This window comes from Mannheimia massilioguelmaensis (genome assembly GCF_000940515.1).
In the GTDB taxonomy this organism is placed as follows: domain Bacteria; phylum Pseudomonadota; class Gammaproteobacteria; order Enterobacterales; family Pasteurellaceae; genus Basfia; species Basfia bettyae.
The window spans coordinates 230,687-346,029 of the sequence record NZ_CDQL01000004.1; the positions used below are offsets into that span (position 1 = coordinate 230,687).

A 115,343-nucleotide genomic window follows, 5' to 3' on the forward strand; every position below is an offset into this window, starting at 1 on the left:
GTTGGGATATCAAAACCCAAGAAATTAGTTTAGATAATCAGCTGGAATGGAAATTCAATATAGCCAATATTGCTCACACTTTACTCTCAGGGATTGATTATAAGCGTGTGCGTGAAGATGCAGAAATTTATTTGGGGACAGCCCCAAATATTGATTGGCAAAATCCTATTTATGGTGTGAGTGTGAATGAACCTGCCTTACAATCTGCTGATCTCAAACATTTAAAACAGTTTGGTATTTATTTACAAGATCAGATGGAAATTGGAAATTTTGATCTGATGTTGAGTGGTCGATATGACCAAGCAAAAAATAGTACAGCCGATCGTTTAACTTATAAAACCGAAAGTAATAAACAAGACAAATTTACTTGGCGTACTGGGGTGATTTATAACTTTAATAATGGTGTTGCTCCTTATGTCAGCTATAGCACCTCTTTTGTACCTTCATTGGAAAAAGATGCACAAGGAAAATTCTTAAAACCTACTACAGCTACACAATGGGAAATGGGGGTGAAATATCAACCAACTCAAGAAACACTTTTAACGTTGGCAGGTTTTAAAATCAAACAAAAAGATTTAGCCAATTATCAATGGCAAACTCATTCTTACGAGCAAATCGGTAAAGTGGAAACCAAAGGAATTGAAGTTAGCTTAAACCAACAGCTTTCTGATAAATTCTCAGTCACCGCCTCTTATGCCTATCTGAAAAAAGAAATTACTGCGGATAAAGATGGTAGTACGATTGGTAAAACTCAATGGGGAGTGCCTCGTCACCAAGCTTCAATTTGGGCAAAATATAAATTCTTTAATAAACTAACGATCGGTGCAGGTGTGCGTTATATGGGAACGACATTTGGTGATAATACCAATAGTTTTACAGTACCTGCTTACACACTTTACGATATGTTAGTAGGCTATGATTTTATGCCTAATTTGAATTTACAATTAAATATACAAAATCTCACTAATAAAAAATATATCGCTAGCTGTGCCAATAATTACTCTTGTTTTTATGGTACAGAACGTAATTTAAGTGCAACTTTAAATTATCATTTTTAAACTTTAGTAGCCCTCAAATGAGGGCTTTTACTTAAACACTTGTGTTTGAACATAGCATTACTGATGTTATGTGTGTTTAGCGAGTAATCAATATGAATAAAATAATTGCCTGTATTTTGACCTTTTTTGCTTCTTCTATGCTTTATGCTAATAATCTTACTATTGAACTGAAACAAAATGATTTTGTGCAGGGAAAATTGACTCAACTTGCTGAGCAACCACTTTCATTGTTTATTATCTTTCCCGATCAAAGTACTCGATTATTGGCTCAAAATGTATTTGGCGAGCAGGATTTTATGTTTAAGTCGGAACAAAGCGGTACGGCGACTTTTTCAGTATTAAGCAACGAACAGAACGTTGCCGACCAGGATTTTAAATTAGTCATTGAAAAGCATATACCGCTTTCTCAACAAATTGCTAAACCCAAAACTATCGAAAATGCACTGCTTTCAGAGTTAAGCCAACAAATAGCAAAAATTCCTGAAAAACAGACCGCACTTTTGGAAGATTTTTGGCAAAAGGTGAAACAAATTGGCACACCACTGATTGAGCCATTGAATGAACAGCAAAGTCGTGTAACATTTTTATGGCGTGGTGCTAAGCAAAATGTTCGCATTTGGGGAGGGGTAAGTACAGAACACGATTTTATGGAGCATTTAGGTAACACGGATCTATGGTATAAAAGTTATATTGTGCCAAATGATACGTTGGTGGAATACCGCTTTGCCCCAGATGTTCCTACTTTACCAGTTGATGAATATACCCAACGCCGAGCCTTACTTTCAACAGCTCAGGCTGATCCATTGAATAAAACGCCCTATTTTGAGAAAATCGGGCAAAATATCCATAACACCGATAAATTTAATTACTATTCCATCCTTAAATTGCCGAATGCTCCAACACAAGATTATTTGATAGAAGAACAGCATAGCACAAAGGGAACAATGCAAGAATGGGTTTTCAAAAGCCCAAAACTTGGCAATAAACGTCGATTATTTGTTTATTTGCCTCAAAATTTTAAAGTAGAAAATCACTATCCCATTCTCTATTTTTTTGACGGTGTGGAATATACAGAGCGTATACCAACAAAAACGATTCTGGATAATATGATTGCTCAAGGCATAATTCCTCCCACTATAGCTGTTTTTATTGAAAATCCATCTAATGAATCGAGACAAATTGAGCTATCAGCAAATCCAGCATTTACCCAAGTATTAGCGGAAGAACTGGTGCCTTTTACCGAAAAAATAATTGGAGTAAAAGCCAAAGAGCGTATTATAGGTGGTTCAAGCTACGGTGGATTAGCCGCCGCTTATACTGTATTGAATTATTCTAATGTGTTTAACAAAGCCTTAATTTTATCAGGATCATTTTGGTGGCATCCCAAAGGCACACCAAGCGCACAAAGTCATTACATTGCCCACGAATTTGTAACAAAAGAAAAATTGCCTCTTTGCTTTTTTATCAGTGCAGGCTTTTATGAAAGCGGAAAATCTACTATTTTGGAAACTTCCCGTCATTTAAAAGATGTATTGCTGGCAAAAGGTTATCCAGTGACTTATCTGGAACAATCCACAGCCCATGGCTATTTGGCGTGGCAAGGATCAATTAGTGAAGGACTGAAAGCATTATTAGGACAAGATGCTTGCCATTAGACAGTAACATTTATGGGAGATAATTTGCGGAAAGATTATTTTAACCTGAATGTATCTAAATTATTTTATCGCTTTTGCTTTATGTATTGATGGCTTACCTTTATACTACATAAAATTTTTTATTTTGATATGATGATTTTATGTTACGTTTTATTTATTCTTTGGTAATGTATTTATTACAACCTTTTGTCTGGTTGTTTATTGTAATACGTAGTTTAAAAGCGCCTAATTATCGTAAACGTATTAATGAACGTTATGGTTTTTATCCTTCCCAGAGCGCACCCAAAGCCAAAGGCATTATTATTCATGCGGCTTCAGTCGGCGAGGTGATTGCAGCCACTCCATTAGTCCGTCGCATTCAGCAACAATATCCAGAACTGGCTATTACCATGACGACAGTTACGCCAACAGGTTCAGATCGTGTAAAATCTGCTTTTGGTGATTCAGTAACACATGTTTATTTGCCTTATGATTTACCAGATGCATTAAATCGTTTTATTAATTTTATCCAGCCTAAAGCTTGTATTGTAATTGAAACAGAAATTTGGCCAAATCTGATTCGCCAATTACATAAGCGTAATATTCCTTTCATTATTGCGAATGCACGTTTATCGGCACGTTCGGCAAAACGTTATGGTTGGGTGAAGAATCTTTTATATCGTATGTTTAATGAAATTAGTCTCATTGCTGCACAAGATGATATTAGTGGAAAACGCTATTTGAATTTAGGTTACCAAGGCGATTTGCAATTAACAGGTAATATTAAATATGATTTGGTAATTACTGACGAACTTTCACAAAGAATTGTAGAATTGAATAAAAATTGGATTAATAAACGCCCTGTTTGGATTGCTGCTAGCACCCATGAAGGCGAGGAAGAAATTATTTTACAAGCACATCATAGCTTATTAGCAAAATTTCCAAATTTATTATTAATTCTTGTGCCTCGTCATCCTGAACGTTTTAAACCAGTAGAAGATTTAATTATAAAGGGTGGTTTTCGTTATTGTCTTCGCAGTGAAAATTTCAAGCTCCAAGAGGATACTCAAGTCTTACTTGGAGATACTATGGGCGAACTGATGTTACTTTATGGTGTTTCAGATATTGCTTTTGTGGGTGGAAGTTTGGTTAAACATGGTGGACATAATCCATTAGAACCATTAGCCTTTAAATTGCCTGTTATTAGTGGTCGTTATACCTTTAATTTCCCTGAAGTGTTTGCAAAATTACGTGAGGTGTGTGGTGTACTAGAAATTAATGAAAATCCAACCGCACTTTATTCCGCTGTAGAGAAATTTTTGATTTCTGAAGAGGCAAGACAGCGTTATGGTAATGCAGGCCATGAAGTGTTGATTGAAAACCGTGGGGCATTACAACGTTTATTAAATTTATTAAAACCTTATTTGGAAAAATAGTGATGACGAAAACCGTAATTTATCCAGGCACATTTGACCCAATTACTAATGGGCATTTAGATATTATTGAACGTAGTGCTGTGCTATTTCCTAAAGTGATCGTAGCCGTGGCAGAAAGTCCAACCAAAAAGCCTTTATTTAATTTGCAAGAACGTGTACGTTTAGTTGAAGAGTCGGTATCACATTTAGCGAATGTTGAAGTTATTGGCTTTAGTGATTTATTGGCAAATGTGGTTAAGCAATATCATATCACCGCAATTATTCGTGGTATGCGAACGACTATGGATTTTGAATATGAGTTACAGCTTGCACACTTGAATCGAGCTTTAACAGATGGAGTAGAAAGTTTATTCTTGCCTTCTACGGAGAAATGGTCTTATGTTTCTTCAACTATTGTGAGAGAAATTTATTTACATAAAGGCGATGTTAGCCAATTTGTGCCAATGCCTGTACTAAAAGCCTTGTCAGAGAAAGCATAATAAAAGTGCGGTAGTATTTTGACAAATTTTAAAGGAACATTCGTTGTTCCTTTTTATTGATGGTAGCCAGTTAATAAATCTTGCCAATTTTGTTCAGTGAATTGAATTTGCATACGTTTGACTTCTTTGCAGAAGGAACGATGCAAGCGTTGTAAGTTTTCTTGTTTCCAAAAATTTCCAGATTTTTCACCGCACTTATCGAAGTCAATTAACCAAAATTTGAAATGTTGTTGGTTAGTTTGTAATAAAATATTATGTGCGTTTAAGTCTGTATGGCAGATTTGTAAATTGTGTAATTGACGAATTAATTGCCCAATTTGTTGCCAATGTTCTGTGCTGATGGTTTTTGTTTGTAAAACTGAGGTTAAGTCTTTGGCATTTTCGATTCGTTCACTAAGTAAGTCTGCACGATATTGATTAAAACTAAGTTTTTCCACTTTAGCCGCGACAGGCTGAGGAACAGGGAGTCCTGCCTGGTGAAGTTGTTGGAGTAGCTTAAATTCAGCAAAACTACGAGTTTGTTCTAGCGAACTAAAAGCGTAGCGATCTTTGTTTATTTTTCCCAAAAGCCCACCACGAAAATAATGACGTAATGCAGTATTGATACCAAAGATATCTTCAGAATGAATAAACCACGTAGTACCTCGTCCTTTTGCGGATCCAATAATACGATTTTCATTCTGCCAAAATTGTATATCAAGAAATTTCTCTTGATGTAGTTTAGGTTGATCAAAATTAAATAAATAAAAATGATTTTGTTGTTGAATTTCAAGCATATTATTTTATGGATTGGTAGCGAATAAAGTTATTCTACTTTAAAATAATCCCAATGCCAAAGTACAAATAGCAATGAGAATAATTTATGCCTCTTTTTAATCAAGCTCCTCAATCCTTATGTGTGTTACGTTTATCGGCTATTGGTGATGTATGTCATGCTTTAGCCGCGGTACAACAAATCCAGCAATATTGGCCTGAAACGAAAATGACTTGGATTGTAGGCAAAACTGAAGCGCAATTATTATCGGGAATCAACAATGTTGAATTAATTGTTTATGATAAGAAATCGGGCTGGAAAGGCGTTTTTGCGTTATGGAAAAAACTAAAGGGGCGTAAGTTTGATGCTTTACTAAATATGCAAACGGCTTTTAGAGCCTCTATACTTTCCTTAGGTATCAAAGCAAAATATAAAATAGGTTTTGGTCGTCAACGGGCTAGAGAAGGTCAATGGTTATTTACCAATCGTAAAATTCAAGATCCCCAAAATCCTCATGTACTTGATGGTTTTATGGCATTTGTAGAATATATAGGGGTGCCTATTGGTAAGCCACATTGGCAACTGGCTATTTCTCAGCAAGATATTGAAGCGGTGAGTATTTATATTGATCCATCAAGAAAAAATCTAATCATTTCCCCTTGTTCTAGCAAAGTTGAGAAAGATTGGACGGTAGAAGGATACGCTTGTGTAGCAAATATCGCTAATCAACATAATATTCATGTGATTTTTTGTGGAGCAGCCGCAAAACGTGAAGTTGAAATGATTAATCAAATTATTAGGCAATGTGATTTTAAACCGACTAATTTATCGGGCAAAACAAGCCTTAAGCAATTAACGGCATTAATTGGCTTAGCTGACTTAGTTATTTCTCCTGATTCAGGCCCTGCACATATGGCGACTACACAGAACACACCAGTGATTGGGCTTTACGCTTACCACAATCCATTACGTACAGGCCCCTATAATAATTTAGAAAATGTGGTTTCAGTATATGAGCAGAATGTACAAAAAGAATTTGGAAAACCTTCATCTGAATTACCTTGGGCAACTAAGTTAAAAGGCAGAAATCTGATGGCAGAAATTCAAGTGGAAGATGTGTTAACTCAAATAAAAAAATTAGGTCTTTTGTAAGAAAATCAAAGGATTAAAGGTAGGGTTGGTTTGCTACCTTTAATAAATAAAAGTGCGGTCATTTTTCAAGATTTTTTCTGACATTTGGGACAAAAATAGCTATTACGTTGTGCAATGATTAACGTTTGAATTTTGGTACCGCACTTTGGACAGGGCTGATTTTTATGGCCATATACCAATAATTCTTGAGCAAAATAGCCAGGGCGACCATCGGGCTGTAAGAAGTCTTTTAAGGTCGTTCCACCTCGTTTAATCGATTGTTCTAAAACTTCTTTGACAGTTTTCGCAATTAATTCACATTGTGCTTTAGTCAGCTTGCTAGCTATTTTTTCTGGGTGAATACCACAGAGAAATAAAGTTTCATTAGCATAAATATTGCCAACTCCCACCACAACAGCATTATCCATTAGAAAACTTTTTACAGTGATATTGCGTTGACGAGATTTTCTAAATAGATATAAGCCATTAAAGTCTTTAGATAAAGGCTCTGGTCCTAGTTTCAAGAATAAATGAAATTCTTCTAAGTTCGTTGTCCATAGCCAAGCACCAAAGCGTCTAGGATCGTTATAACGTAGTAATTTGCCATTATCCATAACAATATCAAAATGATCATGTTTATCAATTGGGCTATCATGAGGAACAATTCGTACTGAACCAGACATACCTAAATGACCAATAATATAGCCTTGCTCAGTATGAATAATTAGATATTTAGAACGACGACTTAAATCTAGCACTTTTACATTTTTTAGTTGATAAAGTTCCGGACTGACTATCCAACGTAATTTAGGCTGACGAACTATAATCTTTTCAATAGTATAGCTTTTTAAATAAGGGCTAACCCCTTTCATCGCTGTTTCAACTTCAGGTAATTCAGGCATAGTTAAATCTCAATCAGTAATAACTTCCAAGAAGATAGGGCATTTAGTTATTTTTTGCAATAAAAAACCCGAATCAACATTCGGGTTTAGATTAGTTAAGAAAATAAAATTATTTAATTTTAGCTTCTTTATAAATAACGTGTTTACGCACAACTGGATCGAATTTTTTAATTTCCATTTTTTCTGGCATATTACGTTTATTTTTATCAGTTGTGTAGAAGTGACCTGTTTCTGCTGAAGAAACTAAACGGATTTTCTCACGAGCGCCTTTAGCTGCCATTTTTTAGCCCCTTAGATTTTTTCGCCACTAGCACGGATATCAGCTAATACTGCATCAATGCCTTTTTTATCAATAATACGCATACCTTTAGCTGTTAAGCGTAAAGTTACGAAACGGTTTTCACTCTCAACCCAGAAACGGTGAGTGTGTAAGTTAGGAAGAAAACGACGACGAGTCGCGTTTAATGCGTGTGAACGGTTGTTACCAACTGCTGGACGCTTGCCTGTTACTTGACAGACTCTAGACATAATAATCTCCAATAATTAAATTTAAGCTCGAGCTTACGGTTCGGACTACTTCAAAATTCAGTTAAGATAACTAATTTTGTAAGCTACCTCGTCAGGTCGCAATAAACCGACCCGCTAACTATATCAAAGGTTGCTGATTATACTCATTTTATCTTTCATTCTCAAGTCTAAAGCATCGTAAAATTTATATTTCCTTTAAATTTTAGCAAAATTTTACTCGAAAAAGCGAATCAACAATCAAGAATCTTATATCCACCCCTGTTCAGCAAAGGAAAAATAGTTGCCTTTGCCAATAACAAAATGATCTAATAGACGAATATCAACTAAATTTGCAGCCTGTTGAATCTTTTCTGTAATATTTTTATCTGATTGACTAGGCTCTGACCTTCCTGATGGGTGATTGTGTGCTAAAATAAGTGCGGCTGCATTGCAATATAATGCAGATTTGATAATCTCTCTAGGATGTATTGTTGCGCTATTAATTGAGCCTAAGAACATTTCTTCCTGTTTAATTAAGCGGTGTTGATTGTCTAAGAATAATACTAGGAATATTTCTCGTTCTTTTGATTCTAAGCTAGATTGAAGATATATACGTACGGTATCTGTTGAGGTAAATTCATGCAGGTATTTGAGTTCTTCTTGGAGATAACGCTTAGTCATTTCTGTACAAGCTTGTAATTGAATAAATTGAGTAATGCCGATGCCTTTAAAGGCACAGAATTGTTTTTGATTAGCACTAATTAGCCCTCTTAAAGAACCAAAATGTTGTAAAACATTGTGGGATAATTGCATTACAGGACAATTTTTAATACCTGTTCTAAGGAAAATGGCAAGAAGCTCTTTATCATCTAACGAGGTTGCCCCGTAGGTAAGGAGTTTTTCTCTTGGCATTAAATTGCAAGTGGATTGTAATGTCATAAAAATGCTCTTTTTGTTGTACTTTTAGATTGTGAACAATAACTTTGCTTATGCTTTTAATTAAAAGCTAGCGTAATAACATAAATTTTTGAAATAGATCGTAAAAATAAAATTTTTTCTTAAGGAAATTTGAAGTAGAATGTATGAATTCATATTCATGTAATTTTACCTCTTGAAAATAAGAGGCGAGATCTTGGGGGAATAATGCAAAATTTGAAAGGTAAACGAATTGTAGTGGGGATTACAGGTGGCATTGCTGCTTATAAAATCATTGAATTGATTCGTTTATTACGTAAAAGTGACGCAGATGTACGTGTTGTTTTAACCGCAGCAGCTGCTGAATTTGTGACTGCATTAACCTTACAAGCTATTTCAGGAAATCCAGTTTCACAGTCCTTACTTGATCCTCAAGCAGAACTTGCTATGGGGCATATAGAATTAGCAAAGTGGGCTGATGCCATTGTAATCGCTCCTGCCAGTGCAGATTTTATTGCTCGTCTTCGTGTAGGTATGGCAAATGATTTGCTTTCAACTATTTGTTTAGCGACAGCTTCTCCCATTTATTTAGCACCCGCCATGAATCAACAAATGTATCGTCAAACTGTTACGCAAGAAAATCTACAAGCATTAGTTAGACGAAGCGTTCATTTAATCGGCCCTAATAGTGGTTTTCAAGCTTGTGGTGACGTTGGGGCAGGCCGTATGTCTGAACCCGCAGAAATTTATGATGCTCTTTGCCAGGATTTATCTGTTTTGCAAGATTTAGCGTATTTAAAAGTAGCCATTACAGCAGGGCCAACAAGAGAAGCCATTGATCCTGTGCGTTATATTAGCAATCATAGTTCAGGAAAAATGGGATTTGCAATTGCTGAGGCTTTTGCTATGAGAGGTGCAGAGGTTACGCTTATTTCTGGTCCAGTTAATTTAGCAACTCCTAATAATGTCAAACGGATAGATGTGGTTTCAGCTCAAGAAATGTGGCAAGTAACTTTAAAAACTGCGGTACAAAATCACATTTTTATTGGTTGTGCTGCGGTAGCCGATTATCGAGTGGCTGAAATTGCAGATCAGAAAATTAAGAAAGCCAGCGATGAAATGCAAATTAAACTGGTAAAAAATCCTGATATTATTGCTGATGTCGGTCATTTAACAGAGAATCGTCCATTCACCGTCGGTTTTGCAGCAGAAACTCAAAATGTTGAAGCTTATGCAAAAGATAAGTTAAATCGAAAAAATTTAGATATAATTTGTGCGAATAATGTGGCTGGTGGGCAAGTTTTTGGTGCAGATCAAAATTCATTGCAGTTATTTTGGCAAACGGGTTCAGCCAGTTTACCGCAGAATTCTAAAACTGAATTAGCTAAACAATTAGTCAATAAAATAGTAGAAAAATATAACGAGAAACAATAATGAAAAAAATTGATGTGAAAATTTTAGATCAACGTATCGGAACAGATTTTCCTTTACCTGCTTATGCAACCTATGGTTCAGCTGGTTTAGATTTACGAGCGTTAATTGATGAGAGTTTTGAATTACAACCTGGAGAAACAAAATTAATTCCAACAGGTTTATCTATTTATATTGCTGATCCTAATTTAGCTGCGGTAATTTTGCCTCGTTCTGGTTTAGGTCATAAACATGGTATTGTATTAGGTAATTTAGTGGGTTTAATTGATTCAGATTATCAAGGTCCATTAATGGTGTCTATGTGGAATCGTGGTTCAGAACCTTTCAAAATTGAAGTTGGTGATCGTATTGCTCAATTAGTATTTGTGCCTGTAGTACAAGCTGAATTTAATATTGTTTCTGATTTTGTCGAAACAGAACGTGGCGAAGGTGGTTTTGGTCACTCAGGCAAGAAATAAGTTATGGCAGAACAATTAATTCTAGAAAATATTGAGCCAATGCCACCCAAAGTGCCAAAAGTTGAAAAGCGTAGTGTGAAAGAGCGCCGTCAACAAGTTTTGACTGTACTTACTCATATGCTTCATTCAGAACGTGGCATGGAGCGGATGACAACAGCACGTCTTGCTCAAGAAGTTGGTGTTTCAGAAGCTGCTCTTTATCGTTATTTCCCAAGTAAAACAAAGATGTTTGAAGCTTTAATTGAAAATATTGAAAGTAGCTTATTTAGTCGCATCAGTTATTCAATTAAGATGGAAACCAATACAGAAAGTCGCATTCGTGATATTCTACAAATGATCTTAGACTTTGCACGTAAAAACCCAGGATTAACTCGCATTTTGACAGGACATGCGTTAATGTTTGAAGAGGCAAAATTACAAGCTCGAGTCGCCTTGTTTTTTGATCGTTTAGAACTACAATTTGTGAATATTTTACAAATGCGTAAATTGCGAGAGGGAAAAAGTTTTGTGGTTGATGAGCGTACAATAGCCACTTATTTAGCAACTTTTTGTGAAGGTCAGTTTATGCGACTAGTTAGAACTAATTTTCGCTATATTCCTAATCAGGGATTTGAACAGCAATGGCGTTTAATTGAGCCTTTATTTGCATAGAGATAGAAAATGATTATTCCATGGCAAGAATTAGAAAAAGAAACTTTAATCAATATTGTTGAAAGTTTTATTTTACGTGAAGGAACTGATTATGGCATGGAAGAACTTTCTTTGGCTGAGAAAACAGAGAATTTACTGAGTCAGATTCGTAGTGGCAACGTTACGATATTTTGGTCAGAATTACATCAAACCATTGATATCAAGGCTAATAACGCCTAAAAATGGACTTTTTATAATAGAGCATCCGCTCTCCAAACGGTTAAATGAGGTTTTTATGCTAGAACAAGTGCATGCACATCCATTAGGTGTATCACCAAGTCAAGTGCCAACTGGCTCAGCAATGGATCCAACATTAGATTGGTTTCTTTCTCATAGTCATATCCATAAATATCCTGCAAAAACAACATTAATTCATGCAGGTGAATCAGCAGATACCTTGTATTATATTGTGAAAGGTTCTGCTGCGGTGATGGTAAAAGATGAAGAAGGAAAAGAAATGATTCTTTCTTATCTTGCTCAAGGAGAGTTTTTCGGTGAAGTTGGATTGTTCGAAGAAGGACAAGTGCGTTCAGCTTGGGTTAAAGCAAAAACTGCTTGTGAAATTGCAGAAGTTTCTTATAAAAAATTTCGTCAGTTAATTCAAGTTAATCCTGAAATTTTAATGTATCTTTCAGCACAACTGTCTCGTCGTTTACAAAATACTTCTAAACAAGTAAGTAATTTAGCATTTCTTGATGTAACAGGTCGCATTGCGCAAACTTTATTAAATCTTGCGAGAATGCCTGATGCCATGACACATCCTGATGGTATGCAAATTAAAATTACCCGTCAAGAAATAGGTCAAATGGTAGGTTGCTCTCGTGAAACCGTAGGACGTATTCTTAAAATGTTGGAAGACCAACATCTGATTGCGGCTCATGGCAAAACCATTGTGGTATTTGGGACAAGATAATTAATTTGGTCATTAAAAGTGCGGTTGGTTTTATGAAAATTTTGTAAAACTTACCGCACTTTTTTATTGTCTGTTACTAAGCTAAATAATAATTAATTTCATTTTTTTATAAAACCTGATATATTTAGTCGGATATTGCTAGGGTTTTAGGAGAAGTTTCTATGAGTAAAGATGAAGTTGGCCATAATTTTTTAGCTCGTTTGGGTAAAACACGTTTACGTCCTGGTGGTAAAAAAGCGACTGATTGGCTTATTGCTAATGCTGATTTTAGTGCAGATAAAAAAGTACTTGAGGTTGCTTGTAATATGGGAACCACATCAATAGGACTTGCTAAGCAGTTTGGCTGTCATATTGAAGGCGTTGACTTAGATGAAGCCGCACTAGAAAAAGCAAAAGCTAATATTAAAGCTAATGGTGTTGAGGATAAAATTCATGTACAACGTGCCAATGCCATGAAATTACCTTTTGAAGATAATAGTTTTGATATTGTGATTAATGAAGCTATGCTCACTATGCTACCTGTAGAGGCAAAGAAAAAAGCGGTAGCTGAATATTTCCGAGTACTTAAGCCAGGTGGTTTCTTGTTAACCCATGATGTAATGTTAGTGGGGACAGATCATGAAGCTATTTTAGAAAATATGCGTAATGCTATTAATGTAACTGTTACCCCATTGACTAAAGCAGGATGGAAACAAATATTTACTGACTCAGGTTTCCGTAATGTTGATACTTTCACGGGGGATATGACTTTATTATCACCTAAAGGTATGATTTATGATGAGGGTTTATTAGGTGCTGCAAAAATTATTAAAAATGCCATGAAACCTGAGAATCGAGAACAATTTAAACGTATGTTTAAAACCTTTAATGATAAAGAACGTAAGCTTAATTTTATTGCAGTATGTAGTCAAAAATAATTTATAAAATAAAAAGTTGGTCTAGTGCCAACTTTTTTATTCTTAAAATGTATCATTATTTTTTTAATATAATCATATCATCACGATGTATGGCAACTGAGCCATATTCGTAACCGAGAATCTGTTCAATATCTTGTGATTTCTGACCTTTAATAAGATGTAGTGCATCACTGTTATAGCGAGGCATTCCAAGTGCAATATCTTTACCATTTTGAGTGCGAATTTTTACCACTTCTCCACGGGAAAAACGCCCCTCAATAGATAAAATACCTGCGGGTAATAAAGATTTATGTTGCATTAATAATGCACTTTCAGCGCCATTATCAATTGTAATTGAGCCAGCAGATGGGGCAGCAAATAGCCATTGTTTACGGCTTTCTAAACGATCAGCTTGTACAGTAAATTTTGTACCAATAGCTTCACCGTGGGCAAGATCTGCAATCACATTAGGACGATTGCCTGGTGCAATAATGGTTTCAATGCCAGAACGGGTTGCAACATCAGCAGCGGTAATTTTTGTAAACATTCCCCCTGTACCGAGATTGGTTCCACTGCCACCAGCAATAGAACGTATATGCTCATTAATTTCATCTACAACAGGAATAAGTTTTGCATTTGGATTTTGACGGGGATCTGAATCAAATAACCCTTGTTGATCTGTTAATAAATAAAGTTGTTCAGCTTGAACTAGAATAGCCACTAATGCAGATAAATTATCATTATCGCCGACTTTGATTTCTGCGGTCGCTACCGCATCATTTTCATTAACCACAGGAATAATACCGTTATCCAGTAGTGCATGTAGCGTATCACGCGCGTTTAGAAAACGTTCACGGTCTTCAATATCAGCTCGAGTTAATAACAGCTGTCCCATATGAATATCATAAATGGCAAATAATTGTTCCCAAGTTTGAATTAATTGGCTTTGACCTACCGCTGCCAGTAATTGTTTTGAAGCGATTGTGGGCGGTAATTGTGGATGGTTGAGATAATCACGACCAGCTGCAATTGCGCCTGAGGTAACAATCACAATACGATAACCTTCTTGGTGAAGACGAGCAAATTGACGCACAATTTCCATCATATGCGGTCGATTTAATTTGGGCGTTCCTTGTGTTAATGTACTGGTTCCAAATTTGACCACGATGGTTTTTTGTGCTTGATTTGCTTGTTCCATATTCATACTCCTGACCATGAATAATCTAGTGCCGATTTTAACTAGTTGATAAATTAACATTATCTAATCAATAAATCATCTAGTTTTGATTATACTTTTGTGATTTAGAACAAAAATTTTTCATGCCAAATGTATATAATCCTTTATAGTTAGAAAAAGGAGTTAATATGGATAAACAAGCTGAAATGGATTCCGAAAAACAGCGGGAAATTACCCGATTATGTGTGCAAACCGCATTATTGTTGCTACAACATGGTGCGGAAAGTGAGTTAGTCGTATTGTTAGCAACTCGTTTAGGTAAGGCATTGGGGGTAGAGAGTGTAGAATGTGCTTTGACACCTAATGCAGTTATTGTAACAACATTAACTAAAGGTCATTGTATTACGACTACCCGTAAGAATGTGGATAAAGGTATTAATATGCAGGTTGTTACAGATGTCCATCATATTGTGATTGCCACTGAACATAAAATCTATGATTTAGAGCGAGTTAAACAGAAATTAGCTAGTATTAAACCAATGAAATATAATCGATATTTTGTAGTACTGATGATAGGTTTATCTTGTGCTAGTTTTGCCCATCTATCTGGGGGAGATGCAATGATTTGTTTAATCACATTGATTGCTTCTTCTGTCGCAATGTATATTCGTCAGAGCCTGTCGGCTTATCATTTTAATCCTTTGATCGTATTTGCTTGTACTGCATTTGTTGCTTCAATGATTTCAGGGTTAGCATTAAAGTTTAATTTAGGCAATGATCCCCATATTGCTCTTGCTTCTAGTGTATTATTATTGGTTCCTGGGTTTCCTTTAATTAATTCTCTTGCTGATATTTTGAAAGGACATATTAATATGGGATTAGCCCGTTGGACAATTGCCTCAGTACTGACTTTTGGGGCTTGTATGGGCATTGTGATGGCATTATCGGTATTAAATATTGCAAGTTGGGGATATTAAAATGAATTTATTCTTTTCATTAATAGATGATATGATTTTCGCTGCTATACCTGCCGTCGGATTTGCATTAATTTTTAATGTTCCTAATAAAGCACTATACTATTGTGCAATTTTAGGTGCGTTAGGACATAGTTTTCGTTCACTCCTAATATACTTTGGCGTACCTATTGAATTAGCGACATTTCTAGCCTCAGGTTTAATAGGATTTATTGGAGTAAATATTGCTCAACGTTATTTAGCACACCCAAAAGTATTTACTGTTGCCGCAATTATTCCTATGATTCCAGGCGTTTATGCTTATAAAGCAATGATCGCAATTGTAAAAATTAATTCTCTTGGGTCAAGCCCAGAATTATTTGCACAAATGATTGATTATTTTATCAAAGCGGGATTTATTTTAGGGGCATTAGTATTTGGACTTGCTTTACCTCGTTTGTTATTTTATCGTGGTACACCCGTCGTATGATTGAATGGATATAATGAGAGAATTATGATATTTAGCTTAATAGTTGCTACAACAAAAAATAATGTCATTGGTAAAGATAACCAAATGCCTTGGCATTTACCTGCGGATTTAGCATGGTTTCGCAAAAATACTACGGGCAAACCAGTGATTATGGGACGTAAAACCTTTGAGAGCATCGGGCGTCCTTTACCCAAACGGATTAATATTGTGCTTTCACGACAACCTTTCGAACATGAAGATGTGGTATGGAAAGAAAGCTTAGAAAGTGCGGTAGATTTTGTCAAAAATTCTGAAGAAGTATTATTGATCGGTGGTGGGCAGTTATTCAAACAGTATCTACCCAAGGCAGATAAATTATATTTAACCCAAATTCAAGCAGAAATTGAGGGAGATACTTTTTTCCCAGAAATTAATTGGCATGAATGGCAGATAGAATATGAGGAATATCGTCAAGCTGATGAACACAATGCTTATGATTTACGCTTTTTAATTTTAGTACGCAAATAAATTGATAGGAGGCAATCAGCCTCCTATGTTATTTCTGTAATTTCAAAGATCTCTGCTTGATTGGTGGTTCCTTTCTGAATTCGCCAACGCACATTATATTTATATAATAAAATACCATATTCCCGTTCTGTGGGCTTTCCTTGTTGGTAAGCTGGGCGTGGATCTTGTTGAATTACCTCGGTAATAAATCGTGCAAACTGCGGGTAAATTTTGGAAAATTTTTCCAGTTGAGTTTTATCTTCTGGGGAAAATGAAACGGTTAGTTTTATCTGTGGCTTTTCTTGCGCAAAACTTGATTGAGCAAGAGGCTCACTATCTGCATAAGCAATGTAGGGCTTAATATCATAAATCGGTGTGCCATCCACTAAATCAATAGCACCAAGATGAAGTAATATCTTGCCATGGCTAATTTCTACTTGTCGTAATTCAACTTTAGAAAGCCCTAAACTGTTCGGTCTAAAAGGGGAGCGAGAGGCAAATACGCCGACGTGTTGATTTCCTCCTAATCGAGGTGGGCGAACAGTTGGCTGCCATTTTCCAACAGGATTTTTATCAAACTGAAAAATCAACCAAAGATGACTAAATTCCTCTAAACCACGTACTGCTTCTGGTTGATTATAAGGTGCTAATAATTCCACAATTCCTGTTCCATCTTGTACTAAATTGGGTTGTCGTGGTACAGAAAATTTTTCCTTGTAAGGGCTGTGAATAATCGCAATAGGCTGTAATTGAAGTGCAGTTTCCGACATATTTTCCTTAAAATATCACATGAGTATTGATAAAATAGCAATTCCATTATAACACCGCGATAAAGTGCGGTCTCATTTTTAGAAATTTTATGACACAAAGTACGATTAAAACTTGGTTAGAAACTGCTAGACCAAGAACTCTCCCTCTTGCACTAGCCATCATTTTTACAGGCTCTGCAGTGGCATATTGGTTTGGTTATTTTGACTGGACGATTACGATTTTATGTTTATTGACGGCGACCTTATTACAAATTTTGTCTAATTTTGCTAATGATTATGGGGATTTTCAAAAAGGTTCAGATACCGCTGAACGTATTGGTCCATTACGTGGTATTCAAAAAGGACATATGACAGAAGCGCAGCTTCGTAAAGGTTTAATTGTCACAATTGTGTTAATTCTAATTTCAGGATTTGCTTTATTATCAACTGCTTATCAAAGCATGCAAGATTTAATTGTGTTTATTGCATTAGGTATTGCATCTATTGTTGCAGCTATTGCTTATACGGTTGGTAAAAAACCTTATGGCTATTTAGGCTTGGGCGATTTATTTGTCTTCTTATTTTTTGGTTTATTAGCAGTTGTTGGGACTTATTATTTACAAGCTCATAATATCAACTGGACCGTTTTCTTACCAGCCAGTGGCTGTGGTTTTTTATCCGTGGCAGTATTAAATATTAATAATATGCGTGATATTGAACAGGATAGAAAAGCGGGAAAATATACTTTAGTAGTACGTTTAGGCGTAGATAAAAGCCGTGTCTATCATTGGATGCTATTAATTAGTGCTATTCTATGTTACCTCTTATTTTCATCTATGAATGTGAATTCAATTTGGGGATATTTATTTATTTTCGCCATTCCATTATTAGTTAAACATGGTCTATTTGTGTATCGCAGTAAAGATCCATTGTTATTGAGACCCATGCTCGGACAGATGTCTTTATTAGCTTTATTAACCAATGTGTTATTTAGTATTGGTTTAGTTCTAGCAAAATAGTTTGATTAATTAGCCTCTTTGTGAGGCTATTTTTATGCTTGTTTGAGTTATCTTGGAAAGCAGTTTATACTAAGCGAAGTTTAAATGACACAAAAGGGAATCCTATGCGTATCGATACTTCAGAACTCTGTGATATCTATTTAGACCAAGTGGATGTCGTTGAACCAATTTTTTCAAGCTTTGGTGGTGTGAGTGAGTTCTATGGCAAAGTAACAACTGTGAAATGTTTTGAACAAAATGGACTGATCGCTGAAATCTTAGAAGAGCAAGGTGAAGGTCGTGTATTACTGGTTGATGGTGGTGGTGCCGTACGTCGTGCATTAATTGATGCCGATTTAGCACAATTGGCGGCAGATAATGGATGGGAAGGTATTATTGTGTATGGTGCTGTTCGTCAATTAAGTCAACTTGAAAATATTAATATCGGTATTCAAGCGCTTGCCCCAATTCCAGTAGGCGCAGATGAAAATAATCAAGGAGAAAGCGATATTCCTGTTAATTTTGGAGGAGTAACCTTCTTTCCTGAAGATTATGTATATGCAGATTTAACTGGCATTATTCTTTCTCAAGAAGTGCTTGAATTAGATGAGTTAGATACTGAATAATTACTGAAATAAAGAAGGAAAAGTGCGGTTGTATTTTAAAAAATTTTGACCGCACTTTTTTTATTTGTCTGGTGAATATCAACAAAAAAGGCTCGAATTTTCGAGCCTTTTTCAGTTTGATGATAATTAAGACAATTATTCACCAAGACGTTCTTTGATACGTGCAGATTTACCTGAACGTTCACGTAAGTAGTAAAGTTTAGCTTTACGTACAGCACCTTTACGTTTAACAGAGATGCTATCAATTGCAGGTGAGTGAGTTTGGAAAACACGCTCAACGCCAGTACCGTTAGATACTTTACGTAAAGTGAATGCTGAGTGCAAGCCACGGTTACGAATTGCAATAACCACGCCTTCGAATGCTTGCAGACGTTTTTTGCTACCTTCAACTACCCATACTTTAACTTCTAATGTGTCACCTGGACGGAAGCTAGGTACGTTTTGTTTTAATTGTTCTTCTTCAAGTTGTTTAATGATGTTGCTCATTTTTAAACCCTTTTTATTCCTAGTGTTAACTGATTTTACTGTTATATTCGGCTTTTACCTGTTTTAACAGTTTCTTTTGTTCGTCAGTCAGAGCTAGGCTTTCCAATAGCTCGGGGCGTCTTAACCATGTTCGCTCAAGTGATTGCTTTAATCGCCATTTACGAATTTCTTCATGATTACCTGACATCAGTACAGGTGGTACAGTACAGCCATTTAAAACTTCAGGGCGGGTATAATGAGGACAATCTAGTAATCCTTCTGCAAAAGAATCCTCTTCTGCCGAGGCTTGTTTGCCTAATACCCCTGGAATAAATCTTGCAACAGCATCAATTAATGTCATTGCAGGAAGTTCTCCTCCTGTGAGAACGTAATCTCCGATTGACCATTCTTCATCAATTTCAGATTGAATCACTCGTTCATCAATGCCTTCGTAACGACCACAAACTAAAATCAGTTTTTTATTTGTTGCCAATTCTGTTACGCCACTTTGATCAAGTTTACGTCCTTGAGGTGAAAGATAAATAACCTTTGCACCTTCTCCTGCGGCTGTTTTTGCTGCCTGGATTGCATCACGTAATGGTTGTACCATCATCAGCATTCCTGGCCCACCACCATAAGGACGGTCATCTACAGTTTTATGTTTATCATGTGTGAAATCACGAGGATTCCAACAGGATACTTGCAAGAGATTTTGTTTTACGGCTCGTCCTGTGACCCCAAATTCTGTAATTGCTTTAAACATTTCTGGGAAAAGACTAATTATCCCGATCCACATAGCTAATACCTTTTGTGTAAAATGTTAATACTAAAGCTAACAGCGTACCCGAGGTTAGAAACCAGCGTCCCAATCCACTTCAATAGTCTTTGTGGTGAGATCTACTCTTTTAACTACTTGTTCATACAAGAACGGGATTAAACGTTCTTGTTTGCCAAAAGCATCTTTAGCGTTTGCACGCACGACTAATACATCATTTGAACCTGTTTCCATCATTTCAGAAACCGTTCCCATAGTATAACCTTGTAAATTTACTACTTGGCAGCCAATTAAGTCATGCCAATAGTAATCACCTTCTTCAAGTGCTGGAAACACAGATAAATCCACACCAATTTCTACATTTGCTAAAGTTTGTGCAGTTTCACGATCATTGACGTTTTTTAATTTAACGATCAATTCGTGGTTATGGTGCTTCCATGTTTCCAATTCAATCGGTTGCCATTGACCTTTGATTTTTAAAAACCAAGGTTGGTAGTCGAAGATACTTTCGGTATATTCTGTTGATGAATAAATACGTAACCAACCGCGAATGCCATAAGTAGAGCCTAATTTGCCTACTACTTCAATTCTTTGCTGATCCATTCTATTCACCTACTTATATTTATCTTTTCAAAAGCAATTATGCAGCTTTTTGAGCTTCTTTAACTAAACTCGCAACACGATCAGATAAGCTTGCGCCTTTTTCTAACCATGCATTAACGCGATCTAATTCAATACGAACTCGTTCTGCTTTACCAGCTGCCAATGGATTGAAGAAACCAACACGTTCAATGAAACGACCGTCACGAGGTGAACGGCTGTCAGCTACTACGATTTGATAAAATGGGCGTTTTTTAGCTCCGCCACGAGATAAACGAATGGTTACCATAACCTTCCTCTAATTGTTTAATAATAAAAGAAAACCTACATCGAAGGAGTAGGAATGCTTACTTTTTTCTCTGTATATATAGACAAAAAGCGGGACGATTATACTCTTTTCCGCCAGAAAATCAAGTTAAGAGCGACTTTGAAGGGGAATTATTAGTGGTTAAAAGGCTGAATATTTTGTGCGATGAGTTACGATTTTTGACTGATTTTGCTAGAATGCATAAAAAATTCCAGTAAAGATCTTAATTATGCAAAAAATTCTTGTAATTCGTAATGATAAATTAGGCGATTTTATGGTGGCTTGGCCTGCCTTTGCTTTATTAAAAACCTCTCAACCAGATTTGCAGATTACGGCATTAGTGCCTAAATATACGGCGCCTTTAGCAGAAGTTTGTCCTTATATTGATGAAGTGATTATTGATTCTGCCGATAAGAAAAATTCTGAAGAATTTGACCGTACTTTGCAAATCATTAGAGCTCAAAAGTTTGATGCTGTGATTAGTTTTGTATCTGATTGGTATAATGCGAAATTAGCTTGGAAATCAGGTATTAAATATCGTTTAGCCCCTGCAACGAAACTATTCCAATTCCTATATAATCATCGTTTAACTCAACGTCGTTCCCGTTCTGAAAAAGCAGAATTTGAATACAATATGGATTTGTCTCGTCACTTTTTACAAGATCATCATATAGCGATTGTTGAACCCTCCGTACCTTATCTTAGTTTCCCTAAAAGTGCGGTAGCCAATCAGAAAATTTTATTATGTGAGCAACTTGGTATTACTTCGGATAAAAAATGGGTATTTGTACATAGTGGTTCAGGTGGTTCTGCAAATAATTTATCGTTGCAACAATATGCAGATTTAATTAAAGGCATTTTAGCAGAATTTAATTGTTATATTGTGCTAACTGCTGGCCCCAATGAAAGTGAGAAGGCACATCAATTAGCTACATTGGTTGCTCACCCCAATTTAGTGATTTATGATAAAAATCAGGGATTATTAGATTTTAGCCATTCTCTTGCTTGTGCAGATTTGTATATTTCAGGCTCTACGGGGCCATTACATGTGAGTGGGGCTTTAAATATACCGACTATCGGTTTTTATCCTAGTCGTTTATCTGCGATTCCAAAACGTTGGCGACCAATTAATGCGGTAGATAAACATCTTGCTTTCTGTCCTCCATTTAAAAAAGAGGTAGAAAAGAACTTAACGGTAATTAATATTGAGCAATGTCTAAAAGAAATTATTCCGTTTATTCATCGCCAATGGGAATAGGGCAAGAATAAAAAAGTGCGGTAAAACAACCGCACTTTTTACAGAATGAATTATTTAGTTTTGGTTTTTACCCATAAATCGGCATATTTGTTAAAGGTTGAATTGGCAGAGAGAATGGCTAATAAGAAACCTTGTTTCCCATCTAGAAAGCCGGCTCTCAAAATATACATTTTTATAAAACAACCAATCCCATGGCTGACTGCATCAAATAAACTGGTTGATTTGCCTGCATTTGCTCGTTGCTCTGCCCAAGCTTTACCATAGTTAGCAGACTTAGTGAGATAATGATGTATATCTTTATAAGTGTAATGTTCGAGATCACCCGTCAGTTTTTCTACTTTGGTGTTGTCAGGATAATGGACTTTTTCGTGAACTAATTCATCTCCATAATGGGCAAATTTGGTCTGATATAATCTCACAACATAGTCAGGATACCAACCTGAATGATAAATTTTACGCCCGAATACTTCACTTAAACGAGGAAGCTGATAAACCGTATTCGCTTCATTTTTAGCAATAGCCGCTTGAATAGATTGACGTAATTCAGGTGTCACCCGTTCATCTGCATCTAACCATAACACGTAATCACTGGTTACATATTGCTGTGCGATTTGACGTTGTTTACCAAATCCAGGCCAATCGCTATTGGTATAAAATTTAGCTCCAAAACTTAAAGCAATTTGTTGAGTATTATCTGTGCTTCCACTATCTAAAATAACAATTTCATCCACCCAATCTTTCACGGTTTCTAAACAACTTGCGAGATCTTGAGCTTCATTTTTTACGATCATTGCAACACTAATGCTTGGCATGGCGTTTTTTCCTTTTGAGCAATTTTGTCTTATTCTAACATAGATTTTTGTGGAAAAAGTACCGCACTTTTAGCTGATGTATAGCAAAAAATAAAAATCGCGTTATAATCGAAACGAATTGATTAATATATATTCTAATTTTATAGATATATTCTTCTAGGGTGATTTTATGCTTAAATTTAATAAGAAATTATCGGCACTGTCATTAACTATAGGGCTTTTAGTTGCTTGTGCTGATAGCGCTCAAGTCAATCAAGAAGCGGCGGCAAGTTATGCTCAAGTTGTTCAAGAGGCTAAAGTGAAAGGGATGTTAGATACCTCATCTGCAACATCTCAACGAATTCAAAATGTCTTTAGAACTATGGTGCCTTATGCCACCAAAGAAAATCTCACAGGTCAACGGTTCAATTGGCAAATTGCAGTAGTCAAATCTAAAGAACTCAATGCTTGGGCAATGCCAGGCGGTAAAATGATGTTTTACACTGGGTTAGTGGATACATTGAAATTAACTGATGATGAAATTGCGGTAGTTATGGGGCATGAAATGGCACATGCATTAAAAGAGCATGGTAAACAATCACGGAATGTCGGTTTGTTTACAGGGATCATTGGCGTTGCCGCAGATATTGCCGCTTCTGCTGCTTTAGGCGTGAATACTCGTTTAGGGAGTAGCGTTGCGGATCTTGGGGTGAATAAACCCTTTTCTCGTAGCAATGAAACAGAGGCTGATGAAGTTGGATTATTTTTGATGGCTCGCTCAGGTTATAACCCTCAATCTGCCCCTCATTTATGGGAGAAAATGCAAAAAATGGGGGGAGGTGGAGGTATTTCCTTACTCTCAACCCATCCTAGTGATGAATCTCGTCAAGCAAACTTACAACGTTTAATGCCAGATGCGCTAAAAGTCTATCATGCTCGTTAGGATAATCATTGATGTAAAGTGCGATAGGAATTTTAAAAATTTCTACCGCACTTTTTTATCACTTATTTAGAAAAATATTGAATATTTTTAGCTGGAAAAAGATGATCAATTAATTTAATTAATCTTGTCTTGGTATTTCGTTGTTTTTTATGAATTGGCAGACAGTTCCAATCAAAATCTCTTAGCTGATTAATCGCCTCTTCTAAACTCATATTTTGTAAATATCCATTCACAAAAAACTTAGCGATCATTTCATTCCATTCCTCTTTATTACTCCAATAATGCCCAATTAGATTGTCACAAGCTTGTAATTTAACTTGATGATTCAAGGCAATGGAAAATGAAAATTGTTCAACTAAACGTCTTGTACAATTTGTGGCACAGATTTCATCACAAAGTTGCAGCGTAAGTTGAATGATTTCTTTCGCTTTGTTTGCTGGCAGTGCAATCACTCCAGCATTCCACATCATTGAATGTTCATTAAGCGGAATGTTAGCAAAAGTTTGAGCATTCAAACTTTGATACATTTTCTTTATAGTGTTATTCGCTTGAGAACCTAATGTATATTCAGCTTTATGCATAAAGGTTTGACCTTGATTTAAGGCTACATGCATGCGATCTAAATTGCTTGCTAAAAAAGTATCACTATCAATATAGAGTAGATTTTGTTCAGGATAATGTTGCTGAACAATTTCTAACGCTTTGATCTTTATACGCCAGAAAAATTGATATTTACCTTGCCATTCCTTGAGAGTTTGCTGGTTTATATGAATAAACTTAACTTGCCCATTCAAGAATTGATAAAAGTCCGCACGATCTGTCACGATAATGACATTTTTGATATTAGGATCTTTTAAAAAACTCAAAATTGAGAAGCATGCTTGATAGTGATTTTCTAAGCGTTCACCGAAAGTGAGAAGGACTAAATTCATTTCTATATTCTAAATTAAATAAGTTATACCAATCTATATACTCATAACATTGAAAAAATGTTGTGGGTAATTTAATGATTTAAGGAAAAATAATTAATTTATAAAAAGATTAATGGGTATAGTTAGCGTATTAAATGAGATAGTGTAGAAATTGTAGTAGATTAGGTTTTATTTGGCTAGTATTTATTCAATGAAATTAACCCCCGAGGCTACGAGGGTTAATCAAGAATTCAAATTATTTTTTTGAACCTGGGATTTTGAAACGGCTGTTAAAGCGTTCTACACGACCGCCAGTATCTACAACACGTTGTTTACCAGTATAGAATGGGTGGCATTGACCACATACATCTAAGTTAATATTACGGCTCACAGTAGAGCGAGTTTTGATTACATTACCGCATGAGCAAGTCGCTGTAATTTCTTTATATTCAGGATGAATACCTTGTTTCATAGAAAACCTCAAATTGAAGCCTCGCCGCTATAAGGACCAACTCTAAAGAGTTTCCAAACACCACGAGTGATTAATATTACGCCATCGAAAGTATCAACAACTTTCTGAAGGCTCGTTAGTAAGAGCGCAAATTATACCTTAAAAAATGGATTATTCAAGGGCAATTATTGGTTATAATAAGTAACTGTTACGGATTTAAGATGTGTATTTCGACAAAATTTTAATCCTTTTGCTAATTGTTTAAATTTTTACTTAACCCATTATGAAATTTGTTCGTGTTGCTTTAGCTGTACCATTAATGCGTCTATTTGATTATATTTTACCCGAGGGAATGAACCCCGTGGTAGGTGGACGTGTGCAAGTTTCATTTGGAACACAAAAACGTATTGCGATCGTGGTGGAATTAGTGGATCAAACCGATATTCCAGCAGAACAATTAAAACCTATTCTAGCGGTTTTAGATGAAGAACCTTTATTTAATCAGGCGTTATGGCGATTATTATGCTGGGGAGCAAAATATTATCAATTTTCTTTAGGCGATGTACTATTCTCAGCACTTCCAGCTAAGTTACGCACAGGCGAAAGTGCGGTAGAAAAAGCAAAAATTTTCTGGAAAATAACCGCACTTGGAGAAAATGCACTAATAACAGATCAATTAAAACGAGCTAAAAAACAGTTTGAGGCACTGTTAGCGTTAAGCAAAATGCCACAAGAAAAAGCTAATAATATGTTTTCACCAGCTATCTGGTCTCAATTGAAAGCAAAACATTTTATTCAAGAAGTGATTCAACCTGTGCAGTTAGTTTCATGGCGGCAGAAATTGAATAATGAATCTATCGCTAAAGCACAACAACGGCTTACCTTAAACAAATCGCAAGCATTAGCGTTGAGCCAATTGTTATTTCAAGATGGCTTTGTCGCCTGGTTACTTGATGGGGTTACAGGTTCGGGCAAAACAGAAATTTATTTGCAGTATATAGAAGAAATTCTTAAACAAAATAAACAAGTTTTAGTGCTGGTGCCTGAAATTAGTTTAACACCACAAACGGTGCAACACTTTCAAGCTCGTTTTAATGTACTTATTGATGTACTCCATTCTAATTTAAATGATACGCAGCGCTTACAAGTTTGGCAACGGGCAAGAAGGGGGCAAAGTGCAATTGTTATTGGTACACGTTCAGCATTGTTCACTCAATTTTTCGATCTTGGTTTAATTGTGATTGATGAAGAACATGATAATTCATTTAAGCAACAGGATGGCGGTTGGCGTTATCATGCTCGAGATTTAGCTATAGTTTATGCAAAACAACTTAATATTCCAATTTTATTGGGCTCTGCAACCCCTAGTTTAGAAAGCTTAAATAATGTAAAAAAAGGCAAATTCAAGCATATTGTATTGTCTAATCGGGCGGGAAACAGTCCTGTCTTAAAACACGAAGTAATTGATTTAAAACATCAAATTGTGCATAACGGTTTATCGGATGCTTTATTACGTAAAATGACCTTTCATTTAGAAAAAGGTAATCAGGTAATGTTGTTTTTGAATCGCCGTGGTTTTGCACCTGTGATGTTATGTCATGAATGTGGTTGGATTGCCACTTGCCAGCAATGTGATAAACCTTATACTTATCATCAAAATCATCGTGTTCTAAAATGTCATCATTGTGAGATACAAAAGCCTGTTCCTATGCAATGTCCTGAATGTGGCTCAACGCATTTAGTGACTACAGGTATTGGTACAGAGCAACTTGAAGAGGTACTAAAGGAAAGATTTCCTCAATATAAAATTACACGTATTGATCGTGATAGTACTAGCCGTAAAGGTGCATTAGAAAATCATTTAGACAATATTCGTCAAGGAAAAAGCCAAATTTTAATTGGAACACAGATTCTAGCCAAAGGACATCATTTTCCTGATGTCACCCTGGTAGGGATAGTGAATGTTGATAGTGCTTTATTTTCATTAGATTTTCGAGCGGAAGAACGTTTAGCCCAATTGTATATACAAGTTGCAGGGCGTTCAGGACGTTCTGAAAAACAAGGGGAAGTGGTTTTACAAACCCATTACCCTGAACATCCATTATTACAGTGCTTACTCAATCAAGGTTATTCAGCCTTTGCTGATTCTACATTGAATTTACGTGATCAAATGGGATTACCGCCTTTTAGTGGACAAGCATTATTTAGAGCACAAAGTAAGAAGAGTGAAGAGGCAGAACAAATCTTGCAATCTATTGCAAATTATTTTCATCAATGGAAGCAACGACAGCATGTCTCAGAGCTACAAATATTAGGCCCTATGTCTGCGCCATTTAGCAAAAAGGCAGGGCGCTTTCGTTGGCAGTTGTTATTACAACATACTTCTAAATCTATTCTACAAAAGGCTTTGTCAGAATTTAATTTAGAAAATGATATTAAATCTTCCCAAGTAAGGTGGATTTTAGATGTCGATCCACAAGATATGAGTTAAATATCTAGTCAGCAGCTAGTTTTTTGAGTAGAATTAATTTCATTTTTCAGAATAATTCAAATTTTATTATTTATTGGGCTTTTGAATAAGAGATATTTATTGTGGCACAACGTGATTATGCTGCTCGTAATAGCAGAAAGAAAAAATCAAAAGGTATCAATGCTGGTTTATTAACTGCAATTGCAGCGTTAGTTGTGATTGCTTTTATTGCAACCCTTTATTTTATTAAAAATTCGGGTTCATCAGTAACACCTGAAACTATTAATCCTACCACCAATGCAGCCAAAGAAGCACCTAAAAGTCAGCTTCCAAGCCGCCCTGAAGAAGTATGGTCTTATATTCAGCAACTGGAAAGTCGAACTGTTCCCACTGATGTTGTGCAAACAGAAAAAACGTTACAGTTGAGTGATAAACAAAAAGAAGAACTGAAAAAATTGGCGGAACGTGAAAAACAAGCTGAGTTAGAGAAAGCTAAACGTGCTGAAGAGGCTAGCAAAAACACAGAAACTCAGTCTGTTGATGCTCAAACTATAGCATCTAAAGATAGTCAAACATCTACACAGCCTGCGCCAGTGACTGACGCTACAACAGCTACAGTCGCACCTGTAAAAGATGAAGCAACCTTAAAAGCAGAGCAACAAGCTATCGCTGAAAAACGTAAAAAAGAAGAAGAGCGTAAGAAAGCTGAAGCAGCTCAGAAAGCAGAACAAGCCAAAGCTGATGCAGCTAAAAAAGCGGTAACAACGGAAACTGCAAAACCTGCTACAGGCAAATTTGGTTTGCAATGTGGCGCATTTAAAAATAAAGCTCAAGCCGAAAGTTTACAGGCTCGTTTGGCAATGTCAGGTTTAAATGCTCGAGTTAATTCAAGTGCAGATTGGAATCGGGTAGTGATTGGACCTGTAGGGGATAGAACTGATGCAGTCAATGCCCAAAAACAAGCGAGTGCAATCACAAACTGTGTGATTATTGGTATGTAGTCTTAACCTATCTTATTACAAGCTATTTTTATTTAAAGTGCGGTCAATATTTTTTAAATATCGACCGCACTTTTTCTTGCTAAATGGCTAAAAATCATTAAAATGAACGAACGTTCATTCATTCCATAAGCTATAGCTTTATCTATGAATGTTGTGTCTTAAGCTTAACTTTTGAAATTAATTATTATGCGTCAATCTGAAACAGATATGGCTGAGCAAATTTTTAAAGCTACAGAGCATTTGATGGCAAGAGAAGGGTTACATAACCTATCTATGCATAAAATTGCTAAGGAAGCAAAAATTTCTGCGGGGACAATTTATCTTTATTTTAAAAGTAAGGAAGAATTGTTATCACAATTTGCTTGGCGAGTGTTTTCTCTTTTTGATAAAGCACTGAAAAAAGATTTTGATGAAACTGAGGATTATTTCAAACAATATCAAAAAATGTGGCGGAATATTTGGACATTCTTACAAACAGATCCTGATGTGATTGTAAATATGCAACAATATCAGTCTTTGCCAGGTTTTTTAGAAATTTGTACGAAGATGGAGCACGAAAGTCTCTGGACAAGGTTTTGTCAAAAAGCTCAACAAGCAGAAGTGTTATGTAATTTACCTGTGGGGATTTTATTTGCACTTAGTTTAGAAAGTGCGATTAAGTTAGCAGTTAAACAATTCTATTTTAAAGAAACATTTTCTGAGGATATTTTATCCATGACCATTGAAAGAACTTGGCGTTCTATTCAAAAATAGTTTTATAAATTCGACTTTTTACGGAGTTTTTTATGACGGATAGTCAAAATAGCAAACCAAAACGCTCACATGCTTTCTTTCTGAAAGTCGGGTTAGCGGTGATTATTTTAGTGTTTGCCCTAGTGATTGGTTTAAATAAATTTAAGGACATTATGATTAGCAAAGCGATTGCTAACATGCCTGAAAAAGCAAACCCAGTAACAGTATTAAAGGTAAGTCCATCAGAATGGACCCCAGTGATTGAAACCACAGGTTTAATTAGACCAAATCAAGGTTCAATGTTGAGCTCACAAGCTTCAGGTACGATTAAACGTATTTATGTGAAATCAGGTCAAGTTGTGAAAAAAGGGGATGTATTAGTTGAATTAGATAATTCTGTTGAAGAAGCTACCTTAAAAGCTTCTGAAGCACAGTTGCCTTCAGCACGATTAACCTATCAACGTTATGCAAATTTAATTAAATCTCAAAGTGTATCTCAAACTGAATTAGATTCAGCAAAAGCCACTTATGATCAATTAATGGCAAATATTAATTCATTAAAAGCATCCATTGATCGTCGTAAAATTGTAGCACCTTTTGATGGTGTAACAGGGATCGTCCAAGTCAATGAAGGGCAATATATTCAAGCATCTACTCAAATTGTACGGGTTGAAGATATCAGTTCAATGAAAGTGGATTTTTCAATTTCACAAAATCAATTAGAGAAACTTCATATTGGTCAAAAAGTAACAGCAACCTCAGATGCTCGTACTGGAGAAACCTTTGCTGCAAAAGTCACGGCTATTGAACCCGCAGTAAATAAATCAACGGGGTTAATTGATGTTCAAGCAACCTTTGATGCAACTGATGCACAAAAATTATTATCTGGTATGTTTGTGCGTTTACGTTTAGCGTTGCCGACTGAAACTAACCAAATTGTCATTCCTCAAGTTTCTATTACATATAATATGTATGGGGAATTAGCTTATGTGTTACAACCTCTTTCAGAAGAAGATAAAGCTAAATTCCAAGATGATGAAAATCTAAGCAAAATGTATCGTGTAAAACAAATCACGGTATTCACTAAGGATCGTCAGGGTATCTATTCACAATTAAAAGGTGATGATATTAAAGTGGGTGATATTGTGGTCACAGGTGGACAACAACGTTTAAGTAACGGAAGTTTAGTTCAAATTTCAGATAAAGAAGGTGTGGGTACCGCACAACCTGCTGAAAAAACTAACCTTTAATTTCAGCCAAGGATTTATTGAATGAAATTTACAGATATATTTATTCGACGCCCTGTTATGGCAATGGCAATTAGTATGCTGATCATTATTCTTGGTTTGCAAGCCATTTCTAAATTAACAGTACGTGAATATCCAGAAATGACAACAACGGTGATTACGGTGAGTACCACCTATCCTGGTGCTGATGCTGGATTAATTCAAGCTTTCGTCACCTCTAAATTAGAAGAAGCGATTGCCCAAGCTGATAATATTGATTATTTATCATCAACCAGCTCTCCAAGTTCATCTCGTATTACTGTTAAAATGAAATTAAATACAGACCCAAGTGCAGCACTTGCGGATGTATTATCAAAAGTGAACTCCGTTCGTTCTGAACTTCCTTCTGATATTGAAGATCCTGTGTTGACTTCATCTACGGGTGGTTCGGGGATTATGTATATCAGCTTTACATCGGATAAGTTAGATTCTAGTCAAGTCACAGATTATATTGAACGTGTTGTAAAACCTCAGCTATTTACTGTGCAAGGTGTGGCTAAGGTGCAAATTTATGGTGCGGCTGAATATGCTATGCGTGTTTGGTTAGATCCACAAAAATTAGCCGCTCAAAATCTTTCTGCACCTCAAGTAATGAGTGCATTATCAAGTAATAATGTACAAACTGCAGCGGGGAGTGACAAAGGCTATTTTAATATTTATCGTAATAAGGTTGAAACCACTACCACAACAGTGGAAGATCTAAGTAAATTAATTGTTTATTCTGAAGGCGATAAATTAGTTCGTTTAGGTGATGTGGCGGATGTTGAATTAAATAAAGAAAGTGACAATACTCGTGCTGCAGCAAATGGTGCCGATGCCGTAGTATTAGCCATTGAACCTACCTCAACAGCGAATCCATTAACCGTTGCTGATGATATTCGTCCTTTATATGATACGATCGTAAAAAACTTACCGAATAGTATTCAATCTTCCATTCTTTATGACCGTACTATTGCAATTAACAGTTCAATTAATGATGTAATACATACTATCGTAGAAGCGGTGTTGATCGTGTTAGTCGTTATTATGTGTTTTATAGGTTCATTACGTGCCATTTTCATTCCTGTGATCACGATTCCAATTTCATTAATTGGGGTTATTTTCATGTTGCAAATGTTTGGCTTTTCAATCAATTTAATGACCTTGCTGGCCTTGATTCTTGCGATTGGTTTGGTGGTAGATGATGCGATTGTTGTATTGGAAAACGTTGATCGTCATATTAAAGAAGGAGAAACACCTTTCCGAGCAGCCATTATTGGTACCCGTGAAATTGCTGTACCAGTAATTTCAATGACCATTGCCTTAGTTGCAGTATATTCGCCGATGGCATTAATGAATGGTATTACAGGGACTTTATTTAAGGAATTTGCTCTCACCTTAGCAGGTGCGGTATTTATTTCGGGAATTGTGGCACTTACCCTTTCGCCAATGATGTCGAGTAAAATTTTAAAACATGAAAGTTCTAAATTTGAAGAAAGAGTGAACCGTACATTAACCCGTATGACAGAAATTTACACTTATTTGCTAGGCCTTATTATGCAAACACGTAAATTAATGCTCATATTTGCGGTGATTATTTTTGCAACATTACCTGTATTATTTACTAATCTTTCCAGTGAGTTAACGCCTGCAGAAGATAAAGGTGGTTTTTTAGGGATTGCTACTGCACCATCAAATGTTAATGTGGATTATGTTCAACAAGCGACAAAACAATATGAAGCAATTTTAGATGGAATACCAGAAAAACAATATTCTCAAGTGATTGCGGGTGCACCAAATACCAATCAAGCTTTGATTATTTCAACTTTGAAAGATTGGTCGCAACGTAGTCGTACACAGGCTGAGGTAATGGCTGAATTAACAGCTAAAGCAGCTACAATTCCAGAAATTTCGGTCTCCGCCTTCTCATTCCCTGAAGTTGAAACTGGTGAACAAGGTCCTCCTGTGGTATTTGTCTTAAGTTCTCCAGGTAGTACTAAAGATTTGGCAGAAGTGGCAGGAACATTCTTACAAAAAATTAAGCAATCAGGAATGTTTGTTTATTCAAACTTGACCTTAAAGTATGATACGCCACAAATGCGTATTAAGGTTGATAAAGAAAAAGCGGGTACTTATGGCATCACGATGCAACAAATAAGCCGTACTTTGGGTAGTTATTTATCTGAAGCTACCATTACTCGGGTGGATATTGACGGACGCGCTTATAAAATTATTTCGCAAGTGAAACGTGAAAACCGTTTATCACCAGAAAGTTTGAAAAATTATTATATTTCAGCAAGCAATGGTGAAAGTGTGCCATTAAGCAGCTTATTAACTGTCACCCTTGAACCTCAACCCTATTCATTACCTCGTTTCAGTCAGTTGAATAGTGCTGAAATTCAATTGGTACCTTCACCGACTTCTACAACAGGTGATGCGATTAAATGGTTACAACAAGCAGCTAAAGAACTACCTGCTGGATATAGTTATGACTGGAAAGGTGAAGCTCGCCAACTTGTACAAGAGGGTAATTCATTAGCGATAACATTCGTATTAGCGGTTATTATTATTTTCTTAGTATTAGCTATTCAATTTGAATCTCTTCGAGATCCATTGGTAATCATGGTATCTGTACCTTTAGCAATTTCAGGTGCCTTGTTAGTGTTAAATTTATTAGGTCTCTTACGTATTCCAGGCGTAACATTAAATATTTACTCAGAAGTGGGTTTGATTACGCTAGTGGGCTTGATCACTAAACATGGTATTTTGATGTGCGAAGTTGCAAAAGAAGAACAGCTTAAGCATGGTAAAAACCGTATTGATGCAATTATGGCAGCTGCGCAAATTCGTTTGCGTCCAATCTTGATGACTACAGCAGCGATGATTGCAGGCTTGATTCCATTACTTTATGCATCCGGCGCAGGTGCGGTAATGCGTTTTAGTATGGGGGTTGTCATTGTAGCAGGACTTGCAATTGGTACTTTATTTACCTTATTTGTGTTACCTGTAATTTATTCATTTATTGCAAGTGAACATAAACCATTGCCAGAATTTTATGAGGAACAGTCAGTAGCATCTACAGATTCTACTCACTAACCTTAGATAAAATTTCTAAATTTTTAACCGCACATTTGATTTATCAATCAAAGTGCGGTTATTTTTTAGAAAATTTTAGTTAATCATTGAAATTCTATTATTTCTCCTCATATTTATTAAATAAATAATTTTTTAGAGAGATGGCTATGTCAAAAATTTTGCTGATTCCCCTTATTGCCTTGATCTTTATTTATCTTGAATTGTCACTTTTAATAAGTATTAGTTCAGTAATAGGAACTTTAGGTACTATTTTTTTATTATTTCTTTCTGGTTTTATTGGTATTGCTATGTTGAGATCCAGAGGAATTTTTACTCTGTTGAATTTACGTAAACAAATAAATCAAGGGGAAATTCCTCTACGCACATTAACATTATCTATCGTGTGGATGATTGCGGCGATTTTATTTATTATCCCTGGTGTTCTTACGGATCTAATCGCGTTATGTTTATTATTTCCTCCTGTGCAGCGCTGGTTAGGTAAATTGATTATGAGTAAATTTAATTTAATCAACTTGGGTTTTAATTATCAATCTGCGGGAAAAGGCTTCCAGCAACAATTTTATGGGGATAAAGAACAGAGTAGTGAAATTTTTGAAGCAGAATATGAAAAACAAACTGATGAAGAAAGATGGCTAAAATAATTTTTATTTTACCCTTGAAAGGGCAAAAAAATGCCCCATATCCAATTTACATTTTAAATCAATCTAACATTTACTAAAGAGGTAATTTGAATGAATATTCGTCCATTACATGATCGTGTGATCATTAAACGTGAAGAAGTTGAAACCCTTTCTGCAGGCGGTATTGTATTAACAGGTACTGCTGCCACAAAATCGACTCGTGCAAAAGTATTGGCGGTAGGTAAAGGTCGTATTCTTGAAAATGGTACAGTGCAACCATTAGATGTAAAAGTAGGTGATACAGTGATTTTCAATGATGGTTACGGTGTAAAAGCAGAAAAAATTGATGGTGAAGAAGTATTAATTATTTCTGAAAACGATATTTTAGCAATTGTAGAATAATTATCACTAAAACTAATTAATAGAAGCGTATAAGTACGCTCACAGAATAAGAAGGAAAATAAAATGGCAGCAAAAGATGTTAAATTTGGCAATGATGCACGCATTAAAATGCTTACCGGTGTGAATGTATTAGCAGATGCAGTAAAAGTAACCTTAGGACCTAAAGGTCGTAATGTAATTTTAGATAAATCATTTGGTGCTCCAACTATCACTAAAGATGGTGTCTCTGTAGCACGTGAAATCGAATTAGAAGATAAATTCGAAAATATGGGTGCACAAATGGTAAAAGAAGTTGCCTCAAAAGCAAATGATGCAGCTGGTGATGGTACAACAACGGCTACTGTACTTGCGCAAGCTATTGTTAATGAAGGCTTGAAAGCTGTTGCAGCAGGTATGAATCCAATGGATCTCAAACGTGGGATTGATAAAGCTGTGGCTTCTGTAGTTGAAGAATTAAAAGCACTTTCTAAACCTTGTGAAACATCAAAAGAAATTGAACAAGTCGGTACAATTTCTGCTAATGCTGACGAAACTGTGGGTAAATTAATTGCCCAAGCGATGGAAAAAGTTGGTAAAGAAGGGGTTATTACTGTGGAAGACGGTTCTGGTCTTTCAGATGAATTAGATGTAGTTGAAGGTATGCAATTTGACCGTGGTTATTTATCACCTTACTTTATCAATAAACCAGAAGCTGCAACAGTTGAATTAGATAATCCATTTATTTTATTAGTGGATAAAAAAATCTCTAATATTCGTGAGCTAATTCCTGTATTAGAAGGTGTGGCTAAAGCTGGTAAACCTTTATTGATCATCGCTGAAGATGTAGAAGGTGAAGCATTAGCAACTTTAGTAGTGAATACAATGCGTGGTATTGTTAAAGTTGCAGCAGTTAAAGCCCCAGGTTTTGGTGATCGTCGTAAAGCCATGTTACAAGATATCGCAATTCTCACTGCGGGTACTGTAATTTCTGAAGAAATCGGTATGGAATTAGAAAAAGCGACTTTAGAAGATTTAGGTCAAGCTAAACGTGTTGTTATCAATAAAGATAATACAACTATCATTGATGGTATTGGTGATGAAGCTCAAATTAAAGGTCGTGTGGCACAAATTCGTCAACAAATTGAAGAGTCTACTTCTGATTATGATAAAGAAAAATTACAAGAGCGTGTCGCTAAACTCGCTGGCGGTGTTGCTGTAATCAAAGTTGGTGCAGCTACTGAAGTAGAAATGAAAGAGAAGAAAGATCGTGTTGATGATGCATTACATGCAACTCGTGCAGCCGTAGAAGAAGGTGTTGTTGCCGGTGGTGGTGTTGCTTTAGTTCGTGCAGCTGGTAAAGTGGCTAAAACACTAAGTGGTGATAATGAAGACCAAAATGTAGGTATCAAACTAGCATTAAGAGCAATGGAATCACCACTTCGTCAAATTGTTGCTAATGCTGGCGAAGAAGCTTCAGTTGTGGCAAGTGCGGTTAAAAATGGTGAAGGTAACTTTGGCTATAACGCAGGTACTGAACAATATGGTGATATGATCGAAATGGGGATTTTAGATCCGACTAAAGTTACTCGTTCTGCATTGCAATTTGCTGCATCTATTGCGGGATTAATGATTACTACTGAATGTATGGTAACAGATTTACCTAAAGAAGATAAAGCAGATTTAGGTGCCGCTGGAATGGGTGGCATGGGCGGAATGGGTGGAATGATGTAATTATCCATTAAAGCTAAAATATTTAAAAAACACTCAGTCTTTAGATTGAGTGTTTTTTTATGCAAAGTGCGGTAGCTTTATATAAAATTTTAGATAAAAAGAAAGGGCGTAATTTCTGAATTCGCCCTTATTGATGAGAGTAAAGTATTATTTTGCTACTTTAGTTGAGCTAAAGATATAACCTAAGAATGTTCCACTGATTGCAAAAACTAACCATTCTAAAGAATGTGCTTTAAGTGGAAGATATTGTACAAAAGGTAAATCTGCAACAGAACAGAATGCAATAATGGAAACAAATAAAATTGCCATGCGGAATGCTAAGTTAGGTAATCGAATAAATAGATTCACCAATAATAGCAACATCACAGTCATTGCAATAGGATAAAGTACTAATAATACTGGGATGGATTTGCTAATAACTGTGTTTAGACCTTGATTGGCGATAATAAAGCCAATTAGTGTGAATACCATCACATAGGTTTTATATGCAATTTTATGATAAATTTCATTGAAGTATTCACTAACGGCAACAATTAGCCCGATTGCTGTGGTTAAACAAGCTAAAGAAACAATCAGCCCTAACACCGAACGACCAAACTCACCAAAGGCTTGAGTGGTAATTGCATTTAGAATATAAGTTCCAATATCTTGTTGATTAGCATTCAGTTGATTTAAGGTTTCTTGTGAAATAGGTAGATGATGACCAATCCAACCAATGGCTAAATAAATTGCACCTAATGAAATGGCCGCGATAATGCCTGCTGAAATGGTCTGCTTAATTAATGCTTTTCCTTCAGATACACCTTTTGATTTAATCGCTGCAATAACGATAACTGAGAAGGCAATTGCTGCTAAGGCATCCATGGTTAGGTAGCCGTTAATAAAGCCTTCAAAGAAACCTTTGTGATTAGAAATTTCAGAAATATTGACCGCACTTTCAGAAATATCCTTACCACCTAATAAGAATACTGCACGGATCACTAACACTAAAATGCTTAGTAATAAAATAGGTGTCAAGATTGCACCGATGCGTTCAACCATCTTTGATGGATTAATGGAAAACCAAATGGCTAAAGAAAAATAAATGAACGTAAAGATAAATAGAGATAAACTATCACTGGTTCCAATGAAAGGTAAAATCGCCATTTCATAAGCTGTAGCCGCTGTTCTTGGAATAGCAAAGAATGGACCAATGCTTAAATAGATTGCTACTAGAAAGAGGATAGAAAACCAAGGGTGAACTCGATTTAAGGCATTTTTATATCCACCTTCATAAAATGCACTCACAATAATCCCTAAAAGAGGAAAACCGACACCACTGAGAATAAAACCAAGCATAGCAGGAAAAAATGTGACTCCACTTTCCAAACCTAGTTTAGGTGGAAAAATCAAATTACCTGCACCAAAAAAAATCGCGAACAGCATAAAGCCGACAATAAAAGTGTTTTTGTTCATATTAATTAAGATCTAAATTTCAAAGTAAGTCTCTGCTAAAGTGCGAGAGATAAGGGTTAAAAATAAGTTATTTTTTCAAGATGTCTTCATTTTTAGTATGGTTCCATTTCCCCATTTTTTTATCCATATATTGGAAATACTCATTACTAAATGTGCCTTGTGCACAAGTGATTTTATCTCGGCGTGCATTAACATCTTTTCCTTCAAGTGCCTGATTTAAGGTGGTTGGCCCAGTTAGTGAAAAAACACCTCCATCAATGCGACGTTGTTCAATATTTTCAATGATAATATCTAAAGTGTCTTTTAGAAATTGATTTCCTTTTTCACTAGCTAAGAAGAAGTTTGTATATTTATCACGACGAGTAATTAATACTTCAGAATCCTCGGAATCAATTATCGCAGATAAACACCATACTAAATGTCCATCAATATCAATATATACACCACCTTCAGTATAGAGTGTAAAGATACGCCAGAAATCAGCTTGTGCAGCACCATCAGTTAATTGCTGATAAGCATTAAAAGTGCGTTGATCAGCGTGAGTTTTAATATAATCTTCTCGAGCTTCAGTGCTGACATAATGATAATCATAACTCCAAGAGAGTGCGCGGTTAACTAAGTAATTACAATAAATTGGTAGAGTAACTTTGTTGCTGTAGTTAGTCTGCCAAATAGTTTTATTAATTTTAGTTACTTGATTAGATTGACGAAATGCAGGGCTATATTCAGGAATGGTAAAGCGCTTTTTCGGAAATATAGCATGGAATGGATAACTTAATATTTTTACAATATTACCTAATAGACGTAATAAGCCATTAGATAAAACAATAAGTTTCTCATATTTAACAGGTTTATTCATTGGATCACCATTGATAATAAAATTTTATGTACTTTACCATTTATCCAACAATAATTAAATTGTTCTTAATAAATTAAGAAGTAAAACCTAATGAAATTCAATGAAGTAAGAAAAGAAGTGGTGGGCGATACCGGTCTCGAACCAGTGACCCCCTCCTTGTAAGGGAGGTGCTCTCCCAACTGAGCTAATCGCCCTCAAAAATTATCATTTCTACTGCGTTATTCTTTTTCATCTATTTAAATAGAATGATTTATCAGAATATCTTGTATAAATTTCAATTTTTAGTAGGTAATTTTAAATCAAAAGTGGTGGGCGATACCGGTCTCGAACCAGTGACCCCCTCCTTGTAAGGGAGGTGCTCTCCCAACTGAGCTAATCGCCCACTTGAAACATAAAATTTATGCTGATTTAAAATTTGGGGTACTTAAACTAAAAGAGTGGTGGGCGATACCGGTCTCGAACCAGTGACCCCCTCCTTGTAAGGGAGGTGCTCTCCCAACTGAGCTAATCGCCCTCGTTAGTTTAAGCATACAACAGGAAACTTAAATTAAAAATAAAAGTGGTGGGCGATACCGGTCTCGAACCAGTGACCCCCTCCTTGTAAGGGAGGTGCTCTCCCAACTGAGCTAATCGCCCCTGTTGTGGGTTGGCATTATAATTGTTATATGCTTTCAGTCAACTTATTTTTGCAAAAAACTGGTTAATTGTTGTAAATTTAGCCATAAATTTGCATTTTATTTTATCAAGAATAAAACTTTCCTTAAAGATTAAAACACGTTGTAGTACAATACTTACAATTTTTTGACATCCAAATTCAAAGGTTATAATAAATGGACATTAAAGCATTATTTAATTTAGATCCGAATATTAAAGTACGTACTCGCTTTGCCCCTAGCCCTACAGGTTATTTGCATGTAGGTGGCGCTCGGACAGCACTTTATTCTTGGTTATATGCAAAACATCATCATGGTGAATTTGTGTTACGTATTGAAGATACGGATTTAGAACGTTCAACACCTGAAGCCACAGCTGCAATTTTAGAAGCAATGGAATGGTTAGATTTGGCTTGGGAGCATGGTCCATATTACCAAACTAAACGTTTTGATCGTTATAATGAAGTTATTGATCAAATGATTGAACAAGGTTTGGCATATCGTTGTTATTGCTCAAAAGAAAGATTAGAAGAATTACGTCATACACAAGAAACCAATAAAGAGAAACCTCGTTATGATCGTCATTGTTTAAATGATCATAGCCATCTTAGCGATGAGCCTCATGTGGTCCGTTTTAAAAATCCACAAGAGGGATCAGTTGTATTTGATGATGCAGTTCGTGGCCGTATTGAAATTAGTAATAGTGAATTAGATGATTTAATTATTCGTCGTACTGATGGTTCTCCAACTTATAACTTCTGTGTAGTAGTAGATGACTGGGATATGGGGATTACTCATGTTGTTCGAGGTGAAGACCATATTAATAATACTCCTCGTCAAATTAATATTTTAAAAGCATTGGGAGCACCTATTCCAACTTATGCTCATGTTTCTATGATTAATGGTGATGATGGTCAAAAATTATCAAAACGTCATGGTGCGGTTAGTGTAATGCAATATCGTGATGAAGGTTATTTGCCAGAAGCATTATTAAACTATTTAGTTCGTTTAGGCTGGGGACATGGTGACCAAGAGATCTTTACTCGTGAAGAAATGATTAATTTATTTGAATTAGATCATGTAAGTAAATCAGCGAGTGCTTTCAATACAGAAAAATTGTTATGGTTAAACCAACATTATATGCGAGAGTTACCCGCTGAATATGTGGCTAAACACCTCGAATGGCAATATAAAGATTTAGCCATTGATACGTCAAATGGTCCAGCATTGACGGATATAGTGACCATGCTCGCTGAACGCAGTAAAACTTTGCGTGAAATGGCATTAGCAAGCCGTTATTTCTTTGAAGATTTTGAAGTGTTTGATGAAGCTGCTGCGAAAAAACATCTTAAAGCGAGTGCAATTGAGCCATTAGAAGTGGTTAAAGCTAAATTGGCTGCATTATCTAGTTGGGATTTACATAGCACACATCAAGCTATTGAACAAACTGCGGCTGAATTAGAAGTCGGAATGGGCAAAGTAGGGATGCCTTTGCGTGTTGCTGTTACTGGCGTAGGACAATCTCCGTCAATGGATATTACCCTAGTGGGAATTGGCCGTGAACGTGTATTAGCGCGTATTAATCAAGCAATTGAGTTTATTAAAACAAAAGTTGCTTAATTTTAATTGACAATTTAAGCGTTGGATTTTATTATTCACCGCATTTGGGGATATAGCTCAGTTGGGAGAGCGTTTGAATGGCATTCAAAAGGTCGTCGGTTCGATCCCGATTATCTCCACCAAATTTACAGCCTTGAATTTTTTTCAAGGCTTTTTTTGTGATAAATTTCCATTAAAAAGACCGCACTTTTACGCTTAAAGTGCGGTCTTATTTTAAAAAATTTTAATTAAACAACCATTTCAACGGGAATTTTCACGACTAATTTTTTTAAACTGATAACTCTACCATCGACATTACAACATGGACGATGTAATTCACCAGGGAAGAAAACTGCAAACATTTTAGGTTTTAAAGTAATTGTATGCATGACTAAACCATCAAAATTTGGTGATAATTGGTAGTCATCTTCCTCATTGTATTCATTACATTGATTTAAGTTGATTTGGTTTGTACTACATTCAATGGTTTCAGATTCACTGATTAATACTTGAACATCGATATATTTGCGGTGCACTTCCGCTTGTTTTTCAGAAGGTGCGGTAGTCGTCGGTTCCATTACATTCATATAGATTTTATCTGTAATATCATGACGACCTTTTTCTAAGCTTACTAAGTCTAAAGTATTTAAGTAATCGCAAATATCTGCAATCACTTTAGGTAAACCTACTTTGAAGGTTTTACTTGTTAAATCACCAATAATCATAGTCACTCCTTGGTTTGTAAATAAAGTATAGCTATCATACATTTTCCTTATAATGGAGTAAAATGTTGGAGTGGAAAATAATATTACAATTCATCTAAAACTCTGTATAATAAACAAGTTTTATTTTCCGTTTTAGCGTGCGGCTATCAAAAGTGATTTTTGTAAATTTCATCAAATTTATTTTAAGATTACTTTTGCTAGTCGCAATTTGGAGAATAGAACATTGTAAATTATTAATATAAAAGGAAAAAACAATGACTCCAATTGTTAAACAATTTAAATATGGTCAACACACGGTGACATTAGAAACTGGTGCTATAGCACGTCAGGCAACTGCTGCAGTAATGGCGAGTATGGATGACACCACAGTATTTGTTACCGTAGTTGCAAAAAAAGAAGTCAAAGAAGGACAAGATTTCTTTCCATTAACCGTTGACTATCAAGAACGTACTTACGCAGCAGGTAAGATTCCTGGTGGTTTCTTTAAACGTGAAGGTCGCCCTTCTGAAGGTGAAACACTAATTGCTCGTTTAATTGACCGTCCAATTCGTCCATTATTCCCAGAAGGTTTCTTAAATGAAATCCAAATCATTGCGACTGTGGTTTCTGTAAATCCACAAATCACCCCTGATTTAGTGGCAATGATTGGTGCTTCAGCTGCGCTTTCCTTATCTGGTGTACCATTTAATGGTCCTATTGGTGCTGCTCGTGTTGGTTTTATCAATGACCAATTTGTATTAAATCCAACTATGACTGAACAAAAACAAAGTCGTTTAGATCTCGTCGTTGCTGGTACAGATAAAGCAGTATTAATGGTTGAGTCTGAAGCTGATATTTTAACTGAAGAACAAATGTTAGCCGCAGTAGTATTCGGTCATCAACAACAACAAGTTGTAGTTGAAGCGATCAAAGAATTTGCTGCAGAAGCAGGCAAAGCACGTTGGGATTGGGTTGCTCCCGAACCAGATACAGCTTTGATTAATCAAGTTAAAGCTATTGCTGAAAGTCGCTTAGGTGATGCTTACCGTATTACTGAAAAACAAGTTCGTTATGAACAAATTGATGCACTTAAAGCAGAAGTTATTGCACAAATTACCGCTGAAAATGAAGAAGTGAGTGAAGGTAAAATTATTGATATTTTCACTTCTCTTGAAAGTCAAATTGTGCGTGGACGTATTATTGCTGGTGAACCTCGTATTGATGGACGTACGGTAGATACTGTACGTGCTTTAGATATTTGTACAGGGGTATTGCCTCGCACTCATGGCTCAGCAATTTTTACTCGTGGTGAAACACAATCTCTTGCTGTTGCAACTCTTGGTACTGAACGTGATGCACAAATTCTTGATGAATTAACAGGTGAACGCCAAGATACTTTCTTATTCCATTATAACTTCCCTCCATATTCTGTAGGTGAAACAGGCCGTATTGGTTCGCCTAAACGCCGTGAAATTGGTCATGGTCGTTTAGCAAAACGTGGTGTGGCAGCAGTGATGCCAAGTATTTCTGAATTTCCATATGTTGTTCGTGTTGTCTCAGAGATAACAGAATCTAATGGTTCATCTTCAATGGCTTCTGTTTGTGGTGCATCTCTTGCATTAATGGATGCTGGTGTGCCAATTAAGTCCGCCGTTGCAGGTATTGCCATGGGCTTAGTAAAAGAAGAAGACAAATTTGTCGTGTTATCAGACATTTTAGGCGACGAAGACCACTTAGGTGATATGGACTTCAAAGTGGCAGGTACTCGTACAGGTGTCACTGCACTTCAAATGGATATCAAAATTGAAGGAATTACGCCAGAGATTATGCAGATTGCATTAAATCAAGCGAAAAGTGCTCGTATGCATATTCTAGGTGTGATGGAACAAGCTATTTCTGCTCCTCGAGCTGAAATTTCTGATTTTGCACCACGCATTCATACTATGAAAATTGATCCTAAGAAAATTAAGGATGTGATTGGTAAAGGTGGTGCGGTTATTCGTGCGTTAACAGAAGAAACTGGCACATCAATTGATATTGATGATGATGGTACTGTGAAAATTGCAGCGGTTGATGGTAGTGCCGTAAAACAAGTAATGGCACGTATTGAAGAAATTACTGCTGAGGTAGAAACTGGAGCAATTTACACAGGTAAAGTAACTCGTCTTGCAGATTTTGGCGCCTTTGTTGCTATTTTAGGCAATAAAGAAGGTCTTGTGCATATTTCTCAAATTGCAGAAGAACGAGTTGAGAAAGTGAGTGATTACCTTGCTGTTGGTCAAGAAGTGCAAGTTAAAGTAGTTGAGATCGATCGTCAAGGTCGTATCCGTTTAACAATGAAACTTGCGCCTAAAGCAGAGGTACAAGAGCAAGTTGCTGAACAATCTCAAGAAGATGTTGTTGAGCAAGAATAATTCTTAAAATTTAGACCGCACTTTACTAAATTTCCTTGTTATTAGAGGAGTGATTAGCTGTAAAGTGCGGTATAAATGTAAGAAATTTGTCTAACTAAGGCTTATCGGTAATGATACAACTGAGAAAGTTGTTTAACTTTGTATTATTCTTACCTAGTTTGTTTTTTATTTGCTTGATATCTGGCTGTATTAGTAGCTCGGATCAAGTGTTTGTCTCTAAAAATAAAGTTGTTTTAGGTGAGCAATATCCCAATGCACATTTTGATCAAGAAGTGATGATTGTGCGTATTAGCCAAATGCTGATTGTTGGACAATTGAGTAAAAAAGAACGTGCCGATCTACATTTTGAACGGGGTGTTTTATACGACAGTCTTGGTTTATGGGGACTGGCTCGTTATGACTTTACTCAAGCCTTAGCATTGCAGCCAAAATCGCCTGCAATCTATAATTATTTAGGGCTTTATTTATTATTAGATGGTGAATATGACAGCGCATTGGAAGCTTTTAATGCGGTGCTAGAACTTGATACTAACTATGAATATACATACCTAAATCGTGGGTTAGATTTTTATTATATGGAACGTTATAACTTGGCTCAGAATGACTTACTTAAGTTCTATCAAGCAAATAAAAACGATCCTTATCGAGTGTTATGGTTATATCTTAACGAATTAAAATTTAAACCTACCGAGGCAACGCAAAATTTAGTAGAGCGAGCTAAAACACTTTCTACTGAATACTGGGGAACCTATATTGTTCAGTATTATCTGAACCAGATTTCTGTTAAAGATCTTTTAGACAAAGCGAAAGCTTTTGTTGATCCGCAGTCTTCTCAATATGCGGAAGTATTAACAGAAACTTATTTTTATCTAGCAAAACAAAAACTCAATGCAGGCCATATGGAAGAAGCGGAAACGCTATTTAAGTTAGCTATGGCAAATCAGGTGTATAACTTTGTTGAGTATCGTTTTGCATTGTTCGAGCTTGCAAAACTAAAAGATGCAAGTGAGTTAACAGAACAGGCTGTTGTGCAACAAATGAAATTTACTCAAGATAGTTCTGATTCTAAAAAGAATTAACTACAGAGTAATCTGCAATTACTGCATACTTATTTTTTCTCAACAAATTTTTATACATATAGGACGCATTGAGCTTTCCTTATTTTATATTCGAGTATTTTTAATGACTGAAACTACAATTACTTTTGGGGATTTAGGCTTGCCTGAATTCATTCTTTCTGCTGTTTCCGATATGGGTTTTGAAACGCCATCGCCTATACAACAAGCTTGTATTCCACATCTTTTAGAAGGCCGTGATGTACTTGGTATGGCACAGACAGGGAGTGGAAAAACTGCGGCATTCTCTCTTCCATTATTGGCACAAGTAGATATTGGACAAAGACATCCTCAAATGTTAGTTATGGCACCGACGAGAGAGCTTGCTATTCAAGTAGCAGATGCTTGTGAGCAATTTACAAAAGGTGCAAAAGGCATTCATACAGTAACTTTATATGGCGGACAACGCTATGACATTCAGTTACGTGCATTACGTCAAGGTGCCCAGGTTGTTGTTGGTACACCAGGTCGTATTCTAGACCATATTCGTCGTGGCACTTTAGATCTTTCTGAATTGAAATTTATTGTTCTTGATGAAGCAGATGAAATGTTACGCATGGGCTTTATTGATGATGTTGAAACTGTGATGGCAGAATTACCTGAAAAACATCAAACAGCTCTTTTCTCTGCTACTATGCCAGAGCCAATTCGTCGCATTACAAAACGTTTTATGACGGATCCACAAGAAGTTAAAATTCAATCTACACAACGTACGAATCCAGATATTGCTCAAAGTTGTTGGTATGTACGAGGTTTCCGTAAAAATGATGCGTTGTTACGCTTTTTAGAAGTAGAAGATTTTGATGCAGCAATTATTTTTACAAGAACTAAGACTGGCACCTTAGATATTACGGAATTACTAGAAAAGCACGGTTTCCGTGCTGCAGCGTTGAATGGTGATATGACACAACAATTACGTGAGCAAACTTTAGATCGTTTGCGTAATGGTAGTCTTGATATTTTAGTAGCAACAGATGTAGCGGCTCGTGGTTTAGATGTTGAACGTATTAGTTTAGTGGTTAATTATGATATTCCATTAGATGCGGAATCTTATGTTCATCGTATTGGTCGTACTGGTCGTGCTGGTCGTTCTGGTAGTGCTATTTTATTTGTAGAACCTCGTGAACGTCGTTTATTAGGTAATATTGAACGATTAATGAAAAAGCCAATTGAAGAAGTGGAAGTTCCTAATCATGAGGCATTACAAGCAAGTCGTCGTTCAAAATTTACCGCCAAAGTTACTAAGCAATTAGAACATCGTGATTTAGAACAATATCGCTTGTTGTTAGAAGATTTATTTACAGCGGATCAAGATCAAGAAGATATTGCAGCAGCCATGTTGATGTTACTTCAGGGCAAACAGAAACTTATTCTTCCACCTGATCCACCAATGGAAAAACGCACTCGTCGTGAACGTGATGAGCGTCGTAGTGAACGTGGCGACCGACGTGATCGTCGTGATAGTCGTTCAGAAGAGCGCCGTGGTTATGGTAATCCTATTCCAATGGATTTATATCGTATTGAAGTGGGGCGTGCTGATGGTGTGGATGTTCGCCATATTGTCGGTGCTATCGCAAATGAAGGCGATATTAATAGTCGTAATATTGGACATATCAAACTTTATGATGAGTATTCAACGGTTGAATTACCGCAAGGCTTACCGAAAGAATTATTAAACGTATTTGCTAAAGCACGCGTCTTAAATAAACAAATGCGTATGACTTTTGTAAGTGAGGCTAATGGTTCAACAGGGCGTGAGCGTGGCGAACGTCGTAGTAACGGTAATCGTCGTAGCAATGACCGTAATGACCGTCGCGATAGTGGCAGACGTGAAGAACGTCGTTTTAATGAGCGTGGTGGTCGTTCATTTAACGAACGTGAACGCTCTCTTCGTAAGGAGTTTAAAGAGCGTAGTGAAGCTAAAGAGCGCCGTCAACGCCGCAGCTAATCATCAAATATTAAAAAAGGAATCGTAAAGATTCCTTTTTTATTAATAGACTATAAGATGACTAGTCGCTACGACAAAGTGCGGTTGAAATTTGAAAAATTTTCTTTAATAAAATAATGATAAAAGGAGACATATCCCTTTTATAATCAATTTAGCTTCAACTTATTCTGATAGCGCTTTATATCCAGCTTCCAAACTACGAATTTTATTATAAGTAATATGTAGATTCTTACTGAAATGAATACGCTTAATTTCTGGTACCGAATTAGATTTAACAATCATACGTAATGGTTGGAACTGCATGTTACACATATATAACTCTTGGTGAGGTAGCATATGTTGTACAAAACGGCTTAATGCGTGAATTCCACCCGCATCGAGTACGGTTACCGAATCACAACGTAGTACAATATGGCGAATAGTATGGTCTGTATGAGCAGTTTTTTCATGTAAATCTGCAAATAAGTTGTCTGCTGCTGCAAAGAATAATGGGCCACTAATTTTATACACTAAAACATCCTCTAAATCTTCTGGCGGTGCAACTTCAAATGATTTCGTCATTTCTGCAATTGTACGGATAAATAATAAACTGGCTAATAACACACCAACAGTAATAGCAATAACCATATCAAATAATACGGTTAAAATTAAACAGGTTAATAATACGGCAATTTCATTACGACCTGAGCGACGAATAAGGCTGATAATTTGTGGTACATTAGCCATATTCCACGCCACCATGAGTAATAAAGCTGCCATTGATGATAATGGCAAATAAGAGAGTATGTCAGCAAAAAGTAATAATGCTAATAATACTAAAATTGCATGCACAACACTTGCGATAGGGGATTGTGCACCAGCTTTTACATTTGCTGCTGAACGTGCAATAGCTGCTGTAGCAGTGATCCCTCCTAAGAATGGAGAAACAATGTTACCTAATCCTTGTGCTAATAATTCATTATTTGAATGGTGTTTAGTATCAGTCATATGATCTAATATTACGGCACATAATAATGATTCTATTGCGCCGAGTACCGCCATTGAAAAGGCGGCTGGTAAAAGTGCTTGTATACTATCAAAATTCCAATTGACTACTTCACCTTGTGCATTGGGAATGTTCCAAGGTAAGGTAAATTCAGGCAGAACATTAGGAATACCATGACCAATAGAACCATCGGGTAATGTAAATGTAAAGGCCGAACCAATACTTGAAACATGAAAACCACAGCTAATTAATCCAAGAGAAAGTAATGTACCAATAATGACCGCAGGAAGATGCCCAGGAATGGATAAACGGAGTTTATGCCAATTAATCAGCACTAATAACGTTACTATACCAACAGCTGCATCAGCCCAGTTAATCGTTGGCATAGCGATGATTAATGTGTGAAGTTTATCCAAATAGTGTTCAGGCATTTTAGTGATATTTAAACCAAAAAAATCTTTGATTTGTAATGTACCAATCGTAATGCCAATACCTGAGGTAAACCCTAAAGTTACGGGTAATGGAATATATTCAATAAGGCGCCCTAAACGTAGGAATGCCATGATAACTAAAATAATACCAGATAATAAAGTTGCTATGAGTAATCCACTTAATCCAAATTGTTGTGTTACTGGGTAGAGAATAACCACAAATGCAGCAGTAGGGCCAGAAATATTGAACCGAGAACCGCCTGCGAGTGCGATAATGATACCTGCCACAATAGCAGTATAAAGTCCATGCTGAGGAGGAACCCCACTTGCAATGGCAAGTGCCATAGAAAGGGGAATAGCTATCACACCAACAGTTAAGCCTGCAATGATATCTCTGATGAGGTGTTGTTTGGTATATTGATGATGAAAGCTATCCTTAAGTGCACTGAAAGGTTTAACAGTAAGAAAGGCATTTTTAGTAATAAACCATTTTTTTAACATATAAATCCAAATATAGGGGGTAAAAGAGAAGATTAACTCTGTTGATGAGTAACAATATGTATATTTTATCCTTAAATCGTTCATATATTCATGAGATAACTCAATAAAAAACAAAAAAAACTTGACGAAAGGCAAGTAAATTCTTATAGTTTCTGCCCCAGTTACATTCTGTAATACCAAAATGGTGAGATGTCCGAGTGGTTGAAGGAGCACGCCTGGAAAGCGTGTATGTGCGAAAGTGCATCGGGGGTTCGAATCCCCCTCTCACCGCCATTCTATTTACTATTAAATTTATTCATATAAATCCATAAACTCTTTCATTTGATTTCTAGTTGCATATTTTTTTATATTAAGTATTATTCTGCGCTCGTATTACATTTTGTGATGTAGTTTTTCAGTTTGGGTTCCCTAACCCCAATTTTCAAAAAGGTATATCAATGAAAGCATATCTTCAGATCTTCAATGATCAACAAAAACAACGGGCGTTAATTTTTATAAGTTTGTTTCATATTTTAGTGATCGCCGCTAGCAATTATTTAGTTCAAGTTCCTTTTGAAATTCATTTACCTTTGACCGCACTTGGTGCTCAAGAGGATTTTAGTTTTCATAGTACTTGGGGGACTATTACTTTTCCATTTGTATTTTTAGCAACAGATTTGACAGTTCGAATCTTTGGGGCAAAAGAGGCTAGATGGATTATTTTTGTTGTAATGGTTCCTGCGCTGGTGATTAGCTATGTGATTTCAACATTATTTTCTGATGGTCAATTCCAAGGTTTTGGAGCATTGCTATCCTTTAATAGTTTTGTGTTTCGCATTGCAATGGCAAGTTTTTTGGCTTATGCCTTTGGCCAATTATTAGATGTATTGGTATTTAATCGCTTAAGACAATTAAAACATTGGTGGATTGCACCAAGTAGTTCAATGGTATTTGGCTCAATGGCAGATACCTTTTTGTTCTTTGCGGTCGCATTTTACCAATCAACCGATCCCTTTATGGCTGAACATTGGCTAGAACTTGGGGTTGTAGATTATTTATTTAAGTTATTTGTCGGTATTGTATTGTTTGTACCTGCGTATGGAATTGTTTTGAATTTTATTCTTCGCAATTTATTAGGAGTCCAATCATGCAATAACTAATATTAAGAAGGACCCCCTATGAACCTAAGAGAAACAATTGATAATAGTATCATGTCAGCATATCAATGGATGATAATTATTATTGCGAGTGTCATGAATTTATTAGATGGTTTTGATGTGTTAGCGTTGGCTTTTACTGCCACCGCTATTCGAAATGATTTAGCTTTAACTGGTACTGAACTTGGCTCTTTATTGAGTGCAGGGCTTTTAGGAATGGCTGCAGGTTCATTATTTTTAGCTCCAGTTGCTGATAAAATCGGTCGCCGTCCATTATTACTTATTTCTGTTAGCCTCTCAGCATTAGGAATGTTGGGTTCAGCTTATAGTGCAAGTTTCAATAGTTTAGCCATTTGGCGTGTAATTACTGGGCTTGGTGTTGGCGGAATATTAGTGGGCACTAATGTCCTTACTAGTGAATATTCATCTCGTAAATGGCGTAGCCTAGCAATTAGCATTTATGCTTCTGGATTTGGCGTAGGAGCTGTATTAGGAGGAATGTTTGCGGTTATGCTACAACAGGAATATAGTTGGCACGCGGTTTTTATTGCAGGATTTGTATTAACGACAATTTGCTTATTTGTTTTAGTATTTTGGTTGCCAGAATCTATTGATTTTTTAATCACTAAACAACCTCGTAATGCCCAACTTAAATTGAATAAAATTACAAGAAAAATGGGGCTAAAAGGTGAATGGTTACTGCCTGAAAAAGTAACTTTGACAGTGAGTAAATTACCAATTAACCAATTATTTAACCAAAATTATCGAAAATCCACCGCACTTATTTGGATTGCTTTTTTTTCCATAATGTTTGGCTATTACTTTGTCAGTTCTTGGACACCAGCTTTATTAAAAGACGCGGGAATGACTACAGAACAAAGTGTTAGCGTAGGCATGATGATTTCTCTAGGGGGAACTTGTGGTTCATTGCTTTATGGTTTACTTGCGAGTCGTTGGTCAGCTAAAAGTATTTTACTAGCTTTCACCATATTATCAGCGATAACTGTTGTAGTATTTATCCTTTCAGCTTCTGTACTTTGGTTGGCGATGATCTTTGCTATTTTAGTTGGTGGGTTTATGAATGGTTGTATTAGTGGACTTTATACATTAAATCCAAGTATTTATGCTTCTGATATTCGTAGTACTGGTGTTGGTTGGTCTATTGGTATTGGTCGTATCGGTGCAATTTTGGCACCTATTGTAGCTGGGTTGTTATTAGATGATGGTTGGAATAAACAAAGTTTATATATCGGTGTCGGCTTTGTATTGTTTATTTCAACATTAGCACTATCATTTCTAAAAATACGAACAACTTTGGGCTCGATCAAATAGTGATGAAATAAATACAAAAAATAGAAAATAATCCCTGTTGGCTATTGTTCATCTTGACTAAACGAGGTATATTCACCGACAATTTATTCATTATTATTAAAAAGGAAAATCTATGGGCGGAATTAGTATTTGGCAATTACTTATCATTGTGGCAATTATTGTTTTATTATTTGGCACTAAAAAATTAAGAACTTTAGGTACGGATTTAGGTGAATCAGTAAAAGGTTTCAAAAAAGCAATGAATGAAGATGCTCCTAAAGATGCTGAATTTAAATCTTTAAATAAAGATGATTCTGCGGCGGCAACTTCTGAAAAAGTAAAAGATAAAGAACAGGCTTAATCTGTGTTTGATATTGGTTTTTCTGAGTTATTTTTAGTTTTTGTTGTGGGCTTAGTGGTGTTAGGCCCACAACGTTTGCCTGTGGCAATAAAAACAATCATGGGATGGGTTCGTACAATTCGTGGTTTAGCAGCCAATGTACAAAATGAGCTATCTCAAGAACTAAAACTTCAAGAATTACAAGAAAGCATTAAAAAAGCTGAAAATCTCAATTTGAAAACGCTTTCTCCTGATCTGGCAAAAACAGTCGATGAATTAAAAGCTTCAGCAGAAAAAATGAAGGCTGACTTGGATAAAGCTGCTGTTGAAACTAATACGACAATGCAGGAACAGATCCAAAAAATGCGTGAAGAAAATGCGCTTGCAGAAAATGTTTCAGACCAAGTTGCTCAAGTATCTGAGCAGGTAGAACAGATTGCACAATCTACAGAAAATTCACTAAATGTGGAAATTTCTGAAAATCTTACCGCACTTTCAGCTAAAGCAACGGAACAACTCGAAGTAGAAGCTGCTGAGTTAGACACTGCAGCAGAGTTAGAACGTCAACAGGCTGAGATTGAACATCAAGCAGCAGAAATGCTTGCAAAATATGCACCCCCAGATGATGACATGGTCATTGAGCGTAAAAGCTAAATTAATCTAGAGAATCCTATGAGTAGCGTTGAAGAGTCTCAACCCCTAATTACCCATTTAGTTGAATTACGTGATCGTTTACTGCGTTCACTTATTTTTGTATTACTGGTGTTTTGTGGATTGGTTTATTTTTCTAATGATATTTATCATCTAATCGCAACACCATTGTTAGATCAAATGCCACAAGGTTCAACAATGATTGCAACGAATGTGGCAGCTCCATTTTTTACACCGATAAAACTTACTGGTATTGCGGCAGTGTTTCTTTCTGTGCCGTTTATTTTGTATCAAATTTGGGCATTTGTTGCTCCAGCTTTATATCAACATGAGAAAAAATTGGTTTATCCATTGTTATTCTCAAGTACTATTCTGTTTTATGCAGGTGTGGCATTTGCATACTACGTTGTATTCCCATTAGTATTTAGTTTTTTAACAAAAACCGCACCTGATGGGGTAGCTATTGCGACGGATATAAGTAGTTACTTAGATTTTGTTTTAACCTTATTTTTAGCTTTTGGCGTGTGTTTTGAAGTTCCTGTAGCTATTATTTTGCTATGTTGGACAGGGGTGACAACACCAGAAGATTTAAAAAACAAACGCCCTTATATTATTGTGGGTGCGTTTATTGTTGGTATGTTACTTACACCTCCAGATGTTTTTTCTCAAACCTTATTAGCCGTTCCAATGTGTTTATTATTTGAGATTGGCGTCATGTTTGCTCGATTCTATAAACCTAGAATTGAAGATGAAGAAGATAGTGTGAGTAGTCAATCAACAGATGTTGTAGAACATAAATAGTAAAAAATGATTTACGTGTAGGCGCGAGCAATAGTTCGTGCCTTTTTATTTTCTTTAATTTTTAAAAAGAACAAAGAAAAGGATATATCTTATGACCCAACAAATTTTTACTGGATTTCCATCTCGCCGTTTGCGTCGTTTACGTAAACATGATTTTAGTCGTCGTTTAGTTGCTGAAAATACGTTAACTGCAAATGATTTAATTTATCCTGTTTTCGTGATTGAGGGCGAAAATTATCGTGAAGCTGTTCCATCAATGCCTAATGTTGAACGTTTAACAATCGATCAATTGCTTATTGAAGCTGGGTTATTAGTGAAATATGGCGTGCCAGTGATTGCTTTATTCCCTGTGGTAGGGGCTGAACGTAAGTCATTGATGGCTGAGGAAGCATATAATCCAAATGGTTTAGTACAACGAGCTGTAAAAGCATTAAAATCTGCTTATCCTGAATTAGGGGTATTAACAGATGTGGCATTAGATCCTTATACATTACATGGTCAAGACGGTATTATTGATGATGATGGTTATGTATTGAATGATGTGACTACGGAAGTATTAGTTAAACAAGCTTTATCTCATGCTCAAGCAGGTGCAGATATTGTTGCTCCAAGTGATATGATGGATGGGCGTATTGGTAAGATTCGTGAGGTATTGGAATCTAACAATTGTATTAATACACAAATCATGGCGTATTCTGCAAAATATGCATCAAATTACTATGGTCCGTTCCGTGATGCAGTGGGTTCTGCTGGTAATTTAAAAGGTGGCGATAAAAAAACTTATCAAGTAGATCCTGCTAATAGTAATGAAGGTCTGCAAGAGGTCGCTTTGGATTTACAAGAGGGAGCTGATATGGTGATGGTAAAACCTGGGATGCCTTATTTAGATATGGTGTATCGTGTTAAAGACTATTTTGGCGTGCCAACTTTTGCCTATCAAGTTTCGGGTGAATATGCAATGCATATGGCTGCGATTCAAAATGGTTGGTTGAAAGAGAAAGAATGTATTATGGAAAGCTTGTTATGTTTTAAACGTGCGGGTGCCGATGGCATTTTGACTTATTTTGCTAAACAAGTTGCAGAATGGTTATATGAAGAAAGTAAAAAGAAATAATTTCTCTTAATATAAAAAATGCAGAGATGGGTATAAGCTTATCTCTGCATTTTTTTATTAGCTGATTAAGAATGATTATTTTTGTTTGGTTGCTGTATGAGCTGAAAATGAACTATTTGCGATAATACATTGTTCTGCTAATACCTGACCTACACTTGTTGTGAGAATATTGAAATCATCACGTTCAAACCAATGCCAGTGAATATTCGTATAACTATTACCGCTTTCCGATACGGTTGAGGTGAGTTTTTCCGTAATATTGTTAAAGGTTACATTAATGGATGAAAATCGGTTTTGTTTTCCCATTTTAGCCTTTTTATTTTGAATATTGCGGATGATTCTTACTTCTTTGTCATCTTTACAACGATAAAGTATGGCGCTTCCTTTTTGAAATGATTTATCTGAAACCTCGTTAGTTTTTACTATAGGTTTCGGATTTTCTGGCATTGTATTCATTATTTGAGTACAAGCTACTGTCATAAAAGGAATAAGAAGTAAGAATGCTTTTTTCAAAATATTTGCTCCATATTATTTTTTATATTGGTATGTGCCATCAGCTTGACGTGTGAATGTTGCACCATTTGATAAACGCATAGTACTAACACGTCCTTGAGGGTTCAATGAAACCTGAACTTTATCACCAGGTTTAAAGCCACTTAATGCACCATTTGCACCATTTGCTTTTGTCATGGCATTAACATCAGATATATTTAAATTGTTATCACGAAAGACTTGCATTAATGATGTACCTTGTGGGATCGTTAACGTTTTTTGGCTAGTGCTTTGCGTGATTTTGGTGCTAGCACTGTTTGTCGTGGCTGGTTTAGCTTCTGTCACCATTGGTTTATTAGTCGCTGAATTTTGTGGTTTTTCAGCAGATTTAGCTTTGACTTGTTCTACTACCTTAGTTTTTTCTGTTGGTTTCACTTTAGTGACTTCAGCGGTTTTAGGTTTTTCAACAGGTTTTGTTTTAACTTGTTCTTGTGGTTTTACTTTTTCAATTGCTTTAGGTGCTTCAGTGGTAACTGGTTTTACCGGTTCTGCTGTTATTTGTGAAGCAATTGGAGTGGATTGTGTAGTTGGCATTTGTGGTGCATTTGTTGTTTCTGGAGCTGGTGTTGCTGCTTGGCTAGCATCTACAGGTGCAGTACCATCTTGAGTAGTAACAACATTATTGGCATCAGCATTTTCAACAGGTTGATTTTGATCTAATGGTTGGAATTCAATCGGTAAATTGTTATTTCCACCAGTTTGAAAATCTTGCACGGTATCAGAGCTTGGTTTTAACCACAGTAAGGCTAATAAAGCAAGCAATGCAACAGCAATGGCAATCACTAAACGACGGTGTTTACGAGGTAATTTTTGCATTACTTTCCAATCCTCAGGATTTTTAATTTTTGCTTTTTCAGTATTATCTGATAAATGCTGAGGCTGATTTGTAGAGGCCTCTGACAATGTAGATTGTGCTTTTGGAATTTCAGTGTTTGGCTCAGTACGGATTGGCTCAACATTTGGTTTTAATGTTTCTGTTGACGCTATAAATTCTGATTTAATCTCGTGTGCCGTAGTATTAGGTTCATTTCCTATAGATGTTGAACTGTTTTCTACTTTTACCATCGTTTCTTCTATTGCTTTTTCAACTTTAATATTTGATGTAGCGGGATTCATTGAACTTGGTTCGCCAAAAGTAGGTTCTTTACGAACAGCAAATTGATTTGGTGATAGGTTTTCTTTTTTAGCAAAAATACCTTTGAAACCACCTTTTGCTTTATCAAAAATTGATGTTTCTGAGGTGTACACTTTTTTAGGTGTTACAGGCTCAATTTGGTTAATGCCTAAATCCAATTCTTTTTGTGATGGATTTTCTGAAGATGGATTATTTTCTGGCGTTCTGTCCACAATATACCTCAATGCTAAACTTTATTTTACTCAGGGATGCACTTAAAAGTGCGGTCACAAAATGAAAAATTTTGTGGTTGAAATTGTTCTAATGAAAATTCACTAGATAATATCATCTTGATTATTGTTCTACTCAATGAGTTGATATCAATAAAATTGATTTATTTTATCGGATCTTTCAAGTTTTGCCTAGGATATTCTCATGCTAAGCACTGCTATGTTAAATCTAAAATTTATTTATTTCAATTAGCCTACATAAAGGGTTTTATTGGGTTCATGAGCAATTTCTCTAGCGAGTTTTGGCACCAAATAACCTGAGGTTAGCCTTTGTAATTCTTTGTAAATTTTTACCGCACTTTCATCGGGTATATAAAAATGGCTTGCACCTTGAACTTTGTCAAATAAATGTAAGTAATAGGGAAGAATACCGACTTTAAATAATTTATCACTTAAGGTTTTTAAGGTTTGTGCATTATCATTCACATTTTTTAATAATACCGATTGATTGAGTAAGGTGATATTCGCCGCTTTAAGTTGAGCTAAAGCAAGTGCTAATTGCTCATCAATCTCATTTGCATGATTAATATGTGTGACGATGACTATCTGTAAACGAGAGCGATTAAGCAGATTGCAGAGTTCTACGGTAATACGCTGCGGGATAACTACAGGTAAACGTGTGTGAATACGTAAACGTTGTATATGGGGTATGTCTTCAAGATGTTGAATTAACCACGCCAGTTCGTGATCTTTTGCCATAAGTGGATCGCCACCTGAAAAAATCACTTCTTCAATTTGTGAATTTTGTTCAATATATTCCAGTGCTTTTGTCCAACTAGCCTTATTACCAGGATTTTCTGCATAAGGGAAATGGCGACGAAAACAATATCGACAATTAATTGCACAACCACCTTTGACCATTAATAACAAGCGATTATGGTATTTATGTAAAACATTAGGTGCAGCGAGTTGTTGTTCTTCAAGCGGATCAGTAGAAAAACCTTCAACTATAGAAAATTCTTCTTTTGATGACATCACCTGCAAGAAGAGAGGGTCATGCATATTTCCTTTTTCCATTTTTTCTACAAATGGCATAGGTACACGCATAGCAAATAATTTACGTGCAGCAATATCTTTTTCAAATTTTTCAATAGGTAAGTTAAGTTTCTCTAATAAAACTTTAGGATCTGAAATAGAATTTGCAAGAATTTCTAGCCAATTCTCTTCTCTAATTGGGGGATTTTGGGTTAAAATACGCACTTTAAAAAACAACTCTATCAAATTGAGGATAATAATGGCTACATATACTACCAGTGATTTCAAACCAGGTCTAAAATTTATGCAAGATGGTGAACCTTGCGTTATCGTTGAAAATGAATTTGTAAAACCAGGGAAAGGCCAGGCTTTTACGCGTACTCGTATTCGTAAATTAATTTCAGGTAAAGTATTAGATATTAACTTTAAATCAGGAACCTCTGTTGAAGGTGCCGATGTAATGGATTTAAACTTAAATTATTCATATAAAGATGAAGATTTCTGGTATTTTATGCACCCAGAAACATTTGAACAATATTCAGCAGATGCTAAAGCTGTGGGTGATGCTGATAAATGGTTATTAGACCAAGCTGAGTGTATTATTACATTATGGAATGGTAATCCAATTACAGTGACTCCACCAAACTTCGTAGAATTAGAAGTTGTTGATACTGATCCAGGTCTTAAAGGTGATACAGCAGGTACTGGTGGTAAACCTGCAACATTAAGTACAGGTGCTGTAGTTAAAGTTCCTCTATTCGTTCAAATTGGTGAAGTGATTCGAGTGGATACTCGTTCAAGTGAATATGTTTCACGTGTTAAGTAACTTGCATATTTGATGTTACTTTAGAATTACAGTTTTTTTGCACTAGTTGTACGCTATATCTAAATACTTCCTGTGTCTTAGTGCAGACAAATCTGGATTTTTAACACAATGATCAAGCCCATTATGTAATGGGCTTTTTCTTTTTCTATTAGATAAATTGATATCCCTGTTCACTAAATTCTAATACGGAAGGTGCATTAGGCCTCCAGTCACCTAATACAATGCGAGTAAAGTGCGGTGGGATTTTATGAATATTTTGACGGTGAGTATGACCGTGGATCATTAGAGTAACATTAAAATCTTTAAAGGTTTGTAGTACAAAGTCACCATTTACATCCATAATATCTTCAGATTTCAGTTTCTTATCTGCATTACTCTGCATGCGAATTTTTTTACCAATGGCGATGCGAATTTTTAATGGTAAGTGTAAGAATAACCATTGACGCCATTTTTGATGAACTTTTTTACGGAATAATTGATATTTTTCATCATCAGTGCATAAGGTATCACCATGGCAAATTAAGGTTGGCGTGCCATATAAATCAATTACCTGATATTCAGGTAAGAGTTGTAATCCACAAGGCTCCGCAAATTTTTTACCAACTAAGAAATCTCGATTGCCATGAATGAAATAGCAAGGAATTCCTTGTGTAGTAATAAATTTTATTTGCTCTTGTACCATTTTAATTACTGAAGACTTCTCATCATCTCCGATCCAAAAATCAAATAGATCGCCAAGAATATAAATAGATTCTGCTTGTGGCGCTTGATTTTGCATAAAGTCAATAAAAAGTGCGGTGAGTTCTGGATGATTTTCACTAAGGTGAAGATCGGCAATAAAATAAGTTTTTTTCATTAATTTCATTCAGTTAACTTGTTATCAAAATAGAAGCTAAAATAGGTAAGAACCCGATTTTTTATTGCGATGTTCTACACTTATTTTCCTAATTTCGTTATACTTTACCAAATTTATCAAAGGTATCAAATTTATGTTGAAATTACTTCGAATTATTGTAGTGACGGTCTGCTGTATCTTAATTTGTGTATTAGGCACAATTTATTCATTTATTCGTTTTAAAAATCCAAGTAATGTAGGAGTAATGGCGCGTTGTTTTGGGCGTTTATGGCCATTATTTGGGTTAAATGTGGAACATCGTTTTCCTGAGGGTGTAGATAGCTATCCTCGAGCTGTCTATATTGGGAATCATCAGAATAACTACGACATGGTGACCATTTCTTATATGGTTAGAGATCGCACGGTGACAGTGGGTAAAAAAAGCCTTATTTGGATTCCTTTCTTTGGACTTTTATATTGGGTAACAGGCAATATTTTTATTGATCGTGAAAATAAAAACCGTGCTCATAATACTATGGCTGAAGTCGCCGCCCGTATTAATAGCGATAATTTATCAATTTGGATGTTTCCAGAAGGAACGCGTAGCCGAGGTAGAGGATTATTGCCTTTCAAAACAGGGGCTTTTCATGCTGCTTTAACTGCTGGTGTACCTATTATTCCTGTGGTTTGTTCCACAACACATAATAAAATTGATTTAAATCGTTGGGATAATGGTAAAGTAATCTGTGAAATTATGCAGCCGATTGATGTATCCAATTATACAAAAGATAATGTACGTGAGCTTGCGCAATATTGTCATGATTTAATGGAAAAGCGCATTGCAGAACTTGATGCTGAAATTGCTCAGTCAGGAAAATAGTTTTTATGGAAAATTATTCTCGTCGTCAATTTTTTAAAAGAACCTTAATTGCGACAGCTCTTACTGCTATTCCCATGCCTTTATTAGCGGCTAGCCGCCAACCGTTAATAATCCCGCCCGTGTTAGAAAGTAGTCGAGGACGTCCTGTAATTCTCAGCACAGAAACTACACAGTTTGAATTCAATTCAGGAAAATTAGTGGAGGTTTGGGGATTTAATGGACGTTATTTAGGGCCGACCGTTCGAGTAAAACAAGGTGATTTTGTTAAGTTAACCTGGCGAAATAATTTATCTCAACTAGTGGCGTTCAATATTCAGGGCCTACAGGCTTCGGGGGAATTAATTGGGGGAATTGGTCATGGCTTAAAGCCCGGTCAAGCTTGGTCTCCTATTCTTCCAATTAGCCAACCAGCGGCCACTTGTTATTATCATGCTTGTACCTTAGCCAGTTCCGCATATCAAACCTATCGAGGGCTAGTAGGACTTTGGATTGTTGAAGATGAGGAAAGTCGTAAAGCAAAATTGCCCAATAAATATGGTGTAAATGATATTCCTTTAATTTTACAAGATCATAAAATTAACAGTACTGGCACACAATTATTTCAACAAAACGAACCGCACTTTTATGGTGAACGCCTATTAGTGAATGGTCAAGAAGCTCCTTATTTAGCGGTTAGTCGAGGATGGATTCGTTTACGTATTGTTAATGCCTCTCTTTCTCGAGCTTATGATCTACGAATGGAAGATGATCGTGATTTATTTGTTATTGCTAAAGATCAAAGTTTTTTACCGCAAAGCAAAGCTGTGAAGAATATTTTTGTTGCTCCTGGTGAGCGTGTTGAATTATTAGTGGACCTCAATGAAGGCGGAAATGTTTCTTTAATTGCAGGCACGAAACGAGGAATTGTAGATAAAGCGAAGCTATTATTTGATTCAGATAATGAGCTGTCCGAAAACACAGTTCTTGAATTTAGACCTGAAGGGCTATTATCTGTATTTAACGGTAATCCTAATTTACAATTTACTAGTCATGCAATGTTGCCGAAACAGATTACTCAAGAGCGTTCATTCCATATTGATGCGAGTAACGGAATGATTAATCAAAAACGCTTTGACCCTCGTCGTATTGATGTTAATGTAAAACAAGGCTCAATTGAACGTTGGCATTTAACCAGTTCAATTCCAACTGGGTTTTATATACAAGGCGCTAAATTCCTGATCGAAAGTATTGATGGACAAGTCACTGAAGAAAGTGAATTAGTTTGGAAAGATACAGTTTGGATTAAGGGAAAGGTTCAACTAATAGTCAAATTTGATAATCTATCTTCTAATATGCAACCTTTTCTTTTTGGTGCATCTGATTTAATGCAGGCTGATAAGGGAGCGATAGGATTAATTGTGGTACAATAAATTCTTAAACAGCCAGGCATAATGCCATACCTCTTTGTAAGAAAGTGCGGTAAAAAATAATAAAATTTAGACCGCACTTTTATTAATTCCATTAGACCATAAATTTAATCCATAATGCAGAAATAGGCATGACGATAAACAGCGCTGGGAGCATATTGGCAATTTGGAAATTTTTTAATCCACAAATGCGGAAACCTGTTGCGACCATGATCATCCCTCCTGCTGCTGCAAAATCAGCTCGCATTTCAGGCGTGATTAAGGGAATAATAAAGATTGCACAATAGGCTAATATAACTTGTAAAATAGTTTGCGGTATTGCAGCTGTTGCTACAGCCATACCTAATGAAGTGGCAAAGATCATTGCGGTTAGAAAGTCTAAAAAAGCTTTTATAATTAAAATATTATTATCTCCAGTTAACCCCTCATTCATCGCCCCAAAAATCCCTGTGCCACTAAATGAAAATAAAATAATAATGCCTACAAATTTTTGTAGAAACTCTTCATGCGATAAACCTTTCTTTTCATTATTTGGGAAAATTTTTTCAATAATAACTTTAGCTGAAGAGGCAATTCTATTAATACCACTTTCTAATAAAATTATTTCACCAATAATAGTCCCTAATAATAATGCGAGAATCATAGCAGGCATATTTGCTACTTTAGCAATCATCACGATCCCCATGCTCATGGAGCATAAACCAAATAATAGGGTAAGATTATTACGTAAACGCTCAGGAACACGTCCACCAAGGGCAGCACCAATAAGCGCACCAGTAATAATAGCCACAGCATTAATATAAGGCCCGATAATCATGATAAATCCTTAGAAAAATATGTATGAAATAAGAAAAGTGCGGTTAGAATTAACCGCACTTATTTTACGCTGAATTGCCGACAGTAGCAAAACTACTGGATTGTAAAAGAAATTGGCACACTAATTGCACTCGCCATACCATTTGGTTTTGGTCCTACTGAGTTTGCACTTTGTACCGCACTTAATGCAGAATTATCAAGATCGTCACTTCCTGATGACTGAACAATTCGTTCCCCAGTTAATGAACCATCTGCTCCAATATTGAATGCAACGATAACAGTACCTTGTTTACGCATCATTTTAGCTCGTTGAGAATATCTTTTATGGCGTTCAATTTCACGTCTAATCGCACTCTTATAAGCATCAATTTCTGAAGAGCTTGCCCCTTTTCCCGCTAAGCTTGTATCCGAGGTATTAACATTTCTATTAACACCAGTTATTTGTGAATTTGCATTCGCATTTGAAATAACTGCCTGATTCGCTTTTACTCCCACTTGTTGTGGTGAGGCTGTAGCTTTTACAACTGTTTCACTTTCTTTTGGCTTTTCTTTTGGTTTTTCCTTCGGTTTTTCTTTAGGCTTTTCCTTCGGTTTTTCTTTTGGCTTTTCTTTTGGTTTCTCTTGAACTTTCTTCAATGTAGGATCTTCAACCGTTTCTTTTTCTATAACCTCTTCTTTCATTTGAGGTTCTGGTTCTGCTGGCGCGGATTCTTCAATCACTGTTGCCATCATCATTTCCATTGAAATATTCGTATCAATTACCTGTGCAGCGATTCCATTTGCACTATCATCACTTTTAAAACATGCAAATAATAAAGCTGCAAGTCCACCATGAAAAGCAAGAGACCCGAGAAAGCCCACCATGGAACGTTTCTGCATATCTATTTGCCTTTTTCTTTCATTGTAACTATGGCAACATTTTTAATTTCATTCTTTGCCATAAGGTCAGTAATGGAAACAAAATCTTGGAATGAAGCTTTTGCATCTACTTTTAAAGTAACCTTTTGTTCTTTATTCCAGGTATTGATTTCTTGTTCTAAACTCGCCAGTTGAATAGGTTTATCATTAAAAAAGATTTCGCCTGTTTCAGTGACTGTTAATAATTTTGCGAGATCATCTGCTTTAAAGGCTACTGTAGAAGAAGCTTTAGGTACATTTACTTGGATTTTACCTTGTGAAATAAATGAAGCAGTGATCAAAACAATTGCCAGTAGCACCAACATAATGTCGATGAATGGAATAATGTTAATTTCATCAAACTTTTTCACGTTACTCACCTATATTTTTTTGGCTATTTAAAGCTTTCCATTTTAAGCGGTTAACTTCTACTTTACGGAGGAGTGCACTATAAAAGACCATAGATGGAATTGCTACTAATATACCTACTGCAGTTGCTTTTAAGGCAAGTGATAAGTGAAGCATAATGGCTGAGGCATCAATATCGCCACCAGAGTTACCTAAATCATAGAAAGTTAATAAAATCCCTACAACCGTACCTAACAAGCCAACATAAGGCGCATTTGCACCAATAGTAGAAATAATGGTGAGATGTCGATTAAGATCAATATCTAATTCGTGAATATTACTATATGTTTTTACTTTAACACGACCTAAGAAAATAAAACGTTCAATGACAAACCAAATCATTATAAAGCTCATTAAGCATAATAAACCGAGCACAATATAGTCACTATAAGCTTTTAAAAATTCAAATAATCCTTCTACCATGGTAAAACCTTAATAACGTTAATAAAATGTAAATATAATTGAGAATGAATTTCAATTAGATAGGGAATTCTAGCAAAGTTCGGTTTATTGGTAAATATTTCTATTGCTGTAATTGATAGAATTAATGATTTTTATTAAAAGTGCGGATAAAAAAAGGGAGAATTTTCATTCTCCCAATAAAAGGTCATCATGAGATGAGGATGTATTAAAACTTGTAAGAGATACTTAATTTATAGTTACGACCTGGATCTAAATCTACAGCACCATAATATTGAGTACTTTGATCCACATAAGCTTTATTAAAGATATTATCAACACCAAAGGTTAACTCTAATCCTTTAACTTGTTTAGGTGCCCAAGAAATATAAGCATTGCTCACAGAATAAGCTTCTTTATAAGTATATCCTGGATAATATCTTGCGCTTGGTCCACGACCTGTACTTAACTCATCATATAAGTTGATTCCTCTAACCCATAAAGTATTCCAACCTAACTCAATTTGTTGTTCAGGCAGATAATAATTTAAGCCAAAGCTATATCTATCACCAGTATCATCAAAGGCAGCATAGCCTGCGACAGGCGGATTTGCCATAGAACCAATGTTGGTATTTTGTTTACTTCTTGCTCTTGCATAAGAAAGAGAAGCGGTTAAGTTTTCAATACGGTATTTAACGGAAGCTTCAACACCTTTTAAAGTCACTGGACCTAAGTTACCATAAGCAGATCGACCAGCAATTTTTACCGTTCTGCTAATATTGTCATAATGGGTATGGAAATATTTTGCAGTAAAGGATAGATCATCATCCCCTGTGAATAAATTCGCTGTAGCAAAATTAAAACCAGCTTCATGGTTTTCACCTTTAGTGGCTTCAATGCTCGCATGGTAATTTCTAGCACCACTACGTACCACTAAATCTCCTGCATCAGGACCTTTAAATAGTTCTGTATAGTTGCCAAAAATAACTAAATTTTCTGTTAAAGCATAGCGCAAACCTAATGCTTTAGAAAAACGATGGTAGGATTTATCCACGGTTTCTGATAAATCTGCACGATAGTGATCGTAACGAACACCTGGAATAATGGTGAAATCACCTATTCCAATTTGGTCTTCAATATAGGCAGATGTGCTGTCTAATTTTACTTCATAATTATTAACGGTCGAACCTAGAGCTTTTTCGGTTGTTTTATAATATTCTCCACCAACTAAAATTCTATGATGGGTAAAGCTTAGATCTGTTTCAGATGTATTAGATAGCGTTCCACCAACAGTTTTAATATTAGTTTTAGGATTTCCCATCACGGTTGTTTCAGTTTCTGTGCTATAAACATTAGCCTTGAAATTTACCCACGGATTATCAGTTGGATTAATCCCATAACCTAATGTATAGGTTTTACGCAATAATTTTGCATATTGTTTAGCTTCATTTGTCGGACTAGTTTCTAAGCACATTGCCATATTGGCTTTAGCACAAGCAAATGCACTATTTGAATAGCGTTCTGCAGAAATTTTTACCCACTGATCTTCAGTAATATTATATTTAGCTTTAATTAAATAATCTTGAGCATGGCCTTTATTCGCATTTTTCGTACCATTTCCATCTTTACCATCTAATTGATGGCGATAGTTAAAGTAGCCTAATAAATCTAAATTGTTAGCACGACCATATAACATTGCCATGGATTGGTGAGAATTACCGTTACTGCCCCAACCATATTTAACTTTACCACCTGCATTTTGACCATCTTCTAGCATGTCAGCAGCTTCGACTGTTTCAAATTTAATTGAGCCACCTAATGAGCCAGCCCCTGTTGCAACAGAGTTAGAACCAACATCAATATCAACACGCTTTAACACTTCTGGATCGATTGCATAGTTACCACCATGGTGGAAAGCAAAACCATTTTGACGAGCACCATCAACAGTTACATTTAAGAATTCTTCAGTTACCCCACGAATGTTGTAGCGTTCAACCACAGAACGAGCACCATTTACATTAACACCAGGTACACCACGTAGCACATCAGACATTTTAGTTGCCTGACGTACTTTTACAGTACCTTTACCATTGATATTTTCAGTTTGAGGAGAGTAGTTATCACTTACAACATCAATAGTATCTAACTGGGCAGTAGATTGTGCATGTAGGGTTGTTGCCACAAATAAGGTAAGTGGCAATAAAGTCAACGTTACTTTACGCATTATTTTTTCCTTAGGTTTGTTTATAAAAATAAAAATAATTATCATTCATGCGGCAGGTGAAATCAATATATTTCTATAAAATTTAATTAAATTAATATTTAATTAAATTAAATGCTAATAAAACATTACAAAAAGAAAGGGTATTTAAGAGAGTATGAATAAAAATATATTTTATATAAAATAGAAAGCGATGAAGATTTCATCGCTTTTAGAGAAATAACATGAGGTTATAATTTAATAACTTTAGCCTGTTTGACCATATTATCACTTGCTTCTAATATAGTAATTTTTAAACCATCGATCTCACATTCAGTACCTTCTTGAGGGATTTCTTCAAGATGTTCTAGAATCAGTCCATTGAATGTGCGAGCTTCGTCTGTATTAAGATTCCAATCAAGTAATTTGTTAATGTCACGAATATTGGCAGAGCCATCAATAATCATTGAACCATCAGATTGCTGAATAATTTCTTCATTAATAGAAGGCGCTGTTGAGGTAGTAAATTCACCCACAATTTCTTCTAAGATATCTTCAAGTGTGACTAGCCCCTGAATACTGCCATATTCATCAACCACTAAACCAATTCGTTCTTTATTATTACGGAAATTGAGTAATTGAGCTGTTAATCCTGTGCCTTCAGGAATATAGTACACTTCATCCACCGCACGAACCAAAATTTCTTTGGTAAATTCATTTTTATCCATCATTAACCGATAAGCTTCACGTACCCGCAAAATACCGATAATATTTTCTTCCATATTTTCTTTGTAGATGACCACACGGCTATGAGGAGCATGGTTGAGCTGACGCATAATTGATTTCCAATCATCGCTAATATCAATGCCTGAAATATCATTGCGAGGAACCATAATGTCATCCACAGTGACTTTTTCTAAATCAAGAATAGAAAGCAACATTTGTTGGTGGCTTGAAGGAATAAATTTACCTGATTCATTGACAATAGAACGTAATTCATCAGAACTTAATGAATGCGTTTTGTTATCTAATTTTAAGCCTGTAAGTTTGATCACCGCCTTAATAATTAAATTCATTAAGTATACTACAGGTGTCAAAATCTTCATCAAAACCAGAAGAATATGGCTTGATAAAGTTGCTATTTTTTCTGGATAGTTGGCTGCTACCGTTTTAGGATAGATTTCTGAAAAAATCAGCATGACGAAAGTTAATAAACCAGTGGCAATAGCGACTCCCGCATCACCAGAAATACGCATACCAATGATAGTTGCGATTGCAGATGCCGTTATGTTGACAACGTTATTACAGATGAGCAATAAACTGAGTAACTTATCAGTTTGTTTCAACAGTTTTTCAGCCTTTTGTGCTCCTCGATGGCCTTTTTCAGCCAGAAAACGCAGACGATAACGATTAGCCGCTAAGAGAGCCGTTTCTGAACCTGAAAAGTAGGCTGATAAGATTAAGAGAATGATAAGGGTAATAAATAAGCTACTAAGGGGGATACTGTCCAAAGTATAAAATCCTTTTGTTAATTAACAGTAAAAGTGCGGTGTTTTTCAAAAAAATTTTATATTTTATTACCGCACTTTGTGAAATAGGTTGCCTATGATGAGATTAATCTACTTCCAAAATAAGCAATGGTGAGAAGGATCATACCTGAAATTGTATAAACAATCATCTTTTTTCCTTTCCAATGATATTTCCAGTGTCCAACTAGTCCAATCCCAAAAATAAGCCAGCCTGCACAAGAAAAGGCTGCTTTATGAATAGTTTCAATATTAATTGATTGTAAAAGGTGATAAGTGCCTGAAATTAAAGTAAATGTCAATAACAATTCACTAATTGTAAACAGACAGAAAAAATGACGTTCTACGGTCATTAATGGCGGTATAGCTGGCGAAAATTGAGTTTTTCTTGCTTTTAATGAACGATCAATCCACACCAATTGAATAGAATAAAGCATTGCAATAAAACATAGGGCATAAGTGAATACGGATAAACCGATATGGAATAGCAATGATGTGTTTTGATTAAGCAATTGGATAATATGGCTTGGAATAAAGGTGGCCGCCACGATATTGATAATAGCAAAAGCATAGACTATTGGTAGTAACAACCACATAGTGTTAACACGCAACATGAATAATGTCGCAAATATCGCAATGATAACGCTAAATAATGAGCCAATTTCTAACAGCGTAAAGTTTTGACCCGTAACTAAATCAGTGAGTAATGGATAAATACTAAAGATATGGAACACAATGGCACAAAGTGCAGTAATAAATAAAGGCAGTTTTTGTGGTCTTTTACTAGCTTGCACAGATTTTGTATTTAGTAAAATAGGGGCAATCAGCAGCAATGCCAGTACATAAAATACAATAGATAAAATTGAAAACCACATAAATTACTCACTTAATAAAAAACATATGTCTGTTATTTTAGCTATGTACAAGTAAAATCGCTATAAATTTATTTGAAATGATGAAAATCTATTAGATTTCAGTATAATTACAAAAATTTTGAAAAAAGTGGGATTAACAATGTTTGAAAATTTATCCGATCGTCTATCGAAAACTCTGCGTAATATCACAGGGAAAGGACGTTTAACAGAAGATAATATTAAAGAGACGTTACGCGAAGTACGTATGGCTTTGTTAGAAGCTGATGTAGCTTTACCTGTAGTACGTGAATTCATTAATAAAGTTAAAGAACGTGCGATTGGTGAAGAGGTAAATAAAAGCTTAACGCCAGGTCAAGAGTTCTTAAAAATTGTTCAATCTGAGCTTGAACTGGCGATGGGAGAATCAAATGAAGAGCTTAATCTCGCTACTCAGCCTCCAGCCGTCATTTTAATGGCTGGTTTACAAGGCGCGGGTAAAACAACATCTGTCGGTAAATTAGCAAAATTCTTAAAAGAACGTCATAAGAAAAAAGTATTAGTGGTTTCAGCTGACGTTTACCGTCCTGCGGCAATTAAACAATTGGAAACCTTAGCAGAAGCTGTTGGTGCAGATTTCTTTCCATCAGATGTGCAACAAAACCCAGTTGCTATAGCTAAAGCCGCATTAGCTGACGCAAAATTAAAATTTTATGATGTGCTAATTGTCGATACTGCAGGGCGTTTACACGTCGATAGCGATATGATGGATGAGATTAAACAGATTCACGCTGTATTAAATCCAATTGAAACACTATTTACTGTTGATGCGATGACTGGTCAAGATGCTGCTAATACGGCAAAGGCTTTTAATGAGGCTTTACCATTAACAGGTGTAATCTTGACTAAAGTTGATGGTGATGCTCGTGGTGGTGCAGCGTTATCTATTCGCCAAATTACCGGTAAACCAATTAAATTTTTAGGTGTTGGTGAAAAAACAGATGCCTTAGAACCTTTCCATCCAGAACGAGTTGCCTCTCGTATTTTAGGTATGGGAGATGTGCTTTCATTAATAGAAGATTTACAGCGGAATGTAGATCATGAGAAAGCTGAAAAAATTGCCAAGAAATTTAAACAAGGTAATAGTTTTACTTTAGAAGATTTTCGTGAGCAATTAATTGAAATGAAAAAAATGGGCGGTATGATGTCCATGCTTGATAAATTGCCTGGTGCGAAAAATTTACCTGATCATGTTAAAAATCAAGTAGATGATAAAATGTTCGTAAAAATGGAGGCAATCATCAACTCAATGACCCTTAAAGAACGTGCAAATCCTGATATTATTAAAGGTTCACGTCGTCGCCGTATTGCATTAGGTTCAGGTACACAAGTTCAAGATGTGAATAAACTTTTGAAACAATTTGATGAAATGCAACGTATGATGAAAAAAATGCGTAATGGTGGTATGGCGAAAATGATGCGTAGCATGAAAGGCATGATGGGTGGTATGGGCAGACTAGGTGGATTGTTCGGAAAACATTAATAAAAGCCACTTATTTTATATAAGTGGACTTGAATAAGCAGAATATGGCTTAATGAATTGGTGTTGGGAACGTTTCATATGAGTTTTATCATTGATGAATTAAGTTTAATAAGTCTGTAATTGCGAAGATTTCCAAAGTCGGGCATAGATTTGCCTCCGCCAATTGATTTAATGATTGATTGGATAAATTAATCCATGCGGCTTGGCAGCCCGCTTGAATAGCACCTTGTACATCGGTAATTAAATTATCGCCGACATGCAGAATTTCATTAGGTTGTACTTTGAAATAATCTGCTGCTTGATGGAATAAATCTTGGTGCGGTTTTGCTCGACCATGCACTCCTCCAGTTAAAACTAAATCAAATTGATTCAATCCTGCACGCTGAGGAGTGACATTGCCATTAGTAATCGCAGCTAATTTATAATAATTTTTTAATTGATTGAGTGCCTCTAGATTGGCTTGAGGCACTTGCATTTTATGACGCCATTCAAAGAAATTTTTCATCGCTATATTAGAAATTTTTTCAATTTCTACCGCACTTTTCTTATGATGAGTAAGTAACTCATTAATTGTTTGAATACGCCACTCTGTGACATTTTCCATTAATAATGGAAAGCGTTTAGCAATCCGTTCTTTCCATTGGTTCCAATAATCACGGTTTAATTCAGCGATACCACTTAATTCATGTAGTACGTCAACACAACGTTGTTCGGCATCTAAGATAACTTGTGAGTTATCATATAACGTATCATCTAGATCAAAGCTTATCACTTTAAAGGGATAAAGAGTGCGGTAGTATTTCATAAAATTTTCCTATTTATGTCGTTTAGCCCGAGGGTGTGCTTGATCGTATACTTCGGCTAGATGTTGGAAATTTAAGTGTGTATAAATTTGTGTTGTTGCTAAATTACTATGCCCTAAGAGTTCTTGTACTGCCCGTAAGTCTGAACTGGCTTCTAACATATGGGTGGCAAAAGAGTGACGTAATTTATGAGGATTCAAATGGCTATTTAATCCTTGGCGTATTCCCCAAATTTCTAAACGTTTTTGAATTGAACGATGGGACATCCGATTACCTAATTGACTCACAAACAATGCATCATCTTTTGGATTAAAAAGTGAACGGACTTTGAGCCATTCTTGAATTGCATGAGAAGCATGATGACCAAAGGGTAAAATGCGTTCTTTATTCCCTTTCCCTAAGACTTTTACTTCACGGGCTCGGAAGTTTAAATTAGTAAGATTCAATCCTTGTAGCTCTGATAAGCGTAATCCAGAGCTATACATGAGTTCCATAATCGCATGATCACGTATATCAATTGGTTCTTTACTATTTGAGCTCAACAGTTTATTCAGTTGCTCTGCATCGATATTTTTCGGTAAATGTTTAGCTTGTTTAGGTGCTGAAATACCAATTGCAGGATTGACTTTAAGTTCACCTTGGGTGACTAGAAAACTTAAAAATTGACGTAATGCAGACAGACGTAAGGCAAGACTTTTTTCATGTAAACCCGATTTTTTACTTTCTGCCAAAATGAAACGGACAACACTTGGCGAAACTTGTTGCCAACTGCGAATATCATTTGCTTGCATAAGTTCCAACACTGCATCCATTTGACGCTGGTAGTTTGTTAACGTATAAGGGCTTACTTGGCGTTCAATACGTAAATAATTCCAGTATTTTTGTAACCATTCCGTCATAGTATTATCTTTCAATTATTTTTGATAGTTTAATAACCAACGATGTAAATGTAATTCAACAATATCAATAATATGTCGAATAAAGGTGGTGTCTTGTCCATTATAAAAACGATCAGTTTCTCTTGCACTAAATATGAGTAAAGCATTGGACTGATGTTGATTAGCTCGCATTCCTAATAAACAACAAGCAAGAGATCCTACAGGTAATTCCTGAGGAAAGAACAGTAAGGATTTTTCCTTATTAGTTAATTCGCCTAGATAGATTTTACGTAAGCCTAAACGCTCTAAACGAATCAATTCAAAACCTTTACGATCTAGCCAGTATTGTGCCGGTACATCTAAACTTCTTTCCCAGCTATCTGTAAAAAGTAAAATCTTTACCTGTTGTAATTCAAACTCTTTTGCCCAATGATCTAAAACTTCAACACCTTCCATAAAATGTTGAGTGTTAGCCAGCCGCTTTTGTAATGGTAGCAGTGCTAAGAATATATCTTGATCTTGAATGGCTAACCGATAAAACCGCTCTAAATGTGATTCTAATTCTTTAATTCGTTCACGTTGTCGTTCTAATTGCATTTCTACAAGAGATAAATTGCCTTTTTGAACATGAGGAATGACTAATTGTTCAAGCAGATCTAAATGGGTTTCGAAAAAGTGCGGGTGCTTTTTCAAAAAATTAATGACAGTCTCTTCAGTTTGTTCATGATACATAATTATTATCTCAATGATTTTGCAACGCTAGAGAGAATAAAAGGCGTGATAAGACGCCTTAATCAAATTAAAGTTTAATGAAACCATCATACACATGAGTTGCTTCACCTGTCATATAGAGTGGATGCCCCTCACCTTCCCATTCGATCAGTAAGCTACCGCCCATTAAATCTACTTGAACTTTCTTGTCTAATAAACCTTGCATGATGCCGATTGCTACTGCTGCACAAGCACCGCTACCACAAGCTTGAGTTTCACCAGCACCACGTTCATACACACGTAATTTGATATGACCAGGATTCATAATTTGCATAAATCCTGCATTCACACGTTCTGGGAAACGTTCATGGCTTTCAAGTAGTGGACCTAATTCCACCACATTGGCAGTATCAATATCCTCTACAACTAAAGTACAGTGAGGATTACCCATGGATACGGCGCCACAAAGCACAGTTTGAATATCAGTACGTAAAATATAGTTTTTCTCAAATTTGTTTGCTGTAAATGGAATTTTTGCAGGCTCCCAAATTGGTTCACCCATATTCACACGAACCATTCCATCTTCTTTGACGGTTAACACCATACGTCCATTTGATGTACTTACGGCAATATCTTTTTTATCTGTTAAGCCTTTTATAGTGACAAAACGAGCAAAGCAACGAGCACCATTACCACATTGAGCGACTTCGCTACCATCGGCATTAAAAATACGATAGTGAAAATCTAAATCAGGATCATACGGTGGCTCAACGATTAACATTTGATCAAAACCAATACCACGATGACGATCTGCTAATTTACGAATTAGCTCTTCAGGAAAATAAACATTTTGTGTCACCGCATCTACAACGACAAAGTCGTTACCTAAACCGTGCATTTTTGAAAATTGCATGCCAATACCTATAAATTATTTTTATTGAAGGCATTATAGAGGGCAATAAGAGGAGAGTAAATGAGATTATACCGATGAATAGTATTGTTTAATTTCTTCTAACTCTATGGCTAATGGGAGATTCCTCGCTAGCCATTAAGTCTATAAAAGTGCGGGTAGATTTTTGAAAATTTGAACAGCGAGAGAAATTTTATTGAGTTCAGAAATTTTGCATAAATTTATTTATGCAAGCAAACCCAGTGATAGATTGTTTATTTAACATAAAATATTTTATTTTTAACCTTGAAAGCGCAGAAATCGATCTTATTTACTATTTTGTGAACAAAAAACGTTCTAAAGATTATAAGGAAGGCAAATATGAATATTGAAAAATTTACCACAAAATTTCAACAGGCTTTAGCCGAAGCGCAATCATTAGCCTTGGGTAAAGATAACCAATATATTGAACCAGTTCATGTATTAAGTGCATTGCTTAATCAACAGGATGGTTCAGTGGCTCCGATTTTAACCACTACAGGTGTGGATTTACGTGCGTTAAAATCAGAATTAGCCAGCGAAATGAATAAATTACCGCAAGTATCAGGCAATGGCGGGGATGTACAAATCTCCCGTCAATTACTTAACTTATTGAATTTATGTGACAAAATAGCCCAACAAAAACAAGATAAATTTATTTCATCAGAATTATTTTTACTTGCTGCATTAGACGAAAAAGGTGGCATAGGCGATGTGTTGCGTAAGTGCGGTGCGAAAAAAGAAAATTTACAACAAGCGATTCAACAGATTCGTGGAGGAGAAAGCGTGAAGGATCAAAACGCAGAAGAAAGCCGTCAGGCACTAGAAAAATATACAATAGATTTAACTGCTCGTGCAGAAAGTGGCAAACTTGACCCTGTAATTGGACGTGATGAAGAAATTCGCCGTGCAATTCAAGTGCTACAACGCCGTACCAAAAATAATCCAGTGCTAATTGGTGAGCCAGGTGTGGGTAAAACGGCGATTGTGGAAGGTTTAGCCCAACGTATTGTTAATGGTGAAGTGCCAGAAGGGCTAAAAGGTAAACGTGTACTTTCATTAGATATGGGGGCTTTGATTGCTGGTGCCAAATATCGTGGTGAATTTGAAGAACGCTTAAAAGCGGTTTTAAAAGAGCTTGCTCAAGAAGAAGGCAAAGTTATTCTCTTTATTGATGAAATTCACACTATGGTGGGGGCAGGTAAAACTGATGGAGCAATGGATGCGGGGAATTTATTAAAACCAAGTCTTGCTCGAGGTGAATTACATTGTGTTGGTGCAACAACTTTAGATGAATATCGTCAATATATTGAAAAAGATGCGGCTCTTGAACGTCGTTTCCAAAAGGTATTTGTAGATGAACCAACGGTGGAAGATACCATTGCAATTTTGCGTGGTTTAAAAGAGCGTTATGAATTACATCATCATGTGCAGATCACTGATCCTGCGATTGTTGCCGCTGCCACTTTATCTCATCGTTATATTTCTGATCGTCAATTGCCAGATAAAGCCATTGACTTAATTGATGAAGCAGCATCTAGCATTCGTATGGAAATTGATTCTAAACCTCAACCTCTAGATCGTTTAGAACGCCGCATTATTCAATTAAAACTAGAACAGCAAGCTTTGAAAAAAGAAGAAGATGAAGCTAGCCGTAAACGGCTCACCATGCTTGAAAAAGAACTTGCAGAAAAAGAACGGGAATATGCAGAACTTGATGAAATTTGGAAAAGTGAAAAAGCCACACTTTCAGGTACACAACATATTAAAGCCGAGCTTGAAAATGCGCGTATGCAAATGGAACAAGCACGTCGGGCGGGTGATTTAAATAAAATGTCTGAATTGCAATATGGTGTGATTCCTACTTTAGAAAAACAACTTTCTGATGCGAATAAGGCGGAAGGTAAGGAAATGACCTTATTGCGTAATCGAGTGACAGACGAAGAAATTGCGGAAGTGCTTTCACGTGCTACAGGCATTCCTGTTTCTCGCATGATGGAAGGTGAAAAAGAAAAATTACTTCGTATGGAAGATGAATTACATAAACGTGTGATTGGTCAAGCTGAAGCAGTTGAAGCTGTTGCTAATGCTATTCGTCGTAGTCGTGCAGGATTATCTGATCCAAATCGTCCGATTGGCTCATTCTTATTCTTGGGGCCAACAGGGGTTGGTAAAACAGAATTATGTAAAACATTAGCAAACTTTATGTTTGATGATGAAGATGCCATGGTACGTATTGATATGTCAGAGTTTATGGAAAAACATAGCGTATCTCGTTTAGTTGGTGCGCCTCCTGGTTACGTAGGTTATGAAGAAGGCGGATATTTAACCGAAGCGGTACGTCGTCGTCCATATTCAGTGATTTTATTAGATGAAGTGGAAAAGGCACATCATGATGTATTTAATATTTTGTTACAAGTATTAGATGATGGTCGTTTAACTGATGGTCAAGGTAGAACAGTGGATTTCCGTAATACAGTAGTGATTATGACCTCAAATCTTGGTTCAGATTTAATTCAAGGTAATCAAGATCTTGGTTATGATGGCATGAAGGAACTTGTTATGTCGGTAGTCGGACAACATTTCCGCCCTGAATTTATCAATCGTATTGATGAGACTGTGGTATTCCACCCATTGGCTAAAGAAAACATCAAATCCATTGCACAAATTCAATTAGCTCGTTTGATTAAACGAATGGCTGAACATGGATATGACATTCACTTTAGTGATGCTACTTTAGATTTTATTAGTGAAGTAGGTTATGACCCTATTTATGGTGCAAGACCGTTGAAACGTGCAATTCAACAAGAAATCGAAAATCCATTGGCACAACAAATTTTGTCAGGCAAATTATTGCCAGCAAGTCCAGTTACCGTGGATTATGTAGATGGAAAGGTTATTGCTAAGCAATAAAGCATAAAATTTTGTCAATTTATACCGCACTTTGGGAAGACTCAAAGTGCGGTTTTTTTGGGGAATTTTTAGAAAATTGAAAACAACAAGCGGTCAATTCGCAAAATTGACCACAAAGGGATTATAGGAAAGAAATTTATAGTTATTAGAAATTGATTAACCCTCGATACCTTCAAACAGTGCGGTACTTAAATAACGCTCTGAAGCAGAAGGAAGAATTACTACAATAAGTTTATCTTGGAATTCTGGTAATTTCGCGATGCGATCTGCTGCAGCAATGGCTGCACCTGATGAGATTCCAGCAAGAATGCCTTCTTCAGCCATTAAACGGCGCGCCGTTGCAATGGCAGTTTCACTGTCCACGGTTTCAACACGGTCGATTAGGCTTAAATCTAAGTTTTTGGGAATAAAGCCTGCACCGATACCTTGGATTTTGTGTGGGCCGGGTTTCGCTTCTTCACCCGCAAGGGTCTGTGTAATCACGGGGCTTTCTGCAGGTTCTACGGCAACAGAAGTGATTGCTTTGCCTTTGTCTAATTTGATAGCACGTGAAATACCTGTAATCGTACCGCCAGTACCAACACCTGCCACAATAACATCTACTTTACCTTCAGTAGCTTCCCAAATTTCAGGGCCTGTCGTTTGTTGGTGAATTGCTGGATTAGCAGGGTTTTCAAATTGTTTTAAGGTCACATAACGATTAGGATCTGATGCTGCAATTTCTTCTGCTTTGGCGATTGCACATTTCATGCCTTTGGCACCTTCTGTTAATACTAGGTTCACACCTAAACCACGCAATAAACGTTTACGTTCTAAGCTCATAGTTTCAGGCATGGTTAAGGTGATTTTATAACCCCGTGCAGCCGCTACATAAGCAAGGGCAATACCTGTATTACCACTAGTTGCATCGACAATTTCTTTGCCTTTGGTTAACACTCCGTCTTTTTCAGCTTGCCATACCATGTTGGCACCAATACGACATTTCACACTAAAACTCGGATTCCGACTTTCAATTTTAGCAACGATGTTACCGTTGTTGCCAAAGTGTTTTAAACGAACTAATGGAGTATTACCGATAGAATATGAATTATCTGCAAAAATTGTCATAGTTATATTCTCCTTAAAAACTATCAATTTAGTAGCAATAGTTATATCACTGCAACTTATATAAAAAAAATAGTTATTAGATCTATTTTATAACTAAATTCTATTTAAGAAAAATTGTCTTAGTTTTTAAATAGATGGAAAAAAGGCAGATAACCTATCTGCCTAATAACATGAAGAAATAATTATTTAGATTGGATATCCGTATTAGCTCGAACCACCATATCAGCTCCTTTGCTATTATTTTCTTGTGTTGAAACTGCGGTAGATTTTTCTGAATTTTTATTGAGGTATAATTGTTTACGATAAGTATCTACCCACATAGCTGTTGAGCCACAGACGGCGACGGGAATAATTACAAAGTTAAGTAATGGAATAAACGTACAAAGGGTAACAAATGAACCAAACACTAAACTTTGTGTGCGATTCTCAGCTAATTTAAAACGCATGGTGCCAAATGAAATTTTATGGTTATCAAAGGCATAGTCGCAATATTGGATCGCCATCATCCATGCGGTAAATAAAAAGGTAAGCACTGGAATAATGCTTTGCCCCACCACAGGAACAAAACTTAATAAAAATAAACCAATATATTTAGGTAAGCTATAAATTAATTTTTGCCATTCTCGAGCAAGCATACGGGGGGTATCTTTAATAAATTCTGCGGTAGTCATATTTTCAGGACCTTCGCCTGTTAACATGACTTCAACTTTTTCCGCTAATAGACCATTAAATGGTGCAGCAATAAAGCCTGATAACGCATTAAAAATAAAGTAGAAGACTAACAGAATCATCAGAATGGATAAGGCTAAGAGAATACCGCTTAACCAGCTTAGCCAGTCAGGAATAAAACTCATAATACTTTCAATCATACTTGAAATTTTACTCACGAAAAGCCAGAATAAGCCACTTAAAAGCACGATATTCAGCAAAATAGGCATAATCACGAAACGGCGTAATCCTTGTTGTGTAATTAAATGCCAACCCATTACAAAGTAATGAAATCCTGATTTTATTTGTTTTTCTTCAATCATAGCAAATCCTAAATTTTACTTTCCAAGTCATGTTAAATCACAGTTAGCATACAAAGTGCGGTAGGAAAATACAATATTTTTTGAACATTGCTTAGTCAGTGTGGACTAAGTGTGAGAATAACACTTGAATTAAATGTGAAGTGTCTTGCAATTTATCAAGATAAACATATCACTAAATTAATAAAATATGATAAGCTAATACCATTTTATAGGTCACATTGATTATGTGATGCGGTTGTAAAAACAGGAAAAGGAATCGCTTAGCAATGGATTTAAATACAATTTTAATTATTTTAGGCATTCTAGCGCTAATTGCTTTAGTTGCTCACGGATTATGGTCAAATCGTCGTGAAAAGTCTCAATATTTTCAGAATGCTAATGCCTTCAGCCATTCTGGACAAGCCCTTAATTCAACTCCACATAATGGACCTTATAATAAAGCAACCAGTGTTGCACCGACATTTACACAGCCTAAACAAGCGGTTATTCATCAAGAACCGCCCGTTGTTGCAGAACCTTCTATTGCATCAACACAGCAAACCTTGAATTTTGAAAATTATCATGATGATCATTTGCAATCTGCTCAAGATATGAGACCAGATCCTCAATCCGTCGATCAAATTAAAATTACTTTGCCTAATGTTGATGTTGCCCCTATAGAAACGGCTCCTGTATATGAAATGAGACCTTCTACAGCAAGAGTTCAAGGGACATCTAATGCGCAATATTATCCACAAAATGCTTCTGTTCAACCTCAACCTGTACAAAATTTAGCACAGCAAAGTATTGCCGATATTGAAGCTAATATGGATTTAGATGAAGGTATTAATTCTTCATCAGAGTTATTACGTGTACAATTGCAAGAAGCTTCACAAGCAGGCAATCAAGTCTTTGCACAGTCACCGATTTCAAAAGCACCATTACAACAACCGATTGAAGTACAAGAAGAACCTGTGGTCACTGTTCAGGAACAAGCTACGCTAGCCACAGATGAAAACAGTGAATTTGTGATGTTATATGTGGTTGCTCCAGAAAATCGTGAATTCCACGGTGTGACCTTAGTTCAAGTGTTAGAAGATCTCGGCTTTATTTATGGAGAAGGTAGTATTTATCACCGCCATTTGGATTTAACCGTAGCAAGCCCAGTGTTATTTAGTGCCGCCAATATTACTCAACCCGGTACATTTAATCCTTATGCATTGCAAGAGTTATACACAGTAGGTGTAGCAATCTTTATGCGTTTACCTTCGCCTGGTAATAATCTTACTAATTTAAAAATTATGATGCGAGCCGCTAAAACTTTAGCAGAACAGCTTGGTGGTTTTGTGTTAACGGAACAACAAGAATTATTAACTGAGGCATCGGAACAAGAATATTTTGACCGAGTAAAATAAACTTAAATTTTTTGAAAAATCGACCGCACTTTTGAGCACTTGAAAGTGCGGTTTGTTTTGTTGGAAAATCCCATGACAGATATTAATCAACAAATTAAACAATTAAGAGAACAACTTCGTTATCACGAATATCAATATCACGTATTGGATAATTCGCAGATTCCAGATTCGGAATATGACCGTTTATTTCATCAATTGAAAGCTCTAGAACAGCAATATCCTGAGTTAGTTACTGCGGATTCACCAACTCAACGTGTAGGCGCCAAACCACTTTCAGCGTTCGCTCAAATTACGCATGAACTGCCGATGTTATCCTTGGATAACGCTTTTTCTGATGAAGAATTTTATGCCTTTGTGAAGCGTATTCAGGATCGTTTAGTTGCTTTACCTGATCCTTTAACCTTTTGTTGTGAGCCTAAATTAGATGGTTTAGCCGTAAGTATTTTGTATGTGAATGGCGTGCTTACTCAAGCTGCGACAAGAGGTGATGGTACTACTGGCGAAGATATTACCTTAAACATTCGTACTATTCGCAATATTCCATTGCAGTTATTGACTGATCATCCACCAGAACGTTTAGAAGTGCGAGGTGAAGTCTTTATGCCTCAAGATGGTTTTAATCGTTTGAATGAACGAGCTTTGGAACATGGTGAGAAAACTTTTGCAAATCCTCGTAATGCTGCCGCAGGCTCATTGCGTCAACTTGATCCGAAAATTACTAGCCAACGTCCATTAGTCCTTAATGCCTATAGTATTGGCATTGCTGAGGGAGTGGAATTGCCACCGACCCAATATGAACGCTTACAATGGTTAAAATCTATTGGTATTCCCGTGAATCCAGAAATTCGCCTTTGTCATGGTGTGGATGAAGTATTAGGTTTCTATCGTCACATTCAAGAAGTGCGTCCAACTCTTGGTTATGATATTGATGGAACTGTATTAAAAATTAATGATATTGCGCTTCAACAACAACTTGGTTTTATTTCAAAAGCACCACGTTGGGCAATCGCTTATAAATTCCCTGCACAGGAAGAAATGACTGTACTGAAGGATGTAGAATTCCAAGTGGGGCGTACTGGTGCGATTACCCCTGTAGCAAAATTGGAACCTGTGTTTGTTGCTGGGGTAACGGTCAGTAATGCCACACTACATAATGGAGATGAAATTGCTCGTTTAGATATTGCTATTGGTGATACGGTAATTATTCGCCGTGCAGGTGATGTTATTCCACAAATTATTGGCGTGGTGCATGACCGACGTCCAATGGATGCACAATCGATCATATTTCCTTCAGAATGCCCTGTATGTGGTTCGCAAATTGTCCGAATTGAAGGCGAAGCTGTAGCTCGCTGTACAGGTGGGTTATTTTGTGATGCACAACGTAAAGAAGCGCTCAAACATTTTGTTTCTCGTCGAGCCATGGATATTGATGGCGTTGGGGCAAAACTCATTGAGCAATTAGTGGATCGTGAATTGATTCATACGCCCGCAGATTTATTTAAACTTGATTTGTTTACCTTGATGCGTTTGGAGCGAATGGGCGCTAAATCCGCAGATAATGCCTTAACAAGTTTAGAACGTGCAAAAAATACAACATTATCTCGTTTTATATTTGCTTTAGGCATTCGTGACGTAGGCGAAGCAACCGCTCGTAGTTTAGCAAACTATTTTAAAACCCTTGAGGCTTTACAAGTAGCAAGTTTAGAACAATTGCAAGAAGTGCCCGATGTCGGTGAGGTGGTTGCAAACCGTATTTATGTATTCTGGCGTGAGCAACATAATCTTGATGTGGTAAATGACTTAATTCAACAAGGTGTACATTGGGAAACTGTGGAAGTCAAAGAGATCGGCGAAAATCCATTTAAAGATAAAACCGTGGTTTTAACAGGTACATTAACCCAAATGGGGCGTAATGAGGCAAAAGAATTGTTACAAAAACTTGGTGCAAAAGTAGCTGGCAGTGTTTCCGCTAAAACACATTTTGTGATTGCGGGAGATAATGCTGGTTCAAAATTGGCTAAAGCCCAAGAGTTTGCTGTACAAGTAATGACTGAAAACGAGTTTTTAGAAATTGTGAATACTTTTCTATAAAGCTTGAAATGAATAAGTGCGGTCAGAATTTTGAAAATTTTATCCGCACTTTTTATATGCAGAATTTGTAATATTAAAATACCAATGAAAAACAACGATAATGAATCAAAATGTGGTTAATGATATGATCAGTAAGCTGATTTTTAACTTTGAGAATGAATTATGTTTAGTGAGGAATTGTTAAAATTAGATCAACAACATATTTGGCATCCTTATTCTTCAACGATAATGCCAACTCCAGTTTATCCTGTGGAACGTGCCGATGGTGTGATGATTACCTTAAAAGATGGGAGGCAGCTAATTGATGGAATGTCCTCTTGGTGGGCGGCATTACACGGCTATAATCACCCTCGTTTAAATGCGGCAGCACATAAACAACTTGAAAAAATGAGCCATATTATGTTTGGTGGCTTTACGCACGATGCGGCTGGTGAACTAACGCAATTATTATTGGGTATTTTACCACAAGGGTTAGATCAAATTTTTTATGCGGATAGTGGCTCTGTTGCTGTAGAAGTTGCGATGAAAATGGCTGTGCAATATCAGCATGCTAAAGGTCATCCAAACAAATATAAATTTGCTACAATTCGTTCAGGTTATCATGGCGATACCTGGCATGCGATGTCCGTATGTGATCCTATCACAGGCATGCATAGCCTGTTTCAGCAAAGTTTACCGATTCAATTTTTCCTGCCTCAACCTAGTGTTACTTTTGATCAACCTTGGAATGCAAAGGCGATTCAACCTTTGGCTGAATTATTAGAACAGCATCATCAAGATATTGCAGCATTAATTTTAGAGCCAGTCGTACAAGGAGCTGGTGGTATGTATTTTTATTCACCAGAATATTTACGCCAAGCGCAGATACTTTGTCAGCAATATGATGTATTGTTAATTTTTGACGAAATTGCTACAGGTTTTGGGCGAACAGGTAAATTATTTGCAGCAGAATTTGCACAAATCACTCCCGATATTATGTGTATTGGTAAGGCATTGACAGGCGGTTATCTCACACTTTCTGCTACTATTACAAGCAAAGCTATTGCAGATATGATTTGTCAAAGCGAGGCAAAATGCTTTATGCATGGACCAACTTTTATGGCGAATCCGCTTGCTTGTGCAATTGCTACAGAATCCATTCGCTTATTATTGGAAAGTGATTGGCAAACGAATATTCAACGCATTGAACAGCAATTACGCCGAGAATTACAGCCAGCATCCCAACTTTCATATGTAAAAGATGTACGTGTTTTAGGGGGAATTGGGGTGATTGAGCTTGATCGCCCAGTAAATTTAAGCACTTTACAACCAAGATTTGTTGAACAAGGCATTTGGCTACGTCCATTTAATCGTTTGGTTTATGTGATGCCTCCATTTATCATTCAACCTGACCAATTACATCAACTAACAACAGGCATGATTAAGGTCATTAAAGCTGAATTTGGAGAACAATAATGTATTCATTTTTTACACAGCGTTTAAGCCAATTACAACAACAAGGACAGTTCCGCTGTTTAACGAGTTTGCAACACTCAGGAAAATGGGTGGAAAAGTGCGGTCAAAAAATGCTAAATTTTTCATCAAATGATTATTTAGGTTTGGCAAGTGACCATTCACTTTATACAGAATTTATGCAGCAACAAGCTGAATTTCCACAACCTCTCACCTCTTCTTCATCACGTTTATTAACAGGTAATTTCCCCATATACCAAGCTTTGGAAGAGCGTATTGCACAGCAATTCGGACGAGAAAGTGCATTATTATTTAATAGTGGTTATCATGCTAATATTGGTATTTTGCCCGCTGTAGCAGATAAAAATACGCTGATTTTGGCAGATAAATTAGTCCATGCCAGCTTGATTGATGGTATTCGCTTATGCGAAGCAAAATTTATTCGCTATCGTCATAATGATATGGAGCATTTAGCTCAATTATTAACGAAAAATGCACCGCACTTTGCGCGTTTAATTGTGGTGACAGAAAGCCTATTTAGTATGGATGGAGATATCGCTGATTTGCCTCAATTAGTGCGTTTCAAACAACAATATTCTCATTTAATGCTCTACGTCGATGAGGCACATGCTATCGGTGCTTATGGCGAAAAAGGGCTAGGTATGGCAGAGGTTTTTCAATGTATTCCTCATATTGATTTTCTTGTTGGAACTCTTGGCAAAGCCATGGCATCAATGGGGGCTTATGTAGTTTGCGACCAGTTGATTAAAGATTATCTTATCAACTTTATGCGTCCTTTAATTTTTTCTACGGCGTTACCGCCAATAAATATCGCTTGGACTCATTTCTTGTTTGGTAAATTGGAGGAATTAAAACCGAAACGCCAGCATTTAGCTAAACTTGCTCAGCATTTACGTGATCAACTCAACCAATTTTCTATCTTGCCTATTCCATCGCAAAGTGGCATTGTGCCTTTTATTATTGGAGATAACCAACGTACTGTTGATGTGGCATTAAACTTACAAAAAAATGGCTTTTATTGTTTGCCTATTCGTCCACCAACAGTACCTAAAGGCACTGCACGTATTCGTCTTTCAGTCACAGCAGATATGACGTTGCAAGAAATTGATGAACTTATTGTAAATTTAAAATCTATGGTAAAAAATCAAAAATGAAAACCACATTTATTAATCAACAAGGTGAACATTTAATCCTGTATTTTGCGGGCTGGGGAGCGCCCACTGAGTTGGTGTCTCATTTAATTTTACCTGAAAATCATGATTTGCTAATCTGTTCTGATTACCGGAATTTAGACTTTAATGTTGATTTAACGCATTATCAAAATATGCATTTAGTGGCTTGGTCAATGGGCGTCTGGGTGGCAGAGCAAGTAATTGATTTTACACTTAAATCGGCTACGGCTATTAATGGCACAAGCCATCCTAGACATAATCAATGGGGCATTCCTGAGGCTATTTTTGATGGTACGTTAGCAAGTTTGGATGCTGATAATTATCAAAAATTTGTGCGACGTATTTGTGGTAATAGGACTAATTTACAACATTATTTAGCACACACTCAACGGGATTTTGTGGAAATTAAACAAGAATTAGAATGTTTAGCCAAATTTCTGCCATCATCCAAATCTTCGCAGTTTAGCTGGACAAGCGCCATTATTGGTGAACAAGATCGTATTTTCCCTGTTGAGAATCAGTTAGATTTTTGGCAACAGAAAAATGTATCTATGCATTTACTAGAAGCACCTCATTACTTATTTGCCCAATATCAAAGTTGGAATGAATTATGCTAGATAAAGCCAAAATTAAGCAATGTTTTAGTCAAGCAATGGCAAATTATGACCAAAACGCTCAGGCTCAACAACAGATTAATGCTCATCTTGTGCAATTGCTAGCCACATCTTCATTTTCAAAGGTGTTAGAAGTGGGCTGTGGTACAGGCGATTTAACAAGACGAATGGCACAACAACACCATATTTCCCATTGGACATTAAATGATCTTTGCGATAGTCGTTCATATTTTGATTTTCTACCGTCAAACCAATGGGAATTTTGTCAAGGCGATATTGAACAACAAGATTTTGAACAGTCTTTTGACTTAATTATTAGTGCATCTGTAGTGCAATGGTTGAAGGATAAAGAAGGTTTTTTACAGCGTTGTCAACAATGGTTGAAGCCAAAAGGATTGTTATTATTTAGTAGTTTTTTATCGGATAATTTACCCGAAATTCAAAAAATTACAGGTGTACATTTAAACTATCCAACGGCTTCTCAATGGCAACAATGGTTAGCACCATATTTTGATTGTTTAAAATGGCAACAAGGCTCAATTAAGCTGCATTTCTCTGATCCAATTAACGTATTGCAGCACTTAAAAAATACTGGTGTTACTGCGACCAGTCAAAAGGGATGGACAAAGGGAAAATTACAGCGATTTTGTCAACAATATTCCCATCAATTTCAAGAACCACAAGGCGTCACACTGACTTATTCGCCTTTTTATGCTTTGGTAAGGAAAATAACATGATAGCTCAAATTTATTTTGTATCAGGAATTGATACGGATATTGGTAAAACAGTGGTTACAGGTTGGCTTGCAAAAAGATTTACACAACAAGGCAAAAAAGTGATCACTCAAAAAATGATACAAACAGGCTGTGTTGATTATTCTACTGATATTCAAACTCATCGACAAATTCAAGGTATTGAGATGACGTCATTTGATAAAAATGGCACCACTTGTCCTTATTTATTTGCCTATCCTTGCTCACCTCATCTTGCTGCACAGCTTGAACAAAAGCCAATTGATCCAAATTTTATTCAAAAATCTACCGCACTTTTAGCCGAACACTACGATATCGTCTTACTAGAAGGGGCGGGGGGGTTAGCTGTCCCTTATAATGATACTGAAATTACCTTGGATTATTTAACGCAACAACGCTATCCAGTGATTTTGGTGACATCAGGCAGATTAGGCAGTATTAATCACACAATATTAAGTTTACTTGCTTGCCGACAATTAAAAATTGAAGTCGCAATGGTGGTATTCAATAATTATCCTAACCTAGATGAACTGATTACAGACAATACTAAAGATTACTTACAGCGCTATTTACAGACACATTTTCCAGCAACAGAGTGGTTAGAAGTTGGCGAGATCGAAGTTTGTTAAATCTATTATAAAATTTCCACGGAATTTCATATGTGTTTTAACATTGGCGAATGTTTTTAGCAGAGATTATTTTGCCGTACACTAAACTATCAGTCTATTGAGTTGTTGATTGCTGTTAGATACTGAGTAAAGTGCGGTAAGATTTTTAAAAATTTTATCGCACTTATATCTTTATTAGATAAAATCCCCTAATAATAAGCAGGGGAATCTTGGAAATTAATATGATGAATTAGAATGGAATGTCATCATCGAATGCATCTACAACAGGCTCTGGCGTAGCAGCCGGCTTACTTGCTGGTTGGGCTGCACGAGGTTGTGCTTGATAGCCAGAATTACCAGCATTAAAGTTATTTGCAGTAGGTGCAAAATCACCACCTTGTTGACCACGAGCACCTAACATTTGTAATACATCGCCTTGGATTTCAGTGGTGTAACGATCTTGACCGTTTTGATCTTGCCATTTACGTGTTTTTAATTTTCCTTCAACATAAACAAGCGAGCCTTTACGTAAGTATTCGCCAGCAACTTCAGCTTGACGGCGAAAGAAAACGATACGGTGCCATTCAGTAACTTCACGACGTTCGCCAGTGTTTCTATCGTTCCAGCTTTCACTTGTTGCAACGCTAATATTTGCTACTGCATCACCATTCGGCATGGTACGCATTTCGGGATCATTACCTAAGTGACCCACGATAATTACTTTATTAATTCCAGCCATAATTTCCTCTAATTTATTATTGTTTATATTGTTTCAAAATTTAAAAGTGCGGTTATTTTGCCTGAAATTAGGAAAAAGATCTATAAAATTTCACTGGATATTTTAACAGTTTATAAAATATGCGATAATGCTCGCAATTTGAAAAATTTTTAAGCAGTAATTAGGAATTTATGGACGTTATCGATATACGTGGGGCTCGCACTCACAATCTTAAAAATATCAATTTAATTATTCCTCGCGATAAACTTATTGTTATTACAGGGCTTTCTGGTTCAGGAAAGTCTTCACTTGCATTTGATACGCTTTATGCAGAGGGGCAACGCCGTTATGTGGAATCATTGTCTGCATATGCTCGTCAATTTTTGTCTTTAATGGAGAAACCCGATGTAGATCATATTGAAGGGTTGTCTCCAGCTATTTCTATTGAACAAAAATCTACTTCTCACAATCCTCGCTCAACAGTGGGTACGATTACTGAAATTCATGATTATCTTCGTTTATTATTTGCTCGTGTTGGTGAACCTCGTTGCCCAGAGCATAATGTGCCTCTAACTGCACAAACTATTTCGCAAATGGTGGATAAAGTTTTATCGATGCCAGAAGGCAGCAAAATGATGTTACTTGCCCCAGTGGTAAAAGCACGTAAAGGTGAGCATATCAAAATATTAGAAAATATTGCGGCTCAAGGTTATATTCGCGCTCGTATTGATGGTGAAATTTGTGATTTATCCGATCCTCCTAAATTAGAATTACAGAAAAAACATAGTATTGAGGTGGTGGTAGATCGTTTTAAAGTGCGTTCTGATCTTGCAACGCGTTTAGCTGAATCATTTGAAACAGCCCTTGAATTGTCTGGTGGTACTGCTATTGTCGCAGATATGGATGATCCCAAAAAAGAAGAGTTGGTCTTTTCTGCAAATTTTGCTTGTCCGCATTGTGGTTATTCTGTTCCTGAATTAGAACCTCGTTTATTTTCTTTTAATAATCCAGCAGGTGCTTGCCCAACTTGTGATGGTTTAGGGGTTCAGCAATATTTTGATGAAAAACGAGTAGTGCAAAACCCAAGTGTTTCCTTGGCTAGTGGTGCAGTAAAAGGTTGGGATAGACGTAATTTCTATTATTATCAAATGTTGACTTCTTTAGCTGAGCATTATCATTTTGATATTGAAGCACCTTATGAGTCTTTAGCAAAGAATATTCAAAATATCATTATGAATGGTTCGGGCAAAGAAGAAATTGAATTCAAATATATGAATGACCGTGGTGATGTAGTTGTGCGTCGCCATCCATTTGAAGGTGTTTTGAATAATATGGCTCGTCGTTATAAAGAAACTGAGTCGATGTCTGTACGTGAAGAATTAGCCAAAAATATTAGTAATCGTCCTTGTGTGGATTGTGGTGGTTCACGCTTACGCCCCGAAGCACGCCATGTTTATATTGGTCAAACGAATTTGCCTGATTTGTCAGAAATGAGCATCGGTGAAGCTTATAGTTTCTTTGAGAAAATGGCGCTAGCGGGGCAAAAAGCCCAAATTGCAGAAAAAATTCTTAAAGAGATCAAAGAGCGTTTATCTTTCTTAGTGAATGTTGGTCTAAATTATTTATCGTTATCTCGTTCGGCAGAAACATTATCTGGTGGTGAAGCACAACGTATTCGTCTTGCAAGCCAAATTGGTGCAGGTTTAGTCGGGGTAATGTATGTGCTTGATGAACCATCAATTGGCTTGCATCAGCGTGACAATGAACGCTTACTGAATACTTTAATTCACTTACGTAATCTTGGAAATACGGTGATTGTTGTAGAGCATGATGAGGATGCTATCCGTCTTGCAGATCATATCATTGATATTGGACCAGGTGCGGGAGTGCATGGTGGTTCTGTGATTGCAGAAGGGACTGCCGAGCAGATAATGAAAAATCCAAATTCTATTACTGGTAAGTTTCTCTCTGGTGCTGAAAAGATCGAAATTCCTAAAAAACGTACCGCAGTTGATAAAGATAAATTCTTACGCTTATATGGCGCAACAGGGAATAATCTGAAAAATGTCAATTTAGAACTACCCGTGGGATTATTTACTTGTATTACGGGTGTTTCAGGTTCAGGTAAATCTACGTTAATTAATGATACTTTATTTCCTATTGCACAAAATGTGTTGAATCGTGCCGATAACATTGAACATGCCCCTTATAAATCTATTGAGGGTTTAGGGTTCTTTGATAAAGTCATTAATATTGACCAAAGCCCTATTGGACGTACGCCACGTTCAAATCCTGCCACTTATACTGGTTTATTTACACCTATTCGTGAGTTATTCTCTGGCGTGCCTGAAGCACGTGCGCGAGGTTATAATCCTGGTCGTTTTAGCTTTAATGTGCGAGGCGGTCGCTGTGAAGCCTGTCAAGGTGATGGTGTAATTAAAGTGGAAATGCATTTTTTACCTGATGTATATGTACCTTGTGATCAATGCAAAGGAAAACGTTATAACCGTGAAACTTTGGAGATCCGTTATAAAGGTAAAACTATTCATCAAGTGTTAGATATGACGGTGGAAGAGGCAAGAGAATTCTTTGATGCGATTCCAATGATTGCTCGTAAATTACAAACCTTAATAGATGTTGGTCTGTCTTATATTCGTTTAGGTCAATCATCCACAACCCTTTCTGGTGGTGAAGCTCAACGTGTGAAACTTGCTACAGAATTATCTAAACGAGATACTGGTAAAACCCTTTATATCTTAGATGAACCAACCACAGGTTTACATTTTGCGGATATTAAACAGTTACTTGAAGTGTTGCATCGACTACGTGATCAAGGCAATACCATTGTAGTAATTGAACACAATTTAGATGTGATTAAAACGGCAGATTGGATTGTTGATTTAGGTCCAGAAGGCGGTAATGGAGGTGGTCAAATTATTGCTACAGGTACCCCTGAACAACTTGCTAAATCGACGAGTTCGCATACTGCAAGATTCCTTAAACCAATACTTGAAAAAAATTAACTAAAATCTGACCGCACTTCTAGGTAAATTTGGAGTGCGGTTACTTTTTGAACTTTATTTGATTTAAAACAAATAAATCTTTTTTTTACCATGACTAAACCCTTTCAGTTGCTTTTGTTTATTGCTTCATTTGATTAATTCACTATACTAGAAAATATTTGATTAACTATAATTAGTTAATTTTTATATATTTTTTTATATAACGATGGAGTGCTGTATGTCAGAACGTAAAAAGATTTCGTGGTTGTGGGGATTATTGTTATTAGTGATTGGTGCAGTATTGCTGTTCACTACACAATACATTATGAAAGCAACAAGTTCGCAAGAATTTTGTTTAAGTTGTCACTCAATGGAACAACCTCATGCGGAATATGAAGGAACAGTGCATTTTGCTAATGCAAAAGGTATTCGTGCTGAATGTTCAGATTGCCATGTTCCCCATGATGGAATCGCATACGTAAAAGCAAAAATTGTAGCTCTCAAAGATGTTTGGTACACCATGACTGGCAAGCTCTCTGATCAAGATGCTTTCGAAAAACATCGTTTAGAAATGGCTCAAAGAGTGTGGGAAGATATGAAAGCTAATGATTCAGCTACTTGTAAATCTTGTCATAGTTTTGATGCTATGGTGCTTTCAGATCAAAAAGAAGCTGCACAAAAAATGCATAAGTTAGCACAAGAAACAAATCAAACTTGTATTGATTGCCATAAAGGTATTGCACATTTTATGCCTGATATTCCAGTGGATAATGCCTCTGCTGGGGAATTAACTAAACACGCTGGACAATTTTCAGCAAGTGATAAAGTTTTATATAGTTTAGCAATGAGTCCAGCTCAGTTAGCTCAAGGTGGAGATTTGCGTTTAATGCCTTATGCTGAATTAACTAATTGGAAAGAAGATGGAGATAAAATTACTGCAACTATCAATGGCTGGCAACAAGTAGGTGCAGAAAGCATTGTTTATATGGATTTAGGAAAACGTATTAACGTTGCTTTATTAGGTGATGAAGTTAAAGATAAATTAAATGTCACTAAAACTGTTCATGATGATGTAACCAATTCAGATTGGAAACAAGTGAATTTTGAAGTAACGATTGCGAAAAGTGCGGTAACTTCTGATATAAATTCTTTAAATAGCTTTGGTAATAATTTAAATCAAACACATTGTAGTGGTTGTCATGCGGCAATTAGTGCAGACCACTATACTGCCAACCAATGGATTGGTGTTGTAAATTCAATGAAAGATCGTACTTCAATGAGTGCTGATGATGTACGTGCTGTGACTATTTATTTACAACGTAATGGCAAAGATATGGTAAAAAATAGCCATTAATATTCAGATTTAATAACATCTGGACTCCGAGCTTGTATTCCTAAGTTTAGTTTTTTAAATATGGAAGCAAAGCCTGAATAAGTTTTCTTGTTCACAGGATAGTAGAGAAATTTGCTATCCCCTCGTATTTAGAAAGGTGTCCTTGGGGCTTATAAGCAGTTATAAGCCTTAATTCAACTTGCTCAATAGTGAGGTAAACATGAAAACTCAAGACAAAATTAATGTCAAACGACGTGACTTTCTTAAAAATTCTTCTCTAGGGATTGCTGGTGCATCTTTAGCTAGTACTGGTGTAGTTGGATCTTTAGCATCTATGCCAGCTCAAGCGGCTGAAAGTAGCACAGTAGTGACTGCTGCACATTGGGGACCACTAGGTGTGGTTGTCGAAAATGGTAAAGTCGTTAAGTCTGGCCCTGCTATTCCTGCACCGATCGAAAACGAATTACAATCTGTAGTTGCAGAGCAACTTTATAGTGAAACTCGTGTTAAATATCCAATGGTGCGTAAAGGCTATTTAGAGGGTAATAAAGATACTACTTTACGTGGTCATGATGAATGGGTTCAAGTCTCTTGGGATAAAGCATTTGAATTAGTCGCTGGCGAAATGAAACGTGTGCGTGAAGCTAATGGACCAAGTGGTATTTTCGCAGGTTCTTATGGTTGGTATAGTTCAGGTGCATTACATGCTTGCCGTACTCTTCTTCATCGTTATATGAATGTAACAGGTGGCTTTGTTGGTACTAAAGGTGACTACTCAACAGGTGCTGCTCAAGTTATCATGCCTCACGTATTGGGTACTATTGAAGTTTATGAACAACAAACTTCTTGGGAAACTATTTTAGAGACAACAGATACTATTGTGTTATGGAGTGCTAACCCATTAACAACAATGCGTATTGCTTGGACATCTACAGACCAAAAAGGTATCGAATACTTCAAGAAATTTAAAGAAACAGGTAAACGTATTATTTGTATCGACCCTGTTCGTAGTGAAACTTGTGAATACTTAGGTGCAGAATGGGTCCCTGTTAATACAGCTACTGACGTCCCATTAATGTTAGGTATAGCTCATACTTTAGTTACTGAGAAAAAACATGATGTTGAATTCTTGAAGAAATATACGAAAGGTTATGAGAAATTTGAAGAATACCTATTAGGTAAAACTGATAAACAACCAAAAGATGCTGATTGGGCAGCTAAAATTACAGGTGTTCCTGCTGAAACTATTAAAAAATTAGCGGTAGACTTTTCGAGCAAACGCACCATGTTAATGGGTGGTTGGGGAATGCAACGTCAACGTCACGGAGAACAATCTCACTGGATGTTAGTGACATTAGCTGCAATGCTTGGTCAAATTGGCTTGCCAGGTGGTGGTTTTGGTTTAAGTTACCATTATTCAAATGGTGGTGTGCCAACGACAACAGGCGGTATTCTCGGATCTATTTCTGCTACACCAGCAGGTGGTGAAGCAGGTGCTAAAACATGGTTAGATGAAACTTCTAAATTATCATTCCCATTGGCACGTTTATCTGAAGCATTATTAAATCCAGGTAAAAAAATTCAATACAATGGTACAGAAGTTACTTATCCTGATATCAAATTAATCTATTGGGCGGGTGGTAATCCATTTGTTCACCATCAAGATACCAATACTATGGTTAAAGCATGGCAAAAACCAGAAACTATCATTGTCAATGAAGTTAACTGGACACCTACAGCTCGTATGGCGGATATTGTTCTCCCTGCAACAACAAGTTATGAACGTAATGACTTAACTATGTCTGGTGATTATTCTATGATGAATATTTTCCCTATGAAGAAAGTTGTTGAACCTCAATTTGAAGCTAAAAATGACTATGATATTTTTACTGAATTAGCAAAACGTGCAGGTGTTGAAAAAGAATTTACTGAAGGCAAATCTGAAATGGATTGGTTAAAAGGTTTTTATCAAACGGCATTTGATGCAGCACGTAAAAATCGTGTCATCATGCCTAAATTTGAAAAATTCTGGGAAGATAACAAACCTCTTACTTTCGAAGCAAATGAGAAAGCAAAAAAATGGGTGCGTTATGAAGAGTTCCGAAATGATCCATTACTCAACCCTTTAGGTACACCATCAGGTAAAATTGAAATTTTCTCAGATGTTGTTGCAAAAATGAATTATGATGATTGTAAAGGTCACCCAACTTGGATGGAACCTGAAGAATATGCGGGTAAAGCTACCGAAGCTGAACCGTTGGCATTAGTGACACCACACCCATACTATCGTCTACATAGCCAATTAGCACATACTTCATTACGTCAAAAATATGCAGTAAAAGATCGTGAACCTGTATTAATCCATAAAGATGATGCACAAGCTCGTGGTATTGTTAATGGAGATATTGTTCGTATATTTAATAAACGTGGACAAATCCTTGCAGGTGCAGTGGTCACTGATGGCATAATCAAAGGTACAGTAGCTGTACATGAAGGGGCTTGGTATGATCCTTTAGATCTTGGTACGGCTGAAAAACCATTATGTAAAAATGGTTGTCCAAACGTATTAACTCGTGATGAAGGTACATCAAAACTTGCTCAAGGTAATTCACCAAATACTTGTAATGTTCAAGTTGAAAAATTCACAGGTGAAGCTCCTGAAGTTACGGTATTTAAACAACCTAAAACTGCAAAGGCTTAGTATTTACTAGTCTTTTATAGCTAATATTATAAATATACAATCCCAATCTATCTTTCTGGCTAGGTTGGGATTTTTTATTTTTAGGCTATTTATTATAAATTTCTTTAAAATTCACTGTAAAAAAAGTTGAATTTTTGGTACATTTAGCACAATTTTCTGCAAACTCAGATTAGCATTTTCATTATTTCTTATTTATTAACGGAATTCTTATGTTATTTAAAAAAATTCGTGGTTTATTTTCCAACGATTTATCAATTGATTTAGGTACTGCCAACACATTAATTTATGTAAAAGGTCAAGGTATTGTGCTCGATGAGCCTTCTGTTGTGGCAATTCGCAAAGATCGTATTGGCTCATTAAAAAGTATTATTGCGGTTGGTAAAGATGCCAAAATGATGCTTGGTCGTACTTCAAACAACATTGATGCAATTCGTCCTATGAAAGATGGGGTGATTGCTGATTTCTCTGTTACTGAGAAAATGTTGCAACATTTTATTAAACAAGTGCATAGTGGAAATTTTTTACGTCCAAGTCCACGTGTATTAATTTGTGTACCAGCGGGTGCAACACAAGTTGAACGTCGAGCAATTAAAGAGTCTGCGATTGGTGCCGGCGCTCGTGAAGTTTATTTAATTGAAGAACCTATGGCAGCCGCCATTGGTGCAAAATTACCTGTATCAACGCCGACAGGATCAATGGTAATTGATATTGGTGGTGGTACCACTGAAATTGCCGTGATTGCATTAAATGGCGTCGCTTATTCATCTTCTGTTCGTATTGGTGGGGACCGTTTTGATGAAGCGATTATTGCTTATGTTCGCCGTACATTTGGTTCCATTATTGGTGAAGCTACTGCGGAGCATATTAAACAAGAAATTGGTACAGCATATATTCAAGAAGATGATGAAATTAAAGAATTAGAAGTTTACGGTAGCAACTTAGCAGAAGGCGCTCCTCGTGCATTCCGTTTAACTTCACGAGATGTATTAGAAGCAATTCAACAACCATTAGATGGCATTATCACTGCTATGCGTACTGCTCTTGAAGAATGTAAACCAGAACATGCTGCTGATATTTATGAGCGTGGCATGGTATTAACTGGGGGCGGCGCATTATTACGAAATATTGATGTGTTGCTTTCTAAACAATCGGGAGTTCCAGTTGTGGTTGCTGAAGATCCATTAACTTGTGTCGCTCGTGGTGGCGGTGAAGCGCTTGAAATGATTGATAAACATGGTGGTGATGTATTTAGCGAAGACTAATCTGCTAGATGTAGAATAGTTAAAAAGTGCGGTAAATTTGACCGCACTTTTAGTTTAATAACTGGATAATAAAGAATTGTATGAAAGCCATCTTTAGTAAAGCCCCTTCTCTAAACTTACGTATAATATTGGCGGTTATTTGTTCTATTGGTTTGATTTTCTCTGATGGTCAAACAAATACAATGATTAAAGTTCGTAGTGCGATGGATACTGCGGTTGGTGGTTTGTATTATCTTGCTAATACTCCTCGTACTGTGCTTGATAATGTTTCAGATAATTTAGTTGATACTAATAAATTACAAATTGAAAATAAAGTTATAAAAGAACAGCTAAGAGAAAAAAATGCTGATCTACTCTTACTGGATCAATTAAAAGTTGAAAATCAGCGCTTACGTTTATTGCTCAATTCTCCATTACGCACAGATGAATATAAAAAAATTGCTGAAGTACTTACTTCTGAAACCGATGTTTATCGTCAACAAGTAGTGATTAATCAAGGTAATAAAGATGGTGCTTATGTCGGACAGCCTGTTATCGATGAAAAAGGGGTGGTTGGTCAAGTTATTTCTGTGGGAGAAATGACTAGCCGAGTATTACTCTTAACTGATGTAACCCATTCTATTCCTGTACAAGTATTGCGTAATGATGTGCGTGTTATTGCGAGTGGAGTCGGGCGTACTGATGAATTAACATTAGACAATGTGCCTCGTTCCGTAGATATCGTCAAAGGCGATTTGTTAGTGACTTCTGGTTTAGGCGGACGTTTCCCAGAAGGTTATCCTGTGGCTATTGTTGAAAGTGTTTCTCGAGATGGGTCTAATTATTTTGCAACCGTGAATGTTAAACCATTAGCCTCATTAGAACGTCTACGCTATGTCTTATTATTATGGCCAGCGGGAGAAGAGTTTCATAAAGCACAAGCTTCGTCACCTGAAGATGTTCGCAAAGTTGTACAACAACGGATTGCTAACAGTGCGACTGAATCAAAGAAAATGCCAGTAACTGAAGATGATAGTAATAAGGCAGTTCAACCTCCAGCTGAAGATAATATGCCTTCTCCTGAAAATCTTCCAGAGATGAATAATAATGACACCTCAGTTGAACCTGAATTAAAAGAACATAGAGAGGAAGATTAATGAAAGGCCACTTTCTAGTGCAATTAATTGTTGTCCTTGCGACTTTTGTGGTGGCATTAGTGTTAGAAATTACACCTTGGCCATCAGGTTTCCATAGTTTTAAACCTTCATGGTTAGTTTTAGTTCTGACCTATTGGATTTTAGCTTTACCTACACGTATTAATATTGGTACTGCATTTTTATCTGGGGTTATTTGGGATGTCGTTCTTGGCACTATTTTAGGTGTACATGCTTTAGTCTTGTCTTTAGCGGCTTATTTAGTGGCACGTTACAATCAAATTTTACGTAATTTATCTTTGTGGCAACAAAGTCTATTGATTATTATTTTTATCTTGTTAGTCCGAATTGGCATTTTCTTATTGGAATTATCTATTCATAGTGCGGTATTTAGTTGGAAAGAAATATTTGGAGCACTAATTAGTGCAGCATTATGGCCTTGGGTATTTTTCTTATTAAGAAAAATTCAACACCAGATTAGATTAGATTAGATTTAATAAAAAAACGGCTTACATTCAAAATGTAAGCCGTTTTCTATTTAGTTAACGTAAAAATGTTGGAATATTTTTCTCATAATAGGTGATAGCATCTTCGTGTTGAAGTGTTAATCCGATGTTATCCAAACCATTTAATAAACAATGACGACGGAATTCATCTAGTTCAAAGTGATAGAATTTTTCACCAACGGTTACTGTCATTGCTTCTAAATCCACATGAATTTGTTTGCCTTCATTTGCCCATACCCATTGAAAGATTTCTTCCACTTCTTCCTCTGTTAATTTGATCGGAAGCATATGGTTATTTAAGCTATTATTATAGAAAATATCCGCAAAGCTTGGTGCGATCATCACTTTGAAACCATAGTCTGCTAATGCCCATGGAGCGTGTTCTCGAGATGAACCACAGCCTAAGTTTTTACGAGCAAGTAAAATGGTTGCACCTTGATATTGTGTAAAATTTAACACAAACTCTGGATTTGGTTGCGTTTCTTCTGCATCAAGATAACGCCATTCGTGAAATAAATGCTTGCCAAATCCCACTCTTGTAATTGCTTGTAAAAATTGTTTTGGAATGATTGCATCCGTGTCCACATTGGCGATATCTAAAGGAAGCACTATGCCTGAATGATGTTGAATAGCTGCCATTTATTTGCTCCTTAATTTAATTCAATATTACGAATGTCAACAAATTTACCATACATTGCAGCAGCTGCTGCCATCGCTGGGCTAACTAAGTGAGTGCGACCGTTACGACCTTGGCGACCTTCAAAGTTACGATTTGAGGTAGATGCACAACGTTCCCATTCACCTAAACGGTCATCGTTCATGCCTAAACACATTGAGCAGCCAGGATTACGCCATTCTGCACCTGCCTCAATAAAAATTTTATCTAGCCCTTCTTGTTCTGCTTGTTCTTTTACTAAACCTGAACCAGGAACAACAAGAACACGTTTAACATTATCCGCTTTTTTACGTCCTTTCATTATCGCCGCAGCTGCACGTAAGTCTTCAATACGAGAGTTCGTACATGAACCGATAAATACTTGATCTACTAGCACATTTTTTAAATCTGTATTGGGCTCCAATCCAATATAAGCTAATGCTTTTTCGGCAGATGCTTTGGTTACTGAATCTGACATATTTTCAGGATCGGGAACTAATTGATCGATACCTATTACTTGACCTGGATTGGTTCCCCAGGTGACTTGAGGGGCAATATCTTTTGCTTCTAAAATTACCACAGAATCAAATACTGCATCATCATCTGACTTTAAGGTTTTCCAATATTCAATTGCATCATTCCAATCTTTGCCTTTCGGAGCATATGGGCGATCTTTTAAATAGGCAAATGTTGTTTCATCGGGAGCAATTAAACCTGCTTTGGCACCAAATTCAATGGCCATATTGCATACTGTCATTCGACCTTCCATAGAAAGATCTCGAATCGCTTCACCGCAGAATTCCACGACATGCCCAGTACCCCCAGCCATAGTGGTTTTACCAATGATCGCCAATACAATATCTTTTGCTGTAATACCTGGTTTGACTTTACCACGGACTTCGATTTTCATACTTTTTGCACGAGCTTGTTTTAAGGTTTGAGTCGCTAAAACATGTTCAACTTCAGAAGTACCAATACCAAATGCCAGTGCACCAAATGCGCCATGCGTTGCTGTATGTGAGTCACCACAAACAATAGTCATGCCTGGTAAAGTTAATCCTTGTTCAGGCCCCATTACATGTACAATACCTTGTTGTTTAGTATTCATATCAAACAATGAAATACCTGTGGTTTTACAATTTTTATCTAGCTCTAAAACTTGAATTTTAGCTTGACCTTCCAATAAATTCACGTCACGCACTTGGGTAGAAATGCTGTGATCCATGGTACCAAACGTTTTACTCACTTGGCGTACCTGCCGACCTGCCACACGTAAGCCATCAAAGGCTTGTGGTGAGGTGACTTCGTGAATCAAATGGCGGTTAATATAAATAATAGGTGTTTCACCTTCGGTTTCATAAACGACATGTGAGTCGAATAGTTTTTGGTAGAGTGTTTTTGCCATATTTTTATCTCGTTAGATTGTATGATGGGCTTGCTAGCCTCTAATATCATGCTAAAAGTGCGGTCGGATTTGCAAAAATTTTCCTCTAAATCGCATTTGCAATTAATGTGCCCATTTCAGCAGTTGAAATTGGAGCAGAGTGATCAGCTAAATCTCCAGTACGATAACCTGCATTTAATACTTTTTGTACAGCATTTTCGATAGCATCAGCCGCTTCATTTAAGTTAAAACTGTAACGTAGCATCATTGCAGCTGAAAGAATTTGTGCGATGGGATTAGCAATTCCCTTACCAGCAATATCCGGTGCACTACCACCTGCAGGTTCATATAAGCCAAAGCCTTTTTCATTTAAACTGGCTGAAGGTAACATACCCATTGAACCTGTAATCATTGCTGCTTCATCAGAAATAATATCACCGAAGATATTTGAGCAAAGTAACACATCGAAGCTTTCAGGTGCTTTAATTAATTGCATAGTGGCGTTGTCGATATACATATTTTCAACAAGCACTTCAGGGTATTCTTTAGCAACATCAGCCACAGTTTCACGCCATAAAATTGAGCTTTGTAGTACGTTTGCCTTATCTACCGAAGTGAGATGTTTTTTGCGTTTCATTGCAGTTTCAAATGCGACACGGGCAATACGTTCAATTTCATATTTGTAATATATTTCAGTGTCGAATGCTCTAGTTTGTGAACCTTCACCTTCATGGCCTTTAGGTTGACCAAAGTAGATCCCCCCAGTTAATTCACGCACGACAACCATATCAAAGCCTTTCTCTGCAATGTCTGAGCGTAATGGGCAGAATTTTTCTAAGCCCTTGTAAAGTGTGGCAGGGCGAAGATTGCAAAACAATTTAAAATGTTTACGCAATGGTAATAATGCGCCACGTTCTGGCTGTTGATCTGGTGGTAAATGTGTCCATTTAGGGCCACCTACGGAGCCGAATAAAATGGCATCCGCATTATCACAACCTTTTAATGTTTCCGCGGGTAATGGCTCGCCCTTTGCATCGATTGCCGCGCCACCCACAAGGTAATGGCTGAAGCTTAATTTGAAGTTAAATTTATTTTGTACTTTTTCTAAAACTTTAATTGCTTCAGCCATTACTTCAGGGCCGATTCCATCACCTGGAAGTACTGCTATGTTGTATGTTTGCATATTATTTTTCCTATTTAAAATTCTTGAAATTTCGACCGCAGTTTTTAAATTTCATTTAACTGCTGTTGACAAAAGAAAGCGCATTTCCGTAAATAAATTTATCTTCCCACCTTCTTCTCCTTCTTTGATAAAGAGAGCTCGGGGAGATGTTAAATTAATGCTTCAAATCCTTCGTCAAATCAGCTACTTTTTGTGAGCGATAAATTGCATTGATAGCATGAATTAATGCGCGAGCAGAAGATTCAACGATATCAGTGGCTAACCCTACACCGTGAAATTTTCGGCCTTGATACTCCACTACAATATCTACTTGTCCAAGTGCTTCAGCACCATCTCCTTTAGCGGTTAAGTTATAATGGGTCATTTGTAAGTTCATACCAACAATTTGCATAATGGCGTTATAAACGGCATCTACAGGCCCATTTCCGCCATTTGATGCTTGATTTATTCGTTTACCATCTAACTCAACTTGCACAAATGCTGATGCAGGCAAACCACTTAAGGTTTGTGAAGTAATTACATCTAAAGTTAAACGATCTTCATCGCCTTGTTGCATATCAATAAATGCTAATGCTTCCAAGTCATAATCAAATACTTGCCCTTTCTTATCTGCTAATTTTAAGAAAGCTTCGTACAATTTATCTAAATCATAATCTTTTTCTGAGTAACCCATATCTGCCATATGGCCTTTCACCGCAGCACGACCAGAACGAGCAGTTAAGTTTAACTTCTCTTTTCTTAAGCCAATCGTTTCAGGTGACATGATTTCGTAAGTATTTTTATTTTTCAACATGCCATCTTGGTGAATTCCAGATGAATGAGCAAAGGCATTCGAACCTACAATCGCTTTATTGGGTTGAATTGGCATGTTGCATAATTGACTTACCATTTGGCTCACTCGGTGAATTTCTTGAGTATTGATTTTTGTATCAACACCAAACAATTCTTGGCGAGTTTTAATTGCCATTACCACTTCTTCTAATGCAGTATTACCTGCACGTTCACCGATACCATTAATGGTACATTCAATTTGACGAGCGCCATTTTGTATGGCAGTTAATGAGTTTGCCGTTGCCATACCTAAGTCATTGTGGCAGTGCACAGAAATAATTGCTTTATCAATATTAGGAACACGGTTTCGCACTTGGTTTATAATATTTCCGTATTCAGTGGGTAAGCAGTAACCCACTGTATCAGGAATATTTACCGTTGTTGCACCCGCATTAATAGCGGCTTCAACAATACGACAGATATTATCAATCCCTGTACGTCCAGCATCTTCGCATGAGAACTCAACATCATTGGTATAACCACGTGCACGTTTTACCGCACTTACAGCCATTTCAACCACATCATCAAATGAACGCTTTAATTTAGCTTCAACATGTAATGCAGAACTGGCAATAAAAGTATGAATACGATATCTTTCGGCATTTTTTAATGCCTCATAAGCTGCATCAATATCTTTTGAAATCGCACGAGACAAGCCACATACTACGGAGTTTTTAATATTAGCTGCGATAGTTTGTACAGATTCAAAATCCCCTTGTGAGGATACAGGAAAACCCACCTCCATCACATCTACACCTAAGCGTTCTAAAGCTAATGCAATTTGTAGTTTTTCCTTGACGGTCAAACTTGCTTTTAATGCTTGTTCACCATCACGCAATGTAGTGTCAAAAATAATCACATTATTATTCGCCATGATAATCATCCTCTTGATTAATTCACGCTCTAAAGTGCGGTAGATTTTCAAGATTTTTTTATGAAAAAACCCGCTACGTTGAGTGCGGGTTTATATTTATGGAATCTTTATATTTGCTTTCTTTTTTCCACAACCTATTAGCCGCACACAAAATGTGAGAGGAGTAATAAGTTGAGTAATAAAGAAGAGTTATTAAACATAAAGAAAAAATCCTTGATTAATTCTAATTATTGCATCTAAAACGATACAGCCTTAATTTGAAAACAATTTCATCTTACTTTATTAAAACTAGATGTCAAACTATTTTTTAGATAATTGTTTGTTTTTGTGGTGTTTTTTTAGAACTTAAATAGCTTTAAAAACTATTTATTGTTAATTTTACAGAGTTTTAAACTGGTTGTTTTTGTAAGATTGTTTTTTTATGCCAGTATTTTTTCTAATTGCTATTTATAATTTTTTTCTATGAATTTTTGAAATATTGCAATTTTCTTTATTCAAATTACTAAAAATAACCCTAAATATGATCAATTCTTCAGACAGATGATAATCATTCATAACTAAGCTTTGAGCTAAATCAAAAATGCCTTAATTCAACTCTAAATAGGTAGTTACTTATTAGATTAATTGTTACGACAAAAGAAAAGGTTATGGTATTATTCTTTAACTATTTTTTCGTTTAGTCCACGTAGTTTAATCTATGAATAAATTAGAAATTGAACAGTTATCTTGTCAGCGCGGTGATAAATTACTTTTTACTGATTTATCGCTAATCTTACAATCAGGAGATTTTATTCAAATTGAAGGACATAACGGAATCGGTAAAACCAGTTTGCTACGCATTTTAGCAGGATTAGCTAAGCCAAATGCGGGAAAAGTGCGGTGGAATTCTCAAGAAATTTATAAGTGTCGGGAAGACTATCATTATAATTTACTTTATTTGGGGCATAATGCGGGCATTAAACCTGAATTGACAGCTTGGGAAAACTTAAAGTTTTATCAACAAATAACACCTTGCGTTCAAGGTGATACGGTTTTGTGGGATATTTTAGCACTGGTTGGTTTGTTAGGGCGTGAAGATATTGTTGCAAGTCAACTTTCAGCAGGTCAACAAAAGCGTATTGCTTTAGCACGTTTATGGCTTTCTCAAGCACCATTATGGATTCTAGATGAACCCTTTAATGCAATTGATAAAAATGGTGTGAAAGTGCTTACTGAGTTATTTGAAAAGCATGCGGCTGATGGCGGAATCGTAGTTTTAACTAGTCATCAAGAAGTGCCAAGTACGAAATTAAAAAACTTAAACTTAGCTGAATATAAATATTTAGAGAACTAATGATTTTTTTTGAAATAATTAAACGTGAACTACGTATTGCCATGCGCAAACAAGCAGAAATACTTAATCCGCTATGGTTCTTTTTAATTGTAATTACATTATTTCCATTAGTAATTGGGCCTGATCCCATTTTACTTGCGAAAATTGCCCCAGGAATCGCATGGGTGGCAGCGTTACTTTCTGCCTTATTGTCTTTTGAAAGATTATTTCGTGATGATTTTATGGATGGTTCATTAGAACAATTAATGCTTACAGCCCAACCTTTGGCTTTAACTGCATTAGCAAAAGTATTAGCTCATTGGTTGTTAACGGGATTACCATTGATTTTATTATCACCTATCGCCGCATTATTGCTTTCTTTAGAGATGAATATTTGGTGGGCGTTAGTATTAACCTTATTAGTTGGCACCCCTATTCTTAGTTGCATTGGAGCAATTGGGGTCGCATTAACCGTTGGATTACGTAAAGGTGGGGTATTATTAAGTTTGCTTGTAATTCCTTTATTTATTCCAGTATTAATTTTCTCAGCTTCTGTATTAGATGCTGCAACTTTAAATTTATCTTATAGTGGTCCTTTAGCTATTTTAGGTGCGATTCTCGCAGTAGCGATGACTTTATCACCTTTTGCTATTGCCTCTGCATTAAGAATTAGTTTAGACCAATAATGAAAGGAATAGAACATGTGGAAGTGGTTACATCCTTACGCAAAATCTGAAACGCAATATTATTTATGTGGAAAATTTATTCCATTTTTTGCCTTCATTGCTATTGCTTTATTAGCGATTGCTTTTGTTTGGGGCTTAGCATTTGCACCAGCAGATTATCAACAAGGTAATAGTTTCCGTATTATGTATGTGCATGTACCGAGCGCAATTTGGTCAATGTGTGTATATGGTTCAATGGCGGTAGCGGCTATTATTGGTTTAGTATGGCAAGTTAAAAATGCTCATTTATCAGTGATTGCAATGGCGCCTATCGGGGCATTATTTACTTTTCTTGCATTAGTCACTGGTGCAATTTGGGGAAAACCAATGTGGGGTACATGGTGGGTATGGGATGCCCGCTTAACTGCTGAACTTATTTTATTCTTTCTCTATTTAGGTGTGATGGCGTTATATTCGGCTTTTCAAGATCGTGCAACAGGTATGAAAGCCGCAGCTATTTTATGTATTGTTGGGGTGATTAATTTGCCTATTATTCATTTCTCAGTGGAGTGGTGGAATACTTTGCATCAAGGTGCAAGCATCACTAAGTTTGAGAAACCTTCAATTGCTACACCAATGTTAATTCCATTGATTTTAAGTATTTTGGGGTTTATGGCATTAACTATTTGGCTTACCTTAGTGCGTTATCGAGTAGAACTATTAAAAGAAGATAGCAAACGCCCTTGGGTAAAAGCTTTAGTAAAGTAGTGGAATGCACTCAAAAGTGCGGTCAGAAATAAAAAAATTTTATGATTCTTTTAGGAGTGATATATGTTTTTTGAATCTTGGAGTGATTTTCTTAATATGGGGGGCTATGGCTTTTATGTATGGCTTTCTTATGGCATTTCTCTAATCTCAATTTTGATTTTTGCAGTACAAAGTTATCATGGTAAAGTTGCTGTATTCCGTGAAATTAAACGTGAAGAGCTACGTGAACAACGCTTACAAGCAACACAATCCCGAGGCAAGCTATGAATCCAAGACGTAAATCAAGATTAACAATAATTCTATTTGTTTTAATCGGTGTAACTATTGCTTCTTCTTTAGTGTTATATGCATTACGTCAAAATATTGATTTATTTTATACGCCTTCAGAAGTGGTGAATGGGAAGAATAATGATCCTAATGCAATACCTCAAGTTGGACAACGTATTCGTGTTGGTGGCATGGTGGTAGAAGGAGCTGTTCATCGTGATCCGAAAAGTTTAAAAGTTACCTTTAATGTGGATGATATTGGTCCTGAAATTACTGTTGAATATGAAGGCATCTTGCCTGATTTATTTCGTGAAGGGCAAGGTATCGTAGCACAAGGGGTATTAAAAGAACCCACCTTATTAGTGGCAAGTGAAGTATTAGCCAAGCATGATGAAAATTATGTTCCACCCGATCTTAGTGAAAAATTAGAAAGTGTGCATAAAGGCGCAGGGGTGACTCAAAAGGATATGCATGGAGAAAGTGAGCGAGATCGTGCGGCAAAAATGTTAAATAATGAAGCAAATACTCAAAAAGAAGGTAGTAAATGATTCCTGAGTTAGGTAATTTTTCTTTAGCGCTTGGCTTAGCAATATCTATTTTATTAGCCTATTTTCCTCTATGGGGTGCTGAAAAAGGAAATAAACAACTTATGTCATTGGCTCGTCCAATGACTTATGCATTATTTATCTGTTTGAGTTTAGCATTTGGTGCATTATTTTATGCTTTTGCTGTGAATGATTTTTCAATCCAATATGTAGTTAATAACTCCAATAGTCGCTTACCTGTTGAATATCGTCTTTCTGCAGTTTGGGGATCTCATGAAGGATCATTATTATTATGGATCTGGCTATTAAGTTTATGGAGTGTAGCGGTAGCTATTTTCAGTAAACAACTACCACAAGAAGCCGTCGCTCGTGTACTGGGTATTATGGGGTTAGTGAGTGTTGGATTTTTAATATTTATCATTTTTACTTCAAATCCTTTTATTCGTACTTTTCCCGATTTACCTGTAGATGGTAGAGAGTTAAATCCAATGTTGCAGGATGTGGGATTAATTTTTCATCCGCCATTGCTTTATATGGGATATGTGGGGTTCTCAGTCGCTTTTGCTTTTGCTATCGCTTCTTTAATCACTGGACGTTTAGATAGTGCTTGGGCTCGTTGGTCTCGTCCTTGGACAATGGCTGCTTGGATATTTCTAACCCTAGGTATCACTTTAGGTTCATTCTGGGCTTACTATGAATTAGGCTGGGGCGGCTTCTGGTTTTGGGATCCTGTAGAAAACTCTTCATTAATGCCATGGCTAGCTGGAACAGCATTATTACATTCATTAGCGGTAACTGAAAAACGTAGTTCATTTAAGGCTTGGACAGTATTACTTGCCATTTTAGCATTCTCATTATGTTTATTGGGAACCTTCTTAGTCCGTTCAGGTGTCTTGGTATCCGTACATACCTTTGCTTCAGATCCTACTCGTGGCTTATATATTTTGGCCTATTTAATTGTGGTGATTGGTGGTTCCTTAACGCTTTATGCTTATAAGGGGAGTCAAATTCGTTCAAGAGATAATGCTGAACGTTATTCTCGAGAATCTATGCTGTTACTTAATAATATTTTATTAATGACCGCACTTGCAGTGGTGTTATTAGGTACGCTATTACCATTAGTACATAAACAAATCGGTTTGGGTTCCATTTCTATTGGTGCACCATTCTTTGATCAAATGTTCCTAATTATTATGACACCTTTTGCTGTATTATTAGGTATTGGTCCATTGGTTAAATGGCGTCGAGATGAATTTTCAGCAATTCGCACACCAGTCATTATTAGTTTAGTTGTAATGGTGATTTTGGGCTTTGCATTACCTTATTTTATTGGTAATAAATTGACTGTCAGCGCTGTATTGGGCAGCATGATGGTTGTGATCATTGTTTTACTTAGTTTTTATGAATTAAAACAACGTGCGACTCACCGTACTGGTTTGATTGAAGGCATGACTAAACTTTCTCGATCACATTGGGGAATGTTGTTGGCTCACCTCGGTGTAGCAATGACCGTATGGGGCATAGCTTTTAGCCAAAACTTTAATATTGAACGTGATGTTCGCATGAAAACTGGTGACGTCGTAGAAATTGCAGGCTATCAATATAAATTCCAAGGTGTTGAAACATCAAATGGTCCAAACTATATGGGTGGTAAAGCTAAAGTAGAAATTAGCAAAGATGGAAAACTCGAAAATACTTTATACGCTGAAAAACGCTTCTATACAGTAAGCCGTATGTCTATGACCGAAGCTGCAATTGATTGGGGATTTACACGAGATCTTTATGTGGCACTTGGTGAAAAGTTAGATGATAACTCTTGGGCATTACGTTTATATTATAAGCCTTTTGTTCGCTGGATTTGGTTTGGCGGCTTATTTATGGCATTAGGTGGTTTACTCTGTATGTTTGATCGTCGTTATAGATTTTCTAACTTACTGAAAAAATAGCTATTTATTAGGTACGTATGTATTACGTATTGATGTTCTTCAATTAGGTATAAGAATGAATAAAAAACTTTATCTTCCTTTAATTATTTTTCTTGCATTAGTTATTGCTTTTATGGTGCAACTACAACGTAATGCTGCTGGGGATGACCCTAAGAATTTAGAGTCTGCTTTAATTGGCAAACCTGTGCCTGAAAAAATAATGCAAGGGCTATTAGAGGATAAACAATATACTTCTGAAATTTTCCGCCAAGGTAAACCTGTTTTAATTAATGTTTGGGCAACTTGGTGCCCTACTTGTTACGCTGAACATCAATACTTAAATGAATTAGCTAAACAAGGCGTTAATATGATAGGTGTGGATTATAAAGATCAAACGGATAAAGCGATTAAATGGCTCAAAGATTTGAATAATCCTTATAAGCTTGTGATTAAAGATGAAAAAGGCTCATTGGCTCTTGATTTAGGTGTTTATGGTGCACCTGAAACCTTTATTGTTGATGGACAAGGTATTATTCATTATCGCCATACAGGCGATGTGACTGATAAAGTCTGGAAAGAAACATTAGCACCTATCTATAATAAATTATTAGAAGGGGCAAAATAATGAAAAAATTAACCGCACTTTTAGTTATGATTAGTGCTGTCAGTTTGCCTAGTTTTGCCGCTATTGATGCTTTTAATTTTAGCTCAGAAAAACAAGAAAGTGACTATCATACATTAACGCAAGAACTACGTTGCCCACAATGTCAAAATAATAATATTGCAGATTCTAATGCAGTAATTGCCATTGATATGCGTGAAAAAGTATTTGAATTATTGCAAGAAGGTAAGTCTAAACAAGATATTGTGCAATATATGGTGGATCGTTATGGTAATTTTGTGACTTATAACCCTCCCATTACTGCGGCGACTATTTTGTTATGGATATTGCCTGTTTTATTGGTTTTACTAGGATTAGGCTTTTTATTCCGTAAAAAATCAAAATCAGTTTCTATTAAAGTGTCTGAATCAACAAATTTATCTTCACAAACATTATCAATAGAAGAGCAAAAACGTTTAGACACTTTATTAAAAGATAAGGAATAAATAATGACTTTTGGAATAACTGCGGTCATTTTTACATTAATTATTGCATTAATTTGTTTTTACCCATTATTACGCAATACATCTAAAAATGAGCAAGATACAAATCGAGATACTTTAAATAAAGCATTATATTTTGATCGTTTAAAAGAAATTGAAAACGATGAAAAACAAGGTTTATTAGATCATGTAGAGCAATTAAAAACAGAATTGCAACAATCTTTATTAGAAGATATTCCAGAAAACATGGAAGATAAACAAGATAAAAAATCTTATAGTAAATTGTGGTTCGTTTCTGGTTTCTTATTCCTTGGAATTATTGCTGGAATAACTTATTTTAAAGTGGGTGGTTGGCAATCAGAAGAAATGATGGCAAGAAGTTATGAAAAATTGCCTTATTTCTATGAGCGTCTTAAAGAGGAACAAACTAAACCTCTAGATGATAAAGAATTACAACAATTTGCCACTGCATTACGTATTAAATTAATGAAATCCCCTAATAATGCTGATGATTGGTGGATGTTAGGTCAACTTGGCACGGCATTAAATAATGGCGAGTTGGCTCATACAAGTTATGCTAAAGCATCGGAATTGCAGCCTGAAAATACAGAATATAAGTTGTCTTATGCAAGAACATTAATGTTTTCTGTAGATGCATCAGATAAGGCTAAAGGTAGTGAGTTATTAAAAGAAGTCATTCGTAAAGATCATAGCAATCTTCAAGCATTAAGCTTATTAGCTTTTAATTATTTTGAAAATGAAGATTATAAAATGGCAGCGGTAACTTGGGCGATGATGTTAAAATTATTACCTCAAGATGATTCGAAGCGTGATTTAATTGAAAAAAGTATTCGTTCTGCTCGTGATGCATTAGCGGAACAAGAGATAGAAAAGCATAAAACCTTAGTGCCTACAATTGAAAATAAATAATATTTTTTGTTATTTATTTTTGAAGTATATTTATGCTATTATCAAAAGAGGCTAAATTTTAGCTATATTAAGGATATAAAATATGGCATTGTTGCTTAATGGATTCCATCATGTTGCCATTATTGTATCTGATTATCAAAAGTCAAAGGCATTTTATACTGAGATCTTAGGTGCTAAAATAATAGAAGAAACATATCGTTCTTCTCGTGATAGTTATAAATTAGATCTTTGTTTTCCAGATAGCAGTCAACTTGAACTGTTTTCTTTTCCCAATCCACCCAAACGGCTTAGCCAACCAGAGGCTTGTGGATTACGTCATTTGGCATTTAAAGTAGATGATATTGATGAAGCAGTACGATATCTAAGAAGTAAGCAGGTGGAATGCGAAGATATTCGCATTGATGAATTAACTGGTAAAAAATTTACTTTTTTTAGAGATCCAGATAATTTACCACTAGAATTATATGAATTTTATTGTTTACCGTAATAGTAGAGTCAAAATGCGAAACTTAACATTTTCTATCTCACTGATATTATTAAGTTTATCTACCTATAGTGTTGCTAAAGATGTTTCTGTGCATATTTCAGAAGATGCAACCACCATTAAAGTAAAAGATATTTCAGCAAATATTTTTGGTCAGGGGCATGAAAAAGTAGAAAAAACTTATGTCAGTAGAGAAAATTCAGAGTCTTTAAATCCTGATAATTCAAATGATGCTCGTTTATTAGCAAATAGCATTGAGTTTGAGCTTTATGAAATAAGCGAAAATCACAATTCTCATACCATTTATGAATCTGGTGCTGGTATTTGCAGGGGATTTAAATCTCAACATGGTGTGGATCTAACAGATTCCACAACCTATTATATAGGAAATTCATCTAATGAGTATTATGCAAGTATAATCGGAGCTAATGTATCAGATAAAAATGGAGCTAAAAATATGCAATATGCTCCTGTGTTTAATATTAATGATCCAAATTTATCTAAGCAAGTACAAGATGATGAAGCTAAATATGGACGTGGGCTTGCAACAAGAAATGTTAAAGATAAAACAAAGATTTTATCTTCAGTCATATGTCAATAATGAATCTTGGAATAACTAAATGAAAGCAAAAATAATCTTATTAGGGAGTGCTATTTTAGGCATGTCAGCTTGTTCTTCACAGCCAGAATATCAACCCCAGGCACCTTTAGATATGCAATCAGTACAAGCTTATCAAAACAAAGTTTATAGTGGTAATACTGTGCCTGTGAGTAAAAAAGTAAAAGAACAACCTGAAGTAGAAATGCCAATGAATGTGAGTGATAAGCAGGCTGCTGATGAGCGTTTTAATACTCGTCGTAGTTATCACCCTGGCAATGTGGTATTAGTGCCTAGTATTGGTTATGGTTACCATCATCATAGTCACTGGTAAGAAAAATTCATCGAAATTAAACCGCACTTTTGTGCGGTTTTTTATGGATTAAATTCTAAAAATTCTGTAAATAAAAAACCGCTCATTATGAGCGGTTTTATTGACGAGTAAAGGATTAGCCTTTGTAGTTATGAATGTGAGCAACTAAGTCTAATACTTTGTTTGAATAACCTGTTTCGTTATCGTACCAAGATACTAATTTTACAAATGTATCTGTTAATGCGATACCTGCATCAGCATCAAAGATAGATGTTAATGCACAACCGTTAAAGTCTGTAGAAACTACAGCATCTTCAGTATAGCCTAAAACACCTTTTAATTCGCCATTGAATGTTTTACCTTCAGCTGCATCTTTGATCGCTTTTTTGATTACGTCATATGCTGCTGGTTTTTCTAAGTTAACTGTTAAGTCAACAACAGAGACATTTGGCGTAGGAACACGGAATGCCATACCAGTTAATTTACCGTTTAATGCAGGTAATACTTTACCTACGGCTTTAGCAGCACCAGTTGATGAAGGGATAATGTTTTGTGATGCACCACGACCACCACGCCAGTCTTTAGCTGATGGACCATCTACGGTTTTTTGCGTAGCTGTAGTTGCATGAACTGTTGTCATTAAACCATCTTTAATACCGAAAGTTTCATGAATAACACGTGCTAAAGGTGCTAAGCAGTTAGTGGTACATGAAGCATTTGATACGATGTCTTGACCTGCATATGCAGAGAAGTTAACTCCACGTACGAACATTGGAGTTGCATCTTTTGAAGGACCAGTCATAACAACTTTTTTAGCACCCGCAGTGATGTGTTTACGAGCTGTTTCATCAGTTAAGAATAAACCAGTTGCTTCAACGGCGATATCAACACCGATTGCACCCCAATTTAGATTTGCAGGATCACGTTCAGCTGTTACGCGGATTGTTTTACCATTAACAACTAAGTTGCCATCTTTAACTTCTACTGAACCGTCAAAACGACCATGAGTTGAATCGTATTTTAACATATATGCCATATATTCAACATCAATTAAGTCGTTAATACCTACAACTTCAATGTCATCACGTTGTTGTGCTGCACGAAATACGATACGGCCAATACGACCGAAACCATTGATACCAATTTTAATTGCCATAAGATTTTCACCTATAATGTAAGTTAAACAAAATTATCACGGTTCATCAAACATAGAAACTAGCCTAATTTCCCGTCATTTTTGAAGTATAACATGGTTTTTTTTATATTCGAAACGAGACGATGAGTTAAACGAGAGCAGATAGTTTTTTTGTGATCTATGTCAATATTCTTCATTAATATTTGTTACGAAATGAGTATTGACAAAAATAGTTTTTTATAAATGTAAGATAAAATAAAATTTTTATAAAAATAACCGCACTAATCGCTGTATTTTTTATGAATTATAGGCATAATGATCTCTATTTTTATAGAGGTCAATTTTATGTTTCAAGGAAATTTATATATCATTTCAGCGCCAAGTGGAGCTGGGAAGTCATCGCTCATATCAGCATTATTAGCACAAGATACTACACATAAAATGATGGTTTCTGTTTCTCATACCACAAGAAAACCTCGCCCAGGTGAACAGAATAGCGTACATTATCATTTTGTTACTGTAGAAGAATTTGAAGCACTAATTAAAGATGGCGTTTTTCTTGAATATGCTAAGGTATTTGGGGGAAATTATTATGGTACTTCTCTTCCTGCAATTAAGGAAAATTTAGCACAAGGAATTGATGTATTTCTTGATATTGATTGGCAAGGTGCACAACAAATTCGTAAAAAACTACCTAGTGTAAAAAGTATTTTTATTCTTCCGCCTTCTTTAGCAGAATTAGAAAAGCGTTTAATTGGACGTGGGCAGGATAGTTCAGAAGTGATTGCCGAACGTATGTCAAAAGCCATAGATGAAATTTCACATTATCATGAATATGATTATGTGATTATCAATGATGAATTTAACCAAGCACTGACAGACCTACAGCATATTTTGAGAGCTGAAAAATTGACGATTAGTTATCAAAGTGAGCAAAATAAACGCTTAATTAATCAATTACTAGCAAAATAGGTTATATTTTAGTAATATAAACAATTCAATTATTTATCATCCTTAGTAATAACCCCAACGGAGTAGAATATGGCTCGTGTAACAGTACAAGATGCTGTTGAAAAAATTGGCAACCGTTTTGATTTAATCTTAACTGCGGCTCGTCGTGCAAGACAATTACAATTACATGCTCGTGAACCTTTAGTGCCAGAAGATAATGATAAACCGACAGTTATCGCATTACGTGAAATTGAAAAAGGTTTAATTGATAATGACATTATGAATGCTCAAGAACGTCAGGAAGCATTAGAACAAGAGAAAGTAGAATTAAACGCTGTTTCTCTATTATCTGAATAGTTAAATTTTTATTATTCGTTGGCTCGTTGTCTGACATTTTGTAATAAGGTAGGTATCTCGTGTATCTTTTTGAACCATTAGACAAAATTATCCAAGACTATTTACTTCCAGAGCACATTGAGCTAATTAAACGAGCCTTTGTGGTTGCACGAGATGCCCATGAAGGTCAGTTTCGTTCAAGTGGCGAGCCATATATTACCCATCCTGTAGCGGTAGCATCAATTATTGCTGATATGCGTTTAGACCATGAAGCTATCATGGCCGCATTATTACATGATGTTATTGAAGATACGCCTTATACTGAAGAACAGCTAACGAAAGAATTTGGCAAAAGTGTTGCCGAAATTGTCAATGGTGTTTCTAAACTCGACAAATTAAAATTTAGAACACGTCAAGAAGCTCAAGCAGAAAGTTTCCGTAAAATGATTTTAGCCATGACGAAAGATATTCGTGTGGTATTAATCAAATTAGCCGACCGCACCCATAATATGCGTACTTTAGGGGCCTTACGTCCTGAGAAACGTCGTCGAATTGCGAAAGAAACCTTAGAAATTTACAGCCCTTTGGCTCATCGCCTTGGTATTGAGCGTGTAAAGAATGAATTAGAGGATTTATGTTTCCAAGCCATGCATCCTCAACGCTATGCTGTATTAAATAAAGTGATTGAAATCGCACGTAATACTCGCCAGGAACTAGTTCATCCTTTACTTGAATCTATTCAGAATCGATTATCCGAAGTTGGTATTCCAGCACGTGTATTTATAGAAGAAAAACCACTATTTTATATTTATCAAAATATGCGGTCGAAAAACCAACAATTTCGCTCGATTATGGATATTTCTAATTTTCGTATTATCGTAGATTCAGTTGATAATTGTTATCGCGTATTAGGGCAGATGCATAATTTGTTCAAACCTCGTTCAGGTATGATTAAAGATTATATTGCAGTACCTAAAGCTAATGGTTATCAAGCGTTGCATACTTCCACAATTGGACCTCGAGGTGTCGTTGTTGAGATCCAAATTCGGACCGAAGAAATGAATTTAATTGCCGAATTGGGTGTGACTGCTCACTGGATTTATAAACCTGATGGTAAAAATGATAGTACTACGGCACAAATTAAAGCACAGCATTGGTTACAAAGTATTATTGAGCTACAGCAAAGTGCGGGTAATTCTTTTGAATTTATTGAAAGTGTTAAATCTGATTTATTTTCTGATGAAATTTATGTGTTTACACCTAAAGGGCGTATTATTGAGTTGCCTGCTGGAGCAACACCAATAGATTTCGCTTATGCCGTACATACTTCAATTGGCAGTACTTGTATTGGGGCAAAAGTCGATCGTGAAGTTTATTCATTATCACAACCACTACGTTCAGGGCAAACAGTAGAAATAATAACCTCACCAACAGCGACACCAAATGAGAGCTGGCTGAATTTTGTAGTGACGGGGCGAGCGAGAAATAAAATTCGCCAAACGTTAAAAACTTTACGTTATGAAGAAGCAGTTAATCTAGGTAAACGCCAATTATTGCATGTTTTGGCAGGTAAACAATTCGAAGATTTGGATCAAAAATTAGTCGATCAATTATTAGATCAACTTAATCTCAATAATTTTGATGATTTATTAGCAGAGATTGGTTTAGGTAATCAATTAAGTTCTACAATTGCTCGCCATCTATGTGGTCAACCCATTGAAATTGAGAAAAATGTTGAAGAACTTCATAATCAAGCTTGCTTGCCTATTAAAGGTATTGAAGGATTATTAATTGATTTTGCTAAATGCTGTCATCCTATTCCAGGTGATCCTATCATTGGTTATTCAATACCTGGTAAGGGATTAGTAATTCACCATGAGTTGTGTTCAAATTTAAAACGTCGTACTTTACAAAAAGATCCGCAAATTAAAGTTGAAT

Annotated in this window: 110 protein-coding genes, 6 tRNA genes and 1 riboswitch (2 of these 117 running past the window's edge); of the genes, 71 read left to right on the forward strand and 45 right to left on the reverse strand. The window is 36.2% G+C overall.

Going from position 1 to position 115,343, the window contains the following annotated elements; all coding sequences use genetic code 11:
• From BN1226_RS02520 to coaD, 4 genes are all read left to right on the forward strand, one after another.
• A protein-coding gene (locus tag BN1226_RS02520) for a TonB-dependent siderophore receptor (protein ID WP_044469843.1) crosses the window boundary here: on the forward strand, positions 1 to 1,058 show its 3' portion. The gene continues 1,018 nt to the left of window position 1, outside the view; 1,058 of the gene's 2,076 nt are visible here — the last part of the coding sequence; its start codon lies off the left edge, out of view; its stop codon occupies positions 1,056 to 1,058.
• Positions 1,059 to 1,150: 92 nt separating this feature from the next.
• Complete coding sequence (locus tag BN1226_RS02525) at positions 1,151 to 2,713, forward strand: alpha/beta hydrolase-fold protein (RefSeq protein WP_239384650.1); 1,563 nt, start codon at positions 1,151 to 1,153, stop codon at positions 2,711 to 2,713.
• Between the two features lie 140 nt (positions 2,714 to 2,853).
• Entirely contained in the window at positions 2,854 to 4,128 is a 1,275-nt protein-coding gene (waaA, locus tag BN1226_RS02530) for a lipid IV(A) 3-deoxy-D-manno-octulosonic acid transferase (RefSeq protein WP_044469844.1), read from the forward strand.
• 2 nt (positions 4,129 to 4,130) lie between these two features.
• The gene (gene coaD / locus BN1226_RS02535; protein WP_044469845.1) at positions 4,131 to 4,607 is read left to right on the forward strand and encodes a pantetheine-phosphate adenylyltransferase; all 477 of its coding nucleotides are present in this window, start codon (positions 4,131 to 4,133) and stop codon (positions 4,605 to 4,607) included.
• A 53-nt stretch (positions 4,608 to 4,660) separates the two neighbouring features.
• Here coaD and BN1226_RS02540 read toward each other — a convergent pair whose 3' ends face one another.
• On the reverse strand, positions 4,661 to 5,383 hold the full coding sequence (locus BN1226_RS02540) for a 3-deoxy-D-manno-octulosonic acid kinase (protein WP_044469846.1): 723 nt from the start codon (positions 5,381 to 5,383) through the stop codon (positions 4,661 to 4,663).
• Positions 5,384 to 5,469: 86 nt separating this feature from the next.
• Between BN1226_RS02540 and BN1226_RS02545 the strand changes: the two genes are divergently transcribed.
• Positions 5,470 to 6,513 (forward strand): glycosyltransferase family 9 protein, encoded by a 1,044-nt coding sequence (locus tag BN1226_RS02545; protein ID WP_044469847.1) that lies wholly within the window; start codon positions 5,470 to 5,472, stop codon positions 6,511 to 6,513.
• Positions 6,514 to 6,578: 65 nt separating this feature from the next.
• Here the strand turns inward: BN1226_RS02545 and mutM are convergent, their stop codons facing one another.
• The 4 genes from mutM to radC form a co-directional block, all read right to left on the reverse strand.
• Positions 6,579 to 7,394, reverse strand: coding sequence for a bifunctional DNA-formamidopyrimidine glycosylase/DNA-(apurinic or apyrimidinic site) lyase (gene mutM / locus BN1226_RS02550; RefSeq protein WP_044469848.1), 816 nt, complete (start codon positions 7,392 to 7,394; stop codon positions 6,579 to 6,581).
• Between the two features lie 109 nt (positions 7,395 to 7,503).
• Complete coding sequence (gene rpmG / locus BN1226_RS02555; protein ID WP_005758425.1) at positions 7,504 to 7,674, reverse strand: 50S ribosomal protein L33; 171 nt, start codon at positions 7,672 to 7,674, stop codon at positions 7,504 to 7,506.
• Between the two features lie 11 nt (positions 7,675 to 7,685).
• Complete coding sequence (rpmB, locus tag BN1226_RS02560; protein WP_005758595.1) at positions 7,686 to 7,922, reverse strand: 50S ribosomal protein L28; 237 nt, start codon at positions 7,920 to 7,922, stop codon at positions 7,686 to 7,688.
• A 246-nt stretch (positions 7,923 to 8,168) separates the two neighbouring features.
• Positions 8,169 to 8,840, reverse strand: coding sequence for a RadC family protein (gene radC, locus BN1226_RS02565; protein WP_044469849.1), 672 nt, complete (start codon positions 8,838 to 8,840; stop codon positions 8,169 to 8,171).
• 204 nt (positions 8,841 to 9,044) lie between these two features.
• Between radC and coaBC the strand changes: the two genes are divergently transcribed.
• The 6 genes from coaBC to BN1226_RS02595 all read left to right on the forward strand — a co-directional run bounded on the left by coaBC (position 9,045) and on the right by BN1226_RS02595 (position 13,225).
• Complete coding sequence (gene coaBC / locus BN1226_RS02570) at positions 9,045 to 10,250, forward strand: bifunctional phosphopantothenoylcysteine decarboxylase/phosphopantothenate--cysteine ligase CoaBC (RefSeq protein WP_044469850.1); 1,206 nt, start codon at positions 9,045 to 9,047, stop codon at positions 10,248 to 10,250.
• Positions 10,250 to 10,705, forward strand: a complete 456-nt coding sequence (gene dut / locus BN1226_RS02575) for a dUTP diphosphatase (RefSeq protein WP_005758613.1) — start codon at positions 10,250 to 10,252, stop codon at positions 10,703 to 10,705. The genes coaBC and dut overlap by 1 nt, the downstream gene beginning before the upstream one ends.
• A gap of 3 nt (positions 10,706 to 10,708) precedes the next feature.
• Positions 10,709 to 11,356 (forward strand): nucleoid occlusion factor SlmA, encoded by a 648-nt coding sequence (gene slmA, locus BN1226_RS02580; protein WP_044469851.1) that lies wholly within the window; start codon positions 10,709 to 10,711, stop codon positions 11,354 to 11,356.
• 9 nt (positions 11,357 to 11,365) lie between these two features.
• Positions 11,366 to 11,575, forward strand: a complete 210-nt coding sequence (locus BN1226_RS02585) for a YheU family protein (protein WP_044469852.1) — start codon at positions 11,366 to 11,368, stop codon at positions 11,573 to 11,575.
• Between the two features lie 121 nt (positions 11,576 to 11,696).
• A complete protein-coding gene (gene crp, locus BN1226_RS02590; protein WP_044469953.1) occupies positions 11,697 to 12,308 on the forward strand; it encodes a cAMP-activated global transcriptional regulator CRP in 612 nt (203 codons plus the stop codon).
• A gap of 161 nt (positions 12,309 to 12,469) precedes the next feature.
• Positions 12,470 to 13,225: a class I SAM-dependent methyltransferase gene (locus tag BN1226_RS02595; RefSeq protein ID WP_044469853.1), complete on the forward strand. Its 756-nt coding sequence runs from the start codon at positions 12,470 to 12,472 to the stop codon at positions 13,223 to 13,225.
• Positions 13,226 to 13,280: 55 nt separating this feature from the next.
• Here the strand turns inward: BN1226_RS02595 and proB are convergent, their stop codons facing one another.
• Positions 13,281 to 14,402: a glutamate 5-kinase gene (gene proB / locus BN1226_RS02600; protein WP_044469854.1), complete on the reverse strand. Its 1,122-nt coding sequence runs from the start codon at positions 14,400 to 14,402 to the stop codon at positions 13,281 to 13,283.
• Positions 14,403 to 14,569: 167 nt separating this feature from the next.
• On the opposite strand from proB, the gene BN1226_RS02605 reads away from it, so the two are divergent.
• From BN1226_RS02605 to folA, 3 genes are read left to right on the forward strand one after another with little or no spacing between them, the layout of a single operon-like run.
• The gene (locus BN1226_RS02605) at positions 14,570 to 15,358 is read left to right on the forward strand and encodes a threonine/serine exporter family protein (protein WP_044469855.1); all 789 of its coding nucleotides are present in this window, start codon (positions 14,570 to 14,572) and stop codon (positions 15,356 to 15,358) included.
• A gap of 1 nt (position 15,359) precedes the next feature.
• On the forward strand, positions 15,360 to 15,824 hold the full coding sequence (locus tag BN1226_RS02610) for a threonine/serine exporter family protein (protein ID WP_044469856.1): 465 nt from the start codon (positions 15,360 to 15,362) through the stop codon (positions 15,822 to 15,824).
• A 24-nt stretch (positions 15,825 to 15,848) separates the two neighbouring features.
• Entirely contained in the window at positions 15,849 to 16,331 is a 483-nt protein-coding gene (folA, locus tag BN1226_RS02615; RefSeq protein ID WP_044469857.1) for a type 3 dihydrofolate reductase, read from the forward strand.
• A gap of 23 nt (positions 16,332 to 16,354) precedes the next feature.
• On the opposite strand, the gene tsaA is transcribed toward folA, so the two are convergent.
• On the reverse strand, positions 16,355 to 17,080 hold the full coding sequence (gene tsaA / locus BN1226_RS02620; RefSeq protein WP_044469858.1) for a tRNA (N6-threonylcarbamoyladenosine(37)-N6)-methyltransferase TrmO: 726 nt from the start codon (positions 17,078 to 17,080) through the stop codon (positions 16,355 to 16,357).
• An 89-nt stretch (positions 17,081 to 17,169) separates the two neighbouring features.
• Here tsaA and BN1226_RS02625 point away from each other — a divergent pair, with 89 nt between their 5' ends.
• Together BN1226_RS02625 and rraA are read left to right on the forward strand one after the other, a co-directional pair.
• The gene (locus BN1226_RS02625; protein WP_044469859.1) at positions 17,170 to 18,078 is read left to right on the forward strand and encodes a 1,4-dihydroxy-2-naphthoate polyprenyltransferase; all 909 of its coding nucleotides are present in this window, start codon (positions 17,170 to 17,172) and stop codon (positions 18,076 to 18,078) included.
• 104 nt (positions 18,079 to 18,182) lie between these two features.
• A complete protein-coding gene (rraA, locus tag BN1226_RS02630; protein WP_005758574.1) occupies positions 18,183 to 18,683 on the forward strand; it encodes a ribonuclease E activity regulator RraA in 501 nt (166 codons plus the stop codon).
• A 135-nt stretch (positions 18,684 to 18,818) separates the two neighbouring features.
• Here the strand turns inward: rraA and rplS are convergent, their stop codons facing one another.
• From rplS to rpsP, 4 genes are read right to left on the reverse strand one after another with little or no spacing between them, the layout of a single operon-like run.
• On the reverse strand, positions 18,819 to 19,169 hold the full coding sequence (gene rplS / locus BN1226_RS02635; RefSeq protein WP_005758621.1) for a 50S ribosomal protein L19: 351 nt from the start codon (positions 19,167 to 19,169) through the stop codon (positions 18,819 to 18,821).
• 25 nt (positions 19,170 to 19,194) lie between these two features.
• A complete protein-coding gene (gene trmD / locus BN1226_RS02640; protein ID WP_005758472.1) occupies positions 19,195 to 19,944 on the reverse strand; it encodes a tRNA (guanosine(37)-N1)-methyltransferase TrmD in 750 nt (249 codons plus the stop codon).
• Between the two features lie 54 nt (positions 19,945 to 19,998).
• The gene (gene rimM, locus BN1226_RS02645) at positions 19,999 to 20,526 is read right to left on the reverse strand and encodes a ribosome maturation factor RimM (protein ID WP_044469860.1); all 528 of its coding nucleotides are present in this window, start codon (positions 20,524 to 20,526) and stop codon (positions 19,999 to 20,001) included.
• 37 nt (positions 20,527 to 20,563) lie between these two features.
• Positions 20,564 to 20,812: a 30S ribosomal protein S16 gene (gene rpsP / locus BN1226_RS02650; protein ID WP_005758485.1), complete on the reverse strand. Its 249-nt coding sequence runs from the start codon at positions 20,810 to 20,812 to the stop codon at positions 20,564 to 20,566.
• A 247-nt stretch (positions 20,813 to 21,059) separates the two neighbouring features.
• Here rpsP and BN1226_RS02655 point away from each other — a divergent pair, with 247 nt between their 5' ends.
• Entirely contained in the window at positions 21,060 to 22,088 is a 1,029-nt protein-coding gene (locus BN1226_RS02655; protein ID WP_044469861.1) for a glycosyltransferase family 9 protein, read from the forward strand.
• 50 nt (positions 22,089 to 22,138) lie between these two features.
• Here the strand turns inward: BN1226_RS02655 and BN1226_RS02660 are convergent, their stop codons facing one another.
• A complete protein-coding gene (locus tag BN1226_RS02660) occupies positions 22,139 to 22,900 on the reverse strand; it encodes a glycosyltransferase family 2 protein (RefSeq protein WP_044469862.1) in 762 nt (253 codons plus the stop codon).
• A 169-nt stretch (positions 22,901 to 23,069) separates the two neighbouring features.
• Here BN1226_RS02660 and BN1226_RS02665 point away from each other — a divergent pair, with 169 nt between their 5' ends.
• On the forward strand, positions 23,070 to 23,822 hold the full coding sequence (locus BN1226_RS02665; RefSeq protein WP_005758628.1) for a M48 family metallopeptidase: 753 nt from the start codon (positions 23,070 to 23,072) through the stop codon (positions 23,820 to 23,822).
• 62 nt (positions 23,823 to 23,884) lie between these two features.
• On the opposite strand, the gene BN1226_RS02670 is transcribed toward BN1226_RS02665, so the two are convergent.
• Positions 23,885 to 24,754 carry a hypothetical protein gene (locus tag BN1226_RS02670; RefSeq protein ID WP_044469863.1) on the reverse strand — a complete coding sequence of 290 codons (870 nt, stop codon included), beginning with the start codon at positions 24,752 to 24,754 and terminating at the stop codon, positions 23,885 to 23,887.
• Positions 24,755 to 24,989: 235 nt separating this feature from the next.
• Positions 24,990 to 25,205 carry a 50S ribosomal protein L31 gene (rpmE, locus tag BN1226_RS02675; protein ID WP_005758462.1) on the reverse strand — a complete coding sequence of 72 codons (216 nt, stop codon included), beginning with the start codon at positions 25,203 to 25,205 and terminating at the stop codon, positions 24,990 to 24,992.
• Positions 25,206 to 25,467: 262 nt separating this feature from the next.
• Between rpmE and priA the strand changes: the two genes are divergently transcribed.
• The 8 genes from priA (at position 25,468) to groL (ending at position 36,480) form a co-directional block, all read left to right on the forward strand.
• Positions 25,468 to 27,675, forward strand: coding sequence for a primosomal protein N' (gene priA, locus BN1226_RS02680; RefSeq protein ID WP_044469864.1), 2,208 nt, complete (start codon positions 25,468 to 25,470; stop codon positions 27,673 to 27,675).
• A gap of 101 nt (positions 27,676 to 27,776) precedes the next feature.
• Positions 27,777 to 28,655, forward strand: coding sequence for a cell division protein FtsN (ftsN, locus tag BN1226_RS02685; protein WP_044469865.1), 879 nt, complete (start codon positions 27,777 to 27,779; stop codon positions 28,653 to 28,655).
• A gap of 186 nt (positions 28,656 to 28,841) precedes the next feature.
• The gene (locus BN1226_RS02690; protein ID WP_044469866.1) at positions 28,842 to 29,408 is read left to right on the forward strand and encodes a TetR/AcrR family transcriptional regulator; all 567 of its coding nucleotides are present in this window, start codon (positions 28,842 to 28,844) and stop codon (positions 29,406 to 29,408) included.
• Positions 29,409 to 29,440: 32 nt separating this feature from the next.
• The gene (locus tag BN1226_RS02695; protein WP_044469867.1) at positions 29,441 to 30,637 is read left to right on the forward strand and encodes an efflux RND transporter periplasmic adaptor subunit; all 1,197 of its coding nucleotides are present in this window, start codon (positions 29,441 to 29,443) and stop codon (positions 30,635 to 30,637) included.
• A 21-nt stretch (positions 30,638 to 30,658) separates the two neighbouring features.
• Positions 30,659 to 33,748: a multidrug efflux RND transporter permease subunit AcrB gene (gene acrB / locus BN1226_RS02700; RefSeq protein ID WP_044469868.1), complete on the forward strand. Its 3,090-nt coding sequence runs from the start codon at positions 30,659 to 30,661 to the stop codon at positions 33,746 to 33,748.
• 146 nt (positions 33,749 to 33,894) lie between these two features.
• The gene (locus tag BN1226_RS02705; RefSeq protein WP_044469869.1) at positions 33,895 to 34,389 is read left to right on the forward strand and encodes an FxsA family protein; all 495 of its coding nucleotides are present in this window, start codon (positions 33,895 to 33,897) and stop codon (positions 34,387 to 34,389) included.
• A gap of 90 nt (positions 34,390 to 34,479) precedes the next feature.
• A complete protein-coding gene (locus tag BN1226_RS02710; RefSeq protein WP_044469870.1) occupies positions 34,480 to 34,770 on the forward strand; it encodes a co-chaperone GroES in 291 nt (96 codons plus the stop codon).
• Between the two features lie 63 nt (positions 34,771 to 34,833).
• Positions 34,834 to 36,480: a chaperonin GroEL gene (gene groL / locus BN1226_RS02715; protein WP_044469871.1), complete on the forward strand. Its 1,647-nt coding sequence runs from the start codon at positions 34,834 to 34,836 to the stop codon at positions 36,478 to 36,480.
• A 147-nt stretch (positions 36,481 to 36,627) separates the two neighbouring features.
• On the opposite strand, the gene brnQ is transcribed toward groL, so the two are convergent.
• From brnQ to BN1226_RS02745, 6 genes are all read right to left on the reverse strand, one after another.
• Positions 36,628 to 37,935 (reverse strand): branched-chain amino acid transport system II carrier protein, encoded by a 1,308-nt coding sequence (gene brnQ, locus BN1226_RS02720; protein WP_044469872.1) that lies wholly within the window; start codon positions 37,933 to 37,935, stop codon positions 36,628 to 36,630.
• A 67-nt stretch (positions 37,936 to 38,002) separates the two neighbouring features.
• On the reverse strand, positions 38,003 to 38,794 hold the full coding sequence (locus BN1226_RS02725) for a glycosyltransferase family 32 protein (RefSeq protein ID WP_044469873.1): 792 nt from the start codon (positions 38,792 to 38,794) through the stop codon (positions 38,003 to 38,005).
• Positions 38,795 to 38,912: 118 nt separating this feature from the next.
• Positions 38,913 to 38,988: transfer RNA gene (locus BN1226_RS02730), tRNA-Val, on the reverse strand.
• A 112-nt stretch (positions 38,989 to 39,100) separates the two neighbouring features.
• Positions 39,101 to 39,176: transfer RNA gene (locus BN1226_RS02735), tRNA-Val, on the reverse strand.
• A 56-nt stretch (positions 39,177 to 39,232) separates the two neighbouring features.
• A tRNA-Val gene (locus BN1226_RS02740) sits at positions 39,233 to 39,308 on the reverse strand.
• Positions 39,309 to 39,354: 46 nt separating this feature from the next.
• A tRNA-Val gene (locus tag BN1226_RS02745) sits at positions 39,355 to 39,430 on the reverse strand.
• 194 nt (positions 39,431 to 39,624) lie between these two features.
• On the opposite strand from BN1226_RS02745, the gene gltX reads away from it, so the two are divergent.
• Positions 39,625 to 41,067 (forward strand): glutamate--tRNA ligase, encoded by a 1,443-nt coding sequence (gltX, locus tag BN1226_RS02750; protein WP_044469874.1) that lies wholly within the window; start codon positions 39,625 to 39,627, stop codon positions 41,065 to 41,067.
• Positions 41,068 to 41,113: 46 nt separating this feature from the next.
• Positions 41,114 to 41,189 (forward strand) — tRNA-Ala (locus tag BN1226_RS02755).
• 105 nt (positions 41,190 to 41,294) lie between these two features.
• Here BN1226_RS02755 and nanQ read toward each other — a convergent pair.
• Positions 41,295 to 41,771 (reverse strand): N-acetylneuraminate anomerase, encoded by a 477-nt coding sequence (gene nanQ / locus BN1226_RS02760; protein WP_044469875.1) that lies wholly within the window; start codon positions 41,769 to 41,771, stop codon positions 41,295 to 41,297.
• Between the two features lie 254 nt (positions 41,772 to 42,025).
• On the opposite strand from nanQ, the gene pnp reads away from it, so the two are divergent.
• The 3 genes from pnp to BN1226_RS02775 all read left to right on the forward strand — a co-directional run bounded on the left by pnp (position 42,026) and on the right by BN1226_RS02775 (position 47,227).
• Positions 42,026 to 44,164 carry a polyribonucleotide nucleotidyltransferase gene (gene pnp, locus BN1226_RS02765; RefSeq protein WP_044469876.1) on the forward strand — a complete coding sequence of 713 codons (2,139 nt, stop codon included), beginning with the start codon at positions 42,026 to 42,028 and terminating at the stop codon, positions 44,162 to 44,164.
• Positions 44,165 to 44,274: 110 nt separating this feature from the next.
• On the forward strand, positions 44,275 to 45,243 hold the full coding sequence (nlpI, locus tag BN1226_RS02770; protein WP_044469877.1) for a lipoprotein NlpI: 969 nt from the start codon (positions 44,275 to 44,277) through the stop codon (positions 45,241 to 45,243).
• 103 nt (positions 45,244 to 45,346) lie between these two features.
• Entirely contained in the window at positions 45,347 to 47,227 is a 1,881-nt protein-coding gene (locus BN1226_RS02775) for a DEAD/DEAH box helicase (protein ID WP_044469878.1), read from the forward strand.
• A 162-nt stretch (positions 47,228 to 47,389) separates the two neighbouring features.
• Here the strand turns inward: BN1226_RS02775 and dauA are convergent, their stop codons facing one another.
• Positions 47,390 to 49,144, reverse strand: a complete 1,755-nt coding sequence (dauA, locus tag BN1226_RS02780) for a C4-dicarboxylic acid transporter DauA (protein WP_044469879.1) — start codon at positions 49,142 to 49,144, stop codon at positions 47,390 to 47,392.
• A gap of 183 nt (positions 49,145 to 49,327) precedes the next feature.
• Between dauA and BN1226_RS02785 the strand changes: the two genes are divergently transcribed.
• The 7 genes from BN1226_RS02785 (at position 49,328) to hemB (ending at position 54,497) form a co-directional block, all read left to right on the forward strand.
• A tRNA-Ser gene (locus BN1226_RS02785) sits at positions 49,328 to 49,417 on the forward strand.
• 164 nt (positions 49,418 to 49,581) lie between these two features.
• A complete protein-coding gene (locus tag BN1226_RS02790) occupies positions 49,582 to 50,283 on the forward strand; it encodes a 7-cyano-7-deazaguanine/7-aminomethyl-7-deazaguanine transporter (protein WP_044469880.1) in 702 nt (233 codons plus the stop codon).
• Positions 50,284 to 50,301: 18 nt separating this feature from the next.
• Complete coding sequence (locus tag BN1226_RS02795) at positions 50,302 to 51,612, forward strand: MFS transporter (RefSeq protein ID WP_044469881.1); 1,311 nt, start codon at positions 50,302 to 50,304, stop codon at positions 51,610 to 51,612.
• Positions 51,613 to 51,724: 112 nt separating this feature from the next.
• Positions 51,725 to 51,952 carry a Sec-independent protein translocase subunit TatA gene (tatA, locus tag BN1226_RS02800; protein ID WP_005758750.1) on the forward strand — a complete coding sequence of 76 codons (228 nt, stop codon included), beginning with the start codon at positions 51,725 to 51,727 and terminating at the stop codon, positions 51,950 to 51,952.
• A gap of 3 nt (positions 51,953 to 51,955) precedes the next feature.
• Complete coding sequence (gene tatB / locus BN1226_RS02805) at positions 51,956 to 52,585, forward strand: Sec-independent protein translocase protein TatB (protein ID WP_044469882.1); 630 nt, start codon at positions 51,956 to 51,958, stop codon at positions 52,583 to 52,585.
• A gap of 18 nt (positions 52,586 to 52,603) precedes the next feature.
• Entirely contained in the window at positions 52,604 to 53,383 is a 780-nt protein-coding gene (gene tatC, locus BN1226_RS02810) for a twin-arginine translocase subunit TatC (protein ID WP_044469883.1), read from the forward strand.
• 91 nt (positions 53,384 to 53,474) lie between these two features.
• A complete protein-coding gene (hemB, locus tag BN1226_RS02815; protein WP_044469884.1) occupies positions 53,475 to 54,497 on the forward strand; it encodes a porphobilinogen synthase in 1,023 nt (340 codons plus the stop codon).
• A gap of 75 nt (positions 54,498 to 54,572) precedes the next feature.
• Here hemB and BN1226_RS02820 read toward each other — a convergent pair whose 3' ends face one another.
• The 3 genes from BN1226_RS02820 to epmB all read right to left on the reverse strand — a co-directional run bounded on the left by BN1226_RS02820 (position 54,573) and on the right by epmB (position 57,653).
• Positions 54,573 to 55,010 (reverse strand): MliC family protein, encoded by a 438-nt coding sequence (locus tag BN1226_RS02820; RefSeq protein WP_052506676.1) that lies wholly within the window; start codon positions 55,008 to 55,010, stop codon positions 54,573 to 54,575.
• A gap of 15 nt (positions 55,011 to 55,025) precedes the next feature.
• On the reverse strand, positions 55,026 to 56,396 hold the full coding sequence (oapA, locus tag BN1226_RS02825) for an opacity-associated protein OapA (RefSeq protein ID WP_044469885.1): 1,371 nt from the start codon (positions 56,394 to 56,396) through the stop codon (positions 55,026 to 55,028).
• Between the two features lie 246 nt (positions 56,397 to 56,642).
• Positions 56,643 to 57,653, reverse strand: coding sequence for an EF-P beta-lysylation protein EpmB (epmB, locus tag BN1226_RS02830; protein WP_044469886.1), 1,011 nt, complete (start codon positions 57,651 to 57,653; stop codon positions 56,643 to 56,645).
• Between the two features lie 34 nt (positions 57,654 to 57,687).
• Between epmB and efp the strand changes: the two genes are divergently transcribed.
• On the forward strand, positions 57,688 to 58,254 hold the full coding sequence (gene efp / locus BN1226_RS02835; protein WP_005758743.1) for an elongation factor P: 567 nt from the start codon (positions 57,688 to 57,690) through the stop codon (positions 58,252 to 58,254).
• A 148-nt stretch (positions 58,255 to 58,402) separates the two neighbouring features.
• On the opposite strand, the gene lpxH is transcribed toward efp, so the two are convergent.
• Entirely contained in the window at positions 58,403 to 59,110 is a 708-nt protein-coding gene (gene lpxH / locus BN1226_RS02840; RefSeq protein WP_044469887.1) for a UDP-2,3-diacylglucosamine diphosphatase, read from the reverse strand.
• Positions 59,111 to 59,243: 133 nt separating this feature from the next.
• Here lpxH and BN1226_RS02845 point away from each other — a divergent pair, with 133 nt between their 5' ends.
• Entirely contained in the window at positions 59,244 to 59,969 is a 726-nt protein-coding gene (locus BN1226_RS02845) for a 1-acylglycerol-3-phosphate O-acyltransferase (RefSeq protein ID WP_044469888.1), read from the forward strand.
• A gap of 5 nt (positions 59,970 to 59,974) precedes the next feature.
• Positions 59,975 to 61,378 (forward strand): multicopper oxidase domain-containing protein, encoded by a 1,404-nt coding sequence (locus BN1226_RS02850; protein WP_044469889.1) that lies wholly within the window; start codon positions 59,975 to 59,977, stop codon positions 61,376 to 61,378.
• Positions 61,379 to 61,469: 91 nt separating this feature from the next.
• On the opposite strand, the gene BN1226_RS02855 is transcribed toward BN1226_RS02850, so the two are convergent.
• From BN1226_RS02855 to BN1226_RS02885, 7 genes are all read right to left on the reverse strand, one after another.
• Entirely contained in the window at positions 61,470 to 62,192 is a 723-nt protein-coding gene (locus BN1226_RS02855; RefSeq protein WP_044469890.1) for a DUF554 domain-containing protein, read from the reverse strand.
• A 92-nt stretch (positions 62,193 to 62,284) separates the two neighbouring features.
• A complete protein-coding gene (locus BN1226_RS02860) occupies positions 62,285 to 63,070 on the reverse strand; it encodes a TonB family protein (protein WP_044469891.1) in 786 nt (261 codons plus the stop codon).
• Positions 63,071 to 63,072: 2 nt separating this feature from the next.
• Complete coding sequence (gene exbD / locus BN1226_RS02865) at positions 63,073 to 63,459, reverse strand: TonB system transport protein ExbD (protein WP_044469892.1); 387 nt, start codon at positions 63,457 to 63,459, stop codon at positions 63,073 to 63,075.
• 1 nt (position 63,460) lies between these two features.
• Complete coding sequence (exbB, locus tag BN1226_RS02870; RefSeq protein WP_005758722.1) at positions 63,461 to 63,919, reverse strand: TonB-system energizer ExbB; 459 nt, start codon at positions 63,917 to 63,919, stop codon at positions 63,461 to 63,463.
• A gap of 205 nt (positions 63,920 to 64,124) precedes the next feature.
• On the reverse strand, positions 64,125 to 66,119 hold the full coding sequence (locus BN1226_RS02875) for a TonB-dependent receptor domain-containing protein (RefSeq protein WP_044469893.1): 1,995 nt from the start codon (positions 66,117 to 66,119) through the stop codon (positions 64,125 to 64,127).
• Positions 66,120 to 66,346: 227 nt separating this feature from the next.
• Positions 66,347 to 67,606 (reverse strand): HlyC/CorC family transporter, encoded by a 1,260-nt coding sequence (locus BN1226_RS02880; protein WP_044469894.1) that lies wholly within the window; start codon positions 67,604 to 67,606, stop codon positions 66,347 to 66,349.
• A 92-nt stretch (positions 67,607 to 67,698) separates the two neighbouring features.
• Positions 67,699 to 68,496 carry a cytochrome C assembly family protein gene (locus tag BN1226_RS02885; RefSeq protein ID WP_044469895.1) on the reverse strand — a complete coding sequence of 266 codons (798 nt, stop codon included), beginning with the start codon at positions 68,494 to 68,496 and terminating at the stop codon, positions 67,699 to 67,701.
• Between the two features lie 139 nt (positions 68,497 to 68,635).
• On the opposite strand from BN1226_RS02885, the gene ffh reads away from it, so the two are divergent.
• Positions 68,636 to 70,015 carry a signal recognition particle protein gene (gene ffh, locus BN1226_RS02890; RefSeq protein WP_044469896.1) on the forward strand — a complete coding sequence of 460 codons (1,380 nt, stop codon included), beginning with the start codon at positions 68,636 to 68,638 and terminating at the stop codon, positions 70,013 to 70,015.
• 88 nt (positions 70,016 to 70,103) lie between these two features.
• Here the strand turns inward: ffh and BN1226_RS02895 are convergent, their stop codons facing one another.
• From BN1226_RS02895 to dapF, 4 genes are all read right to left on the reverse strand, one after another.
• Complete coding sequence (locus BN1226_RS02895) at positions 70,104 to 70,820, reverse strand: HAD-IA family hydrolase (protein ID WP_044469897.1); 717 nt, start codon at positions 70,818 to 70,820, stop codon at positions 70,104 to 70,106.
• 9 nt (positions 70,821 to 70,829) lie between these two features.
• Entirely contained in the window at positions 70,830 to 71,717 is an 888-nt protein-coding gene (gene xerC, locus BN1226_RS02900; RefSeq protein WP_044469898.1) for a tyrosine recombinase XerC, read from the reverse strand.
• Between the two features lie 15 nt (positions 71,718 to 71,732).
• On the reverse strand, positions 71,733 to 72,428 hold the full coding sequence (locus BN1226_RS02905) for a DUF484 family protein (protein WP_044469899.1): 696 nt from the start codon (positions 72,426 to 72,428) through the stop codon (positions 71,733 to 71,735).
• Positions 72,429 to 72,495: 67 nt separating this feature from the next.
• Complete coding sequence (gene dapF, locus BN1226_RS02910) at positions 72,496 to 73,320, reverse strand: diaminopimelate epimerase (RefSeq protein ID WP_044469900.1); 825 nt, start codon at positions 73,318 to 73,320, stop codon at positions 72,496 to 72,498.
• 357 nt (positions 73,321 to 73,677) lie between these two features.
• Between dapF and clpB the strand changes: the two genes are divergently transcribed.
• Entirely contained in the window at positions 73,678 to 76,248 is a 2,571-nt protein-coding gene (gene clpB / locus BN1226_RS02915; protein ID WP_044469901.1) for an ATP-dependent chaperone ClpB, read from the forward strand.
• 156 nt (positions 76,249 to 76,404) lie between these two features.
• On the opposite strand, the gene cysK is transcribed toward clpB, so the two are convergent.
• On the reverse strand, positions 76,405 to 77,355 hold the full coding sequence (gene cysK, locus BN1226_RS02920; RefSeq protein ID WP_044469902.1) for a cysteine synthase A: 951 nt from the start codon (positions 77,353 to 77,355) through the stop codon (positions 76,405 to 76,407).
• Positions 77,356 to 77,537: 182 nt separating this feature from the next.
• A complete protein-coding gene (gene cysZ, locus BN1226_RS02925) occupies positions 77,538 to 78,386 on the reverse strand; it encodes a sulfate transporter CysZ (RefSeq protein WP_044469903.1) in 849 nt (282 codons plus the stop codon).
• Positions 78,387 to 78,652: 266 nt separating this feature from the next.
• Between cysZ and zipA the strand changes: the two genes are divergently transcribed.
• The 7 genes from zipA (at position 78,653) to bioD (ending at position 86,511) form a co-directional block, all read left to right on the forward strand.
• Positions 78,653 to 79,780 carry a cell division protein ZipA gene (zipA, locus tag BN1226_RS02930; RefSeq protein WP_044469904.1) on the forward strand — a complete coding sequence of 376 codons (1,128 nt, stop codon included), beginning with the start codon at positions 78,653 to 78,655 and terminating at the stop codon, positions 79,778 to 79,780.
• Positions 79,781 to 79,852: 72 nt separating this feature from the next.
• On the forward strand, positions 79,853 to 81,871 hold the full coding sequence (ligA, locus tag BN1226_RS02935) for an NAD-dependent DNA ligase LigA (RefSeq protein ID WP_044469905.1): 2,019 nt from the start codon (positions 79,853 to 79,855) through the stop codon (positions 81,869 to 81,871).
• A 162-nt stretch (positions 81,872 to 82,033) separates the two neighbouring features.
• Positions 82,034 to 83,326, forward strand: a complete 1,293-nt coding sequence (gene bioA, locus BN1226_RS02940; RefSeq protein ID WP_044469906.1) for an adenosylmethionine--8-amino-7-oxononanoate transaminase — start codon at positions 82,034 to 82,036, stop codon at positions 83,324 to 83,326.
• Positions 83,326 to 84,498, forward strand: a complete 1,173-nt coding sequence (gene bioF / locus BN1226_RS02945; RefSeq protein WP_044469907.1) for an 8-amino-7-oxononanoate synthase — start codon at positions 83,326 to 83,328, stop codon at positions 84,496 to 84,498. The genes bioA and bioF overlap by 1 nt, the downstream gene beginning before the upstream one ends.
• A complete protein-coding gene (locus BN1226_RS02950) occupies positions 84,495 to 85,133 on the forward strand; it encodes a DUF452 family protein (RefSeq protein WP_044469908.1) in 639 nt (212 codons plus the stop codon). Before bioF ends, BN1226_RS02950 begins: the two co-directional genes overlap by 4 nt.
• A complete protein-coding gene (gene bioC / locus BN1226_RS02955) occupies positions 85,127 to 85,867 on the forward strand; it encodes a malonyl-ACP O-methyltransferase BioC (protein WP_044469909.1) in 741 nt (246 codons plus the stop codon). Before BN1226_RS02950 ends, bioC begins: the two co-directional genes overlap by 7 nt.
• Positions 85,867 to 86,511, forward strand: a complete 645-nt coding sequence (bioD, locus tag BN1226_RS02960; RefSeq protein ID WP_044469955.1) for a dethiobiotin synthase — start codon at positions 85,867 to 85,869, stop codon at positions 86,509 to 86,511. Before bioC ends, bioD begins: the two co-directional genes overlap by 1 nt.
• A 229-nt stretch (positions 86,512 to 86,740) precedes the next feature.
• On the opposite strand, the gene BN1226_RS02965 is transcribed toward bioD, so the two are convergent.
• Positions 86,741 to 87,229 carry a single-stranded DNA-binding protein gene (locus tag BN1226_RS02965; protein WP_044469910.1) on the reverse strand — a complete coding sequence of 163 codons (489 nt, stop codon included), beginning with the start codon at positions 87,227 to 87,229 and terminating at the stop codon, positions 86,741 to 86,743.
• Positions 87,230 to 87,399: 170 nt separating this feature from the next.
• On the opposite strand from BN1226_RS02965, the gene uvrA reads away from it, so the two are divergent.
• From uvrA to mreD, 6 genes are all read left to right on the forward strand, one after another.
• Positions 87,400 to 90,231 carry an excinuclease ABC subunit UvrA gene (uvrA, locus tag BN1226_RS02970; protein WP_044469911.1) on the forward strand — a complete coding sequence of 944 codons (2,832 nt, stop codon included), beginning with the start codon at positions 87,400 to 87,402 and terminating at the stop codon, positions 90,229 to 90,231.
• A gap of 217 nt (positions 90,232 to 90,448) precedes the next feature.
• Positions 90,449 to 91,564 carry a NapC/NirT family cytochrome c gene (locus tag BN1226_RS02975; protein ID WP_044469912.1) on the forward strand — a complete coding sequence of 372 codons (1,116 nt, stop codon included), beginning with the start codon at positions 90,449 to 90,451 and terminating at the stop codon, positions 91,562 to 91,564.
• A 12-nt stretch (positions 91,565 to 91,576) separates the two neighbouring features.
• A riboswitch (molybdenum cofactor riboswitch) is annotated at positions 91,577 to 91,719 on the forward strand.
• Between the two features lie 44 nt (positions 91,720 to 91,763).
• Positions 91,764 to 94,244, forward strand: a complete 2,481-nt coding sequence (gene torA / locus BN1226_RS02980; RefSeq protein WP_044469913.1) for a trimethylamine-N-oxide reductase TorA — start codon at positions 91,764 to 91,766, stop codon at positions 94,242 to 94,244.
• A 209-nt stretch (positions 94,245 to 94,453) separates the two neighbouring features.
• Positions 94,454 to 95,506, forward strand: a complete 1,053-nt coding sequence (locus tag BN1226_RS02985) for a rod shape-determining protein (RefSeq protein WP_044469914.1) — start codon at positions 94,454 to 94,456, stop codon at positions 95,504 to 95,506.
• Positions 95,507 to 95,586: 80 nt separating this feature from the next.
• Positions 95,587 to 96,642 carry a rod shape-determining protein MreC gene (mreC, locus tag BN1226_RS02990; RefSeq protein ID WP_044469915.1) on the forward strand — a complete coding sequence of 352 codons (1,056 nt, stop codon included), beginning with the start codon at positions 95,587 to 95,589 and terminating at the stop codon, positions 96,640 to 96,642.
• Positions 96,642 to 97,130: a rod shape-determining protein MreD gene (mreD, locus tag BN1226_RS02995; protein ID WP_005759422.1), complete on the forward strand. Its 489-nt coding sequence runs from the start codon at positions 96,642 to 96,644 to the stop codon at positions 97,128 to 97,130. The genes mreC and mreD overlap by 1 nt, the downstream gene beginning before the upstream one ends.
• A gap of 51 nt (positions 97,131 to 97,181) precedes the next feature.
• On the opposite strand, the gene leuD is transcribed toward mreD, so the two are convergent.
• The 4 genes from leuD to leuA form a co-directional block, all read right to left on the reverse strand.
• Positions 97,182 to 97,784, reverse strand: a complete 603-nt coding sequence (gene leuD, locus BN1226_RS03000; protein ID WP_044469916.1) for a 3-isopropylmalate dehydratase small subunit — start codon at positions 97,782 to 97,784, stop codon at positions 97,182 to 97,184.
• Positions 97,785 to 97,795: 11 nt separating this feature from the next.
• The gene (leuC, locus tag BN1226_RS03005; RefSeq protein WP_044469917.1) at positions 97,796 to 99,205 is read right to left on the reverse strand and encodes a 3-isopropylmalate dehydratase large subunit; all 1,410 of its coding nucleotides are present in this window, start codon (positions 99,203 to 99,205) and stop codon (positions 97,796 to 97,798) included.
• Positions 99,206 to 99,290: 85 nt separating this feature from the next.
• Positions 99,291 to 100,367 (reverse strand): 3-isopropylmalate dehydrogenase, encoded by a 1,077-nt coding sequence (gene leuB, locus BN1226_RS03010; RefSeq protein ID WP_044469918.1) that lies wholly within the window; start codon positions 100,365 to 100,367, stop codon positions 99,291 to 99,293.
• Positions 100,368 to 100,521: 154 nt separating this feature from the next.
• Entirely contained in the window at positions 100,522 to 102,072 is a 1,551-nt protein-coding gene (gene leuA, locus BN1226_RS03015) for a 2-isopropylmalate synthase (RefSeq protein ID WP_044469919.1), read from the reverse strand.
• A 697-nt stretch (positions 102,073 to 102,769) separates the two neighbouring features.
• On the opposite strand from leuA, the gene ccmA reads away from it, so the two are divergent.
• The 12 genes from ccmA to BN1226_RS03075 all read left to right on the forward strand — a co-directional run bounded on the left by ccmA (position 102,770) and on the right by BN1226_RS03075 (position 111,004).
• Complete coding sequence (ccmA, locus tag BN1226_RS03020; protein ID WP_044469920.1) at positions 102,770 to 103,405, forward strand: cytochrome c biogenesis heme-transporting ATPase CcmA; 636 nt, start codon at positions 102,770 to 102,772, stop codon at positions 103,403 to 103,405.
• Complete coding sequence (gene ccmB / locus BN1226_RS03025) at positions 103,405 to 104,070, forward strand: heme exporter protein CcmB (protein WP_044469921.1); 666 nt, start codon at positions 103,405 to 103,407, stop codon at positions 104,068 to 104,070. The genes ccmA and ccmB overlap by 1 nt, the downstream gene beginning before the upstream one ends.
• A gap of 15 nt (positions 104,071 to 104,085) precedes the next feature.
• The gene (locus tag BN1226_RS03030) at positions 104,086 to 104,817 is read left to right on the forward strand and encodes a heme ABC transporter permease (RefSeq protein ID WP_044469922.1); all 732 of its coding nucleotides are present in this window, start codon (positions 104,086 to 104,088) and stop codon (positions 104,815 to 104,817) included.
• 63 nt (positions 104,818 to 104,880) lie between these two features.
• On the forward strand, positions 104,881 to 105,084 hold the full coding sequence (gene ccmD / locus BN1226_RS03035) for a heme exporter protein CcmD (RefSeq protein ID WP_044469923.1): 204 nt from the start codon (positions 104,881 to 104,883) through the stop codon (positions 105,082 to 105,084).
• A complete protein-coding gene (gene ccmE, locus BN1226_RS03040; protein ID WP_044469924.1) occupies positions 105,081 to 105,632 on the forward strand; it encodes a cytochrome c maturation protein CcmE in 552 nt (183 codons plus the stop codon). The genes ccmD and ccmE overlap by 4 nt, the downstream gene beginning before the upstream one ends.
• Positions 105,629 to 107,575, forward strand: coding sequence for a heme lyase CcmF/NrfE family subunit (locus tag BN1226_RS03045; protein ID WP_044469925.1), 1,947 nt, complete (start codon positions 105,629 to 105,631; stop codon positions 107,573 to 107,575). Before ccmE ends, BN1226_RS03045 begins: the two co-directional genes overlap by 4 nt.
• Positions 107,576 to 107,630: 55 nt before the next feature.
• Complete coding sequence (locus BN1226_RS03050; protein WP_044469926.1) at positions 107,631 to 108,179, forward strand: DsbE family thiol:disulfide interchange protein; 549 nt, start codon at positions 107,631 to 107,633, stop codon at positions 108,177 to 108,179.
• Positions 108,179 to 108,661, forward strand: coding sequence for a cytochrome c-type biogenesis protein (locus tag BN1226_RS03055; RefSeq protein ID WP_044469927.1), 483 nt, complete (start codon positions 108,179 to 108,181; stop codon positions 108,659 to 108,661). Before BN1226_RS03050 ends, BN1226_RS03055 begins: the two co-directional genes overlap by 1 nt.
• Positions 108,662 to 108,664: 3 nt before the next feature.
• The gene (gene ccmI / locus BN1226_RS03060) at positions 108,665 to 109,588 is read left to right on the forward strand and encodes a c-type cytochrome biogenesis protein CcmI (RefSeq protein ID WP_044469928.1); all 924 of its coding nucleotides are present in this window, start codon (positions 108,665 to 108,667) and stop codon (positions 109,586 to 109,588) included.
• 82 nt (positions 109,589 to 109,670) lie between these two features.
• Positions 109,671 to 110,075, forward strand: a complete 405-nt coding sequence (gene gloA2, locus BN1226_RS03065; protein ID WP_044469929.1) for an SMU1112c/YaeR family gloxylase I-like metalloprotein — start codon at positions 109,671 to 109,673, stop codon at positions 110,073 to 110,075.
• Positions 110,053 to 110,673, forward strand: coding sequence for a DUF8095 domain-containing protein (locus BN1226_RS03070; protein WP_239384651.1), 621 nt, complete (start codon positions 110,053 to 110,055; stop codon positions 110,671 to 110,673). Before gloA2 ends, BN1226_RS03070 begins: the two co-directional genes overlap by 23 nt.
• A gap of 19 nt (positions 110,674 to 110,692) precedes the next feature.
• Entirely contained in the window at positions 110,693 to 111,004 is a 312-nt protein-coding gene (locus BN1226_RS03075) for a YajG family lipoprotein (RefSeq protein ID WP_044469930.1), read from the forward strand.
• 115 nt (positions 111,005 to 111,119) lie between these two features.
• Here the strand turns inward: BN1226_RS03075 and gap are convergent, their stop codons facing one another.
• Entirely contained in the window at positions 111,120 to 112,139 is a 1,020-nt protein-coding gene (gene gap, locus BN1226_RS03080) for a type I glyceraldehyde-3-phosphate dehydrogenase (protein WP_005759405.1), read from the reverse strand.
• A gap of 324 nt (positions 112,140 to 112,463) precedes the next feature.
• Between gap and gmk the strand changes: the two genes are divergently transcribed.
• The 3 genes from gmk to spoT form a co-directional block, all read left to right on the forward strand.
• Entirely contained in the window at positions 112,464 to 113,090 is a 627-nt protein-coding gene (gene gmk, locus BN1226_RS03085; protein ID WP_044469931.1) for a guanylate kinase, read from the forward strand.
• Between the two features lie 69 nt (positions 113,091 to 113,159).
• The gene (gene rpoZ, locus BN1226_RS03090; protein ID WP_005759417.1) at positions 113,160 to 113,426 is read left to right on the forward strand and encodes a DNA-directed RNA polymerase subunit omega; all 267 of its coding nucleotides are present in this window, start codon (positions 113,160 to 113,162) and stop codon (positions 113,424 to 113,426) included.
• 59 nt (positions 113,427 to 113,485) lie between these two features.
• Positions 113,486 to 115,343 carry the 5' portion of a bifunctional GTP diphosphokinase/guanosine-3',5'-bis pyrophosphate 3'-pyrophosphohydrolase gene (spoT, locus tag BN1226_RS03095; RefSeq protein ID WP_044469932.1) on the forward strand. It continues 266 nt past the right edge of the window, so only the first 1,858 of its 2,124 coding nucleotides appear in the window; it begins with the start codon at positions 113,486 to 113,488; its stop codon lies beyond the right edge, outside the window.

Coding starts and splice junctions, on each gene's coding strand:
- BN1226_RS02525 (WP_239384650.1), top strand. CDS start 1,151: ATGAATAAAATAATTGCCTGTATTTTGACCTTTTTTGCTTCTTCTATG.
- waaA (WP_044469844.1), top strand. CDS start 2,854: ATGTTACGTTTTATTTATTCTTTGGTAATGTATTTATTACAACCTTTT.
- coaD (WP_044469845.1), top strand. CDS start 4,131: ATGACGAAAACCGTAATTTATCCAGGCACATTTGACCCAATTACTAAT.
- BN1226_RS02540 (WP_044469846.1), bottom strand. CDS start 5,383: ATGCTTGAAATTCAACAACAAAATCATTTTTATTTATTTAATTTTGAT.
- BN1226_RS02545 (WP_044469847.1), top strand. CDS start 5,470: ATGCCTCTTTTTAATCAAGCTCCTCAATCCTTATGTGTGTTACGTTTA.
- mutM (WP_044469848.1), bottom strand. CDS start 7,394: ATGCCTGAATTACCTGAAGTTGAAACAGCGATGAAAGGGGTTAGCCCT.
- rpmG (WP_005758425.1), bottom strand. CDS start 7,674: ATGGCAGCTAAAGGCGCTCGTGAGAAAATCCGTTTAGTTTCTTCAGCA.
- rpmB (WP_005758595.1), bottom strand. CDS start 7,922: ATGTCTAGAGTCTGTCAAGTAACAGGCAAGCGTCCAGCAGTTGGTAAC.
- radC (WP_044469849.1), bottom strand. CDS start 8,840: ATGACATTACAATCCACTTGCAATTTAATGCCAAGAGAAAAACTCCTT.
- coaBC (WP_044469850.1), top strand. CDS start 9,045: ATGCAAAATTTGAAAGGTAAACGAATTGTAGTGGGGATTACAGGTGGC.
- dut (WP_005758613.1), top strand. CDS start 10,250: ATGAAAAAAATTGATGTGAAAATTTTAGATCAACGTATCGGAACAGAT.
- slmA (WP_044469851.1), top strand. CDS start 10,709: ATGGCAGAACAATTAATTCTAGAAAATATTGAGCCAATGCCACCCAAA.
- BN1226_RS02585 (WP_044469852.1), top strand. CDS start 11,366: ATGATTATTCCATGGCAAGAATTAGAAAAAGAAACTTTAATCAATATT.
- crp (WP_044469953.1), top strand. CDS start 11,697: ATGGATCCAACATTAGATTGGTTTCTTTCTCATAGTCATATCCATAAA.
- BN1226_RS02595 (WP_044469853.1), top strand. CDS start 12,470: ATGAGTAAAGATGAAGTTGGCCATAATTTTTTAGCTCGTTTGGGTAAA.
- proB (WP_044469854.1), bottom strand. CDS start 14,402: ATGGAACAAGCAAATCAAGCACAAAAAACCATCGTGGTCAAATTTGGA.
- BN1226_RS02605 (WP_044469855.1), top strand. CDS start 14,570: ATGGATAAACAAGCTGAAATGGATTCCGAAAAACAGCGGGAAATTACC.
- BN1226_RS02610 (WP_044469856.1), top strand. CDS start 15,360: ATGAATTTATTCTTTTCATTAATAGATGATATGATTTTCGCTGCTATA.
- folA (WP_044469857.1), top strand. CDS start 15,849: ATGATATTTAGCTTAATAGTTGCTACAACAAAAAATAATGTCATTGGT.
- tsaA (WP_044469858.1), bottom strand. CDS start 17,080: ATGTCGGAAACTGCACTTCAATTACAGCCTATTGCGATTATTCACAGC.
- BN1226_RS02625 (WP_044469859.1), top strand. CDS start 17,170: ATGACACAAAGTACGATTAAAACTTGGTTAGAAACTGCTAGACCAAGA.
- rraA (WP_005758574.1), top strand. CDS start 18,183: ATGCGTATCGATACTTCAGAACTCTGTGATATCTATTTAGACCAAGTG.
- rplS (WP_005758621.1), bottom strand. CDS start 19,169: ATGAGCAACATCATTAAACAACTTGAAGAAGAACAATTAAAACAAAAC.
- trmD (WP_005758472.1), bottom strand. CDS start 19,944: ATGTGGATCGGGATAATTAGTCTTTTCCCAGAAATGTTTAAAGCAATT.
- rimM (WP_044469860.1), bottom strand. CDS start 20,526: ATGGATCAGCAAAGAATTGAAGTAGTAGGCAAATTAGGCTCTACTTAT.
- rpsP (WP_005758485.1), bottom strand. CDS start 20,812: ATGGTAACCATTCGTTTATCTCGTGGCGGAGCTAAAAAACGCCCATTT.
- BN1226_RS02655 (WP_044469861.1), top strand. CDS start 21,060: ATGCAAAAAATTCTTGTAATTCGTAATGATAAATTAGGCGATTTTATG.
- BN1226_RS02660 (WP_044469862.1), bottom strand. CDS start 22,900: ATGCCAAGCATTAGTGTTGCAATGATCGTAAAAAATGAAGCTCAAGAT.
- BN1226_RS02665 (WP_005758628.1), top strand. CDS start 23,070: ATGCTTAAATTTAATAAGAAATTATCGGCACTGTCATTAACTATAGGG.
- BN1226_RS02670 (WP_044469863.1), bottom strand. CDS start 24,754: ATGAATTTAGTCCTTCTCACTTTCGGTGAACGCTTAGAAAATCACTAT.
- rpmE (WP_005758462.1), bottom strand. CDS start 25,205: ATGAAACAAGGTATTCATCCTGAATATAAAGAAATTACAGCGACTTGC.
- priA (WP_044469864.1), top strand. CDS start 25,468: ATGAAATTTGTTCGTGTTGCTTTAGCTGTACCATTAATGCGTCTATTT.
- BN1226_RS02690 (WP_044469866.1), top strand. CDS start 28,842: ATGCGTCAATCTGAAACAGATATGGCTGAGCAAATTTTTAAAGCTACA.
- BN1226_RS02695 (WP_044469867.1), top strand. CDS start 29,441: ATGACGGATAGTCAAAATAGCAAACCAAAACGCTCACATGCTTTCTTT.
- acrB (WP_044469868.1), top strand. CDS start 30,659: ATGAAATTTACAGATATATTTATTCGACGCCCTGTTATGGCAATGGCA.
- BN1226_RS02705 (WP_044469869.1), top strand. CDS start 33,895: ATGTCAAAAATTTTGCTGATTCCCCTTATTGCCTTGATCTTTATTTAT.
- BN1226_RS02710 (WP_044469870.1), top strand. CDS start 34,480: ATGAATATTCGTCCATTACATGATCGTGTGATCATTAAACGTGAAGAA.
- groL (WP_044469871.1), top strand. CDS start 34,834: ATGGCAGCAAAAGATGTTAAATTTGGCAATGATGCACGCATTAAAATG.
- brnQ (WP_044469872.1), bottom strand. CDS start 37,935: ATGAACAAAAACACTTTTATTGTCGGCTTTATGCTGTTCGCGATTTTT.
- BN1226_RS02725 (WP_044469873.1), bottom strand. CDS start 38,794: ATGAATAAACCTGTTAAATATGAGAAACTTATTGTTTTATCTAATGGC.
- gltX (WP_044469874.1), top strand. CDS start 39,625: ATGGACATTAAAGCATTATTTAATTTAGATCCGAATATTAAAGTACGT.
- nanQ (WP_044469875.1), bottom strand. CDS start 41,771: ATGATTATTGGTGATTTAACAAGTAAAACCTTCAAAGTAGGTTTACCT.
- pnp (WP_044469876.1), top strand. CDS start 42,026: ATGACTCCAATTGTTAAACAATTTAAATATGGTCAACACACGGTGACA.
- nlpI (WP_044469877.1), top strand. CDS start 44,275: ATGATACAACTGAGAAAGTTGTTTAACTTTGTATTATTCTTACCTAGT.
- BN1226_RS02775 (WP_044469878.1), top strand. CDS start 45,347: ATGACTGAAACTACAATTACTTTTGGGGATTTAGGCTTGCCTGAATTC.
- dauA (WP_044469879.1), bottom strand. CDS start 49,144: ATGTTAAAAAAATGGTTTATTACTAAAAATGCCTTTCTTACTGTTAAA.
- BN1226_RS02790 (WP_044469880.1), top strand. CDS start 49,582: ATGAAAGCATATCTTCAGATCTTCAATGATCAACAAAAACAACGGGCG.
- BN1226_RS02795 (WP_044469881.1), top strand. CDS start 50,302: ATGAACCTAAGAGAAACAATTGATAATAGTATCATGTCAGCATATCAA.
- tatA (WP_005758750.1), top strand. CDS start 51,725: ATGGGCGGAATTAGTATTTGGCAATTACTTATCATTGTGGCAATTATT.
- tatC (WP_044469883.1), top strand. CDS start 52,604: ATGAGTAGCGTTGAAGAGTCTCAACCCCTAATTACCCATTTAGTTGAA.
- hemB (WP_044469884.1), top strand. CDS start 53,475: ATGACCCAACAAATTTTTACTGGATTTCCATCTCGCCGTTTGCGTCGT.
- efp (WP_005758743.1), top strand. CDS start 57,688: ATGGCTACATATACTACCAGTGATTTCAAACCAGGTCTAAAATTTATG.
- lpxH (WP_044469887.1), bottom strand. CDS start 59,110: ATGAAAAAAACTTATTTTATTGCCGATCTTCACCTTAGTGAAAATCAT.
- BN1226_RS02845 (WP_044469888.1), top strand. CDS start 59,244: ATGTTGAAATTACTTCGAATTATTGTAGTGACGGTCTGCTGTATCTTA.
- BN1226_RS02850 (WP_044469889.1), top strand. CDS start 59,975: ATGGAAAATTATTCTCGTCGTCAATTTTTTAAAAGAACCTTAATTGCG.
- BN1226_RS02855 (WP_044469890.1), bottom strand. CDS start 62,192: ATGATTATCGGGCCTTATATTAATGCTGTGGCTATTATTACTGGTGCG.
- BN1226_RS02860 (WP_044469891.1), bottom strand. CDS start 63,070: ATGCAGAAACGTTCCATGGTGGGCTTTCTCGGGTCTCTTGCTTTTCAT.
- exbB (WP_005758722.1), bottom strand. CDS start 63,919: ATGGTAGAAGGATTATTTGAATTTTTAAAAGCTTATAGTGACTATATT.
- BN1226_RS02875 (WP_044469893.1), bottom strand. CDS start 66,119: ATGCGTAAAGTAACGTTGACTTTATTGCCACTTACCTTATTTGTGGCA.
- BN1226_RS02885 (WP_044469895.1), bottom strand. CDS start 68,496: ATGTGGTTTTCAATTTTATCTATTGTATTTTATGTACTGGCATTGCTG.
- ffh (WP_044469896.1), top strand. CDS start 68,636: ATGTTTGAAAATTTATCCGATCGTCTATCGAAAACTCTGCGTAATATC.
- BN1226_RS02895 (WP_044469897.1), bottom strand. CDS start 70,820: ATGAAATACTACCGCACTCTTTATCCCTTTAAAGTGATAAGCTTTGAT.
- xerC (WP_044469898.1), bottom strand. CDS start 71,717: ATGACGGAATGGTTACAAAAATACTGGAATTATTTACGTATTGAACGC.
- BN1226_RS02905 (WP_044469899.1), bottom strand. CDS start 72,428: ATGTATCATGAACAAACTGAAGAGACTGTCATTAATTTTTTGAAAAAG.
- dapF (WP_044469900.1), bottom strand. CDS start 73,320: ATGCAATTTTCAAAAATGCACGGTTTAGGTAACGACTTTGTCGTTGTA.
- clpB (WP_044469901.1), top strand. CDS start 73,678: ATGAATATTGAAAAATTTACCACAAAATTTCAACAGGCTTTAGCCGAA.
- cysK (WP_044469902.1), bottom strand. CDS start 77,355: ATGACAATTTTTGCAGATAATTCATATTCTATCGGTAATACTCCATTA.
- cysZ (WP_044469903.1), bottom strand. CDS start 78,386: ATGATTGAAGAAAAACAAATAAAATCAGGATTTCATTACTTTGTAATG.
- zipA (WP_044469904.1), top strand. CDS start 78,653: ATGGATTTAAATACAATTTTAATTATTTTAGGCATTCTAGCGCTAATT.
- ligA (WP_044469905.1), top strand. CDS start 79,853: ATGACAGATATTAATCAACAAATTAAACAATTAAGAGAACAACTTCGT.
- bioA (WP_044469906.1), top strand. CDS start 82,034: ATGTTTAGTGAGGAATTGTTAAAATTAGATCAACAACATATTTGGCAT.
- bioF (WP_044469907.1), top strand. CDS start 83,326: ATGTATTCATTTTTTACACAGCGTTTAAGCCAATTACAACAACAAGGA.
- BN1226_RS02950 (WP_044469908.1), top strand. CDS start 84,495: ATGAAAACCACATTTATTAATCAACAAGGTGAACATTTAATCCTGTAT.
- bioC (WP_044469909.1), top strand. CDS start 85,127: ATGCTAGATAAAGCCAAAATTAAGCAATGTTTTAGTCAAGCAATGGCA.
- BN1226_RS02965 (WP_044469910.1), bottom strand. CDS start 87,229: ATGGCTGGAATTAATAAAGTAATTATCGTGGGTCACTTAGGTAATGAT.
- uvrA (WP_044469911.1), top strand. CDS start 87,400: ATGGACGTTATCGATATACGTGGGGCTCGCACTCACAATCTTAAAAAT.
- BN1226_RS02975 (WP_044469912.1), top strand. CDS start 90,449: ATGTCAGAACGTAAAAAGATTTCGTGGTTGTGGGGATTATTGTTATTA.
- torA (WP_044469913.1), top strand. CDS start 91,764: ATGAAAACTCAAGACAAAATTAATGTCAAACGACGTGACTTTCTTAAA.
- BN1226_RS02985 (WP_044469914.1), top strand. CDS start 94,454: ATGTTATTTAAAAAAATTCGTGGTTTATTTTCCAACGATTTATCAATT.
- mreC (WP_044469915.1), top strand. CDS start 95,587: ATGAAAGCCATCTTTAGTAAAGCCCCTTCTCTAAACTTACGTATAATA.
- mreD (WP_005759422.1), top strand. CDS start 96,642: ATGAAAGGCCACTTTCTAGTGCAATTAATTGTTGTCCTTGCGACTTTT.
- leuD (WP_044469916.1), bottom strand. CDS start 97,784: ATGGCAGCTATTCAACATCATTCAGGCATAGTGCTTCCTTTAGATATC.
- leuC (WP_044469917.1), bottom strand. CDS start 99,205: ATGGCAAAAACACTCTACCAAAAACTATTCGACTCACATGTCGTTTAT.
- leuB (WP_044469918.1), bottom strand. CDS start 100,367: ATGCAAACATACAACATAGCAGTACTTCCAGGTGATGGAATCGGCCCT.
- leuA (WP_044469919.1), bottom strand. CDS start 102,072: ATGGCGAATAATAATGTGATTATTTTTGACACTACATTGCGTGATGGT.
- ccmA (WP_044469920.1), top strand. CDS start 102,770: ATGAATAAATTAGAAATTGAACAGTTATCTTGTCAGCGCGGTGATAAA.
- ccmB (WP_044469921.1), top strand. CDS start 103,405: ATGATTTTTTTTGAAATAATTAAACGTGAACTACGTATTGCCATGCGC.
- BN1226_RS03030 (WP_044469922.1), top strand. CDS start 104,086: ATGTGGAAGTGGTTACATCCTTACGCAAAATCTGAAACGCAATATTAT.
- ccmD (WP_044469923.1), top strand. CDS start 104,881: ATGTTTTTTGAATCTTGGAGTGATTTTCTTAATATGGGGGGCTATGGC.
- ccmE (WP_044469924.1), top strand. CDS start 105,081: ATGAATCCAAGACGTAAATCAAGATTAACAATAATTCTATTTGTTTTA.
- BN1226_RS03045 (WP_044469925.1), top strand. CDS start 105,629: ATGATTCCTGAGTTAGGTAATTTTTCTTTAGCGCTTGGCTTAGCAATA.
- BN1226_RS03050 (WP_044469926.1), top strand. CDS start 107,631: ATGAATAAAAAACTTTATCTTCCTTTAATTATTTTTCTTGCATTAGTT.
- BN1226_RS03055 (WP_044469927.1), top strand. CDS start 108,179: ATGAAAAAATTAACCGCACTTTTAGTTATGATTAGTGCTGTCAGTTTG.
- ccmI (WP_044469928.1), top strand. CDS start 108,665: ATGACTTTTGGAATAACTGCGGTCATTTTTACATTAATTATTGCATTA.
- gloA2 (WP_044469929.1), top strand. CDS start 109,671: ATGGCATTGTTGCTTAATGGATTCCATCATGTTGCCATTATTGTATCT.
- BN1226_RS03070 (WP_239384651.1), top strand. CDS start 110,053: ATGAATTTTATTGTTTACCGTAATAGTAGAGTCAAAATGCGAAACTTA.
- BN1226_RS03075 (WP_044469930.1), top strand. CDS start 110,693: ATGAAAGCAAAAATAATCTTATTAGGGAGTGCTATTTTAGGCATGTCA.
- gap (WP_005759405.1), bottom strand. CDS start 112,139: ATGGCAATTAAAATTGGTATCAATGGTTTCGGTCGTATTGGCCGTATC.
- gmk (WP_044469931.1), top strand. CDS start 112,464: ATGTTTCAAGGAAATTTATATATCATTTCAGCGCCAAGTGGAGCTGGG.
- rpoZ (WP_005759417.1), top strand. CDS start 113,160: ATGGCTCGTGTAACAGTACAAGATGCTGTTGAAAAAATTGGCAACCGT.